This window comes from Xanthomonas protegens (genome assembly GCF_038442435.1).
In the GTDB taxonomy this organism is placed as follows: Bacteria; Pseudomonadota; Gammaproteobacteria; order Xanthomonadales; family Xanthomonadaceae; genus Xanthomonas_A; species Xanthomonas_A sontii.
The window spans coordinates 1-114308 of the sequence record NZ_JAQJCQ010000006.1; the positions used below are offsets into that span (position 1 = coordinate 1).

93 protein-coding genes and 3 pseudogenes (1 of these 96 running past the window's edge) are annotated in these 114308 nt (G+C 70.2%); 57 read left to right on the plus strand and 39 right to left on the minus strand.

Annotation, left to right across the window (positions count from 1 at the left end; all coding sequences use genetic code 11):
• Positions 1-432: 432 nt before the first annotated feature.
• The 9 genes from PIQ37_RS08565 to PIQ37_RS08605 all read right to left on the minus strand — a co-directional run bounded on the left by PIQ37_RS08565 (position 433) and on the right by PIQ37_RS08605 (position 15513).
• Positions 433-1533, minus strand: a complete 1101-nt coding sequence (locus PIQ37_RS08565) for an alginate lyase family protein (protein ID WP_342073145.1) — start codon at positions 1531-1533, stop codon at positions 433-435.
• Positions 1534-1913: 380 nt separating this feature from the next.
• The gene (locus PIQ37_RS08570) at positions 1914-3269 is read right to left on the minus strand and encodes a substrate-binding domain-containing protein (protein WP_342073146.1); all 1356 of its coding nucleotides are present in this window, start codon (positions 3267-3269) and stop codon (positions 1914-1916) included.
• Between the two features lie 151 nt (positions 3270-3420).
• Positions 3421-4296 (minus strand): methylglyoxal synthase, encoded by an 876-nt coding sequence (locus tag PIQ37_RS08575; RefSeq protein WP_342073147.1) that lies wholly within the window; start codon positions 4294-4296, stop codon positions 3421-3423.
• A gap of 106 nt (positions 4297-4402) precedes the next feature.
• Entirely contained in the window at positions 4403-5458 is a 1056-nt protein-coding gene (locus PIQ37_RS08580) for a glycoside hydrolase family 5 protein (protein WP_342073148.1), read from the minus strand.
• A 379-nt stretch (positions 5459-5837) separates the two neighbouring features.
• On the minus strand, positions 5838-6890 hold the full coding sequence (locus tag PIQ37_RS08585) for a glycoside hydrolase family 5 protein (protein ID WP_342073149.1): 1053 nt from the start codon (positions 6888-6890) through the stop codon (positions 5838-5840).
• Between the two features lie 270 nt (positions 6891-7160).
• Positions 7161-8219 (minus strand): glycoside hydrolase family 5 protein, encoded by a 1059-nt coding sequence (locus PIQ37_RS08590; RefSeq protein WP_342073150.1) that lies wholly within the window; start codon positions 8217-8219, stop codon positions 7161-7163.
• A 418-nt stretch (positions 8220-8637) separates the two neighbouring features.
• Positions 8638-10128: an FAD-dependent oxidoreductase gene (locus tag PIQ37_RS08595; RefSeq protein ID WP_342073151.1), complete on the minus strand. Its 1491-nt coding sequence runs from the start codon at positions 10126-10128 to the stop codon at positions 8638-8640.
• Positions 10129-10336: 208 nt separating this feature from the next.
• Positions 10337-14794, minus strand: a complete 4458-nt coding sequence (gltB, locus tag PIQ37_RS08600) for a glutamate synthase large subunit (RefSeq protein ID WP_342073152.1) — start codon at positions 14792-14794, stop codon at positions 10337-10339.
• A 323-nt stretch (positions 14795-15117) separates the two neighbouring features.
• Complete coding sequence (locus PIQ37_RS08605) at positions 15118-15513, minus strand: I78 family peptidase inhibitor (protein WP_017909733.1); 396 nt, start codon at positions 15511-15513, stop codon at positions 15118-15120.
• A gap of 393 nt (positions 15514-15906) precedes the next feature.
• Here PIQ37_RS08605 and PIQ37_RS08610 point away from each other — a divergent pair, with 393 nt between their 5' ends.
• Positions 15907-17136, plus strand: a complete 1230-nt coding sequence (locus tag PIQ37_RS08610; protein WP_342073153.1) for a DNA topoisomerase IB — start codon at positions 15907-15909, stop codon at positions 17134-17136.
• A 54-nt stretch (positions 17137-17190) separates the two neighbouring features.
• Here the strand turns inward: PIQ37_RS08610 and PIQ37_RS08615 are convergent, their stop codons facing one another.
• The gene (locus PIQ37_RS08615) at positions 17191-17547 is read right to left on the minus strand and encodes a hypothetical protein (RefSeq protein ID WP_048491675.1); all 357 of its coding nucleotides are present in this window, start codon (positions 17545-17547) and stop codon (positions 17191-17193) included.
• A gap of 139 nt (positions 17548-17686) precedes the next feature.
• On the opposite strand from PIQ37_RS08615, the gene PIQ37_RS08620 reads away from it, so the two are divergent.
• Together PIQ37_RS08620 and PIQ37_RS08625 are read left to right on the plus strand one after the other, a co-directional pair.
• Complete coding sequence (locus tag PIQ37_RS08620) at positions 17687-17920, plus strand: hypothetical protein (protein ID WP_010342266.1); 234 nt, start codon at positions 17687-17689, stop codon at positions 17918-17920.
• A gap of 71 nt (positions 17921-17991) precedes the next feature.
• Positions 17992-19023 (plus strand): SDR family oxidoreductase, encoded by a 1032-nt coding sequence (locus PIQ37_RS08625; RefSeq protein WP_342073154.1) that lies wholly within the window; start codon positions 17992-17994, stop codon positions 19021-19023.
• 477 nt (positions 19024-19500) lie between these two features.
• Here PIQ37_RS08625 and ligD read toward each other — a convergent pair whose 3' ends face one another.
• The 3 genes from ligD to PIQ37_RS08640 form a co-directional block, all read right to left on the minus strand.
• Positions 19501-22155: a DNA ligase D gene (gene ligD / locus PIQ37_RS08630; RefSeq protein ID WP_342073155.1), complete on the minus strand. Its 2655-nt coding sequence runs from the start codon at positions 22153-22155 to the stop codon at positions 19501-19503.
• Positions 22156-22174: 19 nt separating this feature from the next.
• Positions 22175-22351, minus strand: coding sequence for a DUF3606 domain-containing protein (locus PIQ37_RS08635; protein WP_048491671.1), 177 nt, complete (start codon positions 22349-22351; stop codon positions 22175-22177).
• Positions 22352-22540: 189 nt separating this feature from the next.
• The gene (locus PIQ37_RS08640) at positions 22541-24931 is read right to left on the minus strand and encodes a TonB-dependent receptor (RefSeq protein ID WP_342073156.1); all 2391 of its coding nucleotides are present in this window, start codon (positions 24929-24931) and stop codon (positions 22541-22543) included.
• A 620-nt stretch (positions 24932-25551) separates the two neighbouring features.
• Between PIQ37_RS08640 and PIQ37_RS08645 the strand changes: the two genes are divergently transcribed.
• Both PIQ37_RS08645 and PIQ37_RS08650 read left to right on the plus strand, forming a co-directional pair.
• Positions 25552-25938: a BlaI/MecI/CopY family transcriptional regulator gene (locus PIQ37_RS08645; RefSeq protein WP_342073157.1), complete on the plus strand. Its 387-nt coding sequence runs from the start codon at positions 25552-25554 to the stop codon at positions 25936-25938.
• Between the two features lie 3 nt (positions 25939-25941).
• Positions 25942-27183 (plus strand): annotated as a pseudogene (locus PIQ37_RS08650) (M56 family metallopeptidase); the annotation flags it as partial.
• Between the two features lie 840 nt (positions 27184-28023).
• Here the strand turns inward: PIQ37_RS08650 and PIQ37_RS20660 are convergent.
• From PIQ37_RS20660 to PIQ37_RS08670, 4 genes and pseudogenes are all read right to left on the minus strand, one after another.
• Positions 28024-29388 carry a ribonuclease H-like domain-containing protein gene (locus PIQ37_RS20660; RefSeq protein ID WP_407136542.1) on the minus strand — a complete coding sequence of 455 codons (1365 nt, stop codon included), beginning with the start codon at positions 29386-29388 and terminating at the stop codon, positions 28024-28026.
• Positions 29364-31646 (minus strand): annotated as a pseudogene (locus tag PIQ37_RS08660) (DEAD/DEAH box helicase); the annotation flags it as partial. The pseudogene PIQ37_RS08660 and the gene PIQ37_RS20660, both read right to left, overlap by 25 nt.
• Positions 31647-31853: 207 nt before the next feature.
• On the minus strand, positions 31854-32714 hold the full coding sequence (locus tag PIQ37_RS08665) for a DUF6973 domain-containing protein (RefSeq protein WP_342073159.1): 861 nt from the start codon (positions 32712-32714) through the stop codon (positions 31854-31856).
• A 2-nt stretch (positions 32715-32716) separates the two neighbouring features.
• On the minus strand, positions 32717-33121 hold the full coding sequence (locus PIQ37_RS08670) for a hypothetical protein (protein WP_342073160.1): 405 nt from the start codon (positions 33119-33121) through the stop codon (positions 32717-32719).
• Positions 33122-33309: 188 nt separating this feature from the next.
• Between PIQ37_RS08670 and trhA the strand changes: the two genes are divergently transcribed.
• The gene (gene trhA, locus PIQ37_RS08675; protein WP_407136544.1) at positions 33310-33972 is read left to right on the plus strand and encodes a PAQR family membrane homeostasis protein TrhA; all 663 of its coding nucleotides are present in this window, start codon (positions 33310-33312) and stop codon (positions 33970-33972) included.
• 64 nt (positions 33973-34036) lie between these two features.
• A complete protein-coding gene (locus tag PIQ37_RS08680) occupies positions 34037-34552 on the plus strand; it encodes a hypothetical protein (RefSeq protein ID WP_342073287.1) in 516 nt (171 codons plus the stop codon).
• Between the two features lie 37 nt (positions 34553-34589).
• Here the strand turns inward: PIQ37_RS08680 and PIQ37_RS08685 are convergent, their stop codons facing one another.
• The 5 genes from PIQ37_RS08685 to PIQ37_RS08705 all read right to left on the minus strand — a co-directional run bounded on the left by PIQ37_RS08685 (position 34590) and on the right by PIQ37_RS08705 (position 41087).
• Entirely contained in the window at positions 34590-35498 is a 909-nt protein-coding gene (locus tag PIQ37_RS08685; RefSeq protein WP_342073162.1) for a hypothetical protein, read from the minus strand.
• A 68-nt stretch (positions 35499-35566) separates the two neighbouring features.
• The gene (locus PIQ37_RS08690) at positions 35567-37264 is read right to left on the minus strand and encodes a peptidoglycan-binding protein (RefSeq protein ID WP_342073163.1); all 1698 of its coding nucleotides are present in this window, start codon (positions 37262-37264) and stop codon (positions 35567-35569) included.
• A 51-nt stretch (positions 37265-37315) separates the two neighbouring features.
• The gene (locus PIQ37_RS08695) at positions 37316-38485 is read right to left on the minus strand and encodes an XAC2610-related protein (RefSeq protein WP_342073164.1); all 1170 of its coding nucleotides are present in this window, start codon (positions 38483-38485) and stop codon (positions 37316-37318) included.
• Positions 38486-38602: 117 nt separating this feature from the next.
• The gene (locus PIQ37_RS08700; protein WP_342073165.1) at positions 38603-39166 is read right to left on the minus strand and encodes a lysozyme inhibitor LprI family protein; all 564 of its coding nucleotides are present in this window, start codon (positions 39164-39166) and stop codon (positions 38603-38605) included.
• 97 nt (positions 39167-39263) lie between these two features.
• On the minus strand, positions 39264-41087 hold the full coding sequence (locus PIQ37_RS08705; protein WP_342073166.1) for a family 43 glycosylhydrolase: 1824 nt from the start codon (positions 41085-41087) through the stop codon (positions 39264-39266).
• A gap of 159 nt (positions 41088-41246) precedes the next feature.
• On the opposite strand from PIQ37_RS08705, the gene PIQ37_RS08710 reads away from it, so the two are divergent.
• From PIQ37_RS08710 to PIQ37_RS08735, 6 genes are all read left to right on the plus strand, one after another.
• Positions 41247-42155, plus strand: coding sequence for a DUF4424 family protein (locus PIQ37_RS08710; RefSeq protein WP_342073167.1), 909 nt, complete (start codon positions 41247-41249; stop codon positions 42153-42155).
• A 158-nt stretch (positions 42156-42313) separates the two neighbouring features.
• Entirely contained in the window at positions 42314-43708 is a 1395-nt protein-coding gene (locus PIQ37_RS08715) for an MFS transporter (protein ID WP_342073168.1), read from the plus strand.
• Positions 43709-43817: 109 nt separating this feature from the next.
• Positions 43818-44633, plus strand: a complete 816-nt coding sequence (locus tag PIQ37_RS08720; RefSeq protein ID WP_342073169.1) for an EcsC family protein — start codon at positions 43818-43820, stop codon at positions 44631-44633.
• Positions 44634-44737: 104 nt separating this feature from the next.
• Entirely contained in the window at positions 44738-45562 is an 825-nt protein-coding gene (locus PIQ37_RS08725; RefSeq protein WP_342073170.1) for an NYN domain-containing protein, read from the plus strand.
• A 76-nt stretch (positions 45563-45638) separates the two neighbouring features.
• On the plus strand, positions 45639-46241 hold the full coding sequence (locus PIQ37_RS08730) for a DUF938 domain-containing protein (protein WP_342073171.1): 603 nt from the start codon (positions 45639-45641) through the stop codon (positions 46239-46241).
• A gap of 376 nt (positions 46242-46617) precedes the next feature.
• Entirely contained in the window at positions 46618-47400 is a 783-nt protein-coding gene (locus tag PIQ37_RS08735) for a hypothetical protein (RefSeq protein WP_342073172.1), read from the plus strand.
• A 303-nt stretch (positions 47401-47703) separates the two neighbouring features.
• On the opposite strand, the gene PIQ37_RS08740 is transcribed toward PIQ37_RS08735, so the two are convergent.
• Positions 47704-48348 carry a hypothetical protein gene (locus tag PIQ37_RS08740; protein ID WP_342073173.1) on the minus strand — a complete coding sequence of 215 codons (645 nt, stop codon included), beginning with the start codon at positions 48346-48348 and terminating at the stop codon, positions 47704-47706.
• A 271-nt stretch (positions 48349-48619) separates the two neighbouring features.
• A complete protein-coding gene (locus PIQ37_RS08745) occupies positions 48620-52342 on the minus strand; it encodes an indolepyruvate ferredoxin oxidoreductase family protein (protein ID WP_342073174.1) in 3723 nt (1240 codons plus the stop codon).
• A gap of 190 nt (positions 52343-52532) precedes the next feature.
• Here PIQ37_RS08745 and PIQ37_RS08750 point away from each other — a divergent pair, with 190 nt between their 5' ends.
• Complete coding sequence (locus PIQ37_RS08750) at positions 52533-53144, plus strand: tetratricopeptide repeat protein (protein WP_267101590.1); 612 nt, start codon at positions 52533-52535, stop codon at positions 53142-53144.
• Between the two features lie 224 nt (positions 53145-53368).
• On the plus strand, positions 53369-54283 hold the full coding sequence (locus PIQ37_RS08755) for an AEC family transporter (RefSeq protein WP_342073175.1): 915 nt from the start codon (positions 53369-53371) through the stop codon (positions 54281-54283).
• 240 nt (positions 54284-54523) lie between these two features.
• On the opposite strand, the gene PIQ37_RS08760 is transcribed toward PIQ37_RS08755, so the two are convergent.
• Positions 54524-56017: an AAA family ATPase gene (locus tag PIQ37_RS08760; RefSeq protein ID WP_342073176.1), complete on the minus strand. Its 1494-nt coding sequence runs from the start codon at positions 56015-56017 to the stop codon at positions 54524-54526.
• A gap of 127 nt (positions 56018-56144) precedes the next feature.
• On the opposite strand from PIQ37_RS08760, the gene PIQ37_RS08765 reads away from it, so the two are divergent.
• The 9 genes from PIQ37_RS08765 (at position 56145) to PIQ37_RS08805 (ending at position 65496) form a co-directional block, all read left to right on the plus strand.
• A complete protein-coding gene (locus PIQ37_RS08765; RefSeq protein WP_017913046.1) occupies positions 56145-56777 on the plus strand; it encodes a ParA family protein in 633 nt (210 codons plus the stop codon).
• A gap of 15 nt (positions 56778-56792) precedes the next feature.
• Positions 56793-57269 (plus strand): SixA phosphatase family protein, encoded by a 477-nt coding sequence (locus tag PIQ37_RS08770; protein ID WP_010340932.1) that lies wholly within the window; start codon positions 56793-56795, stop codon positions 57267-57269.
• Positions 57260-57880 carry a YceI family protein gene (locus PIQ37_RS08775; protein ID WP_407136550.1) on the plus strand — a complete coding sequence of 207 codons (621 nt, stop codon included), beginning with the start codon at positions 57260-57262 and terminating at the stop codon, positions 57878-57880. Before PIQ37_RS08770 ends, PIQ37_RS08775 begins: the two co-directional genes overlap by 10 nt.
• On the plus strand, positions 57880-59901 hold the full coding sequence (locus tag PIQ37_RS08780) for a phospholipase D family protein (protein ID WP_342073288.1): 2022 nt from the start codon (positions 57880-57882) through the stop codon (positions 59899-59901). Before PIQ37_RS08775 ends, PIQ37_RS08780 begins: the two co-directional genes overlap by 1 nt.
• Before the next feature lie 143 nt (positions 59902-60044).
• On the plus strand, positions 60045-60464 hold the full coding sequence (locus PIQ37_RS08785) for a hotdog fold thioesterase (protein ID WP_160962493.1): 420 nt from the start codon (positions 60045-60047) through the stop codon (positions 60462-60464).
• A 113-nt stretch (positions 60465-60577) separates the two neighbouring features.
• Positions 60578-61372, plus strand: coding sequence for a lysophospholipid acyltransferase family protein (locus PIQ37_RS08790; protein WP_026143382.1), 795 nt, complete (start codon positions 60578-60580; stop codon positions 61370-61372).
• A 67-nt stretch (positions 61373-61439) separates the two neighbouring features.
• Positions 61440-62432, plus strand: a complete 993-nt coding sequence (locus PIQ37_RS08795) for a YheT family hydrolase (RefSeq protein WP_017908100.1) — start codon at positions 61440-61442, stop codon at positions 62430-62432.
• A 356-nt stretch (positions 62433-62788) separates the two neighbouring features.
• The gene (locus tag PIQ37_RS08800) at positions 62789-64864 is read left to right on the plus strand and encodes a tetratricopeptide repeat protein (protein ID WP_342073177.1); all 2076 of its coding nucleotides are present in this window, start codon (positions 62789-62791) and stop codon (positions 64862-64864) included.
• A 20-nt stretch (positions 64865-64884) separates the two neighbouring features.
• A complete protein-coding gene (locus PIQ37_RS08805) occupies positions 64885-65496 on the plus strand; it encodes a YbhB/YbcL family Raf kinase inhibitor-like protein (protein ID WP_342073178.1) in 612 nt (203 codons plus the stop codon).
• A gap of 394 nt (positions 65497-65890) precedes the next feature.
• Here PIQ37_RS08805 and PIQ37_RS08810 read toward each other — a convergent pair whose 3' ends face one another.
• Complete coding sequence (locus PIQ37_RS08810) at positions 65891-66682, minus strand: undecaprenyl-diphosphate phosphatase (protein WP_017908899.1); 792 nt, start codon at positions 66680-66682, stop codon at positions 65891-65893.
• A gap of 223 nt (positions 66683-66905) precedes the next feature.
• Between PIQ37_RS08810 and glnA the strand changes: the two genes are divergently transcribed.
• The 7 genes from glnA to PIQ37_RS08845 all read left to right on the plus strand — a co-directional run bounded on the left by glnA (position 66906) and on the right by PIQ37_RS08845 (position 74792).
• Entirely contained in the window at positions 66906-68315 is a 1410-nt protein-coding gene (glnA, locus tag PIQ37_RS08815; RefSeq protein ID WP_017908900.1) for a type I glutamate--ammonia ligase, read from the plus strand.
• A 325-nt stretch (positions 68316-68640) separates the two neighbouring features.
• Complete coding sequence (locus PIQ37_RS08820) at positions 68641-68979, plus strand: P-II family nitrogen regulator (RefSeq protein WP_010341076.1); 339 nt, start codon at positions 68641-68643, stop codon at positions 68977-68979.
• A 19-nt stretch (positions 68980-68998) separates the two neighbouring features.
• The gene (gene amt, locus PIQ37_RS08825; RefSeq protein WP_267085351.1) at positions 68999-70438 is read left to right on the plus strand and encodes an ammonium transporter; all 1440 of its coding nucleotides are present in this window, start codon (positions 68999-69001) and stop codon (positions 70436-70438) included.
• Between the two features lie 328 nt (positions 70439-70766).
• Positions 70767-71804 (plus strand): two-component system sensor histidine kinase NtrB, encoded by a 1038-nt coding sequence (locus PIQ37_RS08830; protein ID WP_342073179.1) that lies wholly within the window; start codon positions 70767-70769, stop codon positions 71802-71804.
• A gap of 10 nt (positions 71805-71814) precedes the next feature.
• Entirely contained in the window at positions 71815-73245 is a 1431-nt protein-coding gene (gene ntrC / locus PIQ37_RS08835) for a nitrogen regulation protein NR(I) (protein ID WP_342073180.1), read from the plus strand.
• A 253-nt stretch (positions 73246-73498) separates the two neighbouring features.
• Positions 73499-74074, plus strand: a complete 576-nt coding sequence (locus tag PIQ37_RS08840) for a superoxide dismutase family protein (protein ID WP_342073181.1) — start codon at positions 73499-73501, stop codon at positions 74072-74074.
• A 79-nt stretch (positions 74075-74153) separates the two neighbouring features.
• On the plus strand, positions 74154-74792 hold the full coding sequence (locus PIQ37_RS08845) for a superoxide dismutase family protein (protein WP_267087490.1): 639 nt from the start codon (positions 74154-74156) through the stop codon (positions 74790-74792).
• A gap of 156 nt (positions 74793-74948) precedes the next feature.
• Here PIQ37_RS08845 and PIQ37_RS08850 read toward each other — a convergent pair whose 3' ends face one another.
• Complete coding sequence (locus PIQ37_RS08850) at positions 74949-75836, minus strand: hypothetical protein (protein WP_342073182.1); 888 nt, start codon at positions 75834-75836, stop codon at positions 74949-74951.
• A 106-nt stretch (positions 75837-75942) separates the two neighbouring features.
• Between PIQ37_RS08850 and PIQ37_RS08855 the strand changes: the two genes are divergently transcribed.
• Positions 75943-77223 carry an acetyl-CoA C-acetyltransferase gene (locus tag PIQ37_RS08855; protein WP_342073183.1) on the plus strand — a complete coding sequence of 427 codons (1281 nt, stop codon included), beginning with the start codon at positions 75943-75945 and terminating at the stop codon, positions 77221-77223.
• A 168-nt stretch (positions 77224-77391) separates the two neighbouring features.
• Complete coding sequence (locus PIQ37_RS08860; protein ID WP_342073184.1) at positions 77392-77961, plus strand: hypothetical protein; 570 nt, start codon at positions 77392-77394, stop codon at positions 77959-77961.
• A gap of 472 nt (positions 77962-78433) precedes the next feature.
• Here the strand turns inward: PIQ37_RS08860 and PIQ37_RS08865 are convergent, their stop codons facing one another.
• The 3 genes from PIQ37_RS08865 to PIQ37_RS08875 form a co-directional block, all read right to left on the minus strand.
• Positions 78434-79702, minus strand: coding sequence for a heme biosynthesis HemY N-terminal domain-containing protein (locus tag PIQ37_RS08865; protein WP_342073185.1), 1269 nt, complete (start codon positions 79700-79702; stop codon positions 78434-78436).
• Positions 79699-80679 carry a uroporphyrinogen-III C-methyltransferase gene (locus PIQ37_RS08870; protein ID WP_019801780.1) on the minus strand — a complete coding sequence of 327 codons (981 nt, stop codon included), beginning with the start codon at positions 80677-80679 and terminating at the stop codon, positions 79699-79701. The genes PIQ37_RS08865 and PIQ37_RS08870 overlap by 4 nt, the downstream gene beginning before the upstream one ends.
• Before the next feature lie 112 nt (positions 80680-80791).
• Positions 80792-81565 (minus strand): uroporphyrinogen-III synthase, encoded by a 774-nt coding sequence (locus tag PIQ37_RS08875; protein WP_342073186.1) that lies wholly within the window; start codon positions 81563-81565, stop codon positions 80792-80794.
• A 42-nt stretch (positions 81566-81607) separates the two neighbouring features.
• On the opposite strand from PIQ37_RS08875, the gene PIQ37_RS08880 reads away from it, so the two are divergent.
• The 5 genes from PIQ37_RS08880 (at position 81608) to PIQ37_RS08900 (ending at position 84683) form a co-directional block, all read left to right on the plus strand.
• Entirely contained in the window at positions 81608-82078 is a 471-nt protein-coding gene (locus tag PIQ37_RS08880; protein ID WP_342073187.1) for a YiiD C-terminal domain-containing protein, read from the plus strand.
• Between the two features lie 46 nt (positions 82079-82124).
• Positions 82125-82544: a hypothetical protein gene (locus tag PIQ37_RS08885; protein WP_026144149.1), complete on the plus strand. Its 420-nt coding sequence runs from the start codon at positions 82125-82127 to the stop codon at positions 82542-82544.
• A 53-nt stretch (positions 82545-82597) separates the two neighbouring features.
• Positions 82598-83032: a rhodanese-like domain-containing protein gene (locus tag PIQ37_RS08890; protein ID WP_017907746.1), complete on the plus strand. Its 435-nt coding sequence runs from the start codon at positions 82598-82600 to the stop codon at positions 83030-83032.
• A gap of 88 nt (positions 83033-83120) precedes the next feature.
• Positions 83121-83639 (plus strand): protein-export chaperone SecB, encoded by a 519-nt coding sequence (secB, locus tag PIQ37_RS08895; RefSeq protein ID WP_017907745.1) that lies wholly within the window; start codon positions 83121-83123, stop codon positions 83637-83639.
• Between the two features lie 18 nt (positions 83640-83657).
• Positions 83658-84683: an NAD(P)H-dependent glycerol-3-phosphate dehydrogenase gene (locus tag PIQ37_RS08900; protein WP_342073188.1), complete on the plus strand. Its 1026-nt coding sequence runs from the start codon at positions 83658-83660 to the stop codon at positions 84681-84683.
• Between the two features lie 176 nt (positions 84684-84859).
• Here the strand turns inward: PIQ37_RS08900 and PIQ37_RS08905 are convergent, their stop codons facing one another.
• Both PIQ37_RS08905 and PIQ37_RS08910 read right to left on the minus strand, forming a co-directional pair.
• Positions 84860-85432: an OmpO family porin gene (locus PIQ37_RS08905; RefSeq protein ID WP_019800298.1), complete on the minus strand. Its 573-nt coding sequence runs from the start codon at positions 85430-85432 to the stop codon at positions 84860-84862.
• A gap of 258 nt (positions 85433-85690) precedes the next feature.
• Positions 85691-86233 (minus strand): TetR/AcrR family transcriptional regulator, encoded by a 543-nt coding sequence (locus tag PIQ37_RS08910; RefSeq protein WP_267115284.1) that lies wholly within the window; start codon positions 86231-86233, stop codon positions 85691-85693.
• Positions 86234-86380: 147 nt separating this feature from the next.
• On the opposite strand from PIQ37_RS08910, the gene PIQ37_RS08915 reads away from it, so the two are divergent.
• On the plus strand, positions 86381-87070 hold the full coding sequence (locus PIQ37_RS08915; protein WP_342073189.1) for a DUF1349 domain-containing protein: 690 nt from the start codon (positions 86381-86383) through the stop codon (positions 87068-87070).
• Positions 87071-87157: 87 nt separating this feature from the next.
• Here the strand turns inward: PIQ37_RS08915 and PIQ37_RS08920 are convergent, their stop codons facing one another.
• Positions 87158-87637 (minus strand): tRNA (cytidine(34)-2'-O)-methyltransferase, encoded by a 480-nt coding sequence (locus PIQ37_RS08920; protein ID WP_017907740.1) that lies wholly within the window; start codon positions 87635-87637, stop codon positions 87158-87160.
• Between the two features lie 41 nt (positions 87638-87678).
• The gene (locus PIQ37_RS08925; RefSeq protein WP_342073190.1) at positions 87679-88155 is read right to left on the minus strand and encodes a hypothetical protein; all 477 of its coding nucleotides are present in this window, start codon (positions 88153-88155) and stop codon (positions 87679-87681) included.
• A 414-nt stretch (positions 88156-88569) separates the two neighbouring features.
• Between PIQ37_RS08925 and PIQ37_RS08930 the strand changes: the two genes are divergently transcribed.
• The 6 genes from PIQ37_RS08930 (at position 88570) to PIQ37_RS08955 (ending at position 96030) form a co-directional block, all read left to right on the plus strand.
• Positions 88570-91446, plus strand: coding sequence for a M16 family metallopeptidase (locus PIQ37_RS08930; protein ID WP_342073191.1), 2877 nt, complete (start codon positions 88570-88572; stop codon positions 91444-91446).
• 125 nt (positions 91447-91571) lie between these two features.
• Positions 91572-91889 (plus strand): DUF4156 domain-containing protein, encoded by a 318-nt coding sequence (locus PIQ37_RS08935; RefSeq protein ID WP_017907737.1) that lies wholly within the window; start codon positions 91572-91574, stop codon positions 91887-91889.
• A gap of 102 nt (positions 91890-91991) precedes the next feature.
• A complete protein-coding gene (locus PIQ37_RS08940) occupies positions 91992-93008 on the plus strand; it encodes a 3-oxoacyl-ACP synthase III (protein ID WP_267085382.1) in 1017 nt (338 codons plus the stop codon).
• A 119-nt stretch (positions 93009-93127) separates the two neighbouring features.
• Positions 93128-94300, plus strand: a complete 1173-nt coding sequence (locus PIQ37_RS08945; protein WP_173003392.1) for a Fic family protein — start codon at positions 93128-93130, stop codon at positions 94298-94300.
• A gap of 85 nt (positions 94301-94385) precedes the next feature.
• Complete coding sequence (locus tag PIQ37_RS08950; protein WP_342073192.1) at positions 94386-95291, plus strand: alpha/beta fold hydrolase; 906 nt, start codon at positions 94386-94388, stop codon at positions 95289-95291.
• 259 nt (positions 95292-95550) lie between these two features.
• Positions 95551-96030, plus strand: coding sequence for a hypothetical protein (locus PIQ37_RS08955; RefSeq protein WP_342073289.1), 480 nt, complete (start codon positions 95551-95553; stop codon positions 96028-96030).
• 166 nt (positions 96031-96196) lie between these two features.
• Here the strand turns inward: PIQ37_RS08955 and PIQ37_RS08960 are convergent, their stop codons facing one another.
• Positions 96197-96571, minus strand: a complete 375-nt coding sequence (locus PIQ37_RS08960; RefSeq protein ID WP_017911452.1) for a YkgJ family cysteine cluster protein — start codon at positions 96569-96571, stop codon at positions 96197-96199.
• Between the two features lie 145 nt (positions 96572-96716).
• Here PIQ37_RS08960 and oleC point away from each other — a divergent pair, with 145 nt between their 5' ends.
• From oleC to PIQ37_RS09000, 8 genes are all read left to right on the plus strand, one after another.
• Positions 96717-98378 carry an olefin beta-lactone synthetase gene (gene oleC / locus PIQ37_RS08965; protein ID WP_342073193.1) on the plus strand — a complete coding sequence of 554 codons (1662 nt, stop codon included), beginning with the start codon at positions 96717-96719 and terminating at the stop codon, positions 98376-98378.
• Positions 98379-98478: 100 nt separating this feature from the next.
• Positions 98479-99489, plus strand: a complete 1011-nt coding sequence (gene oleD / locus PIQ37_RS08970; RefSeq protein ID WP_342073194.1) for a 2-alkyl-3-oxoalkanoate reductase — start codon at positions 98479-98481, stop codon at positions 99487-99489.
• Between the two features lie 62 nt (positions 99490-99551).
• Positions 99552-99710: a DUF1328 domain-containing protein gene (locus PIQ37_RS08975; protein WP_003468167.1), complete on the plus strand. Its 159-nt coding sequence runs from the start codon at positions 99552-99554 to the stop codon at positions 99708-99710.
• 190 nt (positions 99711-99900) lie between these two features.
• Positions 99901-101856: an alpha/beta hydrolase family protein gene (locus PIQ37_RS08980; protein WP_342073195.1), complete on the plus strand. Its 1956-nt coding sequence runs from the start codon at positions 99901-99903 to the stop codon at positions 101854-101856.
• A gap of 79 nt (positions 101857-101935) precedes the next feature.
• Positions 101936-102577, plus strand: a complete 642-nt coding sequence (locus PIQ37_RS08985) for a ubiquinone biosynthesis accessory factor UbiJ (RefSeq protein WP_342073196.1) — start codon at positions 101936-101938, stop codon at positions 102575-102577.
• Positions 102574-104232, plus strand: a complete 1659-nt coding sequence (gene ubiB, locus PIQ37_RS08990) for a ubiquinone biosynthesis regulatory protein kinase UbiB (protein ID WP_017911447.1) — start codon at positions 102574-102576, stop codon at positions 104230-104232. The genes PIQ37_RS08985 and ubiB overlap by 4 nt, the downstream gene beginning before the upstream one ends.
• Entirely contained in the window at positions 104217-104834 is a 618-nt protein-coding gene (locus PIQ37_RS08995) for an O-methyltransferase (RefSeq protein WP_407136561.1), read from the plus strand. Before ubiB ends, PIQ37_RS08995 begins: the two co-directional genes overlap by 16 nt.
• Positions 104835-105012: 178 nt before the next feature.
• Positions 105013-105804 (plus strand): pseudouridine synthase, encoded by a 792-nt coding sequence (locus PIQ37_RS09000; RefSeq protein WP_342073197.1) that lies wholly within the window; start codon positions 105013-105015, stop codon positions 105802-105804.
• 95 nt (positions 105805-105899) lie between these two features.
• Here the strand turns inward: PIQ37_RS09000 and PIQ37_RS09005 are convergent, their stop codons facing one another.
• Positions 105900-106424 (minus strand): DUF2059 domain-containing protein, encoded by a 525-nt coding sequence (locus tag PIQ37_RS09005; RefSeq protein ID WP_342073198.1) that lies wholly within the window; start codon positions 106422-106424, stop codon positions 105900-105902.
• Between the two features lie 164 nt (positions 106425-106588).
• On the opposite strand from PIQ37_RS09005, the gene arfB reads away from it, so the two are divergent.
• Positions 106589-107020 (plus strand): alternative ribosome rescue aminoacyl-tRNA hydrolase ArfB, encoded by a 432-nt coding sequence (gene arfB, locus PIQ37_RS09010; RefSeq protein WP_017907723.1) that lies wholly within the window; start codon positions 106589-106591, stop codon positions 107018-107020.
• Positions 107021-107071: 51 nt separating this feature from the next.
• Positions 107072-107626, plus strand: a complete 555-nt coding sequence (locus tag PIQ37_RS09015) for a lysophospholipid acyltransferase family protein (RefSeq protein ID WP_342073291.1) — start codon at positions 107072-107074, stop codon at positions 107624-107626.
• 248 nt (positions 107627-107874) lie between these two features.
• Here PIQ37_RS09015 and PIQ37_RS09020 read toward each other — a convergent pair whose 3' ends face one another.
• From PIQ37_RS09020 to PIQ37_RS09030, 3 genes are all read right to left on the minus strand, one after another.
• Positions 107875-110910, minus strand: a complete 3036-nt coding sequence (locus tag PIQ37_RS09020; RefSeq protein WP_342073199.1) for a TonB-dependent receptor — start codon at positions 110908-110910, stop codon at positions 107875-107877.
• 114 nt (positions 110911-111024) lie between these two features.
• Positions 111025-112092 (minus strand): FecR family protein, encoded by a 1068-nt coding sequence (locus PIQ37_RS09025; RefSeq protein ID WP_342073200.1) that lies wholly within the window; start codon positions 112090-112092, stop codon positions 111025-111027.
• On the minus strand, positions 112073-112645 hold the full coding sequence (locus tag PIQ37_RS09030; protein ID WP_342073201.1) for an RNA polymerase sigma factor: 573 nt from the start codon (positions 112643-112645) through the stop codon (positions 112073-112075). Before PIQ37_RS09030 ends, PIQ37_RS09025 begins: the two co-directional genes overlap by 20 nt.
• 351 nt (positions 112646-112996) lie before the next feature.
• Here PIQ37_RS09030 and PIQ37_RS09035 point away from each other — a divergent pair.
• Together PIQ37_RS09035 and PIQ37_RS09040 are read left to right on the plus strand one after the other, a co-directional pair.
• A pseudogene (locus PIQ37_RS09035) lies at positions 112997-113569 on the plus strand (cyanophycinase); the annotation flags it as partial.
• Positions 113570-113746: 177 nt separating this feature from the next.
• Positions 113747-114308, plus strand: the 5' portion of a protein-coding gene (locus PIQ37_RS09040) for an isoaspartyl peptidase/L-asparaginase family protein (RefSeq protein WP_342073292.1). Its footprint extends 440 nt past the window's final position; the window shows 562 of its 1002 coding nt (coding positions 1-562); the start codon lies at positions 113747-113749; the stop codon falls past the right edge of the window.

Consider the following 114308-nt stretch of genomic DNA (forward strand, 5'->3'; position numbering starts at 1 on the left):
GCCGATGGTAGTGTGGCTCAAGCCATGCGAGAGTAGGTCATCGCCAGGGGCTTTACCCCAAATCCCCGTCCCACAAGAACGGGGATTTTTTATTGCGCGTGCGAAAAAACAACGCGACGCGAGCAGGCGATCGGGGACGGGTGAAACCGCGCGACGACATGTCACGCAGGCGCTGCGCGCGCCGGGCCCTCACCCCAACCCCTCTCCCGGCGGGAGAGGGGCTCGGTTCTCCCTTCTCCCGTCGGGAACGGCCCCTTCTCCGGGAGAGGTGCCCCGAAGGGGCGGATGAGGCCAAGCCCGCGACCATCTCCCGCGCCGCTGTGCCGCGCGATGAGATGTGCGATGGCTCGCGTCGAGACCTGTCGCGTCGCGGACACTCCGTGATGCCGTGGCTGAGCACCGGCATTCCGATGCCGGCGGAGTCGACGGGAGCTAGCGCGGTAAATCGGGCAATGTGCTGATTGCCAGGCGCCAGGGTGGCGTCCCGTGGCCGAGTTGCTGTGCCAGTTGCGCGCAACTCGGATCGTAGGCCGCCGCAAGCACCAGCAGCGATTCCGCCCCCTCGGCTGCATACGGCGTGCCGATCACGTGACCGGCTTCGCCGTTGTCCGAGCGCGCCTTGTCGAACGGCACCTGGCTGCCCACGAACTCGGCATGGCTGCGCTCGCCGCGAAGATACGGCAGCAGCCAGTCGACGCTGCGCGCCAGCGATGCGCCGTTAGGCGCGCGCCAGTGGTACAGATCCTCACCGCGCTCGGAGAACAGCAGTGCCAGCGTCACCAGCGGACGCAGGTCATAGACGTGGTAGGACAGCGCATCGCGCTCGACGAAATCGATACTGCGTCCATCGGGCAACAGGTTGTCGGCGATCTGCTGGCGAAAGCCGGTGCGGGCGTAGTCCAGCAGCCGGGCGTCGTCGAGCGCGGCGCCGATCATGCCCACGGTCTTCAGGCGGTGACTATGCCAGTTGTTGGTGGCGGTCTTGCGTTTGAGATCGCGCGAGCCGATTTCGGCGTCGGCGATCTTTCGCATCCACGCATCGATGGCGCGGCGCTGCGCGTCCGGAAGCGCAGGGCGGACGATGCGATAAGCGAAGATCGCAGGTTCGAGTCCGGTTTCGTCGATCGGGTTGCCGTTGGGCACATTGCGTGCGGCCCATTGCGCAAGTTGATCGCCGACGGCCAGCGCGTCTGCGCGCTCGCCCTGCAGGGCGAAGCGCAGCGCCAACGCTTGGATGCGCGGCATGTCGCCCAAGCTGGCTTCGGTCGCTGTCTTCACCGGATCGCCATGCAGGCGGCCGCCGGTGCTCAGATTTTCGAGCGGATGCGCGCCCTGCATGCGTGCCGTCTCGGCCAGCCGGGCCTGCGCCGCCTCGACCTCGCGCCAGGCCGGGTCGGTGGCGGCCGCCGCGTGCAACTGTTGCCATTGTGCTGCGGTCGGCCACAGCCGCTGCACCGCGCCGGCGGACGCGCTGTGCGTGAGCGCGAGTCCGGCAAGCACCACGCCGAGAAGGGCGTGCGATGGACGAGGCATGGCGATCTCCGGAAGCGCTGGCGAGGGTGTCGGGCGACTGTAGGCGCGATGCGGTGAACGCCGGATGGCCCGAGTCCGGGAGCACGGTCGCCAGCATGCACTCGCCGGTGCGCGAATGGCGACTGGTTGTATCGGCGCCAGCGCGGCGTCACGCGCGCGCGGCTGCAAATGCCTGACAACGCGCTAACGACCCACCTTCCGCCGGTGAGGGCGCTTCGCGCTCCGTACCCTCACCTCAACCCCTCTCCCGGCGGGAGAGGGGCTTTGGTGTTCCCTTCTCCTCTCTGGGCCACGGCCTGCTCTTCGGGGGAAAGGTTCCGAAGGGGACGAGCGGCCGAGCGACGCCGTGTCCAACCGGCCGCAACCACACTCCGACTGTCCTATCGCGCCCGATCCAGCAACCACAGTTCGACGCGCTCGTTGCGCGCCTTGGCCGCGGCGTCTTCGCCGCCGATCAGCGGACGCAGTGCGCCGAGACCGCGGACGCGCTCCACCGCGACGCCGCGTTGCACCAGGTACGCGGCGACCACGTCGGCGCGGTCGTTGCTGGCGATGGTCGGGTACAGGCGGTTGGCGCTGTCCGGCGTGGCGAAGCCGATCACCGCCAGCGCACGACCGTGCATCGCCGGCTGTTGCATGAAGGCGACCAGCCGGTCCAGGTCCTGGGCGCTGCGCGCCTCGTACATACCATTGAGCGACTGCAGGCTGAAACGCAGCGTGGTGGTCAGGCGCCGGGCGCCGGTGCTGGCCTGCACGTAGCTAGCGTCCGCGCGGGCAGCGGTGGTGCCGCTCTGCGGCGTGGCCGGATCGACGTCGATCGCCATGGAAATCGGGCCAAGCCGGCGCACCAGCTGTTGCGCCTGCGGACCGAGTGCGTACAGGGCCAGGCTGCGACCGAGCGCCGACATCATCTGGCCGCCATACAGGCTGTAGCGCTGGACCAAGGGGTAGTCCTCGCCGCGTACGGCAGCCGCCGTCGGGAGCACCGCGATACCGCCGTCGGCGATGGCCAGCGCACGTGTGCCGGCCGGCACCGGCGTGGTCAACCCGACGATCGCCAAGGCGTCGGGATGGCCGACGATGGCGCGTGCCGCCTCGGCCAGGTCGGCATGCAGGACGTTCCCCGGCGTGCGCAGCGCCGGCAGCGCCAGGCGTTCGCGCAGGAAGTCGTCGAGACCGCCGGGGATGGCACTGCGGTGCAGCGCGATCGGCAGGTCCGCGCCGCCGAGTTGCGACCAGCGCGTGGTCCGGCCGCTCAGGATGTCGCGCAGCTGCACGACGCTCAGCGTGGCGATGGGGTTGTCGGCGGACACCAGGACCCGTGCGCCGTCCAGGGCCACGACGAACTGCTGGTCGGGCGAGGCCAGGTCGCCGAGCTGCCAGGCGGCCTCGCGTTCGCGCGCATCGGGCTGACGCGCCAGCATCGCCAGCTCGGCGTCGCCATGCACCAGGTCGGCGATGCCGGCGGCCGAGCCGGTGCCGGCGATCTCGACCACCAGCGGCGCATCGTCGCGCACCGCGGCGATCTCCAGCGTCGTCGCATCGACGCGACGACGTTGCAGTTGCCGGTAGCCCATGCTCTGCAGCCAGGATTCCACCAGCGCCGGCATCAGCCGTGCGCCGAGGCTGTTGGAGCCGTGCACGCGCAGGCGCTCGGCCGGTTGCGCCGCCGCGGTCGGCAGCGCGCATAGCGTCGCCGCGCCGAGCAGCAGCAGGCGCAGGGTGAAACGCAACATGGGATCCCCCCTGGGATCTGGACAGGCGCGGCAGTGTTGGCGATCGGCGTGACATCGCAGTGACTGTGCGCATGGTCACGCACCACGACGCGACGTCGCGGCGTGTCCTGTCGGCGGTCCGCGCGCGACGCGATCGCGCGCGTCGAAAACCTCAGGCCGATCCGAGCCGGCGTTCGGCGGCCTGCGCCCAGCGTGCGGCAATCGCCGGCGAGGTGATGCACACGGCGCTGTCGGTGACCGTGGTGACCGCGCGTTCCAGCAATTGGATGTCGGCTTCGTGCTGGCGCGCGACATGCGGATCCTCGAAGAAGATCGCGCGGTGGCAGCGCCGTTCCAGCACGCGATCGGCGATCTGCGCGTCGCCGCCCATCGGGCCGCTCTGGTAGCGGTGCACCCAGTCATGGCCCTGCGGCCAGCCGCGGCTCCAGGCCAGTTCGTTGAGTCGCTGCCCGGTGGTGCCGGTGGCCACGCGCTCGGCGAAACGCGACAGCAGATCGAAATGTTCGCTGGCGAAGGCCAGCATCTGCGGTTTCATCGCATCGTGCGCGATCAGCGCCAGGGTCTGCCGCTGCAGCGCATACAGGTCGTCGGCGCCGGCGTCGGCGGCCAGCCCGGCGTGGACGCGCTCCATCTCCACCCAATCGCGGGCGCTGGCCACGGTGGAAATGAACGGCTTGCCGTGGATCACGCACTGGCGCTTGAGTGCGATTGCCTCGGGGAAGATCGAGGACGGGTCGACCGGATCGATCAGGTAGATGGCGCCGTCGAGGGTCCGTTCGGCGCCTTCCAGTCCGACGACTTCCGCCACCAGCTTCATCAGCCCGCCCTCGCGGCCGAACGGGTAGCGCTTGAGGCCGGCATGGCCGGCCAGCAGACCGGCCCGGATGATCGCCTCGTGGGTGCGGCCGACCGCGTGCAGGCCGAGCTGCAGTTCGCGGATGCCGGCCTCGCTGGCGCGCAGCCAGCGGAACAGCGCGGCATCCTTGCCCTGGTGGTGCAGTCGGTTGGCGGCCAGGCCCAGGCGCATGCGTCGATCCTGCGGAAGAGGTGCGACAGTCTGCGCCCGATCGCGGTGTCGACTCAATCGCTGTGCGATCGCCGCGCCGCTGCTGCGGGTGCCGGCCCTGCCGCTGTCACTGCGTGACCTGCTGCGCGCGCACCGCCAGCACGTCCATCTGCGGCTTGTCGGCGCCGCTCTTGTCCGGCTGCAGGTTGAACGCGTAGTCGCTGCGCCACCACGCGCCGCCGGCCCAGGCCGTCCAGCCCAGCCAGACGTCGCCGTTGTCGTGGACGTAGCCGAGCATGGTGTCGAGCGCGGCCAGGCAGGTGGGATCGCTGCTGCCGCCGAACTCGCCGAGGAAGCCGCGATAGCCATTGGCGCGCAGCCATTGGGTGAACCCTTGCAGGCGTTCTGCACCGATGCTGGTGCTGACGCAGGCGGCGCTGGTGCCGGAGGAGTCGGGATCCAGGTACTGATGTACTTCGAACGCCAGGTTGCCGGCGGGGTCGTGGACCGTCAGCAAGCCCTGCGCGTTGGACACGCCGTACCAGGTACTGTTCCAGCTGTGCGCGCCGCTGAAGGCGGTGCCGGGCACCAGGATCAGGTTGTCGGCGCCGGTGCCACGGATCGCATCGATCGACGCCTGCGCGATGGCCGCCCAATCGCCGGAGGCGAGGCCATTGGGCTCGTTCATCAGCCCGAATGCCACGCTGGCGTCGTTGCCGAACACCAGCGCCAGGCGCCGCCACAGATCGGCCAGCGCCGCCGCCGGTACCGCGTCGCCGCCGATGCGCACGCCGCCGTACTTGGCGTAGTTGTGCACGTCCAGGATCAGTTGCAGGTTGTAGCGCCTGGCGCGTTCGACCGCGGTGCGCAGCGCGTCGAGTTGCGCGGGGTCGAGCGGGCCGTTGGCTTGCGGCTGCAGCCGCTCCCACAGGAACGGCAGGCGCACGATGTTCATGCCCTGCGTCGCGGTGTACGCATAGTCGGCGTCGGTGGGATACACATAGTCCTTGAACAGCACGCCGGGCTTCTTCGCCGAGTTGAACTCGGCACCGGCCAGGTTGATGCCGGCATAGCGCAGCGTCTGCTGGGCGTTTGCGAACGGCGCGCAGGCGGCCAGGAGCAGGCACAGCGCGGCGCGCTGCCACCATTGCGGGGAGCGGAAAAAACGGGAACTGCGTGGCATGACGGATCCTTCGTGGGGAAAGAGCGGCAGGCGCCGCCGCGATGCGGCGTGCGCGGCCGTGCACCACGCTGCAACCGCCATGCCAGAGCGATTGTGGTCATCGGAAATATGCGACGCATTGCACGTCGCACGCCATGCGGGCACCTCGAATCACCTGCTTACGTACAACCCGGCGGATGCACGTTGCTCTGTAGGAGTGGCTCAAGCCGCGACGGTACGTGCCCAGGCAAGGCCCGCTGTCGCTGAGCCCGCGAAACGGCACGCGCGCCGCTCGCAGGACACGTCCCGACGTGACGAGAGGAGCCTATTTGTCGGCGCACGCCTCAGCATTGTTCCGCATGGCGCCGCGCACGTGCATTGCCTTTCGGCTGCGCCGCGCTCAGCGTGTGATGCGCTGCGCCCAGGGCGCGAGGATCGCCATCTGCGGACGGTCGTGGCCGTCGGCGTCGGGCTGCACGTTGAACGGATAGTCGGCGCGCCACCAGGCGCCGCCGGCCCAGTAGCTCCAGCCCAGCCACAGCGTCGGGTGCTGCGCGATGTCGGCCAGCATGCCGTCCAGCGCGCGCGGGCAGGTGGGATTGTCGGCGGCAGCGAATTCGCCGAGAAAGCCGAGATGGCCGGTCTGCTGCAGCCAGTCGGTGAAGGCGCGCAGGCGTTGGACGCCGATGTCGTCGCTCACGCAGACCGGGCTGGTGCCGCTGGAATCGGCGTCCAGGTACTGGTGCACTTCGATCGCCACGCGCTGCAGCGGGTCGTGCAGCGTGGCCAGCGCGCTGGCGTTCGATGTGCCGTCCACCGGCGTGTACCAGCTATGCGCGCCGGTCCACAGCGCGCCCGGCACCAGGATCAGGTTGCTGGCGCCGGTGGCGCGAATCGCATCGACCGCGGCCTGCGCGGCGGTGGCCCACGCGGCCGGGGTGATGCCGTGCGGCTCGTTCATCAGCCCGAACACGACCGCATTGTCGCTGCCGTAGGCGCGCGCCAGACGCTGCCACAGGTCGACGAAAGCGGCGACCGGCAGATCAGTGCTGCCGATGAGGCGGCCGCCGTAGCGCGCGTAGTTGTGGATGTCCACGATCACGTACATGCCCTGCGCCTTGGCCTGCTGCACGGCGTCGTCGATCAGCGCCAGTTGCGCGGCATCGAGCGGACCGCGCGGCTGCGGCTGCAGGCGTTCCCAGCGCACCGGCAGGCGCAGCAGGTTCATGCCCTTGCCGGCGAAATAGGTGTAGTCGCTGCTGCGCGGATAGGTGTAGTCGGCACCGACCACGCCGGGGATCTTCGACGGCGCGATCTCGGCGCCGGACAGGTTGACGCCGGCGAAACGCAGCGCCTCCTGCGCCTGCAGCGACGGCAGCGGAACGGATAGGCACAGCAGCAGCGCGGCACGCCAGGCGTGCCGCGACCGCCGCCGCAAGGTGCGCGCGATCATGGCGGGTCTCCTTCGGCATCAGAGGGGGAACCCGGCCGATGCGCTGGCAGGCCGGGCTGATGACAACGGTGTGCGGACACCGTAGTGCATTGCCGAGGGAGAGGCGATGCGTCGCAGGTACGCATGCGTGGATCTGTGCCGCGATTGGCAGCGCGAACCGGTACTGGATCGCGCTGCATGCGCTGTGCCAGGCGTGCGTGTCGCGGACGCTGCACGCGTCGTGCGGTGATGGACGAGGCGTTGCCGGCGCGCGGCGCCGACAACGGCGGCTCACTTCTTGCCGGTGATCTGACGGGCGTACTTGGACAGGATCGGCATCTGCGGCTTCTCGCTGCCGTCCTTGCCGGGCTGCAAGTTGAACGGATAGTCGGGCTTCCACCATGCGCCGGCCGCCCACCAGGTCCAGCCCAGGATCACGTCGTCGTTCTTCTGCATGTAGCTGAGCATGTTCTCCAGCGCCTCATTGCAGGTGGGCGTATTCGCAGTGGCGAACTCGCCGATGAAGCCGACCTTCTTGTTCTCGCGCAACCAGCTGACGAATCCGGCCAGCTTCTCGGCGCCGGCGGTGGCGCTGACGCACTCGCCCTTGGTTCCGCTGTTGTCGCGGTCCAGGTACTGGTGCGCTTCGAACGCCATGCGGTTGCGCGGATCCTTCAGCGGCTGCAGCGCCACCGCGTTGGGCGTGCCGTAGGCGGTGCTGCGCCAGCTGTGCGCGCCGGTGTAGGCGGTGCCCGGCACCAGGATCAGGTTGTTGGCGCCGGCCTTGCGGATGGCGTCGATCGCCGCCTGCGCTGCGCTGGCCCAGTCGGTCGAGGACACCGCGTTGGGCTCGTTCATCAGCCCGAAGATGACGTTGTCGTCGCCCTTGAACTCCTTGGCCAGGCGCCGCCACAGGTCGGCGAACACGTCGTCGTCGGCGCCCGCGCTGCCGACCAGCGCGCCGTTGTACTTGGCGTAGTTGTGCGGATCCAGGATCAGGTACATGCGGTTGGCCTTGGCCTGCTCCACCGCCTTCTTCAACAGCGCCAATTGCGCCGGGTCGAACTCGCCCTTGGCGGTGGGCTGCAGGCGTTCCCACAGGAACGGCAGGCGGATGGTGTTCATGCCCTTGCTGGCGAAGTAGCTGTAGTCGCTGGCGGTCGGGTAGGTGTAGTCCTTGTAGAGCACGCCGGGCTTCTTGCCGGAGTTGAACTCGGCGCCGGACAGGTTGACGCCGGCATACTTGAGCACGCTGCGGCCTTCGGCGGCAGCGTTGCAGGCGACAGTGGCGAGCAGCAGCGCCAGCGGCAGGGAACGCCAGCGCGGGGAACACGACGAGGAAAGCGACATGGGGGAGCTTCCTGGAGTGAAGGGGGAGCGCCGCCCGCTCGGGGGAGTGCGGGACGGCAGGCCCAAGCGTGCAAGGATCGCCCCCATGATCGCCAGCCTGGACGCACCCGTGTTAGCCGGGCATTCACCTGGAACAGACAGGCCGTGCGCGGACGCCAGGCGGCATCACAGCGCGCGCGTGGTGTAACTGGCAGTGGCGGCGTGACCGCGGTCGCGATGCCCGCCTGCTCAGGCGTGCAGCGATCGCAGAGCGGGGGTGTTCGTCACGACCAGCGACCCTGCGCGCAGCCTGTTCCCGGCGCGTGCTGGCGGTGCGGGATCGAGGATGTCGCCTTCGGCCGCTTCCGCCGATCCTGCAAGGTTTGCCGGCGCCGCCGTCCCCGAGCGCCCGACTCCTATCGAAGCCCGGGCAGGGGGCTCAGGCGGCTGCCTGGGTGGTCACCGGCAGGCGGTTGCCGATCCATTCGGCGATGCTGGCCGCGGCATCGCGGCCTTCGGCCACGGCGGTCACCACCAGGTCGGCGCCGCGCACGGCGTCGCCGCCGGCGAACAGCTTGGGGTTGGTGGTCTGGTACGGCAGGCGGCCGCTGCCGTCGGACTCACCGCCGCCGGCGAGGATGCGGCCGTTGGCGGTGCCTTCCACGCCCTGCGCCGCCAGCCACTCCGGCACGCTCGGCGAGAAGCCGAAGGCGATGATGACCACGTCCGCGTCCAGCAGCGATTCGCTGCCTTCCACCGGCACCGCGGCCTGGCGCCCGCGCGCATCCGGCTCGCCCAGACGGGTCTGCACCACGCGCACGCCGACCAGGTTGCCGGCGGCATCGGCTTCCACCGCCAGCGGCTGGCGGTTGAACAGGAAGCGCACGCCTTCCTCGCGCGCATTCGCCACCTCGCGCGCCGAGCCGGGCATGTTGGCCTCGTCGCGGCGGTAGGCGCAGGTGACCTTGGCCGCACCGAGGCGGATCGCGCTGCGCACGCAGTCCATGCCGGTGTCGCCGCCGCCCAGCACGACCACGCGCTTGCCGCTCAGGTCGGGCAGCGCGATCTTGTCTTCCCAGCCGGCGATCGGCCGGCCCCAGGGATCGTTGCCGCCGACGATGCGGCTGTTCTGCACCAGGAACGGCAGCGCCGGCAGCACGCCGGGCAGGTCCTGGCCGGGCAGGCCGCCGTCGGTGTAGCGGTAGGCGCCGGTGCCCAGGAACACCGCGTCGTATTCGCCAAGCAATTGCTCCATGCTCACGTCGCGGCCGATCTCCACGCCCAGGCGGAACTGCACGCCCATGCCTTCGAGCACTTCGCGGCGCTTGCCGATCACGCTCTTGTCCAGCTTGAAGCTGGGGATGCCGAACTGCAGCAGCCCACCGATCTGCTCGTAGCGGTCGTATACCACCGCCTGGATGCCGGCGCGGGCCAGGCGGTCGGCGCAGCTCAGCCCGGCCGGACCGGCACCGACCACCGCCACGCGCTTGCCGGTGGGCTCGACCTGGCTCAGGTCCGGGCGCCAGCCGTTGTTGAGCGCGGTATCGACGATGTACTTCTCCACCGCGCCGATGGTGACCGCGCCGAATTCCTCCAGCGTGCAGCTGCCTTCGCACAGGCGGTCCTGCGGGCACACCCGGCCGCACACTTCCGGCAGCGGGTTGGTGCTGTGGCACAGCGCCGCGGCTTCTTCGATGCGGTTTTCCTGCACCAGCTGCAGCCACTGCGGGATGGCGTTGTGCACCGGGCACTTCCAGCTGCAGTACGGGTTGCCGCAATCCAGGCAGCGCCCGGCCTGGTACTGCGCATCGGCCTTGTCGAACTTGCCGTACAGCTCGTTCCAGTCGCCGGAGGTGCGCAGTTCCACCGGAATGCGTTGCGGCATCTGCCGGGGCAGGTCGAGGAACTGGAAGGCGTGCTTGCGGCTCATAAAAGAATCCGTGGCGTAATCCCTTCTCCCACCGGGAGAAGGTGCCCCGAAGGGGCGGATGAGGGTACGGGGTGCGCGTTGCGTGGGGATTCGGGATTGGGGATTGGGGATTCGAAAAAGCGGGGGACTGGTGTCGGATCCGATGCGGGGTTGCTTTTGCCAATCCCGAATCCCGACTCCCCAATCCCGTCGCTGCGACGTGCCGCCACTAGGCGGCTCGGCGCAGCGACTCGGTCAACGACTCGATGCTCGCCGCCTTCGGTTTGACCAGCCAGAACTTGCCCACGTAGTCGCGGAATTCGTCGAGGATCTGCTGCGCCCAGATGCTGCCGGTCAGTTCGCGGTGGCGGCTGATCAGCTTGTGCAGGTGCTGGCGGTGGCTCTCGAAGCCTTCGGCGGAGATGCGGTGGATGTCGATCAGTTCGTGGTTGTAGCGGTCGACGAAATCGCGGTCCACGTCGAGCACGTAGGCCAGGCCGCCGGTGAAGCCGGCGCCGAAGTTCAGGCCGACCTTGCCCAGCACCAGCACGATGCCGTCGGTCATGTACTCGCAGCAGTGGTCGCCGGCGCCCTCGATCACCGCCAGCGCGCCGGAGTTGCGCACGGCGAAGCGTTCGCCGGCGCGGCCGGCGGCGTACAGCTCGCCGCCGGTGGCGCCGTACAGGCAGGTGTTGCCGATGATCGCGGTGCTGCGCGCCTCGAAGCGCGCGCCACGCGGCGGACGCACCACCAGGCGGCCGCCGGCCATGCCCTTGCCGACGTAGTCGTTGGCCTCGCCTTCCAGTTCCAGGTGCAGGCCGCCGGCGTTGAACGCGCCGAAGCTCTGCCCGGCCGAGCCGCGGAAGCGCAGGGTCAGCGGCGCATCATCCATGCCGTGGTTGCCGTGGACGCGGGCGATGGCGCCGGACAGGCGCGCGCCGATCGAACGGTCGGTGTTGTGGATCAGGAAGCGATGGTCGCCGCCGCGCTTGTGCGCGATGGCGTCGGCGAGCAGGCCGTCCATCTGCGTGGCCAGGCTGTCCGGCGATTCGTACAGGCGCTGCGCGGCGCAGTGGCCGCCGTCGTGACGCACGTCCTTGAGCAGCCGCGACAGGTCCACGCGCACGCCTTCGCGCGGCGAGATGTCCAGCTGCTGCAGCAGTTCGGTGCGGCCGACGATCTCGTCCAGCGAGCGCACGCCCAGGTACGACAGCCATTGCCGCACTTCCTCGGCCAGCAGGCGGAAGAAGTTCTCCACGCGCTCGGGCAGGCCGACGAAGTGGTTGGCGCGCAGGCGCTCGTCCTGGGTGGCCACGCCGGTGGCGCAGTTGTTGAGGTGGCAGATGCGCAGGTACTTGCAGCCGAGCACGATCATCGGCCCGGTGCCGAAGCCGAAGCTGTCCGCGCCCAGGATCGCCGCCTTGACCACGTCCAGGCCGGTCTTCAGGCCGCCGTCGGTCTGCAGGATGGTTCGCGTGCGCAGGTCGTTGGCGACCAGCGCCTGGTGCGACTCGGCCACGCCCAGTTCCCACGGCACGCCGGCGTAGCGGATCGAGCTGACCGGGCTGGCGCCGGTGCCGCCGTCGTGGCCGGACACGGTGATCAGGTCGGCGCCGGCCTTGACCACGCCGGCGGCGATGGTGCCCACGCCGGCATGGCTGACCAGCTTCACCGACACCAGCGCGCTGGGATTGACCTGCTTGAGGTCGTAGATCAGCTGCGCGAGGTCTTCGATCGAGTAGATGTCGTGGTGCGGCGGCGGCGAGATCAGGCCGATGCCCGGCTTGGCGTAGCGCAGCCGCGCGATCAGTTCGTTGACCTTGTGCCCGGGCAACTGGCCGCCTTCGCCGGGCTTGGCGCCCTGCGCGACCTTGATCTGCAGCACCTCGGCGTTGACCAGGTATTCGGGGGTCACGCCGAAGCGGCCGGAGGCCACCTGCTTGATCTTGGAACGCTTCTCGGTGCCGTAGCGCGCCGGGTCTTCGCCGCCTTCGCCGGAATTGCTGCGCCCGCCGAGGCGGTTCATCGCGATCGCCAGCGCCTCGTGCGCCTCCGGCGACAGGGCGCCGAGGCTGATCGCGGCGGTGTCGAAGCGGCGCAGCAGGTCTTCGGCCGGCGCCACCTCGTCCAGCGGCGTCGGCGTCTCGGCGCGCTTGAGCTGCAGCAGGTCGCGCAGGGCCGAGGCCGGGCGCCCGTGCACCGCGGCGGCGTAGGCGTCCCAGTCGGCCTGCAGGCCGCTGCGGGTGGCGCGCTGCAGGGTCAGCACCACGTCCGGGTTGTACATGTGGTACTCGCCGCCGTGCACGTACTTGAGCAGGCCGCCCACTTCCGGCTTGAGCAGGTCGTTCCAGGCGCGCGCGGCCAGCTGCCGCGCCTCGGTGTCCAGCCGCGCCAGGCCGACGCCGCCGATGCGCGCGGCGGTGTCCGGGAAGCACAATGCCACCACGTCCGGATCCAGCCCGACGATCTCGAACAGCTGCGCGCCGCGATAGCTGGCGATGGTGCAGATGCCCATCTTGGAGATGATCTTGGACAGGCCCTTGTAGATGCCCTTGCGGTACTTGCGGCCGATCTGGGTCTGCTCGCCGCCGCTCTTGAGCAGCAGGATGCCGCGCCGGCCCAGGTCGAACAGGGTCTGGTACGCCAGGTACGGATACACCGCGGTGGCGCCGAAGCCGAGCAGGCAGGCCATGTGGTGCGGGTCGCGCGCGGTGCCGGTCTCGATGATCAGGTTGACGTCGCAGCGCAGGCCCACCCGCGAGAGGTGGTGGTGCACCGCGCCGGTGGCCAGCAGTGCATGCGCCATCGGCCGCTCCGGCACCGGGTAGCGATCGGTCAGCAGCAGCATGACCTTGCCGTCGCGCGCGGCCTGTTCGGCCTCGGCGCAGATGCGCTTGAGCCCGGCTTCCAGGCCTTCCTCGACGCTGTAGGACAGGTCGATCTGCGCGTTGCGGGTCAGGTACTGCGGCATCTTCAGCAACTGCCGCAGCTTGCGCTGGCTGAGCACCGGCGAGTTGAGGATGACGTGGTTCACCGTCTCCGGGCCGGCATGGAAGATGTTGGTCTCCTTGCCGAGCTGGGTGGTCAGCGACATCACGCAGTCTTCCCGCAGCGGGTCGATCGGCGGGTTGGTGACCTGCGCGAAGGCCTGGCGGAAGTAGTCGTACAGCGGCCGGGTGTGGCGGCTGAGCACGGCCATCGGGGTGTCGTCGCCCATCGAGCCGGTGGCTTCCTGCTCGGTCTCGGCCAGCGGCCGCAGCACCTGCTCCACTTCCTCGGTGCTGAGCTGGAACAGCTTGTGGTAGCTGCGCAGGGTGCGCTCGTCGAACGGCTCCTCGACCAGCGAGGGGTCGATCAGTTCGGTCTGCAGGTAGGTCACGCCCTGCTGCAGCCATTGCTTGTACGGGGCACGGCCGCGGTTGATGCGGTCGATGGCATCCGAATCGAGCAGGTCGCCGCGCTTGAGGTCGATGGCCATCATCTCGCCGGGGCCGAGCTTGCCCTTGCGGGTGACGCGCTCGGCCGGCAATTCCCACACGCCGGCCTCGGAGGCCACCAGGAAATGCCGGTCGGAGGTCAGCATCCAGCGCGCCGGGCGCAGGCCGTTGCGGTCGAGCATGCACGCGGCGTAGCGGCCGTCGCAGGCGACGATGCCGGCCGGGCCGTCCCACGGCTCGGTGTTGAGCCCGTAGAACTCGTAGAACGCGGCCAGGTCGGCGTCCTTGAACTCCAGCGACTGCGTGGCCGGCGGCACCAGGATGCGCAGCGCCTGCAGCAGGTCCATGCCGCCGGCGACCAGCAGCTCGAGCATGTTGTCCAGGCTCTGCGAATCGGAGCCATGCATCGAGATCACCGGGTCCAGCTCGGCGATGTCGAAACGCGGGGTCTTCCACACCTTGCTGCGCGCCTGGGCCCAGTGCCGGTTGCCCTCGATGGTGTTGATCTCGCCGTTGTGCGCGAGCAGGCGGAACGGATGCGCCAGCGGCCAGCGCGGCAGCGTGTTGGTGGAGAAGCGCTGGTGGAACACGATGGCGCTGGAGGCCAGGTCGTTGCGCTGCAGGTCCGGGTAGAAGGTGCTGAGCTTGTCCGGCAGCACCATGCCCTTGTAGCTGATGCCGTTGGGCGAGAGCGTGGTGACGTAGAAATCGGCGACCTCGCGCAGGCGCTGCTCGGCGCGGCGGCGCGCCAGGAACAGGGCCAGGGCGAACGCGTCTTCACTCTGCTCGGCGCCGGCGTCGACGAACACCTGCTCGATGCGCGGCAGGGTGTCCTTGGCCAGTTGCCCGCACACCGCATCGTCGGTGGGGGTGAGGCGCCAGCCGCACGGTTGCACGTCGACGCGGCGCAGTTCTTCTTCCAGCACCTGGCGGCAGCGTGCGGCGGCGTCGGCATCGTCGCGCGGCAGGAACACGTTGCCGGCAGCGAAGCGCGCGCCGACCGCGATGCCGGCCTCGCGCGCCAGCGCGCGCAGGAACGGCTCGGGTTTGCGGATCAGCAGGCCGCAGCCGTCGCCGGTGAGGCCGTCGGCGGCGACGCCGCCGCGATGGGTCATGCGCGACAGGGCGGCGATGGCGGTATCCACCAGCGCCCGCGAAGGTTGGTCGTCGAGTTGCGCGACCATGCCGAAACCACAGGCATCGCGCTCGTCTTGGGGGTCGTAGAGCCCGTGGCGGTTGCGGGGGGCCATGTCTGCCTCTGAAAGCGATCCGAAGGAACGCGGCGACACTCGCCCCCGCTCTGTCCTGGAGCGCTTCTTGAGGTCACCGGAATCCCGACTAAAACATAGTTGGTGCGGTGCCGCAATACACCGTTACACCTGCAACTTCAGCGCCGGCGGCGGCGCTGTCGCCGCCGCCGCGCCGGGGCTCCTGACGGCGCCCCAGCGCCTGCGCTTGTGCGTTCCGGGACTGCGTCATTCCCCGGTCATGGACAGACGTCCACTCCCTCGCGCTTCCCTGCCCCGGGCATGCGCCAGGGCGGCGCGACCCGCCCGGGAATGGGGGACAGGCCCTAGCCGCAGCGCACGCCGGTGATCTGGTTCTTCTCGTCGACCTCGATGTTGAGCCGTTCGCCGTTGAACTCCATGGTCACCGCCTGGTTCGGCTTGAGCACGCGCGCGGTCTTGGCGCCGGCATCGCTGCGCGCCTGGTCCAGCAGCGTCGGCGCGAAGGTCTGGCCGACCAGGCCCTGCGCCTGCGAGGCATCGCAGGTGCCCACCGGCGGGGCGTCCGGCGCGTTGGCCGGGTCCGGCGCGGCGGCCTGCTGCGCGGCGGCCTGCGCCTTGGCGCTCACCTGTTCCTGCTCGTCCGGCGGCGGCGCGCCGCAGGCGGCCAGGGCCAGCGCCAGGCAGGCCGTGCCGAGCAGGCCGGCACGCGTGGACGCACGGGAGGAAAGGAGGTTGCTCATCGGGGCTCCTATGGCTGGAGGGAAGATGGGGTGAAGCATAGAACGTGTGATGCGCTTTGCGTTGCCGTCGTCTCGCCGGGCGACGGCAGGCGCCGGCGCAGCGCAGGTTCCGGTGGCGACAGGATCGGATACCGCGCGTTCGCCAGGCGTTAACCGGCACGCCGACACGCCTCGTGGGAATGGCTTGAGCCGCGACGCGTGACGTCCAAGGCGAGCTGACTACTTCAGGCGTCGGGACTGACGTCCCTCCCACACGGACTGCAGTACTTCCGCAGTGGTGGACCGACATGCGGCAGGCGGCAATCGCTCACGCGGCCTAGCCGCGGCACTGCCGACAATCGATGCTCGTGGAGCCGGCGGCGCGGGCCGCGGTTCCGGCTTTTCGGAGGTCCGATGTCCAACGCGTCCCGTTCCACCGCCGCGGCCGAGGCGGCGCGTGCCCGCCAGTCCCGCCAGGCCGCCAGCAGCGCCGGCCTGGTCTATGTCAGCGACCAGGAGCCGGGCATCGTCCGCCGCCGCGCCGGCAAGGGCTTCGGTTACCGCCTGCCCGACGGCAGCGCGGTGCGCGACGCCGCCACCCTGCAGCGCATCCGCCAGCTGGCGATCCCGCCGGCCTACACCGAGGTGTGGATCTGCACGCGCGACAACGGCCACCTGCAGGCCACCGGCCGCGACGCGCGCCGGCGCAAGCAGTATCGCTACCACGCCGACTGGGCGCAGGTGCGCGGCGATGGCAAGTTCGAGCGCATCGTCGCCTTCGGCCAGGCCCTGCCGCGGCTGCGCCGGCGCCTGCGCCGCGACATGGCCCTGCCCGGCTACCCGCGCGACAAGGTGCTGGCGATGGTGGTGGCGCTGATGGCCGAGACCCTGGTGCGCGTGGGCAACGCCGAATACGCGCGCAGCAACCGCTCCTACGGCCTGACCACGCTGCGCAATCGCCACCTGGCCTTCGTGAAGGGCGGCCGCGCGCGGCTGCAGTTCCGCGGCAAGGGCGGCCAGGAGCACGACATCGAGGTCGACGACGTGCACCTGGTCAAGCTGATCCGTGGCTGCCAGCAATTGCCCGGGCAGGCGCTGTTCCAGTACCGCGACGACGACGGCCAGCTGCAGCCGGTGGATTCGGGCGAGGTCAACGACTATTTGCGCGAAGCGATGGGCGAGAGCTTCACCGCCAAGGACTTCCGCACCTGGGGCGGTACCCGCGCCGCGCTGCAGCGGCTGGCCGCGCTGCCGCTGCCGGACACGGGCGGCGAACGCGCGTTGGCGCAGGCGCAGAACGCGGTGATCCGCGAGGTGGCCGAGGCGCTGGGCAATACCCCGGCGGTGTGCCGCAAGGCCTACATCGACCCGTGCGTGTTCGACGGCTGGCGCTGCGGGCGCCTGCATGGGCTATGCGAAGGTGTGCGCGGCGAACGGCAGTGGGACCTGATCACGCTGAAGTACCTGAGCCGGGCGCGCGCTGCGGCACGCAAGGCGGCCAAGGCCGCCGGTCGCGGCGCGGCCAAGGCACCGCCCTTACGCAAAGCCGCGCGGACCACGCGCAAGGGTGCGGCGGCAAGCACGCAGGGCAGTGGTAACCGCAGCAAGCGCAAGACCACGCCCGCGGCGCGCAAGCGCGCCTGAGCGCCGCGCCGCCGCGCCGCCGCGGATGCGGCGGGCACGGCCTCGCGGTGCGGATCAGCCGCAATACACGGTGGTGATGTTGTTGGTCGGGCCGATCTCGACGGTCAGGCGGTCGCCGCCGGTCTCGCGCGCGCCGCGGTTGGCGCTGTCCACGCCGCTGGAGGTGGCGCCGTTGTCGCTGACGCTGCTCCTCACCACCTGCACCTTGAGGCTGTCGCTGTCGACGCGGGCGCGTTCGACGGTCATGCGCGAGGCGGCCAGGCCGACCGCGCCGCGCACCTTGTCGATATGGCATTGGCCGGAGATGACCCCGTCGATCGGCTGCACCTGCGCCACCTGGGTGGTGCTGCAGGCGCCGAGCAACAGCACGGCGGCGAACGGGGCGAGGCGGGCGAGCGGGTGGCGGATCATGGGGCGTCTCCTTCGATCGATGGCGCGAGCCTGTCGCGGCGCATGTTTGCGCCGCATGAAGAGATCGCGCCGGTGGTTTCACCGGTCGTGGCCGCCGGCGGGGCCAGACTCGGGATTCCCCCAGCAACCGGAGCCGATCATGGCCACCTGCGATGTCTGCGGAAACGACTACGACCAGGCCTTCACCCTGACCCAGGGCGCACGCAGCGGCACCTTCGATTCGTTCGAGTGCGCGATCCACGCCTTCGCCCCGCGCTGCAGCCATTGCGAGTGCCGCATCGTCGGCCACGGCGTGCAGGCCGGCGAGCGCATGTTCTGCTGCGCGCACTGCGCCCAGCACGCCGGCGTCAGCGGTCTCGCCGACCGCGCCTGAGCGGCGCCCCTTTTTTCCTCTCGAGGAGGGCTGCGCGACTGCGTCCTTCTCCCGCATCCGGAGTATTGCCGATGGCCTCCCGCAAGCGTCCTGCCGCCACCAAGTCCGCCCCGTCCAAGCGCAGCAGAGCCTCGTCGTCCAGCGCCAAGACTGCGCAGCAGCAACGCGCGCTGCAGCGCGCGGTCGATGCCGCCGACGCCAAGCCCAAGTCCAAGCGCGCCAAGCCGGGCGACGCCGGTCAGGCCGGGCCGCGCAAGCAGCCGCAGCGCATGCCCAGGCAGCACCTGGCCAAGCCGGGCAACGAGCACGAGCTGGCGCTGCAGCCGCGCTTCGAGGCGCCGGAGTATGTGGGCAGCGGCAAACTGCGCGGCATGAGCGCGATCGTGACCGGTGCCGACTCGGGCATCGGTCGCGCGGTAGCGGTGCTGTTCGCGCGCGAGGGCGCGGATGTGGCGGTGCTGTACCTGGACGAACACGAGGATGCGCAGGTCACCCGCCAGCACGTGGAGAACGAAGGCCGCCGCTGCATCACCATCGCCGGCGACGTGAAGGATCCGGCGTTCTGCGAGGACGCGGTGGCGCAGACCGTGCGCGCCTTCGGCGGGCTCGACGTGCTGGTCAACAACGCCGCCTTCCAGTTGCACTGCGATGCGCTGGAGGACCTGAGCGAGGAGCACCTGCAGGAGACCTTGCAGACCAACATCGCCGGCTATTTCCACATGGCGCGCGCGGCGTTGCCGCACCTCAAGCGCGGCTCGGCGATCGTCAACAGTGGCTCGGAGACCGGGTTGTTCGGCAGCAAGTCGCTGCTGGATTATTCGGCGACCAAGGGCGCGATCCATGCCTTCACCATGGCCCTGGCCAGCCAATTGCAACCGCGCGGCATCCGCGTCAACGCGGTCGCGCCGGGGCCGGTGTGGACGCCGCTCAATCCCGCCGACAAGCCGGCGGAGGACGTGGCGGAATTCGGCAAGCAGAACCCGATGGGACGCCCGGCGCAGCCGGAGGAACTGTCGCCGGCGTACGTGTTCCTGGCTTCGCCGATCACCGCCAGCTACATCAATGGCGCGATCCTGCCGGTGATGGGTGGGCCGACGGGCTAGTGGGTGCGTGGGTTGGCGGGTGAGTTGGCTAGCGGTCGGACCCTCACCCCAACCCCTCTCCCGGCGGGAGAGGGGCTTTGATTCCCTTCTCCCCCCGGGAGAAGGCGCCCCGCAGGGGCGGATGAGGGTGCGGGTCGCTCGTGTTCGATCACAGCGAGTCGCTTCGCGCCGGACCCTCACCCCAACCCCTCTCCCGCAGGGAGAGGGGCTTTGATTCCCTTCTCCCCTCGGGAGAAGGTGCCCCGCAGGGGCGGATGAGGGTACGCGTCGCTCGTGGTCAATGTCGGCGAGTCGCTTCGCGCCGACCCTCACCCCAACCCCTCTCCCGGCGGGAGAGGGCTTTGATTCCCTTCTCCCCCCGGGAGAAGGTGCCCCGCAGGGGCGGATGAGGGTGCGGTCGCTCGTGTTCGATCACAGCGAGTCGCTTCGCGCCGGACCCTCACCCCAACTCCTCTCCCGCAGGGAGAGGGGCTTTGCTCACTCCGCTTCGGCCCAGCGCGCCAGGTTCTGCTTCAAGGCATCGATGCCGGCCCACGGATCCTTGCGTCGCCGTTTCAGCTTGGCGGGGACGTCGCGCAGCTTGAAGGCGTCGGCGCGGTGCAGTTTGGACAGGTCGCTCCAGGCCAGCGGCATCGCCACCGGCGCGCCGGCGCGGGCGCGCAGCGAGTACGAGGCCACGGCGGTGGCGCCGCGACCGTTGCGCAGGTAGTCGACGAAGATGCGCTGGTTGCGCAGGCGCTTGCTGGCGGTGGCGAGGAAGCGGTCCGGTTGCGACTGCGCCAGTGCGTCGGCGAAGCCGTGGGCGAAGCGCTTGGTCAGGTCCCAGTCGCAACCCGGGGCCAGCGGCACCACCACGTGCAGGCCCTTGCCGCCGGACACGCGCAGGAACGACTCCAGTTCCAGTTGCGCGAGCAGCTTGCGGATGTCGGTGGCCGCGCGCTTGACCTCGGCGAAGGGCACGTCCGGGCCTGGATCCAGGTCGAACACCACGCGGTCGGCCACGTCCGGGCACTGTGCCTTGGCGCCCCAGGGATGGAATTCCAGGGCGTTGAACTGCACCAGTTCGAGCAGCCCGGCCGCGTCCTCGACCACCAGATATTCGGCCTGGGTGCCGCTCTCTTCCTTTAGCTTTACCGACGACACCAGCTCGAGCCCGGCGGTGTGGTGTTTCTGGAAGAAACAGGCGCGCTCGGCGCCGGCCGGGCAGCGGATGATCGACAGCGGGCGGCCGGCGATCTCCGGCAGCAGGTGGTCCATCACCGCGCTGTAGTAGTCCCAGACCTCGCGCTTGGTCGCGCCGATGTCGGGGAAGACCACGCGGCCGGGGCTGGACAGCGTCGGCGGCGTGCGCGTGCTGTCGGCGCTCGCGACACCTCGCTTGCGTCGCGTGGCAGGGCCTGGCTTCGTGTCGGCCGTTTTCGCACCCTTCGCCGCTTTCGTCGTCTTCACCGTCTTGGTCGCTTTGGCCGTCTTGTCCGTCTTGGCTTTCCTGGCAGGCGGCGTTGCGCGCGCGGCTGCTGCACGCGGTGCCGGCGTGTCGCGATCGCCCAGGTCGGCGATGTCCTTGTCGGGCCGCACCGCCTTCAACGAGGCCTGGCGCAGCAACTGCTGCCCGCCGATGCCGCGGTAGAACACTTCCACCACGAAACGCGGTGCGAACCAGCGCGCGCTGCGAAGATCGGTGTCGGTAGTGGGCACGTGCACGCTGGGCGTGGTGCTGCCGGCCTTGCCGATCAACGTAGTCAGCTCGCGCAGCAAGGCGTCGGAGAAACCGGAGCCCACGCGCCCGACATACAGCCAGCCGTGCTCGGGATCCGGCCGCGCCAACAGCAGCGAACCGAAGCCGCTGCGGCTGCCCTTGGGCGCGGTGTAGCCGACCACCGCGAACTCGTCCGAGCGCAATTGCTTGGTCTTGCGCCAGTCGTCGCTGCGGCCGCCGTGGTAGCCGCGGTCGGCGCGCTTGGAGACGATGCCTTCGAAGTGCTGCGCGCCGGCGAGCTGGAACGCGGCGTTGCCATCGCCGTCGATGTGCGAGCTGAAGGCCAGGTGCGCATCGGCGCCCTGCAGCAGCCGCTGCAGCAGCGCCTTGCGCTCGGACAGCGGCACGGCGGCGATGTCGATGCCGTCCAGGTGCAGCAGGTCGAACAAGGCCAGCGCGAGTTTGCCCTGGCGTTCGCCGGACAGCACCGCCTGCAGCAGGTTGAAGTCCTCCTTGGTCCCCTTGCCGGCGATCAGTTCGCCGTCCAGCGCCCCCGAGCGCAGGCCCAGCGCGGCGATGGCATCGCGGATCTCGGGAATCCTGTCGGTCCACTCGATCGCGTTGCGCGACCACAGCCGCACCACGCCGCCGGCGACGGTGGCCAGGATCCGGTAGCCGTCCCACTTGATCTCGTGGATCCAATGCGCGCCCTGCGGCGGCGCGTCGCCGAGCCGGGCCAGTTGTGCGGTGAACGGCCCGTCCGGCGCCGCGGCCGGCACCGCGCCCGGCAGCGCCTGGGCCAGCTTGGCCCAGTTGGTGCGGCGGCCCTTGCGTGCCGGTGCGGCGACGACCGTCGCCTTGCGTTTGTCGGGTTTGCCGGCGCCGGCACGCTTGATGTCCTGCGCGGGCGCCGCGGTGACATCGGCCAGCAGGTCGTCCGCTTCCAGGTCGCTGGCGAAGGCGTCGTCCTCCTTGAACAGCAGCCACTGCGGCTGCCGCGCCGGCTTGCCCGAGCGCACCAGGTGCCAGCCACCCTTGAGCTTGTCGCCGAACAGTTCGAAGCGCAGATGGCCCTTGGCCAGCTGCGCCTCCGGATCGTCCCCGCTGCTCCACACGCCGTGATCGAACTGGGCCACATGCCCACCGCCATACTCGCCTTGCGGGATCTCGCCCTCGAAGGTGGCGTAGTCCAGCGGATGGTCTTCCACTTCCACCGCCATGCGCTTGACCTTGGGGTCGTAGCTCGGCCCTTTCGGCACCGCCCAGCTCTTCAGCGCATCGCCGACCTGCAGGCGGAAATCGTAGTGGCGGCGGCTGGCGTGGTGTAGCTGGACGACGAAGATCGGCCGCCGTCCTGCCGGCACCGGCTTGCCCGGTTCCGGCTCACGGGTCTTGTCGAAGCGGCGCTTGCGGCGGTAGTCGGCGAGGCTCATGGCGCGGGCCCGGCCCGCGTCACTTGCGCAGGTGCGCGCGGACCGCCGCGGCGCTGCTGCCCACCGCCTGCACCGCCGCGCGCAACTCGTCGGCGGAAACGCCCAATGCCTGCGTCCAGTAGCGCACTTCGTAGTCTTCGTGGAGGTTGATGCGGTCGCGATCGGGCGAACCGGTGTTGCGGGTGTCGTCGCTCATGCCGATGTCCTGTCCTTAAGCCGCTGCGGTCGTGGGGCGCGCCGCAGTGCGGCGGCGAGGGCCGACGGACGCGGCATGCGTCGGCGGACCGGTGCGGAAACTTCTAGTCGTGCCGCCGTGGCACCGCTGTGAACGCCGTGTCTGCCCCATGCATGCGCACCCGTCGGGGCGGGCGCGCATGCCGCCCGCTCAGAACGCCAGCGAGGTACTGAACAACAGTTGCCGCGGCGCGCTGCGCTGCAGCGTCTGGTAGTCGCCGGCAAAGGCCGAGCCGGCGATGTTGGCGGTACCGATGTTGTGACGATCGAGCAGGTTGCTCACGTCCAGACGCAGCTCCAGGCCCGGTAGCCGGCTGTCCGCGCCCAGCGTGTAGGCCGTGTACGCATTGACCTGCCAGAATGCCGGCACGCGCAGGTCGTTCTCGTAGGTGAAAGGCTGATGCAGGTATTCGGTGCTGGTGGCGCCGAGCCGCCAGTGGCGCACATGCGCCGACAGGTCGCTGACCAGCGACAGTTGCGGATAGCCTGGCTGCGCCTTGCCCTGGATTGGATAGACGCTGCCATCGACGACGACGTCGCGGTCGTAGACCGAGCGCGCCAGCGCCACGCCCTGGTAGAACTGCACATGCGGGGTCAGGTCGACGGTCACGCCCAGGTCGGCACCGAACGTATGCATCCTCGGCATTACCTGCACGGTGTTGACCTGCGCGAACTGGGTGCCGACCGCGGCCGACAGCAGGCGGTTGCGGATGTCGCCGTAGAACACGTCGGCGGTGACGGTGGCGCGGTCGAAGCGATGGGTGCCGCCGACGGTGAGGTTCCAGTCCTGTTCCGGGCGCAGGCGGCGGGTGAGGCGGTCGAAGGTCGCCTGGTCGGGCACGGTCCAGGCCGAGGCGGTGTAGCCGATGTTGCCGCGCTGGGCGACGCGGAAGCCGTTCATGGCGCTTCCCAGGTCGATGAAGCCATCAGTCTGCGCGGTTGGGCTCCAGAACAGCGACAGGTGCGGCAGGAACGCGCTCCTGGCACGCAGCGTGCCGGATGCCGGCCGGTCCGGCGCATCGCCGACACCGCCGCCGCTGGTGCGGAAATCCACCGCCTTGGCGCCCACGCCCAGCACCAGCGTGTCGCTCAGCGCGATGTCGTCGTGCAGGTAGGCCTGGCGCGCGCGGGTGGTCCACTGCGAAAGGTTGTCGGTCTTGAACGCCGGGCCGTACACGTCCCACGGCCCTGTGGTGCGCAGCGGCTGGCCTTGCCCCAGCAGCGGCTCGGTGTACCAGGACGTCGCCGCGTCGGCGCTGCCGTGCTCCTGCCAGACGCCGGCGCTGAGCGTATGCCGGCCATGCACATAGGTCAGGCTGAGCAGGCCGCCGGTACGCCGCAGGTGCGGCGCCTGCACCTGCTCGGAGAACGGCGCACCGTCGGGCGAGGGCGTGGTCGGATCGCTCAGCGTGGCATGGGTGCGGCTGCGCGCGCTGTAGAGCTGCACGTGTCCGCTGAGCGCGTCGGAGATGTGGAAGTCGTGCGCGAGCGAGGCGATGCGGTCGTCGGTGACCTGGCCGGTGTCGTACGGCAGCAGCCCGGCCAGCGCGCCGCAGCGGTAGGCGCCGCAGGAGGCGGCGGCGTTCTGCGGCAGGGCGATGGCATAGGCCCTGGCGTAGTCGGGATAGAGACTGTCGGCGCGCCAGCCGAGCTTGCCGAGCATGTCGAAGGACAGGTTGTTGTAGCCCCACATCGCCGCGTGGCTGGCGGACAGGAACACGGTGAACGTGCCCCAGGCCACGTCCTGCGTCGCCTTCAGGTCGCCGCGCAGGAAGCGCTGGGTGCCGCCGCCCTGGTACTTGTCAGCGCCCAGCCGCTGCAGGTCGACCTGCACTTTCGGGCCGTTGTCGCCGAGTTGCCCGCTCTGCGCCGAGACCGTGGTGACCCGGGTCGCGTTGCTGCCCATACCTTGCTTGATGCGCAGGCCGGGCGTCTCCTTCGGCTCGCCCAGGCGGTACTCCAGCGCGCCGCCGTTGGCGCTGCTGGAGAACACGCTCACCGGTGCCGCGCCGGGGCTGACCGTGATGGTGCCGATGGCGTCCGGCACGCCGACGTTGACCACGCTGGTGCCGGTCAGCGACAGGAAACCGCTGTCGTTCAACGGCACGCCTTCGAAGGTGACGCCCATTTCGTTCATGCGGAAGCCGCGCACGAACAGGCTGGTGGCGGACACGTCCAGGCCCAGGCCATCGGTGGCGGTGTAGCTGGCGCCGGGCACGGTCTTCAGCCGCGCCAGGCCGTTGCTGCCGGCGATGTCGGCGTCCATGTCGCCGGCATTGATGACGTAGCGGTTCGGGCCCACCACCTGGGTGGGCGCCACCGCGGCCGCATGCGACGAGGCCACTACGTCCAGTGCGGACAACGTGGTTGGGGTGGTGTCCGCATTGTTGCTCGCAGCCTCGTCCGCGGCGTGCGCCGTGGAGGCGGCGAGGCAGGCGACCAGCGCCGCAGACAACAACGACGGCGCGCACGCGTGCCTGAGGCGATGCGGTGCAGAGATCGGCAGGGCGGCGGCGCGGAGACGGGAGGAGGTGGCGTGCATGGTCGGATCCGCGTGGAGTGGGAAGCGGTGGCGCACGCGCGCACCCAGCGCAGGGCGGCCTCTTCGCGGCGACGTCCGGCTGGCTGTGCGTTTGCGATGGAAGAGCGCCGGCGGTGCGGCGCGGACCCGGGAAGGTGGCGCGCGGCAGGTGCGGCGCCCCGCTCCGGATCGATGGAGGCGAACGGCGCAGCTGCGGCAGCGCGCTTCCCGCGGTGAATAAAGCGGCGTGAAGCGATGCAGGGAATTCTTGCATCGCATGTGCACTTGCACCATTGCGCGTTGGTACAGCGCTGCCTGCTGCGCGTATGCGATGCGATACCTGGGTATAGAGCGCTGGTGCCGCTGCGCGAACGAGGCTGGATCAGCGTCGACGTCTAAGGCGAGTGCATGCACGGTGGCGGAGGCGCCGACCTCATGCTGCTGCACGCGTGCGCGAGACCTGGGGGCCGAATGCTCAGGTCCGATGCGGCTTCCACCGGCAGGCGCCGGGTGCGACTGGCCTCGTGGAGCGGCGCCATCGCCAGGCTTGTAGACGCCTGCCGCCCATGACCTGCGACCTATTGACGACAATTGTCGTCACAGGTAGCTTTGCCGACACGTGTAGTCATCGGAGTGGGCGGATGCGCCGCAAATCGATCGGGGACCAGGAACTGGCCCTGCTGCAGTACATCGCCGAACACGGCGATGCCAGCGTCGGCGAGGTCGCCGCCGGGTTCGGCGAGGCGCGCGGGCTCGCGCGCTCGACCGTGCTGACCATGATGGAGCGCCTGCGCGCCAAGGCCTATCTGCGTCGCCGCCAGGTGCATGGCGTGTACCGCTATGCCGCCACCAGCGGCCAGGACGACGTGGTGCGCAGCGCGGTCGGCAGCTTCGTCGAGAAGACCCTGCAGGGCTCGGTGTCGCCGTTCGTGGCGTGGATGTCGCAGCGCGCCGAGGTCAGCGACACGGAACTGGCCGAACTGGAGGCCCTGGTGGCCAAACTGCAATCGCAACGGCGGGAGGACTGAGCCATGCACAGCCTGGTGGGGACGGACATGTTCGAGAGCCTGCTGTCGCGGCTGCTGGCGACCAGCGTGCAGACGCTGGTGCTGGTCGGGCTGATCTGGGCGCTGTGCCGCTGGCTGCCGACCCTGCCGGCGGCGACGCGTTGCCGGCTGTGGTGGCTGGTCGCCGCGCAGAGCGTGCTGGGCCTGCTCTGGGCCGGGGCGGTGCAGTTGCCGGTGCTGCCGGCCGCGCCGGCGCCGGTCGTTGTAGCACCGGCGGCCGTCGCCACGGTGCCGGCGGCGCCGGCAGGCGCTGCGACGCCGCGCGTGTCCGCTGCGGTGCCCGCGCAGATCAACGTCAACGCCACCGCTGCCACCGCGGCGATCGCCGCACCCCCGGCCACGACATCCCTGGCCGCCTTGCCGTGGGCGCAGGCGCTGCTGGCGCTGTGGCTGGCCGGCGTGCTGGTCTGCGCCGCGCACAGCGTGCTGGCCTACCGTCGCAGCCGCCAGCGTGCGCGTGAGGCGGCGCCGTGCACCGACACCGCCCTGCTCGGTGCGCTGCGCCTGGCGGCCGAGGCCCACGGCCTGCGCCAGCCGCCGCAGCTGCGGCTGTGCGCGCACACCGATTCGCCGCAACTGATCGGGCCGTGGCAGCCGGTGCTGCTGCTGCCGGCGCGGCGCATGGACAGCCTGCGCGCCGACGATCTGGACATGGCGCTGACCCACGAACTGGTGCACCTGCAGCGCCGCGACCTGTGGTGGGGGCTGCTGCCGGCGGTGGCGCAGCACCTGTTCTTCTTCCATCCGCTGGTGCACCTGGCCAACCGCGAGTACGCCCTGGCCCGCGAGGCGGCCTGCGATGCGGCCGTGGTCGCCGGCCACCGCCATTGCCGTCACGACTACGCGCGGCTGCTGGTGCAGCTGGGTGTGGCACCGCGGCCCAGCGCCGGCCTGGCCAGCGCTTCGCCGACCTTCCTGAGCCTGAAACGGAGATTGCTGATGCTGCAGACCACGTCCGCTTTTCCGCGCCTGGGCGCGGCCCTGATCCTGACCGCGGTGACCGTGCTCGGCGTGGCGCCGCTGCGCCTGGTGGCCCAGCCCGGTCATGCCGTCGCGCCTGCCAGCACGTCGGGTTCCGCCCGCGCAGCGGTGCCGACCGCCGCCGAGGCCGATGCCGCAGCCGAGGCGGCCGATGCGGCTGCCGAAGCAGCCGAGGCCGCTGCCGATGCGGCCGCCGAAGCCGCGGAGAAGGCGGCCGACGCCGCCGATGCTGCCGACACGGACAACGACACGGCCATGGATGACGGCGCCGCCGCCCGTGCTGCCAACGTGCCCGGTGCGCCGTTGCCGCCGCGGGCGGCGACCTCGGCGAGGTCGGCTACCGCTGCCACTTCTGCGACGACGTCGCGTCGCGCGGTGCCGCCGGTCGCGCCGTTGCCGCCACCCGCGCCGCCGACACCGGCGGTCCCGGCGCCGCCACCGGCCATCGGCTCGCGGATCAGCACGCATTCGGTGCAGAAGACCCGCAACGGCCAACTCGAACAGTCGTATGTCCGGGTCAAGGGCAACCATTCGACGATGAGCGGCAGCAGCGACGAGCTCGCCAGCATGAAGCGCGAGACCCAGGGCGATGGCCTGTGGTTCCGCCGCGGCGGCAAGCGCTATGTGGTGCACGATCCTGCGCTGCTGGCCCGCTTCGATGCCCTGTTCGAGCCGATCGGCAAGCTGGGCGTGCAGCAGGGCGAGCTCGGCAAGCTGCAGGGTGCCCTGGGCCGCGAACAGGGGGAGTTGGGCCGCGAACAAGGCAAGTTGGCGCAGGAAGCCGCGGCGCATGCACTGGACCGCATCCACATGGACGCCGTCGCCGCCAAGGCGCAGGCGCGTGCCCAGGCGGCGGTTGCGCAGCGCCAGGACGCGCTGTCGGCGAAGATGCGCGCGCTCGGCGAACAGCAGGCCGCGCTGGGCCGTCAGCAGGGCGAACTGGGTGCGCGTCAGGGCGAATTGAGTGCGCAGATCGATCGCGAGGTCGACCGCCTGTTCGATGCCGCCATCGCCGCCGGCAGTGCGCAGCGGCTGGAGTGATGTCGCCGACGGCGTGCGCAGCGCCTACGCCGATGCGGCAGCCGCCAGCGCGCGCTCTTCGGCTTCGGCGGCGACCAGGCGCTGCAGCAGCAGCGCCAGCGTGACCACGTCCTGGTGGTTGTGCGCGGCGACGCGGCGCAGGTTGCGCGCGTTGCCGCCGCGCAGGTAGCTCAGCCACGCCGCCGGCGCTTCCGAGCCCGGCAGGTCGTCCTCGCGGACCACGCGCAGCAATTGCCGCTCGATGGTGGCGAGCTTGCAGTTCTCCCAGGTGCCGCGGTAGCGGCGGCGGGTGGGATGCAGCAGGTCCACGTGGTCCAGCGCCGACAGCGGATCGGCGCAACGCGCCAGCCGATAGCGGGTCTTCAACAGCGGCGCGTCGTAGCAGCGGCCGTTGTAGCTGGACAGCACCGTGCCCGGCCGCAGCCAGGCGCGGAATGCCTCCAGCATCGCCTTCTCCGCGCCCATCGTGGCCATCAGCAACTGGCGGATGCGCAGGCCCGGGCCGTCGGCCGGATGCACGCTCCAGTCGGCTGCGCCGATCATGAAGGCGCGGGTGCCGGTGCCGCCGGCCAGGCCGGTGGTTTCGGTGTCGAAGAACAGCAGGTCGGTGGGTTCCACCACATCCTCGCGGCGGGCGAAGGCCAGCGACAGCGCGCCGGAGGGGATCGGCTGCGGCAGGAACGCCTCGATCAGGTGCAGCCCGGGTGCGATTTCCACACCGGGCAGGTGCCGGTCCGGTGCCGCGGCCGGTTTGCGTGCGGGCGCAGCCGCGGTGGGCGCGACGGCTCGCTCGCGCAGGCCGAGCAGGCGCCGCAGCGCGGATACGTCGGTGCCGCCGCGGTCGAACGGGGCGATGGCGATGGGTGGCGCCACGGCGGTGTCGGTGCCGCCACCGCGTGCGGGAGCAGGGGGCGTGCGTGCGGCCGCCGTTGCCGTTGCGCGCGATGCGTCGTCGTCGCGCATCGCTGCCGGCGCCTGTCGTGGCGCGTGCGGGGCCGCCGCTGCTGCAGTGCCTGCACGTGACGCGGGAGCCGGGTCGGCCGTGGTGCGGCCGCCGGAGGACGCCGGCGCGCGCTCGGCGCTGGCGTCGCCAGCCTGCCGGCGCAGCGCGCGCAGGCGTTCGAGGCTGATGCTCATGCGCTCCACTCCGGCAGCGCGTCGGCATCGGCATCGATGGCGATCGTGGTCGCGCCGTGCGCTTCCAGCGCCGTGTCGTCCTCGCCGTCGAGCAGCAAGCGCAGCACGCGCAGCGCCAGCGCCCGGGGCGTGGTCGCGCTTTCCTCCTGCGCCGCCAGCACCGGGCCGACGCAGGCCGGGCAGCCGGCCACGCAGTCGCAGCCCTGCACCAGTTCGCGCGCGCGCTGCACCAGTTCGGCCTGGCGCCGCCACAACGGCTCGCTGAGGCCGACGCCGCCGGGGAAGTTGTCGTACAGGTACACGGTGGGCACGAACTGCTGCAGTTCGATGCTGGCCGGCTCGCCGCTGTCGCCGCCGCGCAACTGGCCGCGGCCCTTGGCGTCGGCCACCGCGAACCAGGCGCCGTCGCCGTCGCCCACCGCCTGCTGCAGGTCGCGCGCATCGGCCATCACCGCCACCGTGGCCACTACGTGCAGCGCGTAGGCCGCGCCCAGGAAACCATCCAGCGCGTCCTGCTTGCTGCCGAACGCCTTGAGCAGGGTCGCCTGCGGCAACTGCCACCACACCGCGGTGGTGTGCAGCTCCTGGTCGGGCAGGTTGACCGGGCCGTAGCCGATGTTCTCGTGGGTGTAGTAGCGGATCTTCTTGTAGCCGGCCACGCGCCGCACCACGTGCACCTCGCCATGGTGCGCGTCGCCGCGGCCCGCCGCGCCGCCGTCGAAGCGGTCCAGCACCTTGAGCTTGGTGAAGTCGATGCTGTCGGTGTAGTAGTCCACGTGGGTGCGGGTGACGTAGGCCTTGCGGCCTTCCCAGTCCAGCTTTTCCACCTGGTAGGGCGTGCTCTGCACCATGTGGATGGCGCCTTCGTACAGGGTCAGCGCGGCGGCGGAATAGTCCACCTCGGCGATGATCTGCTGCTTGCCGTCGGTCTTGTCCACCACCACGAAGTTGCCGTCGGCCACCGAGCGCAGGCTCACCGCATTGGCCGGATAGCTGTCGGCGATCCACTCCCAGCGGTCGCCTTCCTGGTGCACCACCTCGCTCTCGGCCAGCGCCTCCAGGAACACCGCCGGGTCCACCGGCCCGAACGCCTCGCCGGCGACGAAGGTCAGCTCGAACGCGGCGCAGCGGATGTGGTCGAACAGGATCAGCGGCTGGTCCGGGGCGATGCGTGCGTGCTCGGGCGAGGCGTCGGCGAAGAAGTCCGGGTGCCGCACCACGTACTGGTCCAGCGGCTGCGAACTGGCCACCAGCACGCCCAGCGCCGGCTGCTGGCGGCGCCCGGCGCGGCCGAAGCGCTGCCAGGTGGCGGCGACGCTGCCGGGGTAGCCGTTGAGCACCACCACGTCCAGCGCGCCGATGTCCACGCCCAGCTCCAGTGCCGAGGTGGAGACGATGCCGTCGATGCTGCCGGCGCGCATCGCCCGCTCGGCCTCGCGACGCTCGCTGGGCAGGTAGCCGCCGCGGTAGGCGCGGATGCGCGGCGGCTTGCGCGGGTCGTGGTCGAAGATGTCCTTCAGGTACTTGGTCAGCACCTCCACCATCAGCCGGGTCTGCGCGAACACCAGGGTCTTGAGCCCGGACTTGATCGCGATGCGCGCGATGCGGTTGCTCTGCGAGCGCGCCGAGGCGCGCAGGCCCAGGTCGGCGTTGACCACCGGCGGATTCCACAGCAGCACATGCTTGTCGCCGCTGGGCGCGCCGGAGTCGGTGATCGTATGCACGCGCTGTTCGATCAAGGCCTCGGCGTGCGCGCGTGGGTTGCCGATGGTCGCCGAGCACAGGATGAACTGCGGCGTGACGCCATAGAACGCGCAGATGCGCTTGAGCCGGCGCAGCACGTTGGCGACGTGGCTGCCGAACACGCCGCGGTAGGTGTGGATCTCGTCGATCACCACGTAGCGCAGGTTCTCAAAGAACTGCGCCCACTTGGTGTGATGCGGCAGGATCGCCTGGTGCAGCATGTCCGGGTTGCTGACCACGATGTCGCCGTGCAGGCGGATCGCCTGGCGCGCATCGCCCGGGGTGTCGCCGTCGAAGGTGAAGGCCTTCACCCCGAGGTCGCCGGCGCGGTTGAGGTCCAGCAGCTCGGCCACCTGGTCCTGCGCCAGCGCCTTGGTCGGGAACAGGTACAGCGCCTTGGCCTGCGCGGTCATCGCCGCGGCCACCACCGGCAGTGTGTAGCACAGCGACTTGCCCGAGGCGGTGGGGGTGACGATGGCCACGTGCTCGCCGCGCTGCGCCGCGTCCCAGGCCTCGGCCTGGTGGCTGTACAACTGCGCGATGCCGCGTTCGCGCAATGCCGCGGCCAGCGCCGGCGGCACGTCGTCCGGGATCGGCGCGTAGCGGCCGGCCTGGCCGGGGATGGTGAAGCTGCCGGTGATGCGGTCGTGGTAGCGGCGCTCCAGCCGCGCGCTGAGCAGGGCGCCATCGCGCGAGGGCATCCCGTCGGTGGTGGACAGGGCGCGCTCGGCGTCCTCGGTGCGCGGGGCTAGGGCGTGGGCGGGCATCGGCACGGCTCTCAAAGCGGAACAGGGAAGCGAAATCGCGTCTCAGGGTATGAGACCGGGCGCGCAGAGGCGAGGCGGGCAGGCTGAGCGGATTCAGGCTGGGTGATTGCGCGGAGGCAGCCCGCCTACCGACAGGTGCAGGCGGCTACGCTGCGGATAAAGAGTGGCGCCACTTTAGTGCGCCTTTGGAATGCGGCGAAGGGCGCGTCAGTAGGCGCGCGCTTGTCCCTGGCTTGGCTGCTGCGCCTGCTCGTATGTTTGAACGGCATGTTGCTGCTCCGCCTGGTAGGCGCTTTCGCGGATTGGCGGTGCTGCAGCATGCGCATCCAGCTGGGTCCGGAATCCGGGCGTTCGCCCGGCGATGAATATCTGTTGATCCTGCAGCGTCACGGCTCCCAGCTGGTCGACACGTTCAATCCCGGCGCTCTTCGCGGCGACCAGTGCCTGTGCCACCTTGGCGTCGGACACGCTCTCTGGCAGCCGATCGCGCAACGCGTCGAAATAAGCCTTGTCGGGGTGATTCTGGGGAAAGCGTTCCTGGGCCTGATCCTGGAGCTTGGTCACATCGCGATTGATTCGGTCGACTGCATCGTGGTCGACCAGTTCCCGCTGCGGGTCTCCTGCCGGCAATTTCAGGCGCGGGTCTTCGGGATAGAGCTGCTTCAGGCGCGCGTCGTTCAGGCCGGTCACGAGTTCGCCGTTCTTCAGGGCGGCGTAGGTTTCCCGGGCGAGTTGATCGGCGCCGGAGGTCCTGTCGCCGATACGGCGCCCAGCCTCGTTGTTCCACAGATCCATGCGGTGCTCTGCGGGATCGTTCGGGTGGGCCGGGCCGATTTCGGCGTCGTTGCCGAACCTGCGCGCAATCCACTGTTGCCCCAAGGCGATCTGAGTGACGCGCCCGCTGGTGTAGGCGTGCCGGAACGCATCCAGCGCGTCGTTATGACCTTGCGGCTGAATGCTGCCATCGGCGCGACGTGCCAGATGCACGCCGCTGAGTTGCTCGTAGTGCCGATACGCTTCCTGTTCGATCTCGCGCTTGGCGCCCTTGGGGTCGGTGATGTCGACCATGTTCAGCCCTCCGCTGGCTTGAGGAACTCCACTGGCCCCGCGTAGCCAGGATATTTCTTGCGGATGAGGATGCGTTCTCCCGGCTTCACGCATATGTCCTCCAGCGATTGTGGGACGTGCGCTTCGTCGACGAAGAACTGCTCATAGGGGAGCGAAAGCGTCTGTTCGCCGGCGTCCTGCTTGAATGTCAGGCGCAGGCTGTCATCGCGCGCGAAGCACAACGACGCCCACGGGAAGTCGGTCAGCTGGCTGGCAGTCACGACGACGTTGTCGCGACCGCCGAGCAGGGCTTCCACGCGCTGCGCGAACTGGGCTTGGGAAATATGAGGATCGGTCATGGTGCATCCTGCAAGCAAGGCGAACGGGAGAAAATGCAGGAAAGACGGCCGTCGTGGCGGCACGGTCATCGGCGTGGCTCCTTCCATTGGTTCCGCGGAATTTATATCGCAGGAAGTGAACGCTTTCACCGTCGGCAGCCTGCCGCCCCGACGGAGATCGCTTCAACCTGTGATGGGCGACACCCCTGCGTCCGGGGCCCATCGACAGGTATCCTGTCGTCCCCCTCGGCAACGGCGGCTCCTGTCGTCTACTTTCCTTGCCCGTGTCCGCTCCCCCGCTTCCCCCGCACTACCGCACCGCCGCCGCGCGCCACGCCGATTTGCTCGTGCATGCCGCCGGCCTGCTGCTGGCCGTGGTCGGCGGCGCGCTGCTGGTCTGGCGCGCCCATGCCAACGATGCGCTGATCGTGGCCACCAGCATCTACGCGCTGGGGCTGCTGACCATGTTCGCCTGCTCGGCGGCGTACAACTTCGCCCCGCCGCAGCGCCAGCCGGTGCTGCGCAAGCTCGACCACGCCGGCATCTTCGTGATGATCGCCGGCTCCTACACGCCGTTCTTCGTGCTGGCGCTGTCCGGCGCCTGGGTCTGGTCGATGACCCTGGCGGTGTGGGGCGTGGCGCTGTTCGGGGTGTTCGCCAAGCTGTTCCTGCCCGGCATCGCCAAGGGCTTCTGGGTGGCGATCTATTTGCTGCTGGGCTGGGCGGGCATGGCGGCGGTCAAGCCGATCGTGGCCGGGCTGGATACGGCGGTGCTGTGGCTGATCGCCGCCGGCGGGGCGATCTACACGGTGGGCGTGGCGTTCTACGTGCGCAAGTCGATGCTCTACAACCGCGCGATCTGGCATGCGCACGTGCTGGGCGGCGCGCTGGCGCACTGGTGCGCGATCTGGCTGTGCCTGCGCCCGCTGTCGGCGACGTGAACGGCGGCGCCGTTGCGCTAGAGATGACCGTGCCGCGTCCGTAAGCTCGGGCGCCATGGACAGCATGGACACCGCGGATCCGATCGGCCGGCGCCTGCGCACGGTGCTGGCGATCGCGTTGCTGGCGGCGTGCGCGCAGGCACAGGCGCAACAGACGGCGCCTGCCGAGCAGGCGCCTGCACCGCCGCCGCCCTCGGCTGCCGCGCCGCGCGCTCCCGATGCCGCCGCGCAGCCCGACATCCAGACCCTGGGCGAAGTGCGCGCGCTGCCGCCGGACGAGGGCGAGCCGCTGGATCTGTACCGCTTCAAGAATCCGGTGTCGCCGCCGCCCAACCGCTTCGACAAGGACTGGCGTCCGCCGCCCTCGGTGGAACAGGTCAGCCAGAGCGGCGGCTACATCGCGCTCGGTGTCTACTACCTGGCCGGCAAGGCGGCCAAGGGCCTGCACGCGCTGACCGGCGGCCCCGACCAGGTCCAGGCGGCCGTCGCGCGGCCGCCTCCACAGCTGAGCGAGGCCGAACTGCAACGCGCCATGAAGGTGTGCGCGGAACAGGGCGGGGGCTGCGCAGCGGGGCAGTGAGCGCGCCGCCGCGCAAGCATCGCCTGGCTCGGCGACCTCAGCCGCAGGCCCAGTCCAATCGCAGGCCCTGGATGTCCAGTTGCGCGATGCCGCCGCCGAAGTTGTAGCCGCCGAAGGCCTCGTCGAACTCGATGTAGTACGGGCTGAAGTCGGGGATGCCCTGTATCGGGCGCATGGTGCCGCCGAGGTGGTTGATGGCGTGGCCGGCCGCCCAGTCGTGTTCGCGGTATTGCTCGCGGCTGACCACGCCGTCCTGCCAGTAGTAGAACGGCTGATAGCCGCCGGGATCGGGCGCGCCGCCGAACGTCTCGCGCGGCGGCACCCCGGCATTGGGATCGTGCTCGCGCCGGCGCAGGCGCAGCGGACGATGCAGGGCGAAACGGTCCGGCGCCTGCGGCAGCGGCGCGCTGCGTGCGTTCCACGCCTCGCAGACTGTCGCGCTTCCGACCTGCAGCCATTCCGGCGGCGGCGTCTGCTGCAGCAACGGGCTGTCCACCAGCGGCGGCGGCCGGCATGGTGCGCCGTCCACTTCTTCCTGGCGCAGCAGGATCAGCGCGTAGGCGCAGTCCAGCACGTCCTGCATGCGCTGCAGTCGCGGGTGGGCCTGCAGCGCGCGTTCGCGGAACGGTTGCAGCGCCGGGTCGTCCAGCGCCTGCGCGGGCGTGGCGATCGCGGCGTGCATCCCGTCCACTGTTCCGGCCGGGCCGCCGTCGTTATGGTCCGGCGCGGTGGCGAAGAACGACACCGCGACGATGTCCGGGCCGTGCACGCGGTAGTCCGGTGGCAGCCGCAGGGTGAAGCCGTGCTGCATCGGATAGCCGCTCCACGGATCCAGCGGCCATTGCGCCGCGGCGATGCCCGGCGGCAGGCCGAAGCACCAGCCGTCGCTGTCGGGAACGGGCGCGCCGTCGTGCCAGTCGCCGGGTTCGATGTCGTAGGCGTGCATCGGAACGTTCTCCAAGGTGTCGTGAGACTGCAGGGGCCAACGTCGCGACGCCATCGGCGGGTGACGTGTCAGCCCATGCCTTTGCCTTGTGCCTGACGCACCTGCGCGTCGCGCTGTTGCTCGCCGCCCAACTCGGCCTGCAAGCTGGCCTGGCGTTGCTGTTCCGATTGCGCCAGGGCACCGAAGGACACTTCCACTGGTGTCTTGATCGCCTGGTCGGTCGGCATGTGCGCGCGCAAGCTGGCGGGGTTGCGTGGATCGCCTTCGACGACGAAGACGTACTGCCCTGGTTCTGCCTGACGACCGCGTTCGCTGAGCAGCACATGATCGACCCGGGTGAGGCCGCTGCGCGTGGCGAGCTCGGTCAGGCTGGCCTTCATGCATGCGCTCGCCGTGTCGGACGCGCGGCCCAGTTGCCGGTCCAGTGCGTCCACACCGTTGGAGCAGTCCTGATACAGCGAACTGCGCATGGCACCAGGCGCTGCCGACGTCGGTGCCTGGCCCTGTCGGCGATCTGGCGATGGTTCTTGCGCTGCAGGTGCGGGTTGGGCGGGTTGGCCTGGTGCCTGCTGGCGGGTCTGGTACTCGGCCCTGGTATACGGCGGCGGTTGCGGAGGCCAATTTTCAGGACGGTCGAATTCCGTGGTCGGCGCTAGATGCTGGCTCACCGCGAACGCATTCAACTGTCGCCGCGTCTCCGTATCGGCGCGTCCGGTCTCCTGTAGCCCATTGGCCTTCTGGAACGCACGGACGCCGGTTTCGATGTGCTCGTCGTAAAGGCGGTCGCCGCTCCAGTTCGGAGGCGCATTCTGGATGTAGCCCAGGCCCTGCAACTGCCGGCGCAGCTCATAGACGGGTTCACCCTTCTCGCCTCGGCGGAGTTCCCCGTCCTTCAATGGCCCGTACAGGTCCGTCATGGTCTGGCGCTTGAATTGCGGCTGCGCCTGCAAGGTATCGGCGCGCAGTTCGGCCAGCATGGCCGCATCGACGCGGCCGGTTGGCTCTGCGACACCTTTGCTGCGCTGGTATTGTTTGACTGCATGCTCGGTGCCAGCACCAAAGTCGCCATCGGGGGAGATTGCCTTGCCTTTGCTATCGGTCATTCCAAGCGCGGCCAGATACTGCTGTGCTTCGAACACGGTTTGATTCGCGTCGCCCTTGCCGACGGATGCCGGCGCATTGGATGCAGCCGGCGCTTGCGCGGGCGCCACGCCTTCGCGTTGGACGCGCTCTACCAGCGCCGGTACCGAAGCTTCCCACGTGCGCGCATAGCCGGCGATGGTTTGCACGCTTGCCGCATCACGAGGATTGATGATGGCGCGTGCGCCGGCATAATCCTGCTTGTCGGCGTTGATATGGGCGGCCAGGTTCTGCCCCGGCACGAAGTCGCCATCGCGCATGCCGGCGACGAGAATCTTCGTCGCAATGGCGGGTTCTGCGGCCCGGCCTGGCGATTGCACGAGTTCGCGGCCTAGCCCGGCCTTCTCGCCGAGCTTTTCGTACAACTCGACATGGGTGAGGTGCGCATAGCCGCGGCCGTAATAGGCTTCGCCACCGTGATAGGACAGCGTCACGGCCTGCTTTCGCCCCCAGTCCTCTTCAGGTGCCTGGAAGTCTCTGGATTCGTGCTGTGCGGTTGCCAGCACATATGCAATCTGCCGGGTGTCGGTGACACCGTGATCCAGGCAGCTGCGGACGATCAGGTCGACCGATTGTTCGCGTGTCAGCCCGAATCCTGCGTTCTGCTTGCCGTATCCGTCGCTCATGGGAAGTCCTTGTCTCTCTGGGGCGTGCGAGGGCTGCGCCGTACTGGCTGGCTACTCGCAGAAATCGAGGGTTTTGCTGGAATGCCGCGTCGGTGTCGTTCCACGCAGTGCAAGCGTCACCAGGGTGCGTTTGCATTGTCCTTCTTCCGACCACAGGTGCAGGGTCGTGCCGCTGATGCCGGAGAGTGTGAGGCCGCGTGTCGCCTGCGCGAGCTTCTCGCTCTTCACAAAGCGCTTGGCCGTTGGATCGAATAGATAATAGGTATAGGCGGGCGCGCCGAAGCGGCCGGAAAAGTCGGTCCACAACAGCAGATCGTCGTAGCCGTCGCCATTGATGTCCGAGACGATCACGGTATAACGCAGGCCCTCGCTCTCTTCGCCCTGTTTGGCGAGGGGGCCGCGGTAGGCGGCGACATAGTCCTGTTGATCCGCTGACTTGTTCAAGAAGACCAGCGACGGGACGGGGATGGACTGTCGCCCCGCCGGATGCTGCACCGCGACCGTCGCGGGCGCGCAGCGCAGAAGTAGCCCGCCGGTGTCGCGACAATGCGCGTCTGCGACCTGCAGGCTTAGGTTTCCCAGGGCAAACACGACCTGTCCCGCCGCATCCGGCAGCCCAGTCGCAGTGAACACTTTCGCCACCGAGCTTGTATCGGGCGACGGCGTCATCGGCTTGGCGGCACTGATCGACGCGACGAACTGCGGATCGTTCAGTTGGTGCAGTCGGCTGATCGTCGTGGCCAGTCTGCATTGCTTGGCATCCAGGCGCATCGCCGGGCTTGCCTGCTCTGGCAGCTTGCAACGGCCCTGGTAGATCTGCGCGATCCACTGGCGCTGCGCACCTTGCAACGACGCACGCTCCTTTGCGGAAGGCAGGGCCGCCATTCGGGCGCGATAAACCCGGTTCAACTCACTGTCCTGATAACCGAACTCCTCGTCGACACAGCGTTCCCGCGCGTCCTGCTGTGTCGCCTTGGAGAGGCACTGTGAGTATGTCGGACGCAGCGCGTCGCTTCGCATCGCCAGCAAGTCCGCACCCGATGGCAGGGGAGGCGCCGCCGCGACCGCCGTACTCAGCACGAAGGCGGGCAATGCGACAAGGCAGAGTGTGGCCAACCGGTTTGCGACGGCCCAGCGACGCGCCGATGGATCGCGCCCGCGCGGCAGTTGTGCCAGCGCGCTCCGCTTACGAAGATGGTCCCGCTGTTCCATGCCCGTCATATCGGCCTCCGTGCAATGCGTTGAAAAAAGACCCTTGGCAGTGTCCTGGCTGCCTGGACGATCGTCGGAGCAGCATGCTCTGCCGCGTATCGTCCGACAACTTACCTGTCGCTACCCTCAACGCCCGCCGCGCGTATAGCCTTCCAGTTCGTCGGCGCGGGAGCTGATCCGGCGCAGGGTGGCTTCGGCGCTTTGCAGGCCCGCCTCCTGGCCGCGTGCGCCGAGCGCCCGGTCCAGGTTGGCGGCCTGTTCGTTGGACTGCTGCCAGGTGTACTGCGCGTCCATCAGGCGGGAACGGTCGGTACCGCTGATGCGGTAGCGCAGCTTGTCGTAGGCGCGGTCCAGGCGTTCCTGCTGCACGCGCTGTTCGCGCTGGATGCAGCGCCGGCTCTCGTCCAGGCCCTGCGCCTGCTTGCGGCAGTCGTGGTAGGTGGCGGACAGGCCATCGCTGGGGGTACCAGCCTCTGCGCCCGGGCCGGCCGGCGGCATCTGCTGCAGTTGCTGCTGCATCTGCTGGATCTGTTGGGACTGCTGCTGCAGCAGGCGCTGCTGTTGCTGCAGTTGCGCGTCGCGCGGGTCGGTCTGCTGCGCGGCGGCGCTGCCGCACACGCCGGCGACCATCGCGGCGATCAGCCAGGCGCGCAGCCGGCGCTGGCGCTGGGTTCCCTGGTGCTGGTGCATCGTCCTTCTCCTTCGATCGGCAGCCGATCCTGCCGCGCGCCGCATCGCCGGTGCGCGGTCGAGGTGCGGCCAAGCATACGGGAAGGCGGTGATGGCTTCATGGCACGGCGATGGGGGCGCTCAGCGGGGAGACACCGCGCTCGTCGAAGGCTTCGACGGCGAACACGTAGTCCTGGTCGCGGTTCAGCGCCCGGATCTCCAGGTCGGTGCCGCGGTCGGCGAACACCTGGTAGGTGAGGTTGAGGCGGTCGGCACGCAGGCCCCAGCGTACGTTGTAGCCGACGGCGCCGGGCACCGCCTGCCAGTGCACGCGGGCATTGCGGCGGTCGGCATCGCGCTGTGCGACGACGCCGGTCGGTGCCGGCGGCGGGGCGCCGGCGGCGTTGCCGAACACGCGCAGGTCGCTGATCGCCAGATGGGCGGCGCCGACGTGGCCGTGCACGTAGCGGATGTAGCGGGTGCGCACCGGCGCGGGCAGTTGCAGGTAGGCGTTGGGCCGGTCGCGGCGGTCGGCGCCGTCGCCGACCTCGGCCAGCGGCAGCCAGTGGCGGCCGTCGCGCGAGTGCTGCAGCCGGAACGCGGTGTAGATGTCCGGCGCGTCGCCGTAGCGGCCGGCGCGGTAGTCGGCGAAGTTGATCTGCACCGCGCGCACGCTGCGTTCCCCACCCAGGTCGACGGTGAGGGTCTCACCGGGCGCATTGCGTGCGGCCACCCAGTAGCTGCGCGGGTCCTCGTCGGTGGCGCGGTCGGCGGCGAAGCCGTCCAGGGTGGACGAGGCGGTTGCCGGCTTGCGGTAGGACAGCAGCATCCAGCCGGTGAACAGCGTCTCCGGGTCGGCCACCGGGCCGTTCGGCATCCAGTGCGGGAAATCGCCGAAGCGGGTGGACACGCGCATCTGCCCGTCGGCGGCGAACGCGGCGGGGAACAGCACGATGCGCCGTTCGAAGGTCCAGTTGGCGCCGATCCAGGCGGTGCCGCTGTTCCACCAGTTGCCGTGCGCGTCCTGGAAGGTGGAGCCGTGGCCGGCGCCCTGCATGAAGCCTCCGGGCTTGTACGCCACCGGGTTGTACGCAGCATAGACGAACGGGCCGAGCGGGTGCTCGCCGACGTAGACGCCGTTGGCGTAGGCGTTGTACTCGCTGCCCGGCGCGCCGTACTGCAGGTAGTAGCGGCCGCCGGTCTTGGTCAGCCATGCGCCTTCCAGGAAGCTGCCGATCGGGCTGCCGTCGGGGAAGCGGGCACCGCGATGGTCGGGGCCGAAGCGCTCCCAGCCGTGCTGCGCCGGGTCCAGCGCGAGCAGCGGCGTCGGCACGCCGCGGAAGGCGAACCCCTGCGCGCTGCGGTCCATGGCGATGCCGTACAGCGGGTAGCGGTCCGACGAGCCCCAGTACAGGTACCACTGGCCGTCGTCGTCGATGAACAGGTCCGGGTCCCAGGGACCGGGCGGCACGTCGCTGAGCGGCCGGCCCTTCATCTCGGTGCCGATCGGCTGGGCGCGCGGTAGCGTGGGCAGCAGCCGGGTCAGGAAGTCGAGCTTGCCGCTGGCCGGGTCGCGGGTCTGCAGCAGCGGGCGCGGTTCGAAGGCCGACTGCATGATCACCAGGCGGTCGCCGTCGGCCACCACCGCCGGCGCGACGATGCTCTCGAACGGCCAGCGGCTGGGCGTGACGAACTGCCAGTCGAGCAGGTTGCTGGAGCGCCAGTAGCCGTCGGCCAGGGTCTGGAACAGGTAGTAGGCGTCGCCGAAGCGCACGAACACCGGATCGGCGCCGGTGCGATAGGAAATGCCTTCGTTGAGTTGCTCGAAGTTGTAGCGGTAATCCAGGTCGATCGGATTGGCGTAGCTGCGCTGGCCTGGCGCCTGCGCTGCGGCCAGCCCGGCGGACGCCAGCAAGGCCAGCGTTGCGAATGCTCTGAACATGGCGATGGCCTTCCCCCCGTGGCGGCGCCGGCTACCGTAGCAAACGCAATGGCAGGGCGCGATGCGGCAGGCCATGCCGCCGCGGTTACCATGGCGCGCGCCCGTTCGCCGCTGCCGCGCTGCGGCCCGCGGCGCCTTCCCTCGCCGACCGCCGACTCCATGACCGCCAACGTCTCGCCGCGCCGCCTGCTGCCCCTGCTGCTGTCGTCCTTGCTGTTCGCGGCCGCTGTCGCCTTCGCCAACGACAGCAGCATCGGCGACGCCAATGGTTCCATCGAACTGATCCGCCAGCCGGACATCCGCATGAGCAAGGAAGACCTGTTCATCAGCGAGGAGCGGGTGCAGGTGGACTACGTGTTCACCAACACCAGCACGCGCGACCTGCTGGTGCCGATCGCCTTCCCGATGCCGCCGATGTACTTCGGCATGGCCGACCACAGTGCGCTCACCGACTTCAAGCTGTGGGTGGACGGCAAGCCGGTGCGCACCGAGCGCCGGCTGGTGGCGAAGCTGGACGACAGCGACATCTCGCGCGCGTGGGCGGCCAGCGGCTGGACGCCGGACGACCTGGCCGGGTACGTCGAGAGCGGCACCGTCCCGGCCGGCCGCACGCCCTTGCCCGCGCGCTGGTTCGACGCCGACGGGCAGCCGCGCTTCACCCTCAGCGAGTACTTCGTCTGGCAGCAGCGCTTTCCCGCCGGCGGCACGGTGGCGATCCGCCACAGCTACGTGCCCAGCGTCGCCACCGGCGTACCGATGCCGGCCAGCGACCTGATCGGCGAGTACGCCAAAAGTACCTGCCTGGACGCCGCCACGCAGCAGCGCCTGCGTCGCCGCGCCGGCGCCAACGGCCTGCAGTGGAGCAACCTGCGCTATGTGCTGCGCACCGGCGCCAACTGGAAGGGGCCGATCCAGGACTTCCGCCTGACCCTGAAGAAGCGCGCGCCCGGCGACCTGCTCAGCCTGTGCTTCGATGGCGAGCTGCAACGCACCGATGCGCTGACCTTCGAGTTCCGCCAGCGCGACTTCGTGCCCGAGCGCGACCTGGACATCCTGTTCCTGCGCTGACGCGCCGCCGGCGCCCGCAGCGGCCGGCCGTACCGAAGCCGACATCCGGCTGAACGCCGATGCGGCGCGGTCGGCAGTTTCGACCCGACGCGGTGGCGCGCGCGGCGGCGGATCGGGCAGCATGCGGCGGCGCGATCCCTCCCCCAGGACCTGCCCGCATGCGCGATGCCGCCGTTGCCGCTTCCGATCCCGTCGCCCTGGTGGCGGCGCGCCTGGAACGCCTGCCGCCGACCCGGAGCCTGTGGCGCCTGGTCGCGCTGCTGGCGCTGGGCGGCTTCTTCGAACTGTACGACCTGTTCCAGACCGCCTACCTCAGCCCGGGCTTGCTGCGCGACGGCATCTTCGCGGAGGGCGCGGCCGGCGTGTTCGGCATCGCCGACCAGGCCGCGTTCGCCTCGGCGACGTTCCTGGGACTGTTCCTCGGCGCGAGCCTGCTCAGCCCGCTGGTCGATCGTTTCGGGCGCCGCGCGGTGTTCTCCTTCGCGCTGCTCTGGTACTGCGTGGCCACGGTGGCGATGGGCGTGCAGCACAGCGCGCTGGGGGTGATCCTGTGGCGCGGCGTGGTCGGCATCGGCCTGGGTGTGGAACTGGTCACCATCGATACCTATCTGTCGGAAATGGTGCCGCGGCAGATGCGCGGCGCCGCGTTCGCGCTGGCGTTCTGCCTGCAGTTCCTGGCGGTGCCGGCGGTGGCGTTGAGCGCCTGGGCGCTGGTGCCGCACGCGCCGCTGGGCCTGAGCGGTTGGCGTTGGGTGGCGCTGCTCAGCGGCGGCTTCGCGCTGGCGGTGTGGTGGCTGCGCAGCCGTTTGCCGGAGTCGCCACGCTGGCTGGCCACGCAGGGCCGGCATGCCGAGGCCGACGCGGTGCTGCAGCGACTGGAAGCGCGCTGTACCGCCGACCTGGGGCGGCCCTTGCCCGCGCCCGAGCCGATCTCGGCGCCGGCCGTGCCGCCGCCGCAGCTGTCCACGCTGTGGCAACCCCCGTACCGGCGCCGCATGGCGATGCTGGTGAGCTTCCACATCTTCCAGGCGATCGGCTTCTTCGGTTTCGGCAACTGGCTGCCGGCGCTGCTGGCGCGGCAGGGCGCCGACAGCGTGCACGGCCTCGGCTACGCCTTCGCCATCTCCTTGGCCTATCCGCTGGCGCCGCTGCTGCTGATCGGCGTGGCGCAGCGCTGGGAGAACAAGTGGCAGGTGGTCGTGTCGGCGCTGGGCGCGATGCTGTTCGGCCTGCTGTTCGCCTGGCAGAGCCAGCCGCTGCTGCTGATCGCCTGCGGCGCGGCGGTCACCTTCTGCAATGCCTGGATGAGCTTCGCCTACCACGGCTACCAGGCCGAACTGTTTCCCACCGCGCTTCGCGCCCGCGCGGTCGGCTTCTGCTACTCCTTCAGCCGCCTGTCCACCGCCGCCAGCAGCCTGCTGATCGGCATGCTGCTGGACCGCACCGGCCACCGCGGCGTGCTCGGCTGCATCGCCGCCAGCCTGCTGATCGCCGCCGCGGTGGTGGGCCGGTTCGGGCCGAGCACTCACCAGCGCGCGCTGGAGCGGATCTAGACGCGCAGGCGCCGAGTTCCCTGAACGTCCCGCACTGGTCATCGGCCCTCGACACCACGCCGCTGCCGCCCGGTGCATGCTGTCGCCTCCCTCGCCACGAGCTTCGGCCATGACCTCGCTATTGCCCGTCCCCGTGATGGATGCCGCCGACCACCGCGACCTGGCCCAGGCGCGCGCCCTGCTGGAACACCCCGGCCTGGCGGCGAAGATCGCCAATGCGGTGGGCGCGCCGATCGAGGCGCTGATCAACAAGCGCCTGCCGAAGCTGCTGTCCTCGCGCATCGATGCGGTCAGCCAGCGCGCGCTGCGGGTGGCGTTGCGCTCGGCGCTGCTGACCCTGCGGGCGCAGGCGCCGGAACGCGCGCGGCCGCGCCTGCATGGCGCCGCGGTGGCGGCCACCGGTGCGGCCGGCGGCTTCTTCGGCCTGCCCGGGCTGGTTGTGGAACTGCCGCTGACCACGACCCTGATGCTGCGTTCGATCGCCGACATCGCCCGCGCCGAAGGCGAGCGCCTGGACGACCCGACCACCGCGCTGGCCTGCCTGGAGGTGCTGGCGCACGGGGGCCGTAGCCACCGCGACGACGGCAGCGAATCGGGCTACTTCGCGGTGCGCGCGGCGATGGCGCAGCAGCTCAGCGCCGCGGCGCAGTACATCGCCGCGCACGGCCTGGGCAGCAAGGGCGCGCCGGTGCTGGTGTCGCTGCTGTCGCGCATCGCTGCCAAGTTTTCGGTCACGGTCAGCGAGAAGCTGGCGGCGCAGGCGGTGCCACTGGTCGGCGCGGCCAGCGGCGCGCTGCTCAACACGGTGTTCATCTCGCACTTCCAGGCGATGGCGCGCGGCCACTTCATCGTGCGCCGGCTGGAACGCCGCTATGGCGAGGCGGCGGTACGCCAGGCCTACGAGGCCTTGCCGGCAGGGCGATGAACCATGGCGGTCGCCGTGTTGCGCTGGCTGTGGGCGGCGCGCGCTGGCACAGTGGTGGCCGCCGTCACGCTTCTCCCGATCTTTCCTTGCCGCAGGTGCACGCCATGAAAACCCGCCACCGTTCCGACAGCGACGATGACCAGCCGCGACTGGCGGTGCTGATCGACGCCGACAACGCGCAGCCCTCGGTGATCGAAGGCCTGCTCGCCGAGGTCGCCAAGTACGGCCTGGCCAGCGTCAAGCGCATCTATGGCGATTTCACCAGCACGCGCATGACCCAGTGGAAGCAGGCGCTGCTCAAGCACTCGATCAGCCCGGTGCAGCAGTTCGCCTACACCAGCGGCAAGAACGCCACCGACAGCTCGCTGATCATCGACGCGATGGACCTGCTCTACACCGGCCGCTTCGACGGCTTCTGCCTGGTTTCCAGCGACAGCGACTTCACCCGCCTGGCGCAGCGCCTGCGCGAGGAAGGCCCGACCGTGTACGGCTTCGGCGAGCGCAAGACCCCGGACGCGTTCGTGCAGGCCTGCGACAAGTTCATCTACACCGAAGTGCTGCGCAGCGAGGCCAGCGCGGCCGAGCCGGCCAAGCCCGCCGCCGCGGCCGCCAAGCCGGCGGCCAAGGGCCGCAAGAAGCCGGCCGCGACGCCGGCCAAACCGGAGCCGGCGCCGGCTGCGGCCGAAACCAAGCAGGCGCCGCTGACCCTGCTGCGGCAGGCGATCGAGGAGGCTTCGGACGACCAGGGCTGGGCCGGGCTCGGCAGCGTCGGCAGCTATCTGAACAAGGTGCGGCCGGATTTCGATCCGCGCCTGTACGGGCACAAGAAGCTCAGCGACCTGCTGCGCCGGCTGTCGTCGCACTTCGAACTGGAAGAGCGCGGCAACGAGGGCGGCGGCAAGCGCATCTTCGTGCGCTCGCGCGGATGAGCCGTCAGCCACCGCCGGCCGCGCCGTTCCCTGGTGTCGCAGCACTGCCAGACGCACACAGGTTCACCACGACACGATGAGCGATCGACCTTACGCCCCGTCCTGCGACCGCAACCGCGATCCGATCCTGCAGGTGCTGCAGCGGCACTTCGCCGATCGTCGCCAGGTGCTGGAGATCGGCAGCGGCACCGGCCAGCATGCGGTCCACTTCGCCGCGGCGCTGCCGCAGCTGACCTGGCAATGCAGCGAGCGTGCCGAGCACCTGCCCGGCATCGCGCAGTGGCTGGAGGCGGCGGCGCTGCCGAACACGCCGCCGGCGCTGGCGCTGGACGTGCGCGAGGGGCCGTGGCCGCAGGCTGGCTACGATGCGGTGTTCACCTCCAACACCTTGCACATCATGGGCTGGGACGCGGTGCAGGCGTTCTTCGCCGGCGTCGGCCAACTGCTGGCAAACAGCGCCGACGGCATGCTGGTGGTCTACGGCCCCTTCAACTACGACGGCGCCTTCACCAGCGACAGCAATCGCGATTTCGACGCGTGGCTGAAGGCGCGCGACCCGGCCAGCGGCATCCGCGATGCCGAGGCGGTGGACGCGCTGGCCCAGGCGCAGGGCCTGGTGCTGCAGGAAGACGTGGCGATGCCGGCCAACAACCGCTGCCGGGTCTGGCGCCGCGGCTGAGGCAGGAGCGCCACCCGGCGATGCCTTGGCGCCGTGCGGGTGCGCGATCGCGCAGGCGGATGCGCCGTGGGCGCCCAATCTGACTGCGTCAGCCATGTCGTGACTGTGCATGCGCCAGCGACGCGGAGTGGGCGGTCGTACCGAATACGCCGACGTGCTTGATGCAGCACTGTCTTGGCCGGTTCCATGCCTGCGCTGCATGGTGGGCGACGCAGGAGGCGTTGTGTCCAGGTGACGAAGCCGCACTCTCTCCCTCATCACGGGTTCACTGCCGTGCCACGGCGGATTCACCACGCGCTTGCGACTGTGCGCCGACACCCGCCGCCGCCCATGTGCCTGCAGCCGGTGCTTCCTTCCTTCGCCACGGAGCGTTCCCATGGACAACAACGACAAAGCCCGCGATCTCAATCGCGATCCGATTTCCGGCACCCCGGGTTCGCATCCGGTCGGGGTCGGCATTGGCGGTACCGCCGGCGGCGTGGCCGCGGGCGCGCTGGCCGGCACGGTGTTCGGGCCGCTCGGCACCCTGATCGGCGCGGCGGTCGGCGTGGTGGCGGGTGCGGCGGCGGGCAAGGGCGTGGCCGAGCGCATCGATCCCACCGGCGAGGATGCGTACTGGCGCGAGGAATACCGCAACCGCGACTACGCCAAGGCCGATTACGACTACGACCGCGACTACGCCGCGGCCTATGGCCTGGGCCTGCAGGCACGCGAGCAGTATCCCTCGCGCACCTGGGACGAACACGAGCGCGAGCTGTCGCACGACTGGGGCACGCGCCGTGGCGACTCGCGCCTGGAGTGGGGCGAGGCACGGCTGGCCGCGCGCGATTCCTGGGAGCGCGCCGACGCCACCTACCGCACCTACGAGGACAGCGACCGCTACTACGCCGAGCGCTTCGACACCGTGGACTACCGTGGGGCCGACAGCAGCTACGACGACTACCGCCCGGCCTACCGCTACGGCGTGCAGGCGCGCAGCCGCTACCGCGACCGCGTCTGGGACGACCGCCTGGAATCGGATCTGGAAAGCGGCTGGGAGCGCGTCAAGGACCGCTCGCGGCTGAGCTGGGCGCAAGCCAAGGCGGCCGTGCGCGAGGCCTTCGATTCCGATCGCTACGATCGCCCCGGCCACGGCAACCCGCCTGATCCGCGGGTCTGATTCGACGTTCGTTGCGTTGAATGGCACTCGGTCGAGTTGCCACCGGGCACTCGACCGAATCGCATCCTGATACGACACGGCGGCCGCTTGCCTAGGGCCGCTGTGTCGTATGCGGAGTGTACGGAAGCAACCATGTGGGAGGGACTTCAGTCCCGACGCGCGGACCCTTCCGTCATCGACATCAACGCGGTCGACCGGGGTCCATCTGCAGGGTAGTGGCGCGCGGGACGCCGCTGCCACAGGCTGCATCGCCACCGGGTGACATGGCAGGTCGCGGGTGAAGCCGCGCCTGCAGCCCGGCCTCTACGGTCCGTCCGACGACGGCGAACTGGCTGGAGATTGTTGAGCCGTCGGTTGCAACGGATCGTCCGCCTGCGCCTGCGCCTCTGCCTCTTCCTCTGCCCGCGCCTCTGCCTCGGCCTGTGCCTCCGCCTCCGCGTCTTCCTTCAAGGCCGCATCCCACCAGGCCGGCGCCGCCAGCCGTTCTTCTCCATAGCCGTTCATGCAACCTGTTCCTTGCTGCTCCAGGCGCTTGTAGTCCAGGGTGAGACGCTGCACGTCCTGCTGCTCTGGCCACTCGGTGTAGGCGATGTAGCCCTCGTACTGGTTCCCATTGATGCAGGCAATATACGAGTCCGCCTGCAGCCCGACCGCCTGAAAGACCAACACCCGCGCTTCGCCGTTGCGATCCAGGCGGCCATGGAAGACCGTCCATTTGCCCGACGCGCAACTCGCGCCGGAGATCCCCATGTAGCTCAGGCACGGGATCGACCACACGTCCTGCTGGACGCGAATCCTCGCGCCGGAGAGCGGCCGATCGGGTCCCGCCACGACACGGGTCGTGATGAACCGCGGCATGATCCAGGGGCCAGCATGCTCTGCCAGCAGGTAGAACAGCAGCAGGGCGCCCACCAGCGCCACGCATGCGAGTTTGACCAAACGCTTCACGCGATGTTCCTTCTAGGGTGATGCGGCCGTGGATCGCTGGCGATCCACGCAACGTGCGGATGATGCCCAAGGCCGGCCGCCCTGGGCGATGCTGCCGTCCTGCGTGCTGCTGGAGTCGGGTCGCGGCTGCAGCCGCTTCTGCAGCAGATGCATGGACGCCAGGGAACGCGGGAAGACGGCAGGTGCAGCGCCAGCCGCGCCGCGTTCGGTCAGACGCCCTCGGTGCCGCCATTGCGCCGCCGCTGCATGGCGGCAGGCGTTCGCCTCCCGCTCAGGCCGCCTGCACGATATGCAGCGCCTTCGGATTGCGCCAGGTCGCCAGCAGCCGCGCTTCCTGTTGCTTGGCCTCGTGCAGGTGCGCTTCCTTGACGTGGCCGTAGCCGCGGATGTGTTCCGGGATGCTGGCGATCTGCACCGCCAGCGCCAGGTTGTCCGCCTGCAGCCGCTGCAGCAGTTCGTCCACGGTGGCGAGGTAGTCGGCGATCAGTTGCCGTTCGCCGCGGCGCTCGGCGCTGTAGCCGAACACGTCGAGGGCGCCACCGCGCAGGCGGCGCAGCTTGGCCAGCCACTTGAACGCGGTGAACATCCACGGGCCGTATTCGCGCTTGCGCAGCCGGCCTTGCGCGTCCTTCTTCGCCAGCAGCGGCGGCGCCAGGTGGAAGCGCACGCGGTAGTCGCCCTCGAACTGCGCCTGCAACTGCTGCGCGAACGCGCCGCTGGTGTACAGCCGCGCCACCTCGTACTCGTCCTTGTAGGCCATCAGCTTGAACGCGTAGCGCGCCACCGCTTCGGTCAGCGCGGTCGAGGTCGGTGCCACGCGCTGCTCGGCCGCGCGCACGCGCTCCACCAGCGCGGTGTAGCGCGCGGCGTAGGCGGCGTCCTGGTAATCCACCAGGAAGGCGTGGCGGCGCGCGACCAGCTCGGGCAGCGAGCGCGACAGGCGGCTGTCGTCCAGCGGCGCGTGGCCGGCCTCGCCGCTCTCGGCGGCGGCCGGCAGCTCGCGCGCCGGCCGCGGATTGGCGGGATTGCGCGGCGCGGCGCTGGCGCCGGCCTCGTGGCCTTCCCACTCGCCCGGCGGCAGCTGCTGCAGACCCGGCGCCTGGCGTTTGTGCTCGTCCGCGGCCGGATCGGTGAGGCCAGCCGCGCGCCGTACGGCCGGCAGGTCCAGCGCCGCCAGGCGGCCCCATGCGAAGGCCTGCTGGTTCATCGCCACGGCCGCGCCGTTGAGTTCGATCGCGCGCATCAGCGCCGCGTGCGACAGCGGCACCAGGCCCTGCTGCCAGGCATAGCCGAGCATGAACAGGTTGCTGGCGATGGCGTCGCCGAGCAGCGCGGTGGCCAGCTGGGTGGCGTCGAGCAGCAGCGGATCGCGCCCGCCCAGCGCCAGGCGCACGCCGGCAATGATCTCGGCGGCCGGGAACTGCATGTCCGGGTGCGTGGTGAAGGTGCCCGGCATCGCCTCGTAGCTGTTGAGCACCACCTGCGAGCGGTCGCCGCGCACCTTGGACAGCGCCCAGTAGTCGTTGACCACCACCATGTCGCAGCCCAGCACCAGGTCGGCCTCGCCGGCGGCAATGCGCACCGCGTGCAGATCTTCGGGCTGGCGCGCAATGCGGATATGCGTGGTGACCGCGCCGCCCTTCTGCGCCAGGCCGGTCTGGTCGAGCACGCTGGCGCCCTTGCCCTCCAGGTGTCCGGCCATGCCCAGCAGCGCGCCGATGGTGACCACGCCGGTGCCGCCGACACCGGTGATGAGGATGTTCCAGGGCTGGCTCAGGTCGCTGCGGAAGGTCGGCGCCGGCAATTGCTCCAGCAGCGCCGCGGCGTCGGCCTTGCGGCCCTTGCGCGGCTGCCCACCGTGCACGGTGACGAAGCTGGGGCAGAACCCGGACACGCAGGAGTAGTCCTTGTTGCAGCTGGACTGGTCGATCTGGCGTTTGCGTCCGTACTCGGTCTCCTTCGGCAGCACCGATACGCAGAAGCTCTTTTCGCCGCAGTCGCCACAGCCTTCGCAGACCAGCGAGTTGACCAGCACGCGCTTGGGCGGATCGGGCAGCTTGCCGCGCTTGCGCCGGCGCCGCTTCTCGGTGGCGCAGGTCTGGTCGTAGATCAGCACGCTGGTGCCCTTGACCTCGCGCAGGTGCCGCTGCACCGCGTCCAGCTCGCTGCGGTCGTGGAACTCCACGTCGCTGGGGAACAGCTCGCGGCGCCGCGTCCACTTGCCGATGTCGTCGCTGACCAGGGCGATGGTGTGCACGCCCTCGGCGCGCATCTGCCGGGCGATGTCGGGCACGCTGAGGGTGCCGTCCACCGGCTGTCCGCCGGTCATCGCCACCGCGTCGTTGTAGAGGATCTTGTAGGTGATGTTGACGCCGGCGGCGATCGACTGGCGGATCGCCAGCGAGCCGCTGTGGAAATAGGTGCCGTCGCCCAGGTTCTGGAACACGTGCGGGGTGTCGGTGAACGGTGCCTGCCCGGCCCAGGTGACGCCTTCGCCGCCCATGTGGGTGAAGGTGTCGGTGGCGCGGTCCATCCACGTCACCATGTAGTGGCAGCCGATGCCGCCGAGCGCGCGCGAGCCTTCCGGCACCACCGTGGAGGTGTTGTGCGGGCAGCCGGAGCAGTAGTGCGGCACGCGCGGGAAATTGGCGCGCGGCAGCGCCATCTCGGCTTCCTTGGCCTCCATCCAGCGCAGTCGCTGCTCGATCGAGTCGGTATTCACCGCGGCCGACTGCGGCAGGCGCAGGATGCGCTTGCCGATCACCCCGGCGATGGTGGCCGGGGTCAGTTCGCCGGTGGACGGCAGGATCCATTCGCCGGCCTCGTCGTACTTGCCGACGATGCTCGGGCGCGGGCCGGCGCTGGCCGGCCAGTTGTAGAACTGTTCCTTCATCTGCCGCTCGATGAAGGCCTTCTTCTCCTCCACCACGACGATGTCCTGCAGCCCGCGCGCGAACGCGGCGATGCCCAGCGGCTCCAGCGGCCAGGTCATGCCGACCTTGTACACGCGGATGCCGATGCGCGCGCAGGCGTCCGCGTCCAGGCCCAGGTATTCCAGCGCCTGCAGCACGTCCAGGTAGCTCTTGCCGGTGGTGACGATGCCCAGCCGCGCCTGCGGCGCATCCATCACCGTGCGGTCGATGCCATTGGCACGGGCGAAGGCCTGCGCTGCGCGCACCGCGTAGCGATGCAGGCGCATTTCCTGGTCCAGCGGCGGATCCGGCCAGCGGATGTTGAGGCCGCCCGGCGGCAGCTCGAAATCCTCCGGCAGCACGATCTGCCGCGCGAACGGATCCACCTGCACCGAGGCCGAGGACTCCACCGTCTCGGCGATGGTCTTGAAGCCGATCCAGCGCCCGGTGTAGCGGCTCATCGCCCAGCCGAGCAGGCCCATGTCGAGGATGTCCTGCACCCCGGCCGGATTGAGCACCGGCATCATCGCGCTGACGAACTCGTCCTCCGAGCCGTGCGGCAGGGTCGAGCTGCGGCACGCGTGGTCGTCGGCGGCCAGCGCCAGCACGCCGCCATGGCGCGAGGTGCCGGCGGCGTTGCCGTGCTTGAACACGTCGCCGCAGCGATCCACGCCCGGGCCCTTGCCGTACCACATGGCGTACACGCCATCCACGCGCGCGCCGGGGAACAGGTTGGTCTGCTGCGTGCCCCACACCATGGTCGCGCCCAGGTCCTCGTTGAGCCCGGGCTTGAACACCACGTTGGCCGCGTCCAGATGCTTGCGCGCGCGCCACAGTTCCAGGTCGAAACCGCCCAGCGGGCTGCCGCGGTAGCCGCTGACGAAGCCACCGGTGTTCAGCCCGGCGGCGCGGTCGCGCAGTTGCTGCATCAATGGCAGCCGCACCAGCGCCTGCACCCCGGACAGATAGATGCGGCCATCGGTGCGGGTGTACTTGTCTTCCAGCGTATAGCGGGTATCCACGCCGTCGGTGGCCGCTGCGGCGAGGGAGGACGACGGACGCGGATCGGCGATGCGGTTCATGGCTTGCCCGGAAATGGAAGGCTGGCGGGCGCGCAGCGCCTGCCGCGCGCGATCGCCCCGATTGTATCAGCGGCGATTTTTGCGCCCGTTCTCGTCCACGCCGGCCCTGGCGGGGTAGGATGGGACCTGGGTGAGGGGATCACTCCAGGGGATTGCAGCAGTGAAGGCATACACATACGCAGTGGCCGCGATGCTGGCCTGCATCGGCCTGGCCACCGCGGCCAGCGTGCGGGCGCAGGCATTGCCGGCACCGAAAGAGTTCTACTTCGACGAAGACCGCGGCACCACCCGTCCGGTCACCGCCATCGCCGGCAGCGGCGAGGCCCTGGTGGATCGCCTGGCCAGTACCGTGCAGCGCGATCCCAACGCCAACGAGGCGCGCGCGCAGCTGGCCGGCATCGCCATGGCCGGCGGCCGCCAGGAACTGGGCGAACAGCTGTATCAGGCCGCGTTGCATGCGCTGCCCGCCGGCGTGCAGCGGCGCCAGGTGCAGTGGAACTATGGCTGGGACCTGCTGCGCGCGGGTGATCCGGCGCGCGCGCTGGCGCAGTGGAGCGCACTGGTCAACGGCCGCCCGGCGGCACCGGACTGGCTGCCGCCGACCCTGGCGCTGGCGTTGTGGCGGTTGCAGCGCAAGGACGAGGCCGTGAAGTGGTACGCCGCGGCGGCGCGCACCTGGCCGGACAAGTGGGGCGCCAGTGCCGATTTCGCCGCCTTGCTGCCGGCCTGGCGCGACGACGAGCGCGCGACCCTGGCCGAGGTGCAGGCCGCCTGGAAGGCCGCGCCGCCGGCCTGGCCCTGAGGCACGCGGGTCCAGGAAGCACGACGCGGCCTGCGCAAGCGGCCGGCGCAATCGAGGGTCCGGGTGTAGTCGGTCGCACAGCGCACTGTGTCGTCGCGCCTGCGCGGAGCGCCGGCTCGTGCTGGGCGCAGGCCAGGTGCGGCTTCGGTCGCGCGAAGGCTCGACGGCCTGCGTACGCATGCCATGCGATGATGCCGCGTACCCGCTGATTTCGTGCTGTGCCGATGGCTTTCGATGCGTTTGCCCTGATGTTGGTCATGCTGGCGCTCGGCAAGCTGTTCGCGCGTCAGCGCGTCCTGCCGGCCAACACCACCGAGGTGCTCAACGGGGTGGTGCTGTACCTGTGCCTGCCCGCCTCGGTGCTGATCTACGTGCCGCGCCTGCAGTTCAACCTGGAACTGCTCGGATTGATGCTGACGCCGTGGCTGCTGACCGGCGTGAGCGCGCTGGCGATGCTGGCCTTGCGCCGGCCGTTGCAGCTGCGCCGGGATCAGCAGGCGGTGCTGCTGCTGTGCGTGGCGCTGGGCAATTCCAGCTTCATCGGCTACCCGATGGTGCGCGCGCTGCTCGGCGAGGCGGCCTTGCCGTATGCGGTGGTCTACGACCAGTTCGGCACCTTCGTGCTGCTGTCCAGCTTCGGCCTGTACGTGCTGGCGCGCTACAGCGGCGAGGCGCCGCCATCGCCGCGGCAGACGCTGTTGCGGATGGCGCGGTTCCCGCCGCTGTGGGCGCTGCTGTTCGCGCTGACGTTGATGCCGGCGCAGCCGCCGGCGTGGATCGCCTCCGGCCTGCAGCACCTGGCCGACGCGATGCTGCCGCTGGTGATGCTGGCGGTGGGGTTCTCGATCCAGTTGCGCTTGCCGCGCGAGGAACTGGCGCCGTTGGCCGCCGGCCTGCTGTTGAAGCTGCTGGTGCTGCCGGCCCTGGCCTGGCCGCTGTCGTGGGCGCTGGGCCTGCGCGGGCAGGCGCTGCAGGCCAACGTGCTGGAATCGGCGATGCCGACCATGATCACCGCCGCGCTGCTGGCGATCTCGCATCGCCTGGCGCCGCGCCTGGCCGCGGCCCTGGTCGGCTACGGGATTCTGCTGTCGCTGGTGACCTTGCCGGCCTGGGCGTGGTTGTTGGGGGCGTTGCGGTAGCGGCGATGGCACGTCTCGCCGCAAGGTGTCGGGGCTGAGGGGGCGGTGTCTCGATCGGCATTGCGTGCGTGTCCGTAGCCTCATCCGCCCCTTCGGGGCACCTTCCCCCAAAAAGGGGGCCGTGGTCCCGACGGGAGAAGGGAGAAGCGTAAGCCCCTCTCCCCCCGGGAGAGGGGTTGGGGTGAGGGTCGGGCGCAGCCTCGCACAGCGGCATCGCCCGGTGACACCAATCGCCCGCAACTAATCCGCCGGCACCGTCCGCCCGCTGGCCCAGCTGCGCAGCGCCTGCACCTGTTCGGCCATCAGCACCGACAGCGGTCGGGTAGTGCGGATCTCCTGCATCAGCAGCTCGGTGTCCAGCGGCCGCTGTTCGGCGTGCGCGGCATACAGCCCGGAGACGATCGCCTGTTCGATCTCGGCACCGGAGAAGCCGTCGGCGGCGGCAGCCAAGGCCGGCAGCGCGAACGCGTCCGCGTGCAGCTGCCGCCGGGTCAGGTGCAGGCGCAACAGTTCCACCCGCGCCTGCGCATCGGGCAGGTCGACGAAGAAGATTTCGTCGAAGCGGCCCTTGCGCAGCAGTTCCGCCGGCAGCTCGTGCACCTGGTTGGCGGTGGCGACGATGAACACCCCGGCGCTGCCGTCGGCGCTGCCGCGTTCGGCCATCCAGGTCAGCAGCGTGCCGAGCACCCGCCGCGATACGCCGCCGTCCTCGCCGCCGCTGGCCAGGCCCTTCTCGATCTCGTCCATCCACAGCACGCACGGCGCCAGTTGCTCGACCGCGGCCAGCGCGTCACGCAGGTTCTTCTCGGTCTCGCCGTGGTACTTGGCGTACAGCGCGCCCATATCCAGGCGCAGCAGCGGCACGCCGAACCCCGCCGCGGTGGCCTTGGCCAGCATCGACTTGCCGCAGCCCTGCACGCCGAGCAGCAGCACGCCCTTGGGCGGGTCCAGCCCCGGCGGCGCGGTGCCGGCGAACACCGCGCGGCGCTGTGCGATCCACTGCTTGAGCCGGCGCGCACCGGCCACGTCCTCGAAGCGCGTGGCATCGTTGTCGTACTGCAGGTGGCCGCTGCGGTTGAGCAGTTCGAACTTGAGCTTGGCCAGTTGCGGCAGGTCGGAGGCGGTGAGCGCGCCGTCGGCGTAGATCAGTTGCCGGGCGATGCGCCGCGCGTCGATCAGGCTGAGTCCGCGCAGATTGCGCAGGATCTGCTTGACCGCATCGCCGTCGACCTCCACCCGGCGTCCGCCGAACTCGCGCGCATAGCCCAGCGCCTCCTCCTGCACCATCTTCAGCAGCGCGTTGGCGTCGGGCAGGCGCGGATTGAAGCGGGTCGCCAGCGCCTCCAGCTCGGCCGGCAACTCGATCCGCGTGCCGATCAGCACCAGCACGTGCGGCTGGCAGTGGCGGCGCTCGACGATGTCGCGCAGCAGGCGCTGGTGGCTGGCGTAGCCCAGGTACGGGGTGACGTCGAGCAGCAGGTAGATGCCGCGCTGATCGGCCTGCTTGATCGCCTGCAGCACCGCGCTGGCATCCGGCGGCCCGCTCGGCGGGTCCTCGCGGTCCAGGTCGATGCGGCGCAGGCCCTCGGTGATCGACCAGCGGTGCAGGGCGCGCCAGACCTGCATCAAGGCCTGCCGGAACAGGTCGACGATGCGCGCCTCCTCCTGCGTCTCGATCACGATCAGGGGCGTGTTGGCGCGGATCAGCGCGACCAGGTCCTGCAGCTCGCTCATGGCATCGGAAGGCGAAGGGGGCCGCCACGATAGCAAGCCCGGCGGCTGGCGGCGTGCTGCGCGTTGACTACCGGCTGACGTAGGGCCGGTGTACGCTCCGGCTTCTTCCCCCGGAAGCGAGGCGTGCATGAAGACGATCCTGGTGGCCGGCTCCAAGGGCGGCGTGGGCAAGACCACGGTCGCCACGCACCTGGCGGCGTCCTACGCGCTGGCAGGCAAGCGCACGGTGCTGGCCGATGCCGATCCGCAGGGCTCCTCGACCCGCTGGGCCGAACGCCGTGCCGGGCTGGACAGCGCGGTGCTGCCGATCGACGCCAGCCGCAAGCGCAGCTGGCGCGCGGCGCTGCCCGACGACGCGCAGCGGGTGATCGTCGATGCCGCCGCCGGCGCCATGGCCGAGGACCTGACCCATTTCCTCGACGAGGCCGACGCGGTGGTGGTGCCGGTGATGCCCTCGGCGCTGGACATCGAGGCCACCGTCGGCTTCCTCAACACCCTGGCCAAGGTGCCGCGGGTGCACCAGCGCAAGCTGCCGGTCGGGCTGGTGCTCAACCGCAGCAAACCCTGGACCAATGCCACCCAGCAGGCGCTGCAGATGCTCGCCGAATGGCCCTACCCGGTGGTGGCGCAACTGCGCGACAGCCAGGCCTACGTGGTGCTGGTGGGGCTGGGCCGCAGCCTGTTCGATTACCACTCCGTCCAGGTCCGCGACCACCAGCAGGACTGGGAACCGTTGCTCAAGTGGCTCAAGAAGGCCTGACCGATGACCATCGTTTTGCGAGAAGTGATCCTGCTGCGCCATGCCCACGCCGAACCGGCCGACACCGGCCAGGCCGATTTCGACCGGCCGCTGTCGCCGCACGGCCTGGCCGAGGCCGAGGCGGCCGGGCGCTGGCTGCTGGAACAGCGGCTGGTGCCGGACCGGGTGCTGTGTTCGCCGGCGCGCCGCGCGCGCGAGACGCTGGAGGCGGTGCTGGAGCTGACCGGCTACGTCGAGCAGCGCCTGGAGCCGCGCATCTACGAGGCGACCTCGGGCACCCTGGCCGATCTGCTGGACGGCCACCGCGACGTCGAGCGGCTGTTGCTGGTCGGCCACAACCCAGGCCTGGAGCGACTGGCGGCGCTGATGCACAGCGGCCAGTCCGGCGACTACCGCGGCATGCCCACCGCCAGCGTCGCCGTGCTCGGGGTGCCGCACGACGCGGCGATCGAGCCGGGCGTGGCGCGGCTGACCGCGTTCTGGTGGCCCTGAGCCCGCTGCGCAGGTCCCTGCGGCCGGCGCTCTGCGCCGCGCTGCTGCCGTTGTGGCTGTGGTGCGCCGTCGGCCACGCGCAGGTGACGCCGGCCTTGCTGGCGCCCGGCGAATACGCCCTGGACCCGGCGCAGTCGCGCTTCGGGTTCGAGATCCGCACCCGCTTCGGCCAGCGCATCGAAGGCTTCTTCCCGCGCTACGAGGGCACCGTGCACGTGCTGCCCGACGGCCGCCACCAGGTGCACCTGCGCCTGTTCACCGCCTACGTGGAGATCCCCGGCAAGCCGCGCTACACCGGCTGGATGCGCGGCGAGGATTTCTTCGACGCGCCGCGCTACCCCACCGTGTCCTTCGACTCGCAGCCGTTCTCGCCGCAGGTGCTGGGCAAGGGCGGGCCGATCCCCGGCATCCTGAGCATCCGCGGGGTCAGCCACGCCGAGACGCTGACCGTCATGCCGGCCGCATGCACCCGTGCAGGCTATGATTGCGACGTCATCAGCCGCGGTACGGTATTGCGTGGACGTTACGGAATGGACAAGTGGGATCTGGCCTTGAGCGACCGGGTCACCTTCGTGCTGCGCGCACGCCTGACCGAGGCGGCCACTCGGTGATATCAAAATTGATGCGGGTGCTGGTGGTGGTGGCGCTGCTGCTCGGCAGCGGCTGCGCGAGCCTGTCGCAGGCGCAGCACGGCCGTGCCGTGGCGATCGCCGAGGCCGCGCGCGACCGCCAGGTCGACTGCACGCGCGGGGACCACTGCGCGCTGGCCTCGCCGCTGCGCGGGCTGGCCGGCAAGGCCTTCGCCCAGTCCGGCGACGGCGCCCCGCGGCACTACGCCACCATCCTCGACCACGGCGAAGAGGCGCTGGTGGCGCGGATCAACCTGATCCGCAGCGCCAGTCGCAGCATCGACCTGCAGACCTACATCTTCGACAAGGACGACAGCGCGCGGCTGGTGATGGACGAACTGCTGGCCGCGGCGCGGCGCGGGGTGCAGGTGCGGGTCCTGATCGACCAGCTCTCGGCGATCTCCGACCTGCAGATCCTCGGCGCGCTGGCCGGCGCGCACGAGAACTTCTCGCTGCGCATCTACAACCCCACCTTCGGCCTGGCCAAGCCCAACTACTTCCACTACGCCGCCAGCGTGCTGTGCTGCTTCCGCCGCTTCAACCAGCGCATGCACAACAAGCTGCTGGTGATCGACGATGCGATCGGCGTGGTCGGCGGGCGCAACTACCAGGACGACTATTACGACTGGGACGCCGAGTACAACTTCCGCGACCGCGACGTGCTGGTCGCCGGCCCGGTGGCGCGGTCGATGGCGGCCAACTTCGACGCCTACTGGGCGGCGCGGCGCAGCGTGCCGGTGGCGCGGCTCAACGACGTCGGCAAGCTGCTGCTGCGCCAGGGCGTGCCGGCGATGCCGCCGGCGCAGTTCCTGCGCCCGGAGCGGGTGCAGCGGGTCAGCGAGGAGGCGTCCGATCCGGCCTTCGTGGAGAACGCCTTCGTGCTGCCGGCGTTGCCGGTCAAGCATGTGGACTACGTCGCCGACCTGCCGCAGAAGCATCGCCGCGAACACGGCCCCAAGGCCATCTCCACCGCGCCCAAGCTCGACCGGCTGATCGCCGAGGCGCGCGAGGAAATCATCCTGCAGACGCCGTACCTGGTGCTGTCGGACCCGGCGCAGGAGATCTTCCGCGACCTGCGCAAGCGCACCCCGCCGCCGCGCGTGGTGGTGGCCACCAACAGCCTGGCCGCCACCGACAACCCGGTGGTGTATGCGCTGTCCTACAAGTACAAGCGCCGCAACCTGCGCGAACTGGGCTTCGACATCTACGAGTACAAGCCGTTCCCGCTGGATGCGCCGGTGGACTACGCCAACCTGCTGCCGGCGCCGTTGCAGGGCGAGCTGCCGGCCGCGCCGGCCAGCGGCGAAAACGCAGGCGAGCACGGCGGCGGCGATACCGGCAGCGGGCGCAACACGTTGCTGGGCGGCAGCGCCGCCGGACGCAGTTCGCTGCTGGGCAGCGGCAGTGGCGGGCCGTCCGGCAGCCGCGGCGACGGCAGCCAGGTCGCGCGCCGTGTGCTGCGCACCGAGACCCGTCCGTCGTACCTGAGCCGGCGCATCGCCAACCGGCCGCTGCCGGTGACCCGCGAGGGCGCGCGCATGGGCCTGCACGCCAAGTCGCTGGTGGTGGACCGCCGCGTCGGCGTGATCGGCACCCACAACTTCGACCCGCGCAGCGAGACCTACAACACCGAGGGCGCGGTGATCGTCGACGATCCGGCGTTCGCGCAGGCGCTGGCGGCCAGCATCGGCCGCGACATCGAGCCGGAGAATTCCTGGGTGGTGGCGCCGCGGGTCAAGCCGCCGGTGCTGTCGGGCCTGAACTACAGCATGGGCAAGGTCTCCGAGGCGCTGCCGGTGCTGGACTTCTGGCCATGGCGCTACGCCACCGACTACGAATTCCAGCCCGGCCCCGACTGTCCGGCGCCGTTGACCCGGCGCGACCCGGGCTTCCACCGCTGCTACAACGCGGTGGGCGACTTCCCGGAGGTCAACGTCGGCCCCAAGTGGCTGCTGGTGCGGATGTTGACCGCGTTCGGCTCGGGGCTGGTGCCGATTCTTTGAGGGGCGGGGATTGGGGAGTCGGGATTGGGGATTCGTAACAGCGCATCCCTGCGACCGGAGGCCTCGCCTGGCGCGATAATGTCCGTGTCGGGGATGCCGCTCTTGCCAATCCCCAATCCCGACTCCCCAATCCCGGCCCCCAAATGTCCTTTCGCGAACCTGCCGATCTCGCCGTCCTCAACGCCGATTGCCGCGATACCCTGATCGCGCAGTTGGGCATCGTCTTCACCGAGGCCGGGCCGGACTGGCTGCGGGCGACGATGCCGGTGGACGCGCGCACGCGGCAGCCGTACGGGCTGCTGCACGGCGGTGCGTCGGTGGTGCTGGCCGAGACCCTGGGCAGCACCGCCGGCAACCTGTGCGTGGAGCCGGGGCGGATCTGCGTGGGCCTGGAAATCAACGCCAACCACCTGCGCAGCGCGCGCAGCGGCGTGGTCACCGGCACCGCGCGGCCGCTGCACGTGGGCCGGACCACGCAGGTGTGGGAAATCCACATCGAGGACGCGGCCGGCAAGCCGGTGTGCGTGTCGCGGCTGACCCTGGCGGTGGTCGACCGCGGCTGAGCCCGGTGCCGGGCTGAACCCTGCCTCGGCGGTCACGGGCGAGGTGTCTGCGGCCGCGTCTTCGGGGTGACACAATTGTCCGCTAGGCCCCCGCTTCCGGTACCCTTGTTCGAATGAGCGAGTTCTCCCCACCCGCCATGCGCCAATACGGTGGGGCGCTGCGCTGGGTTCGTTACGGCTACCGCGTGCCGCTGCTGGCGCTGCACGTGCTGTTGTCGCTGCCGTTCCTGCTGGTGTGCATGGCGCTGTCGCCCGGCCGCGCCGGCACCGAATCCTTCGGCGACCGCATGGTCTGCTGGTGGTCGACCTGGCTGCTGCGCATCTTCGGCCTGCGCGTGCGCCGCATCGGCGCGCCGCTGCCCAACCCAGTGCTGTTCGTCGCCAACCACGTCAGCTGGATCGACATCGTGATGCTGCACAGCCAGCGCATGATGGGCTTCGTCGCCAAGCGCGAGATCGCCGGGTGGCCGCTGGTCGGCTGGCTGGCCGCGCGCGGGCAGACCATCTTCCACCAGCGCGGCAGCACCGAGTCGCTGGGCGGGGTATTGCAGGCGATGCTGGAGCGGCTGCGCTCCGGCTGCTCGGTCGGTGTGTTCCCGGAAGGGCGCACCCGCGGCGGCCAGGACGTGGGGCCATTCCACGCGCGCATCTTCCAGGCCGCGGTCGAGGCCGAGGTGGCGGTGCAGCCGGTGGCGCTGCGCTACGGCGCCGGCGGCTCCGCACAGCAGATCGTCGCGTTCGGGCCGCACGAGAGTTTCTTCGCCAACTTCCTGCGCCTGCTCGGCGAGCCGGGGCGGGTGGCCGAGGTGCATTTCCTGGAGCCGATCCGGTTGCAGGACGTGGAAGGGCGCCGGCGCATCGCCGAGATCTCGCGCGCGCGCATCGTCACGGCGATGGCACAACCCTGAACAGCGGGACACTGCCGACGCCGCGCTTGACCGATTACTCCAGTCGACAGGCGCAAGCTCGCTGCCCATGAACGCAACCGATTACTCCCCCCCACGCTGGCTGCGCAACCCGCACGTCCAATCGGTACTGGGTTCGAGCCTGCTGCGCGTGCGCCGTGGCGAACAGTTGCTCGCCGCCAGCGGCGCCACCACCACCTCGCACATCCTCGACGGCGGCGACGGCGTGCGCCTGCAGGGCTGGCTCAGCGTGCCGGCCGGCGAAGCGCCGCGCGGCACGGTGCTGCTGCTGCACGGCTGGGAAGGCAGCGCCGATTCCAGCTACATGCGCCTGACCGCGGCGAAGATGCTGGCGCTGGGCTACCAGGTGTTCCGGCTCAACTTCCGCGACCACGGCGGTACCCACCACCTCAACGTGGACCTGTTCCACTCCGAGCGGCTGGATGAAGTGGTCAACGCCGCCTGCGACCTGTGGCAGCGCTTCCCCGCGCCGACCCTGCTCGCCGCCGGCTACTCGCTGGGCGGCAACTTCGCCCTGCGCCTGGCGTTGCGCGCACCGGCCGCGGGGCTGCCGCTGCAGCACGTGGCCGCGGTGTGCCCGTTGCTGGACCCGGCCACCACCATGCAGCGCATCGAGAACGGCCCGCAGTTCTACGACTGGTATTTCCGCCGCAAGTGGCGCGAGTCGCTGCTTCGCAAGCGCGAACTGTTCCCCGACCGCCACGGCTACGACGACGCCACCCTGGCGCTGGACATGCGCGGGCTGATGGCCTGGCTGGCCGAGCGCCATGCCGGCTTCGCCAGCCTGGACGCCTACTTCGACAGCTACTGCATCGCCGGCGAGCGCCTGCAAGGCCTGCGCGTGCCGGCCGACATCCTGATGGCCGAGGACGACCCGGTGATCCCGCTGGACGACTTCCGCAGCTGGCGCCTGCCTGACCTCGCGCGGCTGGAAATCGCCCGCTGGGGCGGGCATTGCGGCTTCATCGAGAACGCGCGCGGTGACGGCTTCGCCGAACGCTGGGTGGCCGAACGGCTGACCGAGGGGCTGGTGGAGGCCTAACCGGCGTTGCGCGCAGGCCGGCGGGCGACCTCGCCCGCGCTGGCGTGCAGCAGGCGGTCAGCAGGGGGGCGCACCGGGATTCCCGGATGCGGCACGCGTCGACGCTCCTTCCGCCGTTCCCGCACCATCACCGCCGTCACCACGTAGCGCTGCCCGGCGCACGGGTCATCTGCGCAGCCCGGCATGCTCGGCACACCTCGCCGTCGCGTCGCCTCAGTCCGCCCGCAGCGTCGGCGACACGGCCGCTTCAGCGAGGCCCGACGCCGCGCGCCGTGCCCGTCGGCTGGCCGCAGGCACCCGCGCAGGGCGGCCCGATGCTCCCGCTACAATGCGGGTTTGCCCCGAGCCGGAACTCCATGCACGAGCCCATTCTCGACGCCCTGCGCCGCCAGGACACCGCCGACGCGCTGCGTCTCGCCCAGACCTGGGCTGCCGAGGCCACCGACGACCCGCAGGCCTTCCGCTGGCTGGCGCTGGCGCAGCAGCAGCACGGCGAGACCGCCGCCGCGCTGGACAGCATCGGCCGTGCGATCGCGCTGGCGCCGGAAGACGCCGGCCTGCACCTGCTGCACGCCGGCATGCTGGTCAGCGCCAACGACTTGGCCCAGGCCGAGGACGCGCTGGCGCAGACCGCGGCGCTGGATCCCAACGAATTCCTCGCCTACGTGATGCGCGCGCACCTGGCGCTGGGCCGCGGAGACCTGGACGAAGTGGAGCGGCTCAGCCGCACCGCCGCGCGCCTGCAACCGGAGCATCCGCAACTGCTCGGCGTGGACGGCATGCTGGCGCTGCGCCGCGGCGACGCCGACCGCGCGCTGGCGCTGCTGTCGCGCGCCAGCAACGCCTTGCCGGAGGATCCGCGGCTGCTCTACGCGTTGGGTTTCGCCTACCTGGACAAGCAGCACTTCGCCTTCGCCGAGACCGCGTTCCGCCGCGTCGCCGCGCTCACCCCGGGCACCAGCGCGGCGATGATGGCGCTGGTCGCGCAGCTGGCCTACCGCCAGGGCCGCCTGGACGACGCCATCACCGCGCTGGAGACGGTGCTGGCCGCTCCGGCCGGCGACACCGCCAACATGCGCCGGCTGGCCGGTGAATACGCCTTGCAGGCCGACCGCCCGGCCGAGGCGCTGGAGCATTTGCGCCGCACCCTGGCGGTGGCGCCGGCCGACCGCCGCACCCTGCACGCCGCGCTGATCGCCTGGCAGCGGCTGGGCACGCTCGACGACGCCCGTGCCACCCTGGAAGCGGCCCTGGCCACCACCACCGACGCCCACGACCTATGGCTGGCGCGGCTGGCGCTGGAGCCGGTGGGCGGCCCCGAGGCGCGCGCGCTGATCGCACGCTGGCAGGCGGCGATGCCGGCGCATGTGCCGGCGCTGGAAGCGCAGCTGCGCGTGCACGACATGGCCGGCGAGCGCGACCAGGGCGAAGCCGTGGCGCAGCGCATCGTGGCGCTGGAACCGGGCCGGCTCAGCGGCGAGGAACGCCTGGTCGAGGCGCTGCTGGAGCGCGGCGAGCACGACGCCGCCATCGACCACGTGCGCGGCCTGATGCAGCGCATGCCCGAACGCGACCGCACCGTGGTGCGGCCGTGGCTGGCGGCGGTGCAGGATGCGGCCGGGCGCCCGGAGGACGCGCTGGCGACCTGGGTGGCCTTCCAGGAGGAACAGCTGCCGCACCGCCTGCCGCTGCCGCCGCTGGGCCAGGCCCCGGCGCAGTGGCCGCCGCTGGGCGCGGTCGATCCGCAGAACCAGGCGCGCCCGCTGTTCGTCTGGGGTCCGCCGGGCAGCGGCGTGGAGCGGGTGATCGCGGTGATCGATGCGGCCAGCCTGGTGCTGCGCGGCGACCGCTTCGGCCCGCAGCCGCCGACCGATGGCCTGCAGCGCTTCCGCAGCGTCGAGGAACTGGACAGCGGCGCCTTGGACGGCGCGGCGCTGGTCGCGGAATGGCGCGCGCAATTGCCGGCGCGCGGCGTCGGCGACGGCAACGTCGTCGACTGGCTGCTGTGGTGGGACAACGCGCTGCTGCGCGCGCTGCGCCCGCACCTGCCCGAGGGGCGGCTGCTTGTGGTGCTGCGCGACCCGCGCGACATGCTGCTGGACTGGCTGGCCAACGGTGCCCCGGCGCCGCTGGGCCTGGCCTCGCCGGAGACCGGCGCGCAATGGCTGGCGGCGGTGCTGGCGCAGGTCGCCGACCTGCACGAACAGGAACTGTATCCGCACCATCTGGTGCGCCTGGACGGCACCGAGCACGATCCGGCCGGCGTGGCGGCGGCGCTGGAGCAGGCGTTCGGCGTGGCGTTCCCGACCATCGCCACGGTCGGCCCGCCACGCCTGGCTGCCGGCCATTGGCGTGCCTATGCCACGCCGCTGGCCGCCGCGTTCGCGCTGCTGACGCCGGTGGCGGTGCGCCTTGGCTACCCTGAAACCTGATTCCCCAAGGAGATTCACGCATGCGTCTTCGCAGTGACAGCATCCAGCCGGGTCAGCCCATTGCCGCGACCTACGCGATGGGCCAGGCCGACGGCTTCGGCGGCAACCGCAATCCCCACCTGGCCTGGGACGCGGTGCCGGCCGGCACCCAGTCCTTCGTGCTGCTGTGCGTCGATCCGGACGTACCGACCGTGGCCGAGATGGTCGGCCGCGACGATGTGCAGATCCCGGTCGAACAACCGCGCACCGAATTCGTGCATTGGGTGGCGGTGGACCTGCCGGCCGACCTGCGCGAGATCGCCGAAGGCAGCGCCAGCGACGGCGTGGCGACCAAGGGCAAGCAGCCACCGCCCGGCCTGGCGGGCGCGCGGCAGGGGTTGAACAGTTACACCGACTGGTTCGCCGGCGACGCGGCGATGGGCGGCGACTACTACGGCTACGACGGCCCGTATCCACCGGCCAACGACCTGCGCGTGCACCGGTACTTCTTCCGCCTGTTCGCCCTGGACGTGGCGCAGCTCGACGTGCCGACACGCTTCACCGCCGCCGACGCCCTGCGCGCGATGCAGGGCCACGTGCTGGCCGAAGCCAGCCTGCACGGCACCTACAGCCTCAATCCGGCGGCGAAGTAAGCCCCTCTCCCTCCGGGAGAGAGGTTGGGATGAGGGTCCGGCGCGCGCAGCGCCTCGCCGATCTGTCATTGCGAGGCTTCGCTCGTACCCTCATCCGCCCCTGCGGGGCACCTTCCCCCGAAAAGGGGGCGATGGTCCCGGGGAGAGAAGGGAGACGCCGAAGCCCCTCTCCCCTCGGGAGAGGGGTTGGGGTGAGGGTCCGGGGCGCGCAGCGCCTCGCCGATCTGTCATTGATAGGCTTCGCGCGTACCCTCATCCGCCCCTGCGGGGCACCTTCCCCCGAAAAGGGGGCCGTGGTCCCGATGGGAGAAGGGATAAGCCAGAGCCCCTCTCCCGCCGGGAGAGGGGTTGGGGTGAGGGTCCGGCGCGCGCAGCGCCTCGCCGACTCAAACCCTCAGGCCGCCGGCAACCACAGCAGCAACGCCGCGCCCAGCACGATGCGGTACACCGCGAAGGCGGTGAAGCGGTGCGACTTGATGTAGCCCAGCAGCCACTTCACCACCACGAAGCCGGTGACCATCGAGGCGACGAAGGCCAGCGCCACGTCGCCCCAGTTCTCGCTGCCCAGGCCGCCGTCCTTGTACAGCTCCAGGAACGAATACGCGCTGGCCGCGAACATGGTCGGGATGCCGACCAGGAAGGCGAACTCGGCCGCGGCCGAGCGCTTGCTCAGGCCCAGCAGCATCGCCAGGAAGATCGTCGCCGCCGAGCGCGAGGTGCCGGGGAACACGCCGGCCACCACCTGCGCCAGGCCGACCGCGATGGCCACCGTCCAGGTCACCGTCTCGCGCTCCGGCATGCGCGCAGCGAAGTACTCGGCCACCAGCATCCACACGCCGCCGATCACCAGCGCCCAGGCCACCGGCTGCACGCTGTCGGGCAACTGCCAGCCGGCCTTGCGGACGATGAGACCGACCACCGCGGTCACCAGGAAGGCAGCGCCCAGCTTGAACGCGTAGTCGCGGTTGGCGCGGTCGCCCAGGCCGGTGGCCAGATCCCACAGGCGCTGCCGGAACACCAGGGTGGTGGCCAGGATCGCGCCGGCCTGGATCACGATGTTGAAGAAGTCGGACCGGTGGCCGAGCCAGCGCTCGGCGATCAACAAGTGCCCGGTGCTGGAGATGGGCAGGAATTCGGTCAGGCCTTCGATGATGCCCAGCAGCAGGGCCGACAACAGATCGCTCATGGAGGAGAGGGTCGCTTTGGGGGAGGGGAAGCTGCGCAAGGATAGAGCATCCGCCTTTCGCACAAATTTGGTGCGTTCAGGTGTGAATGCACCAAGAAAGTGCAGTGCATTTGCATCCTTCGCGTGCACGCTTCAGCAGAATCAAGGGCTTGTGAGTGCCACACGCTTGGCATGGCGATTGCTGATACTCGCCCACGCCCTTCACAACCCGAGGTTGCATCGAATGTCTGCGGAAACTATTGAGAAGCTGGTCAAGGACAACAAGATCGAGTTCGTCGACCTGCGCTTCGTCGACATGCGCGGCGTGCAGCAGCACGTCACCTTCCCGGTCAGCATCATCGAGCCGGCGCTGTTCGAGGAAGGCAAGATGTTCGACGGCAGCTCGATCGCCGGCTGGAAGGGCATCAACGAGTCGGACATGGTCCTGCTGCCCGACGCCGACACCGCCTTCGTCGATCCGTTCATGGCCGATCCGACCCTGGTGCTGACCTGCGACATTCTCGATCCGGCCACCATGCAGAGCTACGGCCGCGACCCGCGCGGCGTGGCCAAGCGCGCCGAGGCCTACCTGAAGTCCAGCGGCATCGCCGACCAGGCGTTCTTCGGCCCGGAGCCGGAATTCTTCATCTTCGACGGCGTGCGTTTCGGCAACGAGATGGGCCACACCTTCTTCAAGATCGATTCGGAAGAAGCGGCCTGGAGCAGCGGCAGCAAGATCGAAGGCGGCAACAGCGGCTACCGTCCGGCGGTCAAGGGCGGCTACTTCCCGGTACCGCCGACCGACTCGCTGCAGGACCTGCGCGCCGAGATGTGCAAGACCCTGGAGCAGGTCGGCATCGAAGTCGAAGTGCACCACCACGAAGTGGCCACCGCCGGCCAGTGCGAGATCGGCACCAAGTTCAACTCGCTGGTGAAGAAGGCCGACGAGCTGATGATGATGAAGTACATCATCAAGAACGTCGCCTACCGCAACGGCAAGACCGCGACCTTCATGCCCAAGCCGATCGTCGGCGACAACGGCTCGGGCATGCACGTGCACCAGTCGCTGGCCAAGGGCGGCACCAACCTGTTCTCCGGCGACGGCTACGGCGGCCTGTCGCAGATGGCGCTGTGGTACATCGGCGGCATCTTCAAGCACGCCAAGGCGATCAACGCCTTCACCAACTCCGGCACCAACAGCTACAAGCGTCTGGTCCCGGGCTTCGAGGCGCCGGTGATGCTGGCCTACTCGGCACGCAACCGCTCGGCCTCGTGCCGCATTCCGTGGGTGTCCAACCCGAAGGCGCGCCGCATCGAGATCCGCTTCCCGGATCCGCTGCAGTCCGGCTACCTGACCTTCGCCGCGCTGATGATGGCCGGCCTGGACGGCATCAAGAACCAGATCGACCCGGGCGCGCCCAGCGACAAGGATCTGTACGACCTGCCGCCGGAAGAGGAGAAGCAGATCCCGCAGGTGTGCTCCAGCCTCGACCAGGCGCTGGAAGCGCTGGACGCCGACCGCGAGTTCCTCAAGGCCGGCGGCGTGTTCACCGACGACTTCATCGACGGCTACATCGCGCTGAAGATGCAGGAAGTGACCAAGTTCCGCGCGGCCACGCACCCGCTGGAATACCAGCTGTACTACGCCAACTGAGTTCCACGCGCGGCGATGGCGAAGGCTTCCCCTCCCTCCTTCGCCATCGCCGCCACCTGCCCGGCTGGGGAGCCGCGCAGGTGGTCCGCGCCCACCATCGCGTCATCGAGTGTCCAGGGGATGGACCGCGCAACAGAGCGCTTGCGTGCCGTGGGCCACGTTCCCTCCCACGTCGCCGTCGCCGCCGCACCTTGGGTGCGGTGGGCCACGGCGTGATCCACGGAACGCATCGCGCAGCAGCACCCGCGCCGTTCGCGGCGCGGTCGATGGGCCCAGTGCCGGTCGGCCTTCGGCGGCCGGTTCCTTCCACCAACGGGGTATGCGCATGAAACTGATCACCGCCATCATCCGGCCATTCAAGCTCGACGAGGTCCGCGAGGCCTTGTCGCAGGCTGGGGTGTCCGGCATCACCGTCACCGAGGTCAAGGGCTTCGGTCGGCAGAAGGGCCACACCGAGTTGTATCGCGGTGCCGAGTACGTCGTCGACTTCCTGCCCAAGATCAAGATCGAGACCGTGGTGACCGACGAGCGTCTGGACGCCGTGGTCGAGGCGATCCAGGGCGCGGCCGGCACCGGCAAGATCGGCGACGGCAAGATCTTCGTCACCGCCATCGAGCAGGTCGTCCGCATCCGTACCGGCGAAATCGGCGCCGATGCGCTCTAACCCCACCTTGGAGCCCTTCATGAAGACAGGTCTGTTCGCCGGGTGGAAGGCCCGGTTCTACGCGGTATGCATGCTGATGCTGGTCAGCGCGATGGCGGTCGGCATCCCCGGCAAGGCGTTCGCCCAGGCCGAAACCACCCCGGCGCCGACGCCGGACGTGGTCACCGAACAACTGACGCCACCGCCCGCACCGGCCGCCGCGCCGGCCGCGGCCACGCCGGCGCCGGTGGTGGACAAGGGCGACGTCGCCTGGATGCTCACCTCCACGCTGCTGGTGCTGCTGATGGTGGTGCCCGGCCTGGCGCTGTTCTATGGCGGCATGGTCCGCGCCAAGAACGTGCTGTCGGTGCTGATCCAGGTCGGCGTGGTGTTCTCGCTGATCGCGGTGCTGTGGGTGGTGTACGGCTACAGCCTGGCGTTCGCCGACGGCGGGCCGTTCATCGGCACGCTGCACAAGGCGCTGCTGGCGGGCGTCGACACCACCACGCTGGCCGACACCTTCTCCAAGGGCTTCAAGCTGCCGGAGTACGTGTTCGTCGCCTTCCAGCTGACCTTCGCCGGCATCACCGGTGCGCTGATCGTCGGCGCCTTCGCCGAGCGGGTGAAGTTCGCCGCGGTGCTGCTGTTCGTGGTCATCTGGTTCACCTTCGGCTACCTGCCGCTGGCGCACATGGTGTGGTCGGCCCCCGGCTTCCTGTTCGGCAAGGGCGCGCTGGACTTCGCCGGCGGCACCGTGGTCCACATCAACGCCGGCGTGGCCGGTCTGGTCGGTTCGTACTTCGTCGGCAAGCGCCTGGGCTTCGGCCACACCGCGCTGAAGCCGCACAACGTGACCCTGACCTTCGTCGGCGCCTCGCTGCTGTGGGTGGGCTGGTTCGGCTTCAACGCCGGCTCGGCGCTGGAAGCCAACGCCACCGCCGCACTGGCCTTCCTCAACACCCTGCTGGCCACCGCCGCGGCGGTGCTGGCCTGGTCGCTGACGGAGAAGGTGATCAAGGGCAAGTCCTCGGCGCTGGGCGTGGCCTCGGGCATGGTCGCCGGCCTGGTCGGCATCACCCCGGCCGCCGGCACCGTGGGGCCGTTCGGTGCCATCGCCATCGGCGTGGCCGCCGGCGTGATCTGCGTGTGGGGCGTGACCGGGCTGAAGAAGCTGCTCAATGCCGACGACACCCTGGACGTGTTCGGCGTGCACGGCGTCGGCGGCATCGTCGGTGCGATCCTCACCGGCGTGTTCACCGACAAGGCGCTGGGCGGCATGGGCTACGCCGAGGGCGTGACCATGGGCCACCAGGTGCTGGTGCAGGCCGAAGGCGTGCTGATCACCGTCGGCTGGATCGGCGTGGTCTCGGTGGTCGGCTTCCTGATCGCCAAGCTGGTGATCGGCCTGCGCGTGCCGGAAGACGCCGAGCGCGAGGGTCTGGACATCACCTCGCATGGCGAATCGGCCTACGAGTCCTGAGCTTCGCCGGCCCGCGACGGCGGTCGCGGGCCTTGTCGCAGTACGTGGGTCCGGCACTGGTGGCCGGTCCACGCGACCGCGGCCTTCGCCGGCGCTTCCTGGGGGGAAGCGCCGGCCATTCTCAAAAGATCGAGGTATTCCGCGTGGCCATTCGCCTCGCCACACCCCCGGCTTTCCGCAAGATTCCTGGTTGCGTCGTGATGCAGGGCCGGGTGGCACCGCCCACTGGTTGGCAGGCGGCCGCGCGCCGCGCCATCCGCAAGGGCAGGGGCCGCGCCATGCGCCGCTCGCCCGTGCCGCCCGCCTGGCTTTGCACTACATTGGTGCAATGGCCATGAACACCACGCCGCCCCCTCTTTCCGCCCTTGGCACCCCGGTGGTCTGGGCCGATACCGACGGCCGCCTGCGCGGCGCCAATCCCGCTTTCGCGCGCTGGCTCGGGGTCAGCGTGCGGCGCCTGCTCGACCAGCCGCTGGCCTCGCTGGAAGTGCAGGGCGATGCCCTCGCACGGTTCCTGCGCAACGACGAGCGCGACGTGCTGCGCCTGCACCGCATGGCCCTGGCCGTGCCCGGCGAGCCGCCGCGCTTCGCCGAGGGCTGGCTGTCGCGGCTGGACGACGGCGGCTGGCTGCTGGAAGCGCACCCGGTCGACGAGTTCCCCACGCTGGACCCGGCGCAGGCCCTGCCGAACGCGCTCAGCGCGGCGCTCAAGGGCCTGGCCCACGAACTGCGCAATCCGCTGGCCGGGCTCAAGGGCGCCGCGCAGCTGCTGGCGCGCCGCGCCCAGCACCGCGACGAGGACGAGCGCGAACTGATCGAGCTGATCGGCGCCGAGATCGAGCGCCTCAACAGCCTGCTTGACCAGTTGCTGTCGCCGGCGCCGGCGCGCCCGCACGCCATGCTCAACATCCACGCGGTGCTGGAGCGGGTGCTGCGCCTGGCCGAGAACGAAGGCGGCTGGTCGGTGCGCCTGCAGCGCGATTACGACCCCAGCATTCCCGAATTCCTCGGCGATGCCGACCGCCTCACCCAGGCGGTGTGGAACCTGGTGCGCAACGCGATCCAGGCCGGCGCCGCGCAGGTCACCTTGCGCACCCGCGTCGAGCACGGCCAGCGCATCCGCGATCGCGTGCACGCGCGCGGCCTGCGCCTGGAGATCGTCGACGACGGCCGCGGCGTGCCCGAGGAACTGGCCGAGCACCTGTTCCTGCCGCTGGTCAGCGGCCGCGCCGAAGGCAGCGGCCTGGGCCTGGCGCTGGCCCAGCAGGTGGCGCGCGAGCATGCCGGCTCGCTGACCTACCGCTCCCGCCCCGGCCACACCGTGTTCACCCTGCTGCTGCCGCAGCGCGCAGCGGACACCGATTAGGAGCACTGCGATGACCGACTCCCTGCAAGGAACGCAACGTATCTGGGTGGTCGACGACGACCGTTCGGTGCGCTTCGTGCTGTCCACCGCGCTGCGCGACGCCGGCTACAGCGTCGATGGCTTCGACAGCGCCGCCGCCGCGCTGCAGGCGCTGGCGCAGCGGCCCATGCCCGACCTGCTGTTCACCGACGTGCGCATGCCCGGCGACGACGGCCTGGTGTTGCTGGACAAGCTCAAGGCCGCGCACCCGCAACTGCCGGTGATCGTGATGTCGGCCTACACCGACGTGGCCAGCACCGCCGGCGCGTTCCGTGGCGGCGCCCATGAATTCCTGTCCAAGCCGTTCGACCTGGACGACGCGGTGGCGCTGGCCGCGCGCGCGCTCCCGGATGCCGGCAGCGCCATCGCCGCGGTGCCGGCGGCGGCGCCGGCCGGGCAGGGCAGCACCGAACTGATCGGCGACACCCCGGCGATGCGCGCGCTGTTCCGTGCCATCGGCCGGCTGGCGCAGGCGCCGCTGTCGGTGCTGATCAACGGCGAGACCGGCACCGGCAAGGAACTGGTCGCGCACGCGCTGCACACCGAGTCGCCGCGCGCGCGCAAACCGTTCGTCGCGCTCAACACCGCGGCCATCCCGGCCGAACTGCTGGAGAGCGAACTGTTCGGCCACGAGGCCGGCGCCTTCACCGGGGCGCAGCGCCGCCACATCGGCCGCTTCGAGCAGGCCGACGGCGGCACCCTGTTCCTGGACGAAATCGGCGACATGCCGCTGCCGCTGCAGACCCGGCTGCTGCGCGTGCTGGCCGAGAACGAGTTCTTCCGCGTCGGCGGGCGCGAACTGATCCGGGTCGACGTGCGGGTCATCGCCGCCACCCACCAGGACCTGGAAGCGCTGGTCGAACAGGGCCGCTTCCGCGCCGACCTGCTGCACCGCCTGGACGTGGTGCGGCTGCAGTTGCCGCCGCTGCGCGAACGCCGCGCCGACGTGCCGCAACTGGCCGAGAACTTCCTGGCGATGGCCGCGCGCAAGCTCGACACCCCACCCAAGCGGCTGGCGCCGGCGGCGCTGGACGCGCTGCGTGCCTATCCGTGGCCGGGCAACGTGCGCGAACTGGAGAACGTGTGCTGGCGCCTGGCCGCGCTGGCGCCGGCGGAGATCATCGATGCCGGCGATGTCGAGGCCGCCCTGCTGCGTGGCGGCCGCCGCGAGCGCAGCGGCGACGGCGGCGAATGGGACGCGCAGCTGTCGGCCTGGGCGCAGCAGCGCCTGTCCGACGGTGCCGAGGGCCTGCATGCCGAGGCCCGCGAACGCTTCGACAAGGCGTTGCTGGAAGTGGCGTTGCGCTTCACCCAGGGCCGCCGCGCCGAAGCCGCCGCCCGCCTGGGCGTGGGCCGCAACACCGTCACCCGCAAGCTGGGGCCTGGGCGGCGGCGGCGCTGAGGGGCGGGATTGGGCATTCGGGATTGGGGATTGGCAACGGCGATTCCGTGCGCGGGCGGGTGTCGCCCGCTGCATGGGACGCGTGCTGCGGCATGGCGGCAGAGGCCATCGCACCGAATCGCGTGGCGCTAAGCTCCTGCGAATCCCCAATCCCCAATCCCCAATCCCGCCCGATTAGACTGCGCCCCGTGCGCCTTCATGGGGTCTGCACGGCCGCCCCTCTAGTTTCGCCCTGCCACAGGAGTCGATGTCGATGCGTTATGGATTGCCCCTCGCCGCGAGTGCCTTGTTGATGCTGGCCGCGTGCAGCAGCGCGCCGCCCAAGGCCCCGCCGCCGCCGCCCAAGGCGCCGCCGCTGCCCAGCGCCGGCACCGTGCAGCAGGCGCAGGCCGTGCTGGCGCCGGCCTCCGGCAGCCTGGTCAGCGGCAAGCTGTCGCTGGTCGCCTCCCCCGGTGGCGTGCGCATCACCGGCACCCTCGGTGGCCTGCAGCCCAACCACAGCTTTGCCTTCCACGTGCACGAGCGCGGCGATTGCAGCGCGGCCGATGCCAGCAGCGCCGGTGGCCACTTCAATCCGCTCGGCGCGCCGCACGGCCGCGCCGGCAACGGCCCGCACCACGCCGGCGACATGGACAACCTCAACGCCACGGCAGACGGCACCGCGCAGATCGACGTGCTGCTGCACGGCGTGGTGCTTGGCGGCGGCGCGGCCAACGACATCGTCGGCCGCGCCCTGGTCGCGCATGCCGATCCGGACGACTACCACAGCCAGCCGGCCGGCAACGCCGGCGCACGCGTGGCCTGCGGCGTGATCCGCCCGCTGCGCTGACCTCGCATCGCTACTTCCGCCCGGGTCCGCCTGGGAGGTCCGTCCGCATTCCGCGGCTCTGCAACGAAGGAGAACCCCCGTGCGTCGTACCCTTCCCAGTCTGCTGTTCCTGGCCACCACCCTGGCGCTGAGCGCCTGCAAGCGCGAAGAACCCGCCACCACCCCGGCGGCGACCCCCGAACCCGCCGCGGCGCCGGCCGCGAGCGCACCGCCGGCCGCGACCAACGCCACCGGCAGCGCCAGCGCCGCGCTCAGCCCGACCCAGGGCAACGAAGTGGCCGGCGAGGTCAAGTTCACCACCGTCGACGGCGCGGTGCACGTCACCGGCACCATCACCGGGCTCAAGCCCAACAGCGAGCACGGCTTCCACATCCATGAGTTCGGCGATTGCAGCGCGCCCGACGGCAGCAGCGCCGGCGGCCACTTCAACCCGGCCAAGACCGAGCACGGCCAGGTCGGCAGCGATCCGCACCACGGCGGCGACATGCCCAACCTCAAGGCCGACGCCGAGGGCAAGGCGACCATCGATGCGGCGGTGTCCAACAACGTCAACATCGGCAAGGGCGACGGCTTCGACATCCTCAACCACGCGGTGATCGTCCACGCCGACCCGGACGACTACAAGAGCCAGCCCACCGGCAACGCCGGCGGCCGCTTGGCCTGCGGCGTGATCAAGGGCGACGCGGCGGCTGCGCCGGCTGCGGCCGGTAGCCACTAAGCGCTTCGCGGCGCTGGCGACGGCAGTGATGCCGTCGCCGGTGTCGTATACCGGTGTATCCAGGATGCAGTGACGCGCTGCGGACGCAGTTGCGATCCCAGGATCGGGATTGTCCCAGCAATGACGCACCGCGACTTGCGCGACGCGTCTCGCCGCTCAGGCCGCCAGCAACGCCTGCTTCGCGTCCTGCCCGCTCTCGCAGTGCACGTACAGCACCGGCAGGCCGTGGGCCTCAAGCACCGCGGCCAGTTGCCGCTGGCGCGCCAGGTATTGCTCGTAGACTCGCTGCAGGCGCTCGCAGTCCTGGCGGTCGTACGCATAGTGCGCGCACCAGCTGGCCGGATCGAACAAGGCCATGCGCACCTCGCCGCCGCGGTAGCGCAGCAGCGGCTCGGGCGGGGCCTGCAGCCATTCTTCCTGGTCCGGCGCCAGCAACGCGGTCTCGATCAGCGGCCACAGCGGTGCCAGACCCTGGTTGTCGTACTGCATCGACATCATCGCCGCCAGGTCGTGGCCGGTCAGGTAGCGGGCGTGCTCGATCTCCGCGCCAAACCCCTGCTGCGCGAGCAGCGCGGTATCGGCCTGGGCCATGCCCTGCGCCAGCAACACGTCCTCCAGCGCCTCGGCCACGGCCTGCACGGTGTCGGCCGGGCCGCTGAGCAGGAACGGCACCACCCGCAACGCGCCGCCGCGCAGGCCGGCGTCTGCCTGGAACGGCAGCGGCACGCTGCCGTCGGCATCGGTGCCGAAGGCCAGCAGCCGCGGGCCGTCGTGACGGCCGGGCGCGCGGGCAGCGAGTTCCTCCAGGCGCCGGTGCAGCGGCCAGCCCGGACGCAGGGCTTCGGCCGGATCGAAGTGCGCGCCGGCCAGGCTCAGTTCCAGCTCGCGCACCGCCGGCACCAGCTGTGCCAGGTCGCGGCCGACCTTTTCGGCCAGCTCGGCGGCCTGCGCGTGCGGCAGCGCCGGATGCGCCGGTTCGCGCCCGGAGGACAGTTCCAGGGCGATGACCCCGTGGGCGTGGCGAGTGGCGAAGGCTTGGGTCATGGGGATTGGCGGTTGGCCCGTCGCGGGCGCATAGCTACACTCGCTTCATTATGCCTGCGCTAACGTGCAGGCCATGTCCCCGACTCCCCTCGCGCGAGGTAATCCCATGCCAGCAGCCCGTCCCGTCGCCATTCTCGGCGGCGTCCGCATTCCGTTTTGCCGGCAGAACACGGCGTATGCGGATGTCGGGAATCTCGGCATGTCGGTGCGCACGCTGGGCGCGCTGGTCGAGCGTTACGGGCTGCACGGGCAGCAACTGGGCGAAGTGGCGATGGGCGCGGTGATCAAGCATTCCAGCGACTGGAACCTCGGCCGCGAGGCCGCGCTGTCCTCCGGGCTGTCGCCGCTGACCCCCGGCATCACCCTGCAGCGCGCCTGCGGCACCAGCCTGGACAGCATCATCACCGTGGCCAACAAGATCGCGCTGGGGCAGATCGAGTCGGGCATCGGCGGCGGCTCGGACACCACCTCCGAGGTGCCGATCGTCTACGGGAAGAAGCTGCGCGCGCGGCTGCTGGCGGCCAACCGCGCCAAGAGCACCGGCGACAAGCTGCGCGCGCTGACCCGCGGCTTCAAGTTCGCCGAACTCAAGCCCGAGTTCCCGGGCGTGGCCGAGCCGCGCACCGGCAAGAGCATGGGCGACCACTGCGAGGACATGGCCAAGCAGTGGAACATCTCGCGCGATTCGCAGGACGCCTGGGCGGTGTCTTCGCACCACAAGCTGGCCACCGCCTACGAGCGCGGCTTTTTCGCCGACCTGATCGCGCCGTTCCGCGGCGTGGAGCGCGACAACATCCTGCGCGCGGATACCTCCCTGGAGAAGCTGGCGACGCTGAAGCCGGCGTTCGACAAGGTCAGCGGCCGCGGCACCCTGACCGCGGCCAACTCGACCCCGCTGACCGATGGCGCCGCGGCCGTGTTGCTGGCCTCGGAAGAATGGGCGCAGGCGCATGGCCACGTGCCGATGGCCTACCTGCGCGATGCGCAGGTGTCGGCGGTGGATTTCGTGCACGGCGAAGGCCTGCTGATGGCGCCGACCGTGGCCGTCCCGGAGATGCTCAAGCGCCACGGCCTGCGCCTGCAGGACTTCGACATCTACGAGATCCACGAGGCCTTTGCCGCGCAGGTGCTGTGCACGCTGCGCGCCTGGGAGAGCGAGGACTACTGCCGCACCCGGCTGGGCCTGGAGGCGCCGCTGGGGCAGATCGATCCGGCCAAGATCAACCCGGTGGGCTCGTCGCTGGCCACCGGCCATCCGTTCGCCGCGACCGGCGCACGCATCGTCGCCACCGTCGCCAAGCAACTGGTCGAACGCGGCGGCGGCCGCGCGCTGATCTCGATCTGCACCGCCGGCGGCATGGGCGTGGTGGCGATCGTCGAACGCTGACCCCCCGGCCGGCGCGTGCCGGCATCCCCACGGGACGCGCCGGCGCGCCATCCGCCGGTCCTTGCACGTTGGCGCCGCCGGCGCTTACTGCGCTGCATCCGTCGCGCTACCATGCCCGCCGATTCGCCTGCGCCACGCGGGCGACACGGCGCGCAGGGGGCGCAGGCCATGACCGAGCAGGGCAGTTTCAATCCGTACCAGGCGCCCAGCGTCGCCAGCCCGTCCAGCCTGCCGCCGCCGGTGCCGGGCGAGACGTTGTGGCGCGATGGCACGGAGTTGCTGTGCCTGCGCGATGCGCCGTTCCCGCCGCACTGCGTGAAGTGCGGGGCGGCGCTGCGCAACGACGAACTCAAGAAGCGCACCTTCTACTGGCACGCGCCGGGCTGGTACGCGCTGATCCTGGTGAGCATCCTGGTCTATGCGATCGCGGCGCTGGTCGCGCGCAAGCGCAGCAGCCATATGCTCGGGATGTGCGCGGCGCATCGGCGTCGGCGCAACCGGTACATCGTGTTGATCGCCGGTGCCTTCCTGGTTGGTCCCCTGCTGGGATTCGCCGTCGGCGGCGAGAGCGGGTTCTGGCTGGGAGGTGCCGTGTTCCTGGTGATGATGATCTGGGGCATGTTCGGCGCGCGCATCCTGGTGCCGCGGCGCATGGACGAGCGCTACGCGCGCTACAAGGGCCTGGCACCCGCGTTCCTGGCGCGCCTGCCGGCGCTGCCGCCGGCCTTGCGGCGCTGAGCGGCCGGACGCGGGCGGTCTGCCGGCGCCCGCGGATGCTGTACGGCGACGTCGGTGCGGATGCTTGAGGCGCGGGTGGCATGGTCACGCGACGTTAGTCCTAACCCTGACGCGCTACCGGGATCTCGCCCTCGCGCGTCGGTCTCGGCGCGAGACGGCCGTGCTGCCGTGTTTGGTGACAGCCATGAGGCGCTTTCGCCACGGATCAGCGTGATGCGGCGTCGTCTGGTAGGCGTGGCTTTGGGAAGAGCCGGAAGCGTCCTGTAGGAGCGGCTTCAGCCGCGACGCGCTTCACCGGGAACGCCCGTCGCGGCTGAAGCCGCTCCTACAAGCACACCAACTGCTGTTCGATTGAGGAGAAGCAGTTTATTGGCGCTGTCTTTTCGCTACGACGGGCATTACCGAACAGGCGCGTCGTGGCTGATCCCGAAAGAGGACCAAGAGCCGCTCCTGCCCCGCGTGCTTACCGGACTCAACCCTCCAGCCGCGGGAAGCCATGGTCGTCGCGGCGTTCCGTGCTGTCCGGCGCCGGCGCGATCGGGGGTACCGGCGCGACCGGCTCGGGCAGCGGCTGGGCGAGCTCGCCGCGCTGCACGCGCAGCGCATTGGCGTAGCAGCGCTGCGCCGCGAGCATGTCGCCGGCGTCGGCATAGCCGTCGCCGAACACTTCCCAGGCCTCGGCGCCGGCACCCAGCGCCAGCGCGCGGTGCAGGAATTCCTCCGCCTGCGGCCACTGCTGCTGGCGGCTGGCCAGGCGCGCCAGGGTCAGCAACAGCGCCGGGCTGTCCGGATGCGCCTGCAGCCAGCGCTGCGCGCTGGCGCGGCGCGAATCGTACTTCTCCACCGGCAGGCGTCCGTACAGCGCGGCCAGGCCTTCGTCCCAGCGCGTGTCCAGCGCCTGTTCCAGGCTGCGCAGCGCCGCATCGTCCCAGCGCAGGGCGGCCGCGCGCACCGCGTAGGCGGCGACCACCGCCGGCTCGCTGCGCAGCGATTTGGGCAGGCTCTCCCAGCGCTCGGCCAGGGCATTGGCATCGGCGGCCTGGTCCAGCGAGGCCGCGGCCAGGCGCGTTTCCAGCGTCGCGATCGCCTCCAGCGGCAACGCCTGCTGCTGGCGGATCGCGCCGAGCTGTCCGTAGGCCTCGCCGGCACGACCGATGCGGGTCAGCGCCTCGGTGCGCAGCAACAGCCCACGCGGCGGCAGCGGCTGCGCCGCGGCCACGTCCAGCGCATTGATCGCATCGACCGGGCGTTGCTGCTCCAGATGCAGTTCGGCCAGCAGCAACGCATGCGCGGCGGCATCGCGTTCGGCCAGGCGCCGCAGGTGGCGCTCGGTCGCCTCGCGGTCGCCGCGCGCATCGGCTGCGCGCACCGCGGCGATCAGGGCGATGGCGCTGACCTCGGGGTCTTCGGCGGCGGCGTTGAGTTGCTTCTCGGCCCGCGTCCACTGGCCGGCGTGGGCGGCGGCCAGACCGTCGAGCAGGCGCGCGCGCGACTGCTTGCGGCGGCGCCGGCCCCAGGCACGGAACGGGAAACTGAGCACGTTCCACACCAGCCACAGCGCCAGGAACGCGATCACCAGCAGCAGCGAGGCCTGCGGCAGCGAGGCGATGTAGTCGGTGCCGCCGACGCGCACGATCACCTCGCCGAGCTGGCGCACCTGGTCCTGCCCCAGCCATTGCGCACCGATCACGCCCAGCGCGATGACGATCAACAGCACGATCAGGGAACGGAGGGATTTCATGACGGGCTCCTTGCGTCGCGCATCGCGCGCAACTGTTGCAGGGTGGTTCCGAGTTCGGGAATGGTCGGGCGCAGATCGGCATTGGCCAGGGTGCGCAGCGCGGCGCGGCGTTCACGCAGCTGCGGCGACTCCGGCCACAGCCGCGACAGCCAGCGCCCGGCGCCGGCCAGGGCGCTGCGATAGCCACGCGTGTCACCGCGTTCCAGCGCCGCGCGCGCCAGGGTCAGGTCGAGCTGCAGCGCGTCGTGGGCCGAGACCCGCTCGGAACTGGCGACCAACACACCGCCCTGCGAGGGCCGGATCTTCACCAGCGGCGCCAGCAGGCGCTGCCACAGCGGCTGTTGCGCGTTCTCCGGCAATTGCGTCGGCAGGGTGGCGAGGCTGGCGGCAAAGGCATCCAGTTGCGCGGCCAGGCGTGCCTGCGGTCCGTCGCCCAGCGCGTCCAGCGCAGTGCGTTCCTGCAGCAGCGCCTGGCGCAGGTTGAGGAATTGCGGATCGTCGATGCCGTCCAGCACACCACTGGCCAGCGCGTAGGCACGCCGCGCGCCGGCCGCATCGCCGGCCAGCAGCAGCCGCTGCTGGCCCTGGTTGAGCAGCAGTTCGACCTCGTCCAGGCGCAACGCCTGCGCGCCGTGGCGGTTGGAATCGGCGAGCTTGGCGACATTGGCCTCCAGCAGTGCGCTGCGCTGGCTCAGGCCGAGCATCTCGTCGCGCAGCACACGGTTGGTGCTGGCCGCGTCCTGCAGCCGCTGCGCGGTGGCGCGCTGGTCGCGGCGCAGGCTGTCCTGGGCCTGCTGCAAGGCCTGCAGTTGCTGCTGCAGGTCCGACTGCTGGGCCAGTTCGCGCGCGCTGCGCGCCTGCCACCAATCCCAGCCACGCCAGCCGGCGAACGCCAGCGCGGCCAGCGTGGCGAGCACCAGCAGCAACCAGATCCAGCGTGTGGAACGGCGAGGCGTGATCGGGATTTCGTCGGTCATCGGCAGCGTCCTGGGGGCCGTCGCCCGTCGCGAGCAAGGCGGCGGTCGGCGCGGCACCGCCGGAGCATGGCGTGAGCGGCACTGCGGCCGCAAGCCGGGCGGCGGTCCGCGTTCAGCGAGGTGGCGAGCGCGTTACGATCGCGACCGCTGCGGCGACCAACTGCTGCGGCATCGGCCCGGCCGCCTGCGCGACGTCGACGAAGCCCAGGTCCGCGGCAAGGGTGGCCAGGCGTGCGCTGGCTGCGACGACCGGACGCGTGCGCCAAGCCTGCGCCAGTTCTTCCGGCAATTGTGCCAGCAGCTGTTGCAGGGCCTCGCCGCTGCTCAGCGCCAGCACGCCGGGCGGCGCCGCACGCAGGCGGGCCAGGTCGGCCGCACGCAGTCGTACCGGTTCGCGCACGTACACGTCGGCGCGCAGCAGCGGGGTGCCGCGCGCCTGCAGGTGCGCGGCGATCAGGCCGCGGCCGCCGGGGGCGGTGATCAGTCCCACCGGCAGGTCGTGCGCGGCCAGTTCCGGCAGCGCCAGCAGGCCGTCGCTGTCCATCCGCGCCGGCGTCGCCACTTCGGTGATGCCGTGCTGGCGCAAGGCGCGCGCCGTGCCTGCGCCCACCGCCAGCCAGCGCTGGCCGGGCTGTGCCGCCAGCGGCTGCAGCGCCGCGGCGGCGCGCACCGCCGCCGGGCTGCTGACGATGACCCGCGGCGCGTCCAGCGCCGCGGCCAGGGCCGCGCGGGTGGCGGGATCGGCGCGCGGCCGCAGCCGCCAAGGCGATACCGCCAGCACCCGTGCGCCGCAGCGCGCCGCGGCCCGCCGCAGCGGCGCGTGCTCGCCCTGCGGGCGCAGCGAGATCAGGGTCCAGGCCGGGGCGGCGGTTGCATGCGCGCTCATGCCAGGCATTATGCGAGCCCCCACCGGCAGCACAATCGCATCATGGCAGCGGATCTTTCCTTCGAGGCGTTCCTGCAGCAGTTGCAGCGGCAGTTCCAGGCCATGCCGCCGGTGGCGGCGCTGCAGGTCGCCGTGCACGAGTATGCCGAGCAGCGCCTGCAACTGGTCGCACCGCTGGCGGCCAACATCAACGACAAGGGCAACGCCTTCGGCGGCAGCCTGGGCTCGGTGATGACCCTGGCCGGCTGGGGGCTGGTCAACTGCGAGCTGCACCGCGCCGGCCTGCAGGCCGACGTCTACGTCGCCGACAGCCAGGTGCGCTACCTGGCGCCGCTGTACGCCGATCTGCACGCCCAGGCCAATGCCGATGCGGAGGCCGACTGGGGGGTGTTCGTGAATACCTTCCGCCAGCGCGGCCGCGCCCGCATCGGCATCCAGGCCCAGGTCGGCGCGCCCGGCGCGGCGGCGGCGGCGACCCTGAGCGGTCGCTTCGTGGCCATCGCCAAGGGGTAGGATGCGCGGATCGCGCGCCCCGCGCGCCGCCACCTGGACGCTGCCCATGCCTTCGATGTTCCGCGCGCTCGCGCTGCTGTTGCTGCTGGGCTGGACCGGCGCGGCCGTGGCCGGCAGCCGCGCGCAACAGCGCAAGCTCGACGATCTGCAGACCGCCTACGCCGCGGCAGTCCGCTGGAGCGAGTTCGAGACCGCCTGGCAGGTGGTCGACCCGGCCTACCGCCAGGCGCATCCGCTGACCGACCTGCAACTGGAGCGCTACCGGCAGATCCAGGTCTCCTCCTACAAGGTCGGCGGCGGCGCGGTCGGCGACGGCGAGGCGCTGCGCGAGATCGAACTGGGCGTGATCAACCGCAATACCCAGGCCGAGCGCATCGTCCGCTACCGCGAGCGTTGGCGCTGGGACCCCGAGGCCAAGACCTGGTGGCTGCAGGACGGCCTGCCGGACCTGTGGAACGGCCAGTAGCGCGGTCGCCGAGCTGTGCGACAATCGGCGCCCGCTTCCAGCCCCCGAGTCCCGTGAACTTCGAAGAACTGCTGGCCTTCGCCGGCCGCAACCCGATGCTGGCCCTGGCCCTGGTGGGCCTGACCATCGCCCTGATCGTCACCGAAGTGGCGCGCCTGTTCCGTGGCTACAAGAGCCTGCGGCCGGCCGAGCTGACCCGCCTGATCAACGCCGGCAATGCGGTGGTGGTCGACCTGTCGGCTTCGGCCGATTTCGAGAAGGGGCACATCGCCGGCAGCCGCAATGCCACCGCCAGCCAGTTCGGCCCCGAGCACAAGCTGGTGGCCAACGCCAAGGCGCAGCCGGTGGTGCTGGTCTGCCGCACCGGCACCACCGCCGACGGCGCCGCCAAGCAGTTGAAGAAGGCCGGCTTCGAGCAGGTCTACGTGCTCGAGGGCGGTATCGCCGCCTGGCAGCAGGCCGAGCTGCCGCTGGTCAAGGGCCGCTGAGACACTGCGTCCGGCCCGACCTCGAGGGTCGCGGCCGGCGTGTGATAATCCCGTTTCTCTCTGTTACCGAATCCACCGGAGTCAAGCAATGTCCGACCTCACCAACAACGGCGCCGCGGCGCCGGCCGACGCCGCGGCCGGTCCCGCTTTCACCATCGAGAAGATCTACGTCAAGGACGTGTCCTTCGAGTCCCCCAACGCGCCGTCGGTATTCAACGACAACGCGCAGCCGGAACTGCAGCTCAACCTCAACCAGCGCGTGCAGCAGCTGAACGAGCAGGCCTTCGAAGTCGTGCTGGCCGTGACCCTGACCTGCACCGCCGGCGGCAAGACCGCCTACGTGGCCGAAGTGCAGCAGGCCGGCGTGTTCGGCCTGGTCGGCCTGGACCCGCAGGCGGTGGACGTGCTGCTCGGCACCCAGTGCCCGAGCATCCTGTTCCCGTACGTGCGCTCGCTGGTCAGCGACCTGATCCAGGCCGGCGGCTTCCCGCCGTTCTTCCTGCAGCCGATCAACTTCGAGGCCCTGTACGCTGAGACCCTGCGCCAGCGCGCGCAGCAGGGCGAGGGCCAGTCGCTGGCCGATTCGGAGCCGGCCGGCAACGCCTGAGCGCGTTCGCCGTTGCGCATGCGCGATAACGCCAAGAAGAAGATCGCCGTCCTCGGCGCCGGCTCCTGGGGCACGGCGCTGGCGTCGCTGACCGCACGGCACGGGTATCCGACCGTGCTGTGGGGTCGCGATGCCGTGGTCGCCGAGGCCATCGGGCAGCGCCACGAAAACCCGCGCTACCTGCCCGGGATCGCGTTGCCTGAGGGCCTGCAGGCCACCACCGACCTGGCGGAGGCCATCGATGGCGCCGACTGGATCCTGGTGGTGGTGCCGTCGCATGCGTTCACCGAAACCCTGCGCCAGCTCGCGCCGCTGCGCCCGACGCAGGCCGGCGTGGCCTGGGCGACCAAGGGTTTCGAGCCCGGGTCGGGGCGTTTCCTGCATGAAGTGGCGCAGGAGATCCTCGGCGAGGACGTACCGCTGGCGGTCGTGACCGGTCCGTCCTTCGCCAAGGAAGTGGCCCTGGACCTGCCGACCGCGGTGACCGTGCACGGCGATGCCGCGTTCGCGCAGCAGGTCGCTGGCGCCATGCACGGCCCGACCTTCCGCGCCTATACCGGCGACGACATGGTCGGTGCCGAGCTGGGCGGGGCGATGAAGAACGTGCTGGCGGTGGCCACCGGTGTGGCCGATGGCATGGAACTGGGCCTCAACGCCCGTGCCGGCCTGATCACCCGCGGCCTCAACGAGATGCTGCGGCTGGCTGCGGCGATCGGCGCCAAGCCGGAAACCCTGATGGGGTTGGCCGGACTCGGCGACCTGGTGCTCACCTGTACCGGCGACCTCTCGCGCAACCGTCGGCTGGGCCTGGCGCTGGGCCGTGGGCAACCGCTGCAGGAGGCGGTGCGTGCGATCGGTCAGGTGGTCGAGTCGGTGCAGACCGCCGACGAGGTGATGCGCCAGGCCGAGCGCCACGGCATCGATCTGCCGATCTCCAACGCGGTGCGCGCGGTCCTGCATGGCGAGCTGACCCCGGCGGTCGGCCTGCAGCAGTTGCTGGCGCGCGAACAGAAGCCCGAGTACCCGACCACCCTGTTCAGTTGATCCGGCCACTGCCGGACACGGAAGCGCCCGGCTTGGCCGGGCGTTTTTGTGTCTGCACATCCGTGGGCCAGCGACGAACCGGATCGGCAGGCAAAAAAAAGCCCGGTCGTGGGACCGGGCTTTCCGAACCGCGCGCGGCGGGAGAGAGAGACGACGCGCGCGGCGCTAGGCAGCGCTTACCAGCTGAAGCGCGGGCCGACGAACCATTCCTTGTCGCCGTGGCGGTCCATCTTCAGGTCGGCGCTCAGGCCCCAGTTCTGGTTCAGCTTGGCCTGGGCGCCCAGACGGCCGTAGAAGGTGCCTTCCGGGTTGACGCCGTCCTTCTTCAGGTAGTCCTCGTAACCACCCAGGGCATAGACTTCCAGGTACGGGTTGAACGCGGTGCGGATACCCGCTTCGGCGCTCCAGCCGTTGAACTTGGTGCCGTATTCCGGGGCGAAACGGTTGTAGGCCACGCGGGTCACCAGGTCGGTGCTGGTCGCGATCTCGTGGTTGTAGCCGGCGCCGACGCGCCACTGGTCGACGCGCACGTCGCCGAAGTCGGTCTTCTGGCGGTTGAAGTCGCCGAACACGCTGAAGTTCGGGTGGAACGCGTAGGAACCCTTGACCGCCCAGCCGTCGGCATCGCCGCCGCTGGCGTCGGTCTTGACGTAGCCGGCTTCGGCATAGTTGTAGGAAAGGCCTTCGGCAGCCGAAGCGGCGAACGGCAGGGTGGCCAGGAGGCCGAGAGCAAGCAGAGAGGTCTTCATAATCGGGTACCTTCGTTATTGGTTTGTCGGCGCTGAGGCGTGGGGCCGTTCGCTGCCGATATGTAAATTATCCGTTATTGACCCGAACTCGCCCTGAATCCCAAACCGACTAGTCCATAAATTAAACGCCCTGTTCAGGCGCTCGCGATGCATTGTTGTGATGCGCGCCGTTGCATTTCAGGCAACCGGGAATTTCAGGACTGTCAGCGCAGGTGGCGATGCCCACCGCGTGCGAGCGGCACGCTACAGCGCGGCAAGCTACAGCGCGGCAAGCGTCTCGATCGCCGCGCGCACGCGCTGCCTGTCCATGGGCACCACCGAGCGGTGGATCGTCGCGCCTTCGATGAAGGCGTCGATGGCGGCGGATGCGGCGACGGAGAACTGTGTTTCCAGGGCGGCCCGGCTCCTGGCCATCCACTGCTGCATGATCGCGGTCATCTCCGGATGCCGGCGGGCGAACGCGTACAGTTCGTAGCTCAGCAGCAACACCCGCGGGGACGCCGTGCCCTCGGCGAAGATGATGTTCACCACCGCCTCGCAGGCCTGGTCGCGGTTCTGCGCGGTGCGGATTTCGGCGGCGAAGTCGGCGGACACCTCCTGGGAAAATCGGGTGAACGCGGCGACCAGCAGGTCGTGCATCGAGCCGAAATAGTAGGTGGTGGCGCTGAGCGGAACGCCGGCTGCCTCGGCGACCTTGCGGAAGGTGGTGCCGGTGACGCCATGGTCCAGGATCACCCGCAAGGTGGCCTGCTCGATCGCTTCCTTCCGGTGCGGATCCTGGCGCCAGGTCCTGCCGCTCATGTGTCCAACGCTGTTTTCGACGGAGGCCGATGATCGCAGTTCGCGGTTGACACCTCAATTGGTACGAATGTACAAATTCGCCAATGAGGTCGACGAAGGCCATCGCCGCGATGGCGCCTCCGAAACAGCGACGTGAGGAGCAGTGCGATGGCGAATTGCGGGGAGCAGGACGTGGATATCGGTCGTCGGGCGACCCTGGGCGGACTCGCCGCCGGCAGCGTCGTGCTGGCGACCGGTGCGCGCGCGGCGGCAGCGTCCGGCTGGGAGGCGGGCACCTGGCTCAACGCGCCCAAGGTCCATCGGATCCTGCCGGGCGGCGTGCTCGAGGTCGTCACCGACAAGGGCAGCGATTTCTGGCGCGAAACCCATTACGGGTTCACCCGCGACAGTGGGCATTTCCTCGGCATCGCCGCACCCGCGCGCTTCACCTGCCAATTGCGCGTGCGCGGCAAGTTCGAGCAGCTCTACGATCAGGCCGGCCTCATGGTGCGGGTCGACGAGCGCCGCTGGGTGAAGGCCGGGATCGAGCTGAGCGACGGCCGGCCGATGCTCAGCAGCGTGTTGACCGACGGCCGTTCGGACTGGGCCACCGGCCCGTACGAAGCGGACGCGTCGGATTTCTGGATGCGTGCCACCGTGGACAAGGGCGTGCTGCGCCTGCAAGTGTCGCGCGACGGGAAATCCTGGCCGCTGGTGCGGTTGTGCCCGTTCCCGGTCGCGTCCTCCTACCTCGTCGGCCCGATGACGTGCACGCCGGAACGGGAAGGATTGAAGGTCCGCTTCTCCGACTGGAGCCTGGGGCCGGTGCTGGGCAAGGACCTGCACGATCTGTCCTGACGCCTGCGGTGCCGCAGCGCATGCTGCGTCAGCGATGCAGCGATAGAACATTGCACGGCGCGTTGCCAGGCGACGCGCGCCATACGCTCAGTCGGCGCCGGGAAAGCCCAGTTGCCGCCACGCCTCGAACACCACCACCGCGACCGCGTTGGACAGGTTGAGGCTGCGGTTGTGCGGCTGCATCGGCAGGCGCAGGCGCTGCGCGTCGGGCACTTGCTCCAGCACCGTGTCCGGCAGGCCGCGGGTTTCCGGACCGAACAGGAAGGCGTCGCCGTCGGCGAAGGCGGGCGTGTCGTAGCGGGTGCTGCTGCGGGTGCTGAGGGCGAACAGGCGGCGCGGGGCGATGGCCTGCAGGGCCGCATCCAGCGACGCATGGACCTGCAATCGTGCGTACTCGTGATAGTCCAGGCCGGCGCGCTTGAGCTGACGGTCGCCGAGGTCGAAGCCCAGCGGCTCGATCAGGTGCAGTTGCGCGCCGGTGTTGGCGCAGAGACGGATGACGTTGCCCGTGTTGGGCGGAATTTCGGGCTGGTACAGCAGAACGTGCAGCGTTGGGGTGGCGATCATCGGCGCAGTGTACGCGCCGGCGCGGAGGCCTTGGTGCCGATTCAGCGCACCAGGCCGACCGCCAGGTCCTGGCCCAGCTTTTGCAGGCTCGGCTGCAGCTGCAGCATCGCGGTGTCCAGCGTCTCGCCGACCACGTCGCCGATCGCCAGCATGCTGCCCATGTCCGCATCCGGACGCACCTGCACGGTGGCCAGGGTCACCACGTGCTGGCTGGCGGCCTGCTCCTGGTTGCGCTCGGCGAGCTGCTCGGCCGAGGGCCGCACCTGCACCGCCGCCAGGGTGGCGATGCGGCTGGACAGTTCGGCGTCGCGCTGGGCGATCTGCTCGGCGGAGGGGCGCACCTGCACGGCCGCCAGGGTGGCGATGTCGCTGGCCTGTTCGATGCTGCGCTGGGCGATCTGCTCGGCGGAAGGGCGCACCTGCACCGCATCCAGGGTGGTGATCTGCGTGGCGGCGAAGGACGGCGCGGCAAACAGGGCGGCGATGGCGGCGGTCAGGAGCAGGGCGGTGGTCTTCATGGCGGGCCTCGTTGGTGTTGTTGATCAGTGGTGTGGTAGTAATGTAGTACACCTAATCAGGGGCTGCAAGAACTTTTTTGCTTCCGGTTATTTTATTAAGCTCTCATTCACTTAATGCCGGTGGCTCTTGCGCTCGAGGATGTGTAAGCAGGCGGCGTGCCAATCTTAAGTTGCTGTATTTGCTGGTGAATTTTCCGGGGCAACGTGTCCGCAGGCGGACACCCGGGCGCTCGCGTACGCCGGACGCGGACACCGCGGCGCCGTCCGCGGCGGCAGCCGACCCGCTGACGGGTCGGGTGTGACGCCGTTGCAGAAGGACGTCAGCGACAACGGCGGACTGCGCGCCGTGCGGTACGCCCGGTACGATCGGCGTTCACCGGCTGTTTCACTCGCCCCAAGGAAGAAGGAATCCGCATGACCGTCTCGACCCGCCCGCGTGGCGCCCTGCTGGCCGTCGCCCTGTCCGTCGCGCTCGGCGCATTGAGCTACGCGCCGCCTTCGACGGCGGCCAGGCCTGCCGCCGCCGCGTCGGTGGATATCGCCTACGAGCAATTCACCCTGCCCAATGGGTTGCGGGTGGTGGTGCACACCGATCGCAAGGCGCCGATCGTGGCGGTCAACCTCTGGTACCACGTCGGCGCCAAGGACGAGCCGGCCGGGCGCACCGGGTTTGCGCATCTGTTCGAACACCTGATGTTCCAGGGCAGCGAGAACCACCACGGCGAGTTCTTCGAGCCGTTCAAGCAGGTCGGCGTCACCGACCAGAACGGCACCACCAACAGCGACCGCACCAATTACTTCGAGAACGTGCCGACCACTGCGCTGGACATGGCGCTGTGGATGGAGTCGGACCGCATGGGCCACCTGCTCGGCGCCATCGACCAGGCCGCGCTGGACGAGCAGCGTGGGGTGGTGCAGAACGAGAAGCGCCAGGGCGAAAACCAGCCGTACGGTCAGGCCTGGAGCCGGCTGAGTCGCGCGCTGTACCCGGCCGGCCACCCGTACCACCACACCGTCATCGGCTCGATGAACGACCTCAACGCGGCCTCGCTGGCCGACGTGAAGCAATGGTTCCGCACCTGGTACGGTCCCAACAACGCGGTGCTGGTGCTGGCCGGCGACATCGACGTGGCCACGGCCAAGGAGAAGGTGACGCGCTACTTCGGCGACATTCCGGCCGGCCCGAGCATGGCCCAGCCCAAGGTCGACGTGGCCCAGCGCAGCCAGTCCACCCGCGAGACCATGACCGACAAGGTGCCGCAGACGCGGATCTACCGTGTCTGGAACGTGGCGCAGACCGGCACCGAGGACGTCGACCGTCTGCAACTGCTGGCGCAGGTACTGGGCGGCGCCACCTCCTCGCGGCTGGACCGGCGCCTGGTCCACCAGGACAAGCTGGTGGATATGGTCAGCGCCTCGGTCTGGCCGTCGCAGCTCGGCTCCGGCTTCGGCATCATCGCCATGGTCAAGCAGGGCGTGGACCCCGCCAGGGTCGAGGCGGCGATCGACGAGGAACTGCGCCGGCTGCTGGACAAGGGGCCGGACAAGGCCGAACTGGCGCGCGCCAAGACCGCCTTCCGCGCCGGCTTCATCCGTGGCGTCGAGCGCATCGGCGGCTTCGGCGGCAAGGCCGACGTGCTGGCCGAGTGCGCGGTGTACACCGGCGACCCCGGCTGCTTCCGTACCTCGCTGGCGACCATCGCCGACACCCGTCCGCGCGATCTCACCGCCGTCGGCCGCAAGTGGCTGGGCAAGGGCGACTACACGCTGCTGGTGCAGCCGGGCGAACGCGTGGCGCAGGCCGAGGAGCCGACGGTGCAACCGGCGCCGCTGAATCCGCCGCCGGTCGATCCCAAGTACCGCACCCTGCCCAGCGTGGTGGACCGCAGCGCCGGCCCGCCCAAGACCACCCAGTTTCCGAAACTGACGTTCCCGACGTTGCAGCGCGCGACGCTGAAGAACGGCACCACGGTGATCCTGGCCGAACGCCACGAGGTGCCGGTGGTGCAGTTCAGCTACGAGTTCCAGGGCGGCTACAGCGCCGACCAGGGGCGCAAGCCGGGGACGGCCAACTTCACCATGGGCATGCTCGACGATGGCGCCGGCGAGCGCGATGCGCTGGCGTTCGCCGATGCGGCCGAGGCATTGGGGGCGTCGCTGGCGGCTGGCGCTGCGCTGGACGGCAGCAATGCCTACCTGTCGGCGCTGAAGGAGAACCTGGCGCCGTCGCTGGCGCTGTACGCGGACATGCTGCGGCGCCCGCGCTTCGCGCCGAACGAGATCGAACGGGTCCGCGCCAGCTGGATCGCCAGCATCCGTCAGGAGAAGGCGCAGCCCAACGGCGTGGCGATGCGGGTGCTGCCGCCGCTGCTGTACGGCGTCGGCCATCCCTACGCGATGCCGTTCAGCGGCATCGGCACCGAGGCGGCGATCGCGGCCCTGCAGCGCGAGGATCTGGTCGACTTCCACCGCGACTGGGTGCGCCCGGAGCACGCCACCCTGATCGTGGTCGGCGACACCACCCTGGCCGAGATCGTGCCGCTGCTGGACGCGCAGTTCGGCGACTGGAAGGGCGAAGGGACGGCGCCGTCGGTGCCGGTCCCGGCCCGCGTGGCGCGGCCGGCCAAGCCACGCGTGTACCTGATCGATCAGCCCGGCGCGGTGCAGGCCAACCTGTTCGCCTCGGAACTGGTGCCGCCGACCACCGATCCGGCGACGGTCCGCTTCGACATCGCCAATGGCGTGATCGGCGGCGACTTCACCTCGCGCCTGAACATGAACCTGCGCGAGAACAAGCATTGGTCCTACGGCGCGCGCAGCGGCGCGGCCAGCGCCCTCGGCCAGCGGCCGTGGACCGCCTCGGCCCCGGTGCAGATCGACAAGACCGCCCCGGCGCTGCAGGAGATGTACAAGGAGATCAGCGCCTTCGCGAGCGGCAAGGCGCCGCCGACGGCGGAGGAGGTGGCGCGCATCCGCAACATCCAGACCCTGAGCCTGCCGGGCGCCTACGAGACCGCCAGCGCGGTGATGGGCGCGATCGGCGGCATCGTCCGCTACGGCCGCCCCGATGATTACGTGTTCAAGCGCAAGGCCGAGATCGAGGCGATGACCCCGGCGCAGGTGCGCGAGGCGGCGTCGATGCTCGACCCGAACACCTTGACCTGGGTGGTGGTGGGCGACCTCAAGCAGATCGAGGCGCCGGTGCGCGCGCTGAAGCTGGGCGAGGTCACCGTGATCGATGCCGACGGGGTGCCGCAGGGCGGGGCGGCGGCGGCCCCGGCGCCGCGCTGAGTGTGGCAGGCGCGCGTCGGCGAGGGCCGGCGCGCGCTGCCTGCCGGTGCCGGCGGGCCGACGGTGTCATGGCCGATTCAGCGTTTTGCGGCACAATCCGGCTTCACCTGCCAACGGGCCCGTCCATGCGTCTACCGATCGCCTTCGTCCTGCTCGCCACGCTCGCCGGCTGCACCTGGGTGCCGATGGCGCCGGAAGGCAAAGGGGTGCGGGTCCTGCCGCCCGGTCAGGCCGCCAGCGGCTGCGAGAAGCGCGGCGAGGTGGTGGTGTCGGTGAAGAGCAGCGTCGGCTTCTACCAGCGCAACCCGCTGCGGGTGCGCGAGGAGCTGGAGACCCTGGCGCGCAACGAGGCGCCCGGCGTGGGCGCCAACACCGTGCAGGCGATGGGCGACCCGGTCGACGGCGACCAGCGCTTCACCGCCTACCAGTGCGGCGGCCGCTGAACCGCTCAGACCATACGCTTTGCGGGGATTTGTTAAAGATGCGGTAAAACGGTGTAACCGCTAGAATTGGCGCCCCCTCGCCTGACCCTGGCGTACACCTCGATGCTCTTCACCAACGTCTCGATCGCGGGACTGGCGCATATCGACGCGCCGCACACGCTGACCTCCAAGCAGATCAACGCGCGCCTGCAGCCGACCCTGGACCGGCTGCGGATCCGGGCCGACGTGCTCGGCGACATCGCCGGCGTCCACGCGCGGCGCATGTGGGACCAGGATCTGCAGGCGTCCGACGTGGCGACGCTGGCGGCGCGCAAGGCGATGAGCGATGCGGGCATCGAGGCTGGGCAGGTCGGGCTGCTGGTCAACACGTCGGTGAGTCGCGATTACCTGGAGCCGTCCACCGCCAGCATCGTCGCCGGCAATCTGGGCGTGAGCGAGCAGTGCATGACCTTCGACGTCGCCAACGCCTGCCTGGCCTTCATCAACGGCATGGACATCGCGGCGCGCATGATCGAGCGTGGCGATATCGACTATGCGATGGTGGTCGATGGCGAGACCGCCAACCTGGTGTACGAGAAGACCCTGGAGCGGATGGCCTCGCAGGACCTGACCGCCGACGCCTTCCGCGACGAAATGGCGACCCTGACCCTGGGGTGCGGTGCCGTGGCGATGGTGATGGCGCGTACCGACCTGGCACCGGATGCACCGCGCTACCGCGGCGGCGTGACCCGCTCGGCCACGCAGTGGAACACCCTGTGCCGGGGCAACATGGACCGCATGGTCACCGACACCCGCATGCTGCTGATCGAAGGCCTCAAGCTGGGCCAGAAGACCTTCGCCGCCGCCCGGCAGGCGCTGGGGTGGGCGGTGGACGAACTGGACCAGTTCGTCATCCACCAGGTCAGCCTTCCGCACACCAAGGCCTTCATGAAGAGCTTCGGCATCGACCAGAAGAAGGTCATGACCATCTTCGGCGAATACGGCAACATCGGCCCGGCCAGCGTGCCGATCGTGCTGAGCAAGCTGCGCGAGCTGGGCCGCCTGAAGAAGGGCGACCGGATCGCGCTGATGGGCATCGGCTCGGGCCTGAACTGCTCGATGGCCGAGGTGGTCTGGTAAGCGAGAGGCACAGGACAGGCGCGCAAATTTTCCTTGCGCGCCGTAAGTTGGGTGTTTAGAAAGAAATTTGCTAAATTTCTTTCCTAAGAGCCGTCTCCGGCCACGGCAAGGATTGCCTGATGTCGTCTCGACGCTGTACCGGACACTATGTTCCCGGGTCGCTGGCGGGCAGCCGTTATCAGGCGTTCGTTCCTGATCCGCTGCCGCCCGAGCCGCCGCTGCAGTTGGCGGCGCCGCTGCTGATCGCGCGCAAGGAACAGGCCGACCAGGCGCTTGGTCGCCTCGATGGCATCACCCTGATGCTGCCGGACCCGGAGCTGTTCCTCTACCACTACGTGCGCAAGGAAGCGGTCCTGTCCTCGCAGATAGAGGGCACGCAATCGTCGCTGTCCGATCTGCTGCTGTTCGAACTGGACGAGGCACCGGGTGTCCCTCTGGACGACGTCGAAGAAGTCTCCAATTACGTCGCTGCGCTGAACCACGGGCTGCGGCGCTTGCGCGAGGATGACTTCCCGCTGTCGCTGCGCCTGATCCGCGAAATGCACGCGCTGCTGTTGCAAGGTGGGCGTGGCGCCGGCAAACGTCCGGGCGAATTCCGTTCGGGCCAAGTCTGGATCGGCGGTGCCTCGCCGGCGTTGGCGCATTTCGTGCCGCCGCCGCCGGAAGCCCTGGATGCGGTACTGGCCGCCTTCGAGCGCTTCCTGCACGCGCCGGGCCGCGACGTCTCGCCGATGGTCAAGGCAGCCCTGGCGCATGTGCAGTTCGAAACCATCCATCCCTTCAGCGATGGCAACGGCAGGCTGGGGCGGCTGCTGATCGCGTTGATCCTGTGTAACGAAGGTGTGCTGCGCGCGCCCAGCCTGTACCTGAGCCTGTTCTTCAAGCGCCATCGCGCGCGTTACTACGAGCGCCTCAACGCGGTACGCACCGAGGGCGACTGGGAAGGCTGGCTGGATTTCTTTCTCGAGGGCGTTGCAGACACCGCGCAACAGGCGGTGTCCACCGCGCAGCGCCTGCTGGCACTGCTGGCGGCCGACCGCGCGCGTATCGCCGGATTGGGAACGCGCGCTGGCAACGTGGGCCTGGTGTACGAGCAGTTCGCCCGTCGTGTCCTGCTGGGCGTGCCGCAGGTCCAGCCGCATTTGCCGCTCAGCGCACCGACAATCCGTGCCGCCATCCGCACCCTGCAGGATCTGGACATCGTCAACGAACTCACCGGGCAGCAGCGGCACCGCGTGTTCGCCTATCAGGCTTATCTGGACATCCTCAGCGAGGGTGCACAGCCGTTATGAGTTCCCCAACGCCGCACGCCGACGGCAATGCATCATGCGCCGCGGCGGCGCCGTCTTCCTCCTCCATCTCGCATCGGTCCCCCGCATGAACTACCCCGGCTACCCCTTCACCCCGCAGCGCTTCCAGGTCCGCCCAGGGCTGCACATGTCCTATCTCGACGAAGGCCCGCGCGACGGCGAGGTGGTGGTGATGCTGCACGGCAATCCGTCGTGGAGCTATCTGTGGCGCACGCTGGTGAGCGGGCTGTCGGACCGCTACCGCTGCATCGTGCCCGACCACATCGGTATGGGCCTGTCGGACAAGCCGGACGATGCGCCGGGCGCGCGGCCGGGTTACGAGTACACCCTGCAGTCGCGCGTGGACGACCTGGACGCGTTGCTGCGGCATCTGCGCATCGACGGGCCGGTGACGCTGGCGGTGCACGACTGGGGCGGCATGATCGGTTTCGGCTGGGCGCTGTCGCACCATGCGCAGGTGCGGCGCCTGGTCATCACCAATACCGCGGCGTTCCCGCTGCCGGCGGCCAAGCCGATGCCGTGGCAGATCGCGATGGGCCGGCACTGGCGCCCGGGCGAGTGGTTCATCCGCACGTTCAATGCGTTCTCTTCGGGCGCGTCGTGGCTGGGTGTGTCGCGACGCATGCCTGCCGCTGTGCGTCGCGCCTACGTGGCGCCGTACGACAGCTGGGCCAACCGCATTTCCACGATCCGCTTCATGCAGGACATTCCGCTGTCGCCGGCCGACAAGGCCTGGTCGCTGCTGGCGCGGGCCGAGCAGGCGCTGCCGTCGTTCGCCGACCGCCCCGCCTTCATCGGCTGGGGCTTGCGCGACATCTGCTTCGACCATCATTTCCTGCAAGGCTTCCGCCGCGCGTTGCCGCAGGCCGAGGTGATGGCCTTCGAGGATGCCAACCACTACGTGCTGGAAGACAAGCACGAGGTGCTGGTGCCGGCGATCCGCCGGTTTCTGGACGCGCATCCGCTGTCCTGAGCACGCACGCCGGCCAGATGTCGGCGTCTTCCTGCGGCGCGCCGTATCGGCGCGCCGCGCATGCAGGAAGGGGATTGCCGCGAGGTGCGCCGCGGTGCCGCCGCCGGCGTTGCGCCGTGGATCGTCTACACGGGCGCGCGCAAACTGCTACCGATTGCCGTGATGCAACATTGTTGGCTAGGTACAGTCGCCACCGACGTGCGCGTCGCGCGGAAGCGGACGCTGCATGCAATCGGACAGGAGACAGAGAGTGAAAGCGATGGCGATGGCGATGCTGTTGACGGCGATGAGCGTGCCTGGTGCGCACGCGGAAGACCTGACCACGTCCGCGGATGGCAAGACGCTGACGGTCGGATTCGGCCAGCCCACCTGGAAGCAGGTACTGCACTACCGCAAGCTGTACGACAAGAAGCCGTTCCCCGATGCGGAGATCTACTACTACAGCAACGGCATGTACAAGATCATTTCGCAGGGCGAGAACCACTACGGTGTGTACGTGCTGCAGGGCAGCTTCGACGACCAGACCTACACGATCCGCTTCATCTCGTTGCCGTCCGAGGACTGGGGCAACAAGACCGCCTTCCACCAGCTGACCTTCATCCGTGGCGAGGACAGGAACGTCTTCATTCAGAACGCGATCGTCGACACCGGCGAGGCCATCGCCCAGCAGAACGGCACCTACACTCTGGAAAAGAACACCGTGACCAATCCGGTGTCGACGGCGTGGAAGCACCGCTGAGCCGATGCGGCGCGCGTCCGCCGCTCTTCGGATGCCGCCAGGCTGGGCGTTTACAGGAGTTTGTGTAGGAGCGGCTTCAGCCGCGACCGGGCGTTGCCGGTAATGCGGATCGCGGCTAAAGCCGCTCCTACGGCAGGCCTCCCTACCGTGCTGGCGGCGTCGCCGCTCAGGCGTCCGGCAGATTGCGTTCGACCACGCCGTCCCAGTCGGCCAGAGTCAGCAGCGGCAGGCCGTGCGCCAGACGCGACTTGTCGCACTGCGCGCTGCGTTCGCCGAATTCCAGCGAGGCCGGCACTGCCGCGCACACCGACGGCCGCCGCTCGTGGATGCTGCAGCGACTGTAGCGGCCGATGTCCGCGTCCAGGGCGATGCAGCGCGGCTGCGCCTGCGACGTGCCGCGCATCACCCGCTCATGGGTGCGCAGCGGTTCGGTCAACTCGAACGGGACCCTGCCGCCCAGCGCGGGATCGGCTTCGCTCCAGTGGAAACTGACGCGGAAGTAGGCGCAGCAGGCGCCGCAGGTGAGGCAGGGATGGGACATGGCGGCCGGGCCTTGCGCGGCGAACAGCGTGGGGGGCGCGGCATTCTGACCGAACCGGAGCGCGCTGCAAGCATTCCGGCATTCAGCCGCGGCTGCCGCGGCCGGGATGTCGGCTGCGGCCGGGCGCATCGGCGATAATCGGCGCATGACCACGACCTCCAATATCGCGGCGACGCTGCCGCGGCTGGCGCGCGAGCGCCCCGACCAGATCGCCATGCGCTGCCCCGGCCGGCCCGGCCCCGGCGGCATGGCGGCCTACGACGTGACCTTGAGCTATGCGCAACTGGATGCGCGCAGCGATGCCATCGCTGCCGGCCTGGGCGCCTACGGCATCGGCCGCGGCACCCGCACGGTGGTGATGGTGCGGCCGTCGCCGGAGTTCTTCCTGCTGATGTTCGCGCTGTTTAAGGCCGGCGCGGTGCCGGTGCTGGTCGATCCGGGCATCGACCGGCGCGCGCTCAAGCAGTGCCTGGACGAGGCGCAGCCGGAGGCCTTCATCGGCATTCCGCTGGCGCAACTGGCGCGGCGCCTGCTCGGCTGGGCGCGCTCGGCAAAGCGGATCGTCACCGTCGGCCGGCGCTGGGCCTGGGGCGGCACCACGCTGGCGCGGATCGAGCGCGCCGGCCAGGGCGCCGGCAGCCAGCTGGCCGACACGGCCGCGGACGACGTCGCTGCGATCCTGTTCACCAGCGGCTCCACCGGCGTGCCCAAGGGCGTGGTCTACCGGCACCGGCATTTCGTCGGCCAGATCGAGTTGATGCGCAATGCCTTCGACATGCAGCCCGGCGGGATCGACCTGCCGACCTTCCCGCCGTTCGCGCTGTTCGACCCGGCGCTGGGGCTGACCTCGGTGATCCCCGACATGGACCCGACGCGTCCGGCCAAGGTCGACCCGCGCAAGCTGCACGATGCGATGCAGCGCTTCGGCGTGACCCAGCTGTTCGGCTCGCCGGCCCTGATGCGGGTGCTGGCCGACTACGGCAAGCCGTTGACCAACGTGCGCTGCGCCACCTCGGCCGGCGCGCCGGTGCCGCCGGACGTGGTGGCGCGGATCCGCAGCCTGCTGCCGGAGGATGGCCAGTTCTGGACGCCCTACGGCGCCACCGAGTGCCTGCCGGTGGCGGTGATCGAGGGCCGCGAGCTGCAGGACACGCGCGCGGCGACCGAGCGCGGTGCCGGCACCTGCGTCGGCACGGTGGTACCGCCCAACGAGGTGCGCATCATCGCCATCGACGACGCCGCGATTCCGGAGTGGAGCGGCGTGCGCGAAGTCCCCACCGGCACGGTCGGCGAGATCACCGTGGCCGGCCCGACCGCCACCGACACCTATTTCAACCGCGATGCGGCCACGCGCCTGGCCAAGATCCGCGAACGCCTGGACGACGGCAGCGAGCGCGTCGTGCACCGCATGGGCGACGTCGGCTATTTCGACGCGCAGGGCCGGCTGTGGTTCTGTGGGCGCAAGACCCAGCGCGTGGAAACCGCGCAGGGACCGCTGTACACCGAACAGGTGGAGCCGATCTTCAACGCGCTGCCGGGCATCGGCCGCACCGCCCTGGTCGGCATCGGCGCGCCGGGGCAGCAGCGCCCGGTGTTGTGCTACGAGCTGGAAGTGGGCGCCATGCTCTCGAGCGGCCCTGAACTGCAGGCGCTGCAGCAGCGACTGCGCGATACCGCTGCCGCGCATGCGCACACAGCCGGCATCGTCGATTTCCTGAGCCACCCGGGCTTTCCGGTGGACATCCGCCACAACGCGAAGATCGGCCGCGAGAAGCTGGCGCTGTGGGCCGCGGAACAGCGCAAATGAGCGCGCGAAGCATGGGGGCCGGCGCGCCTGCGCAGCCGGACACCGTTGGCGCGGCGCATGGCCGGCCCCAGAATGGCCGCCCTGACGATGGAGTGTGGCGATGAAGATCGTGGTGACCGGTGGCGGTGGATTCCTGGGCCAGGCGCTGTGCCGCGGGCTGGTCGCGCGTGGGCACCAGGTGGTCAGCTACAACCGCGGGCACTACCCGGAATTGCAGGCCTTGGGCGTGGCCCAGGTGCGGGGCGACCTGGTCGATGCGCAGGCGCTGCAGCATGCGCTGGCCGGCGCCGATGCGGTGTTCCACAACGCCGCCAAGGCCGGTGCCTGGGGCAGCTACGACAGCTATTACCAGCCCAACGTCGTCGGCACCGAGAACGTGCTGGCGGCCTGCCGCCTGCACGGCGTGTCGCGCTTGGTCTACACCTCCACACCGAGCGTGACCCACCGCGCTACGCATCCGGTCGAAGGCCTGGGCGCGGACCAGGTGCCCTACGGCGAGGACTTCCAGGCGCCGTACGCGGCGACCAAGGCGATCGCCGAGCGCATGGTGCTCGCCGCCAACGACGCGCAGCTGGCGGTGGTGGCGCTGCGCCCGCGGCTGATCTGGGGGCCGGGCGACAACCAGATCCTGCCCAAGCTGGTCGCGCGGGCGCAGGCCGGGCGCGTGCGTCTGGTCGGCAGCGGCGACAACAAGGTCGATTCCACCTACATCGACAACGCCGCACAGGCGCACTTCGATGCCTTCGAGCACCTAGCGGTGGGCGCGCCCTGCGCCGGCAACGCTTACTTCATTTCCAACGGTGAGCCGCTGCCGATGCGCGTGCTGCTCAACAAGCTGCTCGCCGCAGTCGGCGCGCCGACGGTGACCAGGACGCTCTCGTTCAAGGCCGCCTACCGCATCGGTGCCGCCTGCGAGACCCTGTGGCCGCTGCTGCGCCTGCGCGGCGAGCCGCCGCTGACGCGGTTCCTGGCCGAGCAGCTGTGCACCCCGCACTGGTACAGCATGGAGCCGGCGCGACGCGACTTCGGCTACGTGCCGCAGGTGTCGATCGAGCAGGGTCTGCAACGGCTGGCGTCGTCATGGCGCCACGACACGTCCGTCACCCGCTGACGACCGCGCGTTTCCGAAGATGATGCCGCGCCGATTCGGCACGACAACTTCTGGATATTGCCATGCTGCATTACGCCATCATCTTCTTCGTGATCGCCATCATCGCCGCCGTGCTCGGTTTCAGCGGCATCGCCGGCGCGGCGACCAACATCGCCTGGATCCTGTTCGTGGTGTTCCTGATCCTGGCGGTGATCTCGATGTTCCGCCGCGGCAAGGTGTAGTCCGCCGCGACAATCGAACGTCGATGCTTGCCCGCGGCGCTTTGCGTCGCGGGCAAGTCGTTTCTGGGGCAGGGCGCGATGATGGCGTCTGCTGGCAGGATGTAGCGCCACGCTGCGCTGCGGGGGCCGGGCTGGACGTTTCGCCGAACGCTTGTCACCATCGTCCGCTCAGGGGACAGGGGCGGATCGAATGCGAGCGTGGATCGTGTGGGCAGGCCTTGCGCTTGCGGGGAGCGCGTGGGCGCAGGTGCCGCCGGTGGACCTGGCGCCGTATCTGCAGCGCGACCAGTTCGACCGGGTCAAGATCTCCCCGACTGGCGCCTACTACGCCGTCACCGCGCCGCTTGAGGACCGCACCGTGCTGGCGGTCATCCGGCGTAGCGACAAGCAGGTCTCGGCCAAGATCATGGGCCAGGCCGATTCGGTGGTGCACGATTACTGGTGGGCCAGCGACGAGCGCATCGTGGTGTCGATGGCCGAGCGCCTGGGCGCGCTCGACCGCCCGGTGGCGATCGGCCAACTGCATGCGGTCGACGCCGACGGCAAGAATCCGCGCTTGCTGGCCAGCCCTTACGGGCTCAACGACAGCGTCAATGGCGTCACCTACAAAGCTGGCCTGGATCCGTCGGTGTTCATGCTCGACACCTTGCCGGACGACCCGCGCGCGGTCCTGGTGTCGGTGGTGGAGCAGACCAAGGATCCCACCGTGCATGTGGACAAGCTCGACATCTACAACCACCGGCGCATGCCGGTGGCGCGGGCCCCGGTGGCGCGTGCTGACTTCGTCACCGACCACGGCGGCCACGTGCGCTTCGCGCAGGGTGCCGAGACCGGCAGCACGGTCAACAAGCTGTTCTACCGCAACGATGACGCCAGTCCGTGGCGGCTGATCAACGACGAAGCCAGCAGCGGGCATCGCAGTTTCCCGCTGGGCTTTTCCGCGGACGACAGGATCGCCTACCTGCAGGTGGAGCAGGCCGAAGGACCCGATGCGGTGGTGGCATGGGATCCGCAGAGCGACCGGTCCACACCGCTGCTGCGTGACGCGAAGGTCGATCCCTACCAGGTGTTGCGCGACCTCGATGGCCGCACCCCGATCGGCGTGTCGTTCATGAGCGATCGCGTGCACAACCGCTTCTTCGACGACACCGCGCCGACGGCGCGGCTGTACCGCGCGCTGGAGCAGGCCTTCAATGGCGATGCGGTATACATCACCTCCGCCACCGCCGATCGGCGCCTGCTGATGCTGTATGTCTGGAGCGATCGCAACAACGGCGATTACTTTCTGTTCGACACCGTCGACAAATCGGCCAAGCGGGTGTTCAGCAGGCGCGAATGGTTCGTGCCGGAGCGGATGCCGGCGACCCGCGAGGTCGCCTTCAAGGCCAGGGATGGGATGGCCCTGTACGGCTACCTGACCCTGCCGCTGCAGGCGCCGGCCGGTAAGCCGCTGCCGATGGTGCTGCTGCCGCATGGCGGGCCGTTCGGCCTCTTCGATGGCTGGGAGTTCGACGACGATGCGCAGGTGCTGGCCGCGGCCGGCTACGCGGTGTTGCGGGTCAACTACCGTGGCTCGGGCAACTACGGCCGCGCCTATACCCAGGCCGGTGCACGGGAGTGGGGCGGGCGCATGCAGGACGATCTCACCGACGCCACCCGCTGGGCGATCGACCAGGGCATCGCCGACGGTGCGCGCATCTGCATCTACGGTGCCAGCTACGGCGCCTATGCCGCGCTGATGGGCGCGGCGAAGGAGCCGGACCTGTACCGTTGCGCGGCCGGCTATGTCGGCGTCTACGATCTGGAAACCATGTACCGCGACCAGGCCAGATACGCGCGTTGGACCAAGGCCTGGGCCGGCGACTGGCTGGGCGAACGCGACAGCCTGGCGGCGCGGTCGCCGGTCAACCTGGCCGCGCGCATCCGCGTGCCGGTGTTCCTGGCCGCCGGCGGCAAGGACGAGCGCGCGCCGATCGAACACACCGAACGCATGGAAAAGGCATTGAAGAAGGCCGGGGTGCCGGTGGAGTCGCTGTACGTCCCCACCGAGGGCCATGGTTTCTACACCGAAGCGCACCGGCGCGCCTATTACACGCAGTTGCTGGCGTTCTTGAGCAAGCACCTGGGCGGCGCGCAGGCGCAGTAGCGGTTGGCGGTGGCATGGGCGGGACATCTGTCTCGCCCTGCGCACGGCCTGGCGACGTGTCTGCCGCTAGAATGCGGGCATGTCTGGAACCCCCCTCGATGCTCTCAAGCCCCTGGCCGGCCGCGCGCTGGAAGCGGCGCTCAATCGCGCGCTGGCGCTGGACCCGGAAACCGGCGAGGCCCTGCGCGACCTCGATGGCCAGCGCGTGGCGCTGACCCTGGAGGCGCCGGCGCTGGCGCTGCAGATCCGTGTCGACGGCACGCACTTGCGGGTCGGCCCGGTGGATCCGGCGCAGGAGCCGGAGCTGGCGGTGCGCAGCACCCTCGGCGGCCTGCTCGCGCAGTTGCCGTTCCTGGCGCAGGCGCGGCGCCCCGGCGGCCCCGGCGGGCGCGTGCGGGTCTCCGGCGATGCCGAACTGGCGCGGCGCCTGCAACACCTGGCGACGCGCTTCGACCCGGACTGGCAGCGGCCATTCGTGCAGGTGTTCGGCGAGGTGCTCGGCGTGCAGGTGGCCAACACCGCGCGCTCGGCGCTGCAGCAGGCCCGGCGCAGCGCGCAGGATCTGGCGCAGAGCGCGGCCGAATATGTCACCGAGGAGTCGCGCGACGTGGTCGCGCGCGCCGAGCTGGAGGCCTTCTACGACGACGTCGACGTGCTGCGCGACGACATCGAACGCCTGGCCGCGCGCGTGGCGCGGCTGCAGCCGGAGCGCGGCGCATGAAGGCGATGTTCCGCGCCAGCCGCATCGGCCGGGTGATCCTGCGCTACCGCCTGGACGACCTGCTCGACGGCACCCCGGCCGAACGCTGGTTGCGCCTGGCCAAGCCGTTCGTGCCGCGCGCCAGCCCGGACATTGCCGCGCAGTCGCGCGGCGCCCGGCTGCGCCTGGCGCTGCAGGACCTGGGGCCGATCTTCGTCAAGTTCGGGCAGATCCTCTCCACACGCCGTGACCTGATGCCGCCGGACGTGGCCGAGGAACTGACCCTGCTGCAGGACCGGGTGCGCCCGTTCGACGGCGAGGCCGCGCGGCGCATCGTCGAGCAGGCGCTTGGGCGGCCGATCGCGGTGGCGTTCGCGACCTTCGACACCGAACCGCTGGCCTCGGCCTCGATCGCGCAGGTACACGCGGCGACGTTGCACGATGGCCGCGAAGTGGTGGTCAAGGTGCTGCGCCCGGACATCGAGCGGCAGATCGACGCCGACATTGCCTTGCTGAAATCGGCCGCGGCGCTGGTCGAACGCACCCACCCACGCGCCGACAAGATCCGCCCGCGCGAGGTGGTGGCCGAGATCGAGACCACCCTGGCCGCAGAACTGGACCTGCAGCGCGAGGGCGCCAACGCCAGCGTGCTGCGCCGCTTCTGGCTGCATTCGGACGACCTGTACGTGCCGGAGGTGATCTGGACCCACACCGCCGAGCGCGCGCTGACCCTGGAGCGGGTACGCGGCATCCCGTCCGACGACATCGCCTCGCTGGACGCCGCCGGCATCGACCGCCGCGCGCTGGCGGCCAAGGGCGTGCGGGTGTTCTACACCCAGGTGTTCCGCGACAACTTCTTCCACGCCGATGCGCACGCCGGCAACATCTGGGTCGACAGCGACCCGGCGCGCCGCGACAACCCGCGTTTCATCGCGCTGGACTTCGGCATCATGGGCCAGCTCTCGCAGGAAGATCAGTACTACCTGGCCGAGAACTTCATGGCCATCTTCAACAAGGACTATCGGCGCATGGCCGAGCTGCACGTGGAGGCGGGCTGGATGCCGGCCAACGTGCGCATCGACGAGCTGGAGGCGGCGGCACGCTCGGTGTGCGAGCCGTACTTCACCCGGCCGCTGTCGCAGATATCGCTGGCCGAGGTGCTGATCAAGCTGTTCCGCGTGGCCCAGCGCTACCAGCTGACCCTGCAGCCGCAGCTGATCCTGTTGCAGAAGACCCTGCTCAACATCGAGGGCGTCGGCCGCCAGCTCGATCCGGAACTGGACATCTGGGCGGTGGCGCGGCCGGTGCTCGAGCGCATCCTGATCGAGCGCTACAGCCCGCAGCGCGCGCTGCACGAACTGCGCAAGCGCCTGCCGGAGATCATGACCCATGCGCCGGACATGCCGCGGCTGATCCACGGCTGGCTGCGCCAGCAGGTCGAGGGCAGGCACGAACTGTCGATGCGCTCGCGCGACCTGTTCGAACTCAACTTGCTGGTGCGGCGCATGCAGCGGCGGGTGGTGGCGGCGATCGCCGGCGTCGGCCTGCTCACTGTGGCCACGCTGTTGTACGCGCTCGACGCCGGCGGACCGCAGTTGGGTGGGGTGTCGCTGTGGGCGTGGATCAGCGGCGGTGCCGGCACCGCGGCCCTGCTGTCGGCGTGGTGGCGGCGCTGAGCGTGACGGCGCTGGATCGCGCGCGCCTGCACGCGGTGCGCGACGCGCTCGGTGCAGAAGGTCCGCGCCACGACGCAGGCCAGTCCGAGCGCGCGCAGCGCCTGCTCAATATCACCCCGGAGACCGGCGAACTGCTGGCGGTGCTGGTGCGCGCCACGGGTGCACGGCGGGTGCTGGAGATCGGCACGTCCAACGGCTATTCCACCCTGTGGCTGGCCGAGGCCACGGCGGCGCTGGGCGGCAGTGTGACCACGCTGGAATACGCCGCGCACAAGATCGCGCTGGCGCAGCGCAACTTCGCCAGTGCCGGCGTGCAAGGCTGTGTCGATCTGGTCCGCACGGATGCCGGCGTCTGGCTGGCCGACGCGGCGTCGGCCGCATTCGACCTGGTGTTCCTGGATGCCGAGCGCACGCTGTATTGCGACTGGTGGCCGCAGCTGCGTCGCGTGTTGCGGCCGGGCGGTCTGCTGGTCGTGGACAACGCGCTGTCGCACGCGACGGAGATGGCGCCGTTCGCCGCGCTGCTGGATGCCGATGCCGCGTTCACCTGCACCACGCTGCCGGTCGGCAACGGCGAACTGCTGGCGGTCAAGGACGCGTAGGCGCAGCGCGGCGGCGTGCCTGCCCGCGACGTGCGTCGTCGGGTCAAGCAAATGTCGGCGCGAGCTGTAGCCACGTCGTCATCGGTGCCATGGGTGCGGTTGTCGTGAGCGAGGTCATGGGCTCAGTGCTGAGGACGCTGCCGCTCCGCGCCACCTGCATGCGCGCCTCGTTCCTGCAATGCGCATTGTCGCGCCGCGGCACGGCGCGGATAATCCGGCAGTGAATACCGACGCCGATTCCCTGCAGATCCTCTATCAAGACCCACTGCTGGCCGTGGTCGACAAGCCCGCCCGGCTGATGGTCCACGACAGCAAGCTCGCCCGCGGCGAGGACGATTTCCTCGCCGATCGTCTGCGCACACAGCTGGGCCGTCCGATCTTCCTGGTGCACCGGCTCGACCGTGCCACCAGCGGCTGCCTGCTGCTGGCCTTCGACCGCGACACCGCCAGCGTGCTGGGCAAGGCGCTGATGGGCGGCGAAGTGGACAAGGATTACCTGGCGATCTGCCGCGGCTGGCCGGCCGAAGACCGCTTCGAGGTCGACCACGACCTCGACGGCGGCCCTGGCAAGCCGCTGAAGAAACCGGCGCAGACCCGCTTCGAGCGCCTGGCCTGCGGCGAACTGCAGGTACCCTCGGGCGGGTTCGCCACCTCGCGCTATGCGCTGCTGCGCTGCAGCCCGGTGACCGGGCGCTTCCGGCAGATCCGCCGCCACCTCAAGCACCTCTCGCATCACCTGATCGGCGACACCAGCCATGGCGATGGCCGCCACAATCGCATCTTCCGCACGCAGGGCGTGCACCGCATGCTGCTGCACGCCGAACGCCTGGCGTTCCCGCACCCGGACGGCCATCGGATCACGGTGATGGCGCCGCTGGATGCGGAATTCGTGCGGGCGTTCGGGTTGTTCGGGTGGGATACGGCGCCATGGCAGGCGGATGTGATGTCAGCTGGGATGCTGCAAGCCTGAGGCTCTCGTAGGAGCGGCTTCAGCCGCGACGGGCTTCCTCGGTGACGCCCGTCGCGGCTGAAGCCGCTCCTACGACGCGCTAGGCCAGCGCTGGGTCACTTGACAGGCGGCGTGTTGACCGTCTGTTCCAGGTCCTTCTGCAGGTCGGCGAACAGCGGGGTCATCTTCTGCTGGATCGCCCCCATCAGGTTCTGCATCAGCTGCGGGGTCTTGTCGAGCAGGCTCTGGCCGGCCGGGCTCTCGTAGAACTCGGCCATCGCCAGCACGTCCTGCTTGGAGAAGGTCTGCTTGTACAGGTTGACGTAGAGCGGACGCATTTCCTGCCAGGACAGCGCCTTGCGCACGGTGGCCTGGGTACGCTCCTGGATCTGCTGCAGCTTCTGCTGCTGCGCGGCGTCGAGCGGGTGCTGCGCGGTGAGCTGGGCGAACTGCTGGCGCTGCATCGCCTCGATCTGCGGCAGCATGGTGTCGAGCATGTTCTGCGCGCGCGAGGCCGACAGCAGGCGGTTGACGTCGGCCTCGCTGGGCGGTTCGGCCAGCGCGGGGAGGGCGGCCAGGGCCAGCAGCAAGGCCAGCAGCAGGCGCTGCGGCCACTGGAAGAAGCGCGAAGTCGGGGACATGGAGCATCCTGCAGAACGATGACCGGCGGCCAGAATACGGCAATCGCCGCGCCGCCGCCGCGGCGCGTGGGGACGCGCGACCGGCCGGCGGCCGCTCCCTGGCCCGTTCAGGCGGCGCCGACGCGGAAACCGGGCGGTCCGGCGAATACCCTACAATCCGCGCCATGGGTAACGGGGCCATCCACATCTCGAGCAGCCTGACGATTCCGGAGGACGAGATCGTCGAGCGCTTCGTGCGCGCCAGCGGCGCCGGCGGGCAGAACGTCAACAAGGTCGCCACCGCGGTCGAGTTGCGTTTCGACCTGGCCGGCTCGCCGTCGCTGCCGGAGCCGCTGCGTGCGCGCCTGCTGGCGCGGCGCGACCGCCGCATCACCGCCGACGGGGTGCTGGTGATCGATGCGCAGCGCTTCCGTACCCAGGACCGCAACCGCGACGATGCGCGCCAGCGCCTGGCCGAGTTCATCGCTGCCGGGCTGTCGGTGCCGAAGCGGCGCATCGCCACCAAACCCTCGCACGGCGCCAAGTTGCGACGCCTGGACGCCAAGCGCGAGCGCAGCCAGATCAAACGCGGCCGCTCGCCCGGCCGCTGGGAGTGACTTTTGACCGAACGCGATTACCGCCTGCCCGCAGCGCCCCCGGACATCCCGATGGTCAAGCCCAGCCGCTTCATGCGCTGGCTCGGCCGCACCGCCTTGCGGCTGACCGGCTGGCGGGTCGTGGGCGAGTTTCCCAACGTGCCCAAGCTGGTGATGATCGTGGCCCCGCATTCGTCCAACTGGGACGGGTTCCTGGGCTTCGCGGTCAAGTTCGCGGTCGGCTTCGAGGTGCGTGTGCTGGGCAAGACCCAGTTGTTCTGGTGGCCGCTGGGACCGGTGCTGCGCAGGCTCGGCGGCATCCCGCTGGACCGCAACTCGCCGCGCGGCGTGGTCGAACAGGCGGTGGCGCTGATCCGCGGTGCCGAACGCATGTGGTACGTGATTACCCCAGAGGGCACGCGCAAGCGCGTGGAGAAGTGGAAGACCGGCTTCTGGAAGATCGCCCACGGCGCGCAGGTGCCGATTTTCCCGGTGTACTTCGACTACCCCAGCCGCACCGTCGGCCTCGGCGAGGTGGTGTGGACCAGCGAGGACATGCAGGCGGACATCGCCGCGATCCGCGAATGGTACCGGCCGTGGCGCGGCAAGCATCGCGATACGTTGTGAGCGACAGCGGCGGCTGACGGCGCCGCCCATCCGCCGTTTTGCCCGACGGCACAAACCGATGCCGTAGGAGCGGCTTCAGCCGCGACCGGACCATCGGGAAAGCGTCGGTCGCGGCTGAAGCCGCTCCTACGGTGCATGGGTCGGATGTTGTTGTGGGAGGGACTTCAGTCCCGACGACGGACGGCATCAGCCGACCTTTCGCTCGTCGCGGCTGACGCCGCTCCCACATGCCGGTCTTGACCCCCGCGCTACAGCGCGCTGCCGCCGAACTTCTGCGTGTACTGCAGGTACACGCTGCGGCCCACGGTGTCGAACCAGGACACGTCGTAGTACGGGTACGACGTATAGGTGCGGTCGTGCGGCGGCATCTTGTCGAACAGATTGGTCACCGTCAGCGACAGCTGCGCGTGGTCGGTGAAGCGGTACTGCAGCGAGGCGTTGTAGCGGTAGGTGGCGCCGATCCAGGGGCTGTCGCCGCTCTCCGGGTCGTAGACCTGGTCGTAGGAATCGGAGGTCGGCAGGCGGCCCAGGCGTTCGCCGTGCAGCGTCGCGGTCCAGGCGTTGCGCTCCCAGGACACACTGGCGCTGGCCTTGGTGCGCGGGATGTCGTAGCCGCTGTTGACCGCGAACTCGTCCACCATCGCTTCGCCGGCGTACACCTGGATGTCGTGGCGGCGTACCCAGGTGTAGTTGCCGCTCAGGCGGAAGGTGCCGATGCCGGTGTCGAGGCGGTACTGCGCGCTGAGGTCGATGCCGTTGGTGCGTTCGCGGGCGATGTTGATCGGGTTGACGTAGACCCCGTACAGGCGACCGTCGGCGCTGCGGGTGACCCGCGCCAACGCCTGCTGGCAGGTGGTGGAGGTGGCCTGCAGCACGCCGAGGCGGCAGTCGGCCTCGTCGCGCAGCACCTGGTCCACGCGCAGGTCCTGCACCTGGTCGCGCATGTCGATGTTGAAGTAGTCCACCGACAGGTCCAGGTCGGCCATCGGCGACCACACCAGGCCGGCGGTCCACGAGGTGCTGTTCTCCGGGTTCAGCGCGCGGTTGCCGCTGCGGCCGCGGATCACCGCCTCCTCGTTGTAGCTGCAGTCCTGGATCGCCACGCCCGGTTCCTCGCTGGCGCAGCGGTAGTAGTCCACGCCGGTGGTCTCGTCGTTGCCGGGGCCGGCGTACACGTAGTGCAGGTCCGGGGCGCGGAACGCGGTGCCGTAGGAGGCGCGCACCAGCAGCGTGTCCACCGGCCGCCACTCCAGCCCGCCGCTGTAGGTGAACTTGCCCAGCGAGCGCCCGGCGAAGCGGTACTGGTCGTAGCGTCCGGCCAGGCTCAGCGACACCGTCGACAGCACCGGCAGGCGCAGCTCGCTGGCCAGCGCCCAGCGGTTGCGGCTGCCGTGGCCGTCGGAGTCCTTCCAGCTGTAGTAGTAGTACTGCGTGGCCAGCGGGTCCGGGCGCAGGTTGTAGGCCTGGTTGCCGAATTCGGCGGTCGCGGCCATGCCGGCATCGCCGCCGGGCAGCGAGAACAGTGCGGTGTTGGTGGCGGTGAAGGCGAGGGTGTCGGTGCGCGAGCGCGGCTGGTACACCGTGCGCTGGGCGATGCTGTCGTACTCGGCGCGGCTCAGCGGCGTGTACAGGCGCTGCGGGTCGGCGTTGAAGATCGGCAGCCCCGAGTCCTCGTCCACGCCCAGCTGCGGACCGAGGAACAGCGCGTTGGCGCGCGCGGCGACGATCTGCGGCCAGCTGATCGTGGCCTGGTACTGCGAGTGGCTGAGGCTGGTCTCGTAGTCCCAGTCCGCGCCGAGGTGGCCCTTGAAACCGGTGGTGACGCTGAAGGTCTTCTGCCGGGTGCGGATGGTGCCGGCGTTGAGGCCGCCCATTTCTTCCGGACTGAACTGGCGTCCCCAGGCTTCCACCTGGTCGGTGGCCTGGTTGTAGAAATAGCCCTGCTCGTTGCCGTCCGGGGCCATGTAGCCCCACTGGGTCACGTCGCGGAACAGCGACAGCTCGTGGTAGCCCATCTGCACGTCGGCGAACCATTCGCTGCCGTTGTCGAAGGCGTAGCGCAGCGAGGCGTAGCCGTTGAGGCCGCGGCGCTTGTTGGTGATGGTGCCGTAGCCGATCGAGGCGCTGCTGCCGCAGAACGCGCCGTAGCCGGGGCGGGTGGCGTAGCCGGTGCTGCCGCCGTTGAGTCCGGACACCGCCGCGCAGGTGTCCGCGCCCGGGTCCAGGTAGTCGTCGTTGCCGTCGGTGCGCAGGAAGGTGCGGCGCGGTACCTGCGAGCGCGCGGTGGGGCCGTCCAGGGTGCTGTCCTGGCGGCTGCGCTCGTAGGCCCACAGCGGCGTCTGCGAGACCAGTTCGGCGCCGAACACCGCGTCGAAGTTGCCGCGCGACCAGCCGCTGCTGAGGCTGAGGTTGAAGCTCTCGCCGCCGCCGCGGGTGGTGTCGCCGAAACGGTAGTCCAGCGTGGTGCCGTCGGCGTGCTTCTTGAGGATGAAGTTGACCACGCCGGAGATCGCGTCCGAGCCGTAGATCGCCGAGGCGCTGCCGGTCAGGATCTCGATGCGGTCGATCATGCCCAGCGGGATGTTGGAGATATCGGTGAAGTTGCTGCGGCCCTTGAACGGCATCGGGAAATCGGCGATGCGGCGGCCGTTGACCAGCACCAGGGTGTGGTTGGGGCCGAGGCCGCGCAGATCCACCTGCTGCGCGCCGGGCGAGAAGTCCGCGCCGCTGGCCGACTGCGGGCTCTGCGTCTCGCCGCCGTTCTGGGTCATCGCGCGCAGCACGTCCGGCACCGAGGTGAAGCCGTTGGCCTTGATCTGCTCGGCGCTGATCACGCTGATCGGTGCGGGGCCTTCCACCTGCGTGCGTGGGATGCGCGAGCCGGTCACGCGCAGGGTGTCCAGTTGCGCCACCGGCGCCTCGGCCGCCGCGGCCGGCGCCGGCGCGGCGGCACGGACCGGCTGCGCGCGGGCCGGGGCCGGCTCCTGGCGCCGCACCAGCCAGGCGCCGGAGGGGTCGCGCTGGGCGACGAAGCCGCTGCCGCGCAGCACCTGCTGCAGCGCCTGTGCGGTGTCCAGTTGGCCGTGCGCGCCGCCGCTGCGGGCTTGGCCCAGTTGGTCGGCGCGGTAGATCAGTTGCGCGCCGGATTGCCGCGCCAGGGTGTCCAGCGCCGCGCGCAGCGGGCCGGCGGGGACGTCCACCGTGCCGGTGGCGGCAACGGCAGCGGGTTGCGCCTGCGCCGCACAGGCGCTCGCACAGGCCATGCTCAGCAGCAGGGCACGCATCGGATACCGCATCGAGTTTTCTCCCCAAACGGGCGCGGAGCGCGCCTCAGTAGCTCCAGGACGAACGAGACCGACAAATCCCCCCGCCGCCGCGCCGGCCCGGCGCGGGACGGCCTACCGGCTGTGCAACAGCACCGTGTCGCCGTGGCGCTCGGCGCGGATCGGGAACCCCTGTTCGAGCAGGCGCACGAAGGCGTCGACGTTGGACCAGCGCACGTTGCCGCCGACCCGCAGCGCCGCGGCACCGGCATCGGCGACCTGCAGCTTGACCGTGTTGTAGCGGTTGAACTCGGCCACCGCCGCCTGCAGCGGGGTGTCGTCGAAACTCAGGTAGCCGCTGCGCCAGTCCAGCACGCGCTCGGCCTCGGCCAGCGCGACCCGGCGTACCAGCACCCCGTGCGGCCCGGCCTGGGCGATGCTGCCGGCGTGCAGCAGCAGCGGCGGCGCCTGCGGCGCGCTCGCCGATTCCAGCCGCACCGTGCCTTCGGTGACCACCACGCGCAGCGCATCGGCCTCGCGGCGCACCGCGAAGCGCGTGCCCACCGCCACCACCCGGCGTGCGCCGCTGTCGACCACGAACGGCCGGCCCGGGTCCTTGCTCACCGCGAAGAACGCCTCGCCGCGCTGCAGGTCGATGCGCCGCTGCGCGCGCGACAGCGCCACCGCGATGCGGCTGTCGCTGCTCAGCGTGGCCTGCGAGCCGTCGGCCAGGGCCACCGGGCGCAGCTGGCCGGTGAGGCTGGCGTAGGCGGTCGGCACCGGTTCGACGGCATGCCGCCAGACCAGGGACAGCACCGCGGCACCGAGCAGCGCGGCCGCCAGCGCGGCCGGCCAGCGCCGTCGCCGCGGCGCACGCGGACGCGGGGCGAAGCGCAGGCCGCGCAGGTCCGGCGCGGCGGTGGCGGCGCTGGCGGCCGTGGCGGCCGGCGGCAGCGTGCTGCGGCCGCCCAGGCCCTGCCAGCGGCCGCGTTCGGGCACCTGCCCATCGCGCTGGCCGGCGCCAAGTGCCTGCAGGCGCCCACTCTCCTGCCAGGCGGCCTGCAGGCGCAGGAACGCCACCCGGTGCGCGGTGGCCGCGGCCAGCCAGGCATCCAGGCGCGCCTGCCGTGCGTCGGACCAGTCGTCGCGGTCGCGCCGCGCCAGCCAGGCCGCCGCACGCGCCTCAATCCACCTGCTGTCCATCGCGTGCCCGCGCCTGCATCGGCTTCGCCGGCGCCGCCGCGCCCTCGTCGCCATGGAAATGATCGGCCAGCAGGCGCATGCCCCGGGCCACCTGCTTCTCCACGCTCTTCTCGCTGATTCCCAGGCGCACGGCCACCTCCTTCTGCGGCAGTTCCTCGACCCGCCGCAGCCAGACCACGCTGCGGCAGCGGCCCGGCAACCGGTCGAAGGCCGCCGCCAGCCGGCCCAGCACCTGCCGTCCGCCGCACCAGCGTTCCGGCGACAGCTCGTCTATCAGGACGTGCATCGACTCCAGATCCCCCACCGCCTCGATCGACACCACCCGGTTGCGGCGCAGCCGGTCGGTCATCAGGTGCCGCGCGGTGGCGAACAGGAACGACTTGGGCAGGCTCGGCCGGGCCTTGCCGGCGGCCTCGTAGACGCGCACGTAGATCTCCTGGCGCAGGTCGTGCCACTCCTCGCGATGCGGCCAGCAGCGCCGCAGGTAGCCGCTGAGCGCCTGCTCGTGGACGAGGATTTCTTGGACGAACCAATCGTCGAGGGAAGCGGACATGGATCCCACATTAGCCGATCACCGGTGCGTGCGGGCAAGTGCCGCGCGCGCCGACGTGGGAGGGTGAGGCGGCGGGGGGAAACCGTGCCGCCGTTCGTCCCCTCTCAGCAACGAGCCGCACGCTCGCCCGCCCGCCCCGTTCCCGAGGAGATCCGCATGACCCGTTCCGTCGGCATGTTCCGGCCCTGGATGTCGCTGCTGCTGGGCCTGTGCCTGGCCACGCCCGCCGTCGCGCGCGATTACCGCCAGTACCTGGTCGGCGATCCGGCCGCGCCCACACCCGGCCCGGTGTCGCCTGGCCTGCTGCTGATGGGCGGCGGCGACCGCAACTACGACGCGCTGCGCTGGTTCATGGCCAAGGCCGGGCATGGCCACGTGGTGGTGCTGCGCGCCTCGCAGGCCAACGAGGTGGGCGAGGAGTTCTACCGCAAGGTCGGGGGCGTGGCCTCGGTCGAGACGTTCGTGTTCAGCGGCCGCGGCGCCTCCAGCGATCCGGCGCTGCTGCGCGCGCTGGCCCGCGCCGACGGCATCTTCATCGCCGGCGGCGACCAGTCGCGCTACGTGCGCTACTGGAAGAACACGCCGGTGGCCGACGCGCTGGACGCGCACGTGCGCGCCGGCAAGCCGCTGGGCGGCACCAGCGCCGGCCTGGCGATGCTGGGCGAGTACCTGTACGGCTCGATGGACGGCGGCAGCATCACCAGCCCGGCGGCGCTGGCCGATCCGCTGGGGCCGGCGGTCACCATCGAGACCGACTTCCTGCACCTGGACCTGCTCAAGCGGGTCATCACCGACACCCACTTCCGCGAGCGCGACCGCCTCGGCCGCCTGTTCGCGTTCCGCGCCAAGGCCGCCACGCTGGCGCCGCAAGGCGAACCGCTGATCGGCCTGGGCGTGGACGAGAGCGCCGCGCTGGCGGTGGAGGGCGACGGCACCGCGCGCGTCTATGCCACCGATCCGCAGGCCGTGGCCACCGTGGTCGCCGGGCCGCTGCAACCCTCCACCCCGGCCGGACAGCCGCTGCAGGCCGCTCGCATCGAGACCGTCGGGGTCGGCCCCGGTTCCACTCTGCACCTGCCCGACGGCCGCGTCGAGGCGCCGGTGTTCCACCGCTACTACGCGGTGCAGGACGGGCGCACGCGCGAGATTCCCGCCACTACCCTGGTGATCCATGGCGGCGCCGGTGTCGAGCGCGCCAGCAGCAGCCCCGCCGACCTGGCCGAGGCGCGCGCGGCCATGGAGAAGGCGCTGCGCACCGGGCAGGCGCTGCTGGCGCAGGGCAAGCCGGCGGTGGATGCGGTCGCCGCGGCGATCGCCGTGCTGGAGGACTCGCCGCAGTTCAACGCCGGCAAGGGCGCAGTGTTCACCCACGACGGCCGCAACGAACTGGACGCGGCGATCATGGACGGGCGCACCGGCAAGGCCGGCGCGGTGGCCGGCGTGCACCGGGTCAAGAATCCGATCGAACTGGCGCGTGCGGTGATGGACCAGTCCGAGCACGTGATGCTGGTCGGCGATGGCGCCGAGGTCTTCGCGAAGCAGCACGGGATCGCGCTGGTCGCGCCGTCCTACTTCCGCACCGAGAAGCGCTGGCAGCAACTGCAGCAGGCGCTGAAGGAAGAAGCCAACAAGCAGGCGCACGCCGACCTGGAGACCGCCAAGC

Excerpts from the sequence above, each read along its gene's own strand:
- PIQ37_RS08840 (WP_342073181.1), top strand. The coding sequence starts at position 73,499 with ATGCGTTATGGATTGCCCCTCGCCGCGAGTGCCTTGTTGATGCTGGCC.
- PIQ37_RS09020 (WP_342073199.1), bottom strand. The coding sequence starts at position 110,910 with ATGCGTGCCCTGCTGCTGAGCATGGCCTGTGCGAGCGCCTGTGCGGCG.
- ntrC (WP_342073180.1), top strand. The coding sequence starts at position 71,815 with ATGACCGACTCCCTGCAAGGAACGCAACGTATCTGGGTGGTCGACGAC.
- PIQ37_RS08935 (WP_017907737.1), top strand. The coding sequence starts at position 91,572 with ATGCGTCTACCGATCGCCTTCGTCCTGCTCGCCACGCTCGCCGGCTGC.
- amt (WP_267085351.1), top strand. The coding sequence starts at position 68,999 with ATGAAGACAGGTCTGTTCGCCGGGTGGAAGGCCCGGTTCTACGCGGTA.
- PIQ37_RS08930 (WP_342073191.1), top strand. The coding sequence starts at position 88,570 with ATGACCGTCTCGACCCGCCCGCGTGGCGCCCTGCTGGCCGTCGCCCTG.
- glnA (WP_017908900.1), top strand. The coding sequence starts at position 66,906 with ATGTCTGCGGAAACTATTGAGAAGCTGGTCAAGGACAACAAGATCGAG.
- PIQ37_RS08755 (WP_342073175.1), top strand. The coding sequence starts at position 53,369 with ATGGCTTTCGATGCGTTTGCCCTGATGTTGGTCATGCTGGCGCTCGGC.
- PIQ37_RS08920 (WP_017907740.1), bottom strand. The coding sequence starts at position 87,637 with ATGATCGCCACCCCAACGCTGCACGTTCTGCTGTACCAGCCCGAAATT.
- PIQ37_RS08900 (WP_342073188.1), top strand. The coding sequence starts at position 83,658 with ATGCGCGATAACGCCAAGAAGAAGATCGCCGTCCTCGGCGCCGGCTCC.
- PIQ37_RS08720 (WP_342073169.1), top strand. The coding sequence starts at position 43,818 with ATGACCTCGCTATTGCCCGTCCCCGTGATGGATGCCGCCGACCACCGC.
- PIQ37_RS08715 (WP_342073168.1), top strand. The coding sequence starts at position 42,314 with ATGCGCGATGCCGCCGTTGCCGCTTCCGATCCCGTCGCCCTGGTGGCG.
- PIQ37_RS08565 (WP_342073145.1), bottom strand. The coding sequence starts at position 1,533 with ATGCCTCGTCCATCGCACGCCCTTCTCGGCGTGGTGCTTGCCGGACTC.
- PIQ37_RS09030 (WP_342073201.1), bottom strand. The coding sequence starts at position 112,645 with ATGTCCGCTTCCCTCGACGATTGGTTCGTCCAAGAAATCCTCGTCCAC.
- PIQ37_RS08695 (WP_342073164.1), bottom strand. The coding sequence starts at position 38,485 with ATGACGGGCATGGAACAGCGGGACCATCTTCGTAAGCGGAGCGCGCTG.
- PIQ37_RS08885 (WP_026144149.1), top strand. The coding sequence starts at position 82,125 with ATGCCTTCGATGTTCCGCGCGCTCGCGCTGCTGTTGCTGCTGGGCTGG.
- PIQ37_RS08870 (WP_019801780.1), bottom strand. The coding sequence starts at position 80,679 with ATGACCGACGAAATCCCGATCACGCCTCGCCGTTCCACACGCTGGATC.
- PIQ37_RS08610 (WP_342073153.1), top strand. The coding sequence starts at position 15,907 with ATGTCCAACGCGTCCCGTTCCACCGCCGCGGCCGAGGCGGCGCGTGCC.
- PIQ37_RS08950 (WP_342073192.1), top strand. The coding sequence starts at position 94,386 with ATGAACTACCCCGGCTACCCCTTCACCCCGCAGCGCTTCCAGGTCCGC.
- PIQ37_RS08790 (WP_026143382.1), top strand. The coding sequence starts at position 60,578 with ATGAGCGAGTTCTCCCCACCCGCCATGCGCCAATACGGTGGGGCGCTG.
- PIQ37_RS08830 (WP_342073179.1), top strand. The coding sequence starts at position 70,767 with ATGGCCATGAACACCACGCCGCCCCCTCTTTCCGCCCTTGGCACCCCG.
- PIQ37_RS08945 (WP_173003392.1), top strand. The coding sequence starts at position 93,128 with ATGTCGTCTCGACGCTGTACCGGACACTATGTTCCCGGGTCGCTGGCG.
- PIQ37_RS08700 (WP_342073165.1), bottom strand. The coding sequence starts at position 39,166 with ATGCACCAGCACCAGGGAACCCAGCGCCAGCGCCGGCTGCGCGCCTGG.
- PIQ37_RS08635 (WP_048491671.1), bottom strand. The coding sequence starts at position 22,351 with ATGAGCGACGACACCCGCAACACCGGTTCGCCCGATCGCGACCGCATC.
- PIQ37_RS08750 (WP_267101590.1), top strand. The coding sequence starts at position 52,533 with ATGCTGGCCTGCATCGGCCTGGCCACCGCGGCCAGCGTGCGGGCGCAG.
- PIQ37_RS08615 (WP_048491675.1), bottom strand. The coding sequence starts at position 17,547 with ATGATCCGCCACCCGCTCGCCCGCCTCGCCCCGTTCGCCGCCGTGCTG.
- PIQ37_RS08785 (WP_160962493.1), top strand. The coding sequence starts at position 60,045 with ATGTCCTTTCGCGAACCTGCCGATCTCGCCGTCCTCAACGCCGATTGC.
- PIQ37_RS08620 (WP_010342266.1), top strand. The coding sequence starts at position 17,687 with ATGGCCACCTGCGATGTCTGCGGAAACGACTACGACCAGGCCTTCACC.
- PIQ37_RS08960 (WP_017911452.1), bottom strand. The coding sequence starts at position 96,571 with ATGTCCCATCCCTGCCTCACCTGCGGCGCCTGCTGCGCCTACTTCCGC.
- PIQ37_RS08765 (WP_017913046.1), top strand. The coding sequence starts at position 56,145 with ATGAAGACGATCCTGGTGGCCGGCTCCAAGGGCGGCGTGGGCAAGACC.
- PIQ37_RS09000 (WP_342073197.1), top strand. The coding sequence starts at position 105,013 with ATGCGCATTGTCGCGCCGCGGCACGGCGCGGATAATCCGGCAGTGAAT.
- PIQ37_RS08975 (WP_003468167.1), top strand. The coding sequence starts at position 99,552 with ATGCTGCATTACGCCATCATCTTCTTCGTGATCGCCATCATCGCCGCC.
- oleD (WP_342073194.1), top strand. The coding sequence starts at position 98,479 with ATGAAGATCGTGGTGACCGGTGGCGGTGGATTCCTGGGCCAGGCGCTG.
- PIQ37_RS08570 (WP_342073146.1), bottom strand. The coding sequence starts at position 3,269 with ATGTTGCGTTTCACCCTGCGCCTGCTGCTGCTCGGCGCGGCGACGCTA.
- PIQ37_RS08580 (WP_342073148.1), bottom strand. The coding sequence starts at position 5,458 with ATGCCACGCAGTTCCCGTTTTTTCCGCTCCCCGCAATGGTGGCAGCGC.
- PIQ37_RS08690 (WP_342073163.1), bottom strand. The coding sequence starts at position 37,264 with ATGAGCGACGGATACGGCAAGCAGAACGCAGGATTCGGGCTGACACGC.
- PIQ37_RS08860 (WP_342073184.1), top strand. The coding sequence starts at position 77,392 with ATGACCGAGCAGGGCAGTTTCAATCCGTACCAGGCGCCCAGCGTCGCC.
- PIQ37_RS08680 (WP_342073287.1), top strand. The coding sequence starts at position 34,037 with ATGGACACCGCGGATCCGATCGGCCGGCGCCTGCGCACGGTGCTGGCG.
- PIQ37_RS08795 (WP_017908100.1), top strand. The coding sequence starts at position 61,440 with ATGAACGCAACCGATTACTCCCCCCCACGCTGGCTGCGCAACCCGCAC.
- PIQ37_RS08725 (WP_342073170.1), top strand. The coding sequence starts at position 44,738 with ATGAAAACCCGCCACCGTTCCGACAGCGACGATGACCAGCCGCGACTG.
- PIQ37_RS08730 (WP_342073171.1), top strand. The coding sequence starts at position 45,639 with ATGAGCGATCGACCTTACGCCCCGTCCTGCGACCGCAACCGCGATCCG.
- PIQ37_RS08645 (WP_342073157.1), top strand. The coding sequence starts at position 25,552 with ATGCGCCGCAAATCGATCGGGGACCAGGAACTGGCCCTGCTGCAGTAC.
- arfB (WP_017907723.1), top strand. The coding sequence starts at position 106,589 with ATGGGTAACGGGGCCATCCACATCTCGAGCAGCCTGACGATTCCGGAG.
- PIQ37_RS08880 (WP_342073187.1), top strand. The coding sequence starts at position 81,608 with ATGGCAGCGGATCTTTCCTTCGAGGCGTTCCTGCAGCAGTTGCAGCGG.
- PIQ37_RS08595 (WP_342073151.1), bottom strand. The coding sequence starts at position 10,128 with ATGAGCCGCAAGCACGCCTTCCAGTTCCTCGACCTGCCCCGGCAGATG.
- PIQ37_RS08685 (WP_342073162.1), bottom strand. The coding sequence starts at position 35,498 with ATGCACGCCTACGACATCGAACCCGGCGACTGGCACGACGGCGCGCCC.
- PIQ37_RS08850 (WP_342073182.1), bottom strand. The coding sequence starts at position 75,836 with ATGACCCAAGCCTTCGCCACTCGCCACGCCCACGGGGTCATCGCCCTG.
- PIQ37_RS08940 (WP_267085382.1), top strand. The coding sequence starts at position 91,992 with ATGCTCTTCACCAACGTCTCGATCGCGGGACTGGCGCATATCGACGCG.
- PIQ37_RS08590 (WP_342073150.1), bottom strand. The coding sequence starts at position 8,219 with ATGTCGCTTTCCTCGTCGTGTTCCCCGCGCTGGCGTTCCCTGCCGCTG.
- PIQ37_RS08625 (WP_342073154.1), top strand. The coding sequence starts at position 17,992 with ATGGCCTCCCGCAAGCGTCCTGCCGCCACCAAGTCCGCCCCGTCCAAG.
- PIQ37_RS08670 (WP_342073160.1), bottom strand. The coding sequence starts at position 33,121 with ATGACCGTGCCGCCACGACGGCCGTCTTTCCTGCATTTTCTCCCGTTC.
- PIQ37_RS08760 (WP_342073176.1), bottom strand. The coding sequence starts at position 56,017 with ATGAGCGAGCTGCAGGACCTGGTCGCGCTGATCCGCGCCAACACGCCC.
- PIQ37_RS08585 (WP_342073149.1), bottom strand. The coding sequence starts at position 6,890 with ATGATCGCGCGCACCTTGCGGCGGCGGTCGCGGCACGCCTGGCGTGCC.
- PIQ37_RS08905 (WP_019800298.1), bottom strand. The coding sequence starts at position 85,432 with ATGAAGACCTCTCTGCTTGCTCTCGGCCTCCTGGCCACCCTGCCGTTC.
- PIQ37_RS08800 (WP_342073177.1), top strand. The coding sequence starts at position 62,789 with ATGCACGAGCCCATTCTCGACGCCCTGCGCCGCCAGGACACCGCCGAC.
- PIQ37_RS08735 (WP_342073172.1), top strand. The coding sequence starts at position 46,618 with ATGGACAACAACGACAAAGCCCGCGATCTCAATCGCGATCCGATTTCC.
- PIQ37_RS08820 (WP_010341076.1), top strand. The coding sequence starts at position 68,641 with ATGAAACTGATCACCGCCATCATCCGGCCATTCAAGCTCGACGAGGTC.
- PIQ37_RS08665 (WP_342073159.1), bottom strand. The coding sequence starts at position 32,714 with ATGGTCGACATCACCGACCCCAAGGGCGCCAAGCGCGAGATCGAACAG.
- ubiB (WP_017911447.1), top strand. The coding sequence starts at position 102,574 with ATGAAGGCGATGTTCCGCGCCAGCCGCATCGGCCGGGTGATCCTGCGC.
- gltB (WP_342073152.1), bottom strand. The coding sequence starts at position 14,794 with ATGGCCCCCCGCAACCGCCACGGGCTCTACGACCCCCAAGACGAGCGC.
- PIQ37_RS08980 (WP_342073195.1), top strand. The coding sequence starts at position 99,901 with ATGCGAGCGTGGATCGTGTGGGCAGGCCTTGCGCTTGCGGGGAGCGCG.
- PIQ37_RS08925 (WP_342073190.1), bottom strand. The coding sequence starts at position 88,155 with ATGAAGACCACCGCCCTGCTCCTGACCGCCGCCATCGCCGCCCTGTTT.
- ligD (WP_342073155.1), bottom strand. The coding sequence starts at position 22,155 with ATGAGCCTCGCCGACTACCGCCGCAAGCGCCGCTTCGACAAGACCCGT.
- PIQ37_RS08910 (WP_267115284.1), bottom strand. The coding sequence starts at position 86,233 with ATGAGCGGCAGGACCTGGCGCCAGGATCCGCACCGGAAGGAAGCGATC.
- PIQ37_RS08575 (WP_342073147.1), bottom strand. The coding sequence starts at position 4,296 with ATGCGCCTGGGCCTGGCCGCCAACCGACTGCACCACCAGGGCAAGGAT.
- PIQ37_RS08875 (WP_342073186.1), bottom strand. The coding sequence starts at position 81,565 with ATGAGCGCGCATGCAACCGCCGCCCCGGCCTGGACCCTGATCTCGCTG.
- PIQ37_RS08745 (WP_342073174.1), bottom strand. The coding sequence starts at position 52,342 with ATGAACCGCATCGCCGATCCGCGTCCGTCGTCCTCCCTCGCCGCAGCG.
- oleC (WP_342073193.1), top strand. The coding sequence starts at position 96,717 with ATGACCACGACCTCCAATATCGCGGCGACGCTGCCGCGGCTGGCGCGC.
- PIQ37_RS08985 (WP_342073196.1), top strand. The coding sequence starts at position 101,936 with ATGTCTGGAACCCCCCTCGATGCTCTCAAGCCCCTGGCCGGCCGCGCG.
- PIQ37_RS08955 (WP_342073289.1), top strand. The coding sequence starts at position 95,551 with ATGGCGATGGCGATGCTGTTGACGGCGATGAGCGTGCCTGGTGCGCAC.
- PIQ37_RS08640 (WP_342073156.1), bottom strand. The coding sequence starts at position 24,931 with ATGCACGCCACCTCCTCCCGTCTCCGCGCCGCCGCCCTGCCGATCTCT.
- PIQ37_RS08705 (WP_342073166.1), bottom strand. The coding sequence starts at position 41,087 with ATGTTCAGAGCATTCGCAACGCTGGCCTTGCTGGCGTCCGCCGGGCTG.
- PIQ37_RS08810 (WP_017908899.1), bottom strand. The coding sequence starts at position 66,682 with ATGAGCGATCTGTTGTCGGCCCTGCTGCTGGGCATCATCGAAGGCCTG.
- PIQ37_RS08805 (WP_342073178.1), top strand. The coding sequence starts at position 64,885 with ATGCGTCTTCGCAGTGACAGCATCCAGCCGGGTCAGCCCATTGCCGCG.
- PIQ37_RS09015 (WP_342073291.1), top strand. The coding sequence starts at position 107,072 with ATGGTCAAGCCCAGCCGCTTCATGCGCTGGCTCGGCCGCACCGCCTTG.
- PIQ37_RS08915 (WP_342073189.1), top strand. The coding sequence starts at position 86,381 with ATGGCGAATTGCGGGGAGCAGGACGTGGATATCGGTCGTCGGGCGACC.
- PIQ37_RS08865 (WP_342073185.1), bottom strand. The coding sequence starts at position 79,702 with ATGAAATCCCTCCGTTCCCTGATCGTGCTGTTGATCGTCATCGCGCTG.
- secB (WP_017907745.1), top strand. The coding sequence starts at position 83,121 with ATGTCCGACCTCACCAACAACGGCGCCGCGGCGCCGGCCGACGCCGCG.
- PIQ37_RS09025 (WP_342073200.1), bottom strand. The coding sequence starts at position 112,092 with ATGGACAGCAGGTGGATTGAGGCGCGTGCGGCGGCCTGGCTGGCGCGG.
- PIQ37_RS09005 (WP_342073198.1), bottom strand. The coding sequence starts at position 106,424 with ATGTCCCCGACTTCGCGCTTCTTCCAGTGGCCGCAGCGCCTGCTGCTG.
- PIQ37_RS08605 (WP_017909733.1), bottom strand. The coding sequence starts at position 15,513 with ATGAGCAACCTCCTTTCCTCCCGTGCGTCCACGCGTGCCGGCCTGCTC.
- PIQ37_RS08855 (WP_342073183.1), top strand. The coding sequence starts at position 75,943 with ATGCCAGCAGCCCGTCCCGTCGCCATTCTCGGCGGCGTCCGCATTCCG.
- PIQ37_RS08710 (WP_342073167.1), top strand. The coding sequence starts at position 41,247 with ATGACCGCCAACGTCTCGCCGCGCCGCCTGCTGCCCCTGCTGCTGTCG.